Raw genomic sequence first — 113764 nt, forward strand, 5'->3', positions numbered from 1 at the left:
GGTTGCAGACACCGGCTTATTCATCGTCGTATGCTTTTTCATGGACTCACCCTCACTGTCGGTGGCTTCTTAGACCGCCACCGTGGCGCCTCGACGCCTCGGTGAGGGTGAGTCCATCCAATTACAGGTCTCCGGGAGGCACAGCATGTCCCCGTAGGAGCGGACCTTGTCCGCGATAGTCGGAGGTCCCGGCGCGATTCGCGGATGAGATCCGCTCCTACGGGTTGCCTCGCGCCATGCCCCTTGTAGGAGCGCGCCCTGCGCGCGAAATCGCGGGCAGGGCCCGCACAGGTTTCCCCGCGCCGAGGCGCTCCTACGAAAAACGGGTGCGCAGAAACACCGAAGCCACTCCGGGGAGTGGCTTCTGGCATCGCGCGGGCAGGCAGGTCAGTCGGCGACCTTCATCACCACCCGGCCGCCGCCGGGGCAGCTTTCCATGTAGTTGCTGGCCTCGCGGAACTTGGCGAAGTCGAAGACCTTGTCGATGCTCGGCTTGAGCAACTGGTCGGCGGTCATCTGGTTGATCGCCTGCAACGCCCGCTGCACCGCCTCGTCGTTGCGCGTCAGGCCGATTTCCGGCTGGCCGGTGAAGTCCAGCACGCAGTGGCGGTAGAACTGCAGGTGCTTCTTGAAGGCCGCGCAGGCCGGGAAGGTGGCGTCGTTGCCGCCGTTGATGCCGTAGAGGATCAGCTTGCCGCGCGGCGCGGCGACGTCGCCCAGCAGCTTCATCTGCGGGCCGGCGCACTGGTCCAGGACCACTTCCACGCCCTTGCCGTCGGTGAAGCGCTCGACTTCCAGCACCAGGTCCTGTTCCTCGGTGTAGATCACCTTGTCGGCGCCCAGGCTGCGGATGAAGTCGCGGGTGTTCTCGTGGCTGGTGGTGGCGATCACCTTGGCGCCCAGGGCCTTGGCCAGCTGGATCGACTGCGGCGCCAGGCAGTGCCCGGCCTCGGTGATCAGCACGTGCTGGCCCGGCTGCAGCCCGGCCAGCTCGACCAGGGCGAAGTAGGCGTACAGCAGGCCGGTGTAATGCACCGCGGCCTCGATGGGGGTCAGGTTGTCCGGGTAGCGCGTCAGCGAGGTGCGCGGCATCACCACGTAATCGCCCCAGGCCGGGTACTGGTTCGGCGAGTCGGCCGGGAAGCTGGCCACGGCCATGCCGGGCGCAAGATCGGTGACGTTCGCGCCCACCGCCTCGACCACACCGGCCAGTTCGTAGCCGATCCCGGCGGGCAGCTGGGCCTGGTCGGGCGCCAGGTTCTGCCGCCAGAGCACGTCGCGCCAGCTCACGCCCAGCGCCTGGGTGCGGATCAGGACTTCATCCGGCCCCGGCCGTGGGGTCGGGACTTCCTCGAGTTTGAGTACCGAGGCATCACCGAACTGGTGGAATCGGATCATGCGGGACATCACATACCTCGCCTTTGATGCTTTATAGCCACGGACTCTATCCGGGCTTTCTTGTGCTTGCTACCCACCGCTATCGATAGTCGACATAAATGCCGATGATTCCGCAGGCATATCGATCGCGCAGGCCGGAGCGCCAGGCAACGCCCGAAAAATACGGCTGCGCAGTAGGGAAGGATAACGGCAATGAAGCGTCTTGCTAAGGAAGAATGCGGAAAATGATCAAGGACTTATCCGTCAGACCTTGACGCCAGACGCGCCGCGCTTCACTTTTCCCCCATCGTCAGGGAGCCCCCATGAACCGCAACGACCTCCGCAAGGTTGACCTCAACCTGTTGATCGTCTTCGAAACGCTGATGCACGAGCGCAGCGTGACCCGCGCCGCCGAGAAGCTGTTCCTCGGCCAGCCGGCGATCAGCGCGGCCCTGGCGCGCCTGCGCAACCTGTTCGACGACCCGCTGTTCGTCCGCACCGGCCGCAGCATGGAGCCCACCGCGCGGGCCCAGGAGATCTTCGGCCACCTGTCGCCAGCGCTGGACTCCATTTCCACCGCGCTGAGCCGCGCCGCCGACTTCGACCCGGCCACCAGCAAGTCGGTGTTCCGCATCGGCCTGTCCGACGACGTCGAGTTCGGCCTGCTGCCGGCGCTGCTGCGCCGGTTGCGCTCCGAGGCGCCGGGCATAGTCCTGGTGGTGCGCCGCGCCAACTACCTGCTGATGCCGCAGTTGCTGGCCTCCGGCGAGATTTCCGCGGGCGTCAGCTACACCGACGAGCTGCCGGCCAATGCCAAGCGCAAGACCCTGCGCCGCAGCAAGTGGAAGGTGCTGCGCGCCGACTCGGTGCCCGGCCCGCTGAGCCTGGACGACTACTGCACCCGGCCCCACGCCATGGTGTCCTACGCCGGCGACCTGGAAGGCTTCGTCGACGAACAGCTGGCGACCCTCGAGCGCAAGCGCCAGGTGGTGCTGGCGGTGCCGCAGTTCAACGGCCTGGGGGCGCTGCTCGCCGGCACCGACCTGATCGCCACCGTCCCGGACTACGCGGCCCTGGCGCTGACCGCCGCCGGCGGCCTGCGCGCCGAGGACCCACCCTTCACCCCGCGCCCGGCGGAGCTGTCGCTGGTCTGGCGCGGCGCCCAGGACAACGACCCGGCCGAACGCTGGCTGCGCTCGCGCATCAGCATGTTCGTCGGCGATCCCGACAGCCTGGTCTGAAGTCCTACGACGCAGGATCGGTCCTGGGGGTTAGAATGACGACCGACATGTCATTCAGCCCGGGAACACGTCCATGCGCTACCCCGAAGACCACAAGGCCCAGACGCGCCAGCGCATCATCGACGAGGCCTCGCGGCGTTTCCGCAGCGAGGGTGTGGAAGCCACCGGTCTGCAGACGCTGATGAAGGCCCTGGGGCTGACCCACGGCGGCTTCTATGCGCACTTCAAGTCCAAGGAAGAGCTGGTGGAAATCGCCCTGCAGGCGGCCTCCGAGCAGCTCGCCGAAGTGGCCGGCAGGACTTTCGGCGGGCCGGACGCGCTGGCGAACTTCATCGACGACTACCTCTCCGAGCAGCACCGCGACCACCCCGAGCGCGGCTGCCCCTTCCCCACCCTGAGCGCCGAGCTGGGCGCCCGCGGCAAACCCAGCCCGACTACCGACCAGGCCCTTGTCCAGCGCCTGGAGCGCCTGGAGAAGGTTCTGCCCGAGGGCCATGATCCGGACCAGGCGGTGGCGACCCTGGCGACGCTGGTCGGTGCACTGCTGCTGTCGCGCAGTGTGGTGGATCCGGCATTGTCCGGGCGCATTCTGGAAAGCACCCGGCGTTACCTCAAGCGCGATATTGCGGGTGAACTGTAGGATCTCATCCGCGAATCGCGCCGATATGTCCGGCTATCGCGGACAAGGTCCGCTCCTACGGGGAAGCGCGGTATTCTCGGCCAGTGTAGGAGCGGGCCCTGCCCGCGATTTCGCGCGCAGGGCGCGCTCCTACAGGGGGATTCGCCGGCGATGTCGGCGCCTCGGGTTAACTCCGCTCCCTCTCCCCAACCCTCGCCCTTCAGGGAGAGGGTGTTCTCAAGCCCCGGCACCCGCAACCCCATGCAAAACACCGTTCGCGAGCAAGCTCGCTCCTACGAAAAGCCGCGCGCTCCGGAATGCCCCGGCCTCAATCCACCCGCACCCCATACCGCTCCGCCGGCAGACGCCCGGAGAGCAGCGGCGCCAGGTTCTGCCGGGCGCGGGTGTAGGCGTCGAAGTCCTGCATGTCGGGCAAGGCCGGGATGGTGATGACCTCGCCCTGGGCCAGGCCGGCCAGGGCGGCGTCGACCATGTGGCCGACTTCCATGAGGATGTCTTCCGGCACGTCGGTGCCCGAGCGGTCCCAGATTTCCGTGCGGGTGGCGCCCGGCAGCACCGCCTGCACGCGCACGCCCAGGGGCGCCAGTTCCTGCTGCATGGAGATGCTCAGGTTGAGCAGGAAGGCCTTGGTGCCGCTGTACACGCCGTTGAACTGTTCCGGCGCCAGGGCCAGGATCGAGGTGAGGTTGACGATGGTGCCCCGCCCCTTCGCGGCGAAGGCCTTGGCCGCGCAGCCGGCCAGGCGCGCCGAGGCCAGCACGTTGAGGGTGATCATCTGCTCCAGTTGGTCCAGCCCCGCCTCCACCATGCTGCCCTTGACCGCCATCCCGGCATTGTTCACCAGCATGTCGATGTCGGCGTCCGTGGCCAGGCGGGCTTCCACCCGGGCGCGCTCCTTCGGCTCGGTCAGGTCCGCCGGCAGGATGTCGACGTCCACCCCGTACTCGGCCTGCAGGCAGGCGGCCAGGGCCATCAGGCGCTCGCGGTCGCGGGCCACCAGCAGCAGGTCGTGGCCCCGCGACGCCAGGCGCTGGGCGTAGGCCGCGCCTATGCCGGCGGAGGCGCCGGTCACCAGCGCGCGGCCGTTCTTGTTCTTGCTCATTGCTTCACCCCGGGCCCTCGTGGCCCCCATCGTTCGAAACCTGGCGTCCGCACCGGGTGCGGAACCGCCGCCACCCCGGATGCTAGGGATATGCCCCGGCGGGTCAATCGACCGAAAAGGTGACGGCAGTTGGAGCGACAAGGCCGCGCAGCCCCGTCCCGCGGGCCCTGCGGCGATTAGATTGCCCATTCTAGAGCGCCGGGCGGATGCTGGCCGCGACCGTCGCCAGACAAGAACAAGCCGGGACGATCCGAACCCACGCTGCCTGTTCTGCGCTCGGGAGCCATTCCCGACGGGAGGTCTCATGCGATTACGTTGCTTTTTCCTGGGCTGCCGCTGGAGCGAGGGCGTGCCCACCCGCGTGGGCGAGGTGCTGATGCTTCATCAGCGCTGCAGCCATTGCGGCGCACAACGCTACCTGAGCGCGGAGGAAGCGGAGCCGGAAGTCGTCGACCCCGGCGCCTGAAAAAAGCCCGACCGGGCGCCGCCAGCAGGCGGCGCCCGGCGTTTTCAGCGGATGAAGGCCTGGCTGGTGGTGATCGCCATGTCGCCGCCGGGCAGCTTCAGGTCGCCGATGCGCTCCAGGCTGTCGGCGTCGAAGATCGCCACGTCGTTCAGGGTGCCGGTCAGGTACAGCTTGGTGCCGGCCTTGTTGGCGCTCAGGCAGTAGTAGGAGTGGTCGAGGTTGGCCGCCTTCTCCACCTTCTGCGCCTTGATGTCGTACTTGACCAGGCGGTTGAGCACGCCGTAGATCACGTTGCGGTCCTTCGGCGAGCGGATGCCGCTGAAGTACACCTCGGTGACCGGGCCGAAGTCCACGGTCTCGGTCTTGCCGGTGGCCAGGTCGATGTTGAAGAAGCCGTACAGGTAGTCGGCGGTGGCCGGGTCCTGCTTGGCGTCCTTGAACTTAGCGGTGGTGTACAGCAGCGAGAAGTCGCGCGGGTAGGTCTGCTGGTTCCACACGTAGAGCACGTCCGGCGGCGAGTAGTTCGGGCGCTTCCAGTTGCGGCTGGGGATCAGCACGTCGAACTTGCCGGTCTTCACGTCCACCTTGTAGATGTCCGGGCCGGCCACGTACAGGGTGCCGTCGTCGCCGGTCTGCATGATGGTCAACTGGCGCGGCGCCGGGAAGGTGCGGATCGGCTTGGCGTCCATGCCGCCGTCGGCGGCGTAGACCTGCAGGCGCGGCTGCTGCACCTCGTAGTGCTCGGCGAGGATCAGCGTCGGGTTGGCGATGGCGTAGACCTCCTTGCCGTCGTGGCTGACGGTCATGGAGAACATCGAGCGCGCGTTCTCGCCCGGCTTCTGCGCGATGGTGGCGTGGAACACCGGCTTGCAGTCGTCCAGCTGCAGGCCGTAGATGTCCGCGTAGTGATTGCTCAGCACGTAGGCGATCTTGCGGTCGGGCGACAGCTGGATCATGCCCGGGCCATAGGCGCCGGGAATGGTGCAGGTCTTGTAGAGCTTGTCGGTCTGCATGTCGATGACGTGCAGGTTGTTCGGGTAGTTGGTGGACACCAGGTACTCGTGGCCACTTTCCAGGGCCTTGTCCTCGTTGGCGGCGGCTGCGGCGTGCAGCGCGCAGGCCAGCGAGAGGCCACCGAGGACGGCGGCGAATGCTTTTCTGGACATGCAGTGCTTCCTCTTGTTCTTCTGTCCGCTCATTTGTCGTCCGGGAATACGGTGCCGAGGTTGCGCCAGTTCTCCGCGGAGGCCTGCGCGTCCTTGTTCCAGTCGGGGTAGGTGCTCATCATGTCCGGCACCTGGGCCGGCCACCAGCAGGGGTCGGAGCAGCCGTAGAGGTCGGCCTCCATCGGCTGGCACAGCGAGGAAACCCCGCCGAACACGTCGATCTCCCAGCCCGGGTCGGTGGTGGAGGCGCAGCCGGCGACCGAGTTCATCGCCACCACGTCCTCGATGCGGTCCTCGGCGGCGGCCTGCTCCAGCTGCTGCGCCTTGTTGTTGATCGCTTTGAGATGTTTCATGTCAGTGCGCCTTCCGCGGAGTGATGTGGCGGTCGATGAAGCTGGGGTTCGAAGCCATGATCCGGCTGTAGACCTCGATGCCGAAGTCCACCCAGTCCCTCATCAGTTCGCAGTAGTGGTAGGTGGGGTGCGCCGGGTCGCCGTAGCGCGCGTAGCTCTCGTGGTAGCAGCCGCCGGAACACAGGTTGCGGATGCGGCAGCTGGCGCAGCCGGTGTCGGTGCGGTCCAGGCGCTGGGAGAGGAACTCGTTCAGCTCGGCCTGCTTCACCCCGTTATGCACGTTGCCGAAGGTCGGCAGCGACGAGCCGGTGAAGCGGTGGCACAGGTTCAGCTCGCCCTTGTGGTCCACCGCCAGCATCTTCAGCCCGGCGCCGCACGGCAGGGCCTTCTTCTGCCCCTCGTGGATGTCGGTGATCAGCTGGTGCAGGTTGGAGAAGCCGATGTTGCGCCCCTCCAGCGCCTCCGCCAGGTAGCGGCGGCCCAGGGCCTTCATGTTGGCGAACACCTGCTGCAACTCGTCGGTGGTGAGGTTGTAGCTGCTGATGTCGCCGGAGGTCACCGGGGCGAAGCCGACCTCGGCGAAGCCCATCTCGTTGAACAGGTGGTTCCAGATGGTCTCGACGTCGGTGACGCCGGTGGTCAGGGTCACCCGCGCGCCCACCGGGCGGCTGGTGTAGCGCGACAGCAGCATGTCGGCCTTGCGCCGCACTACGTCGTAGGTGCCCTGCCCGCCCACGGTGATGCGGTTGCGGTCGTGCACCGTCTTCGGCCCGTCGATGCTGACGGAAAGCCCGAAGCGGTGGGCGTTGAGCCAGTCGACGATCTCCTCGGTGAGCAGCGTGGCGTTGGTGGTCATGACGAAATCCACCTGCTTGCCCAGCTCGCCGAAGCGGCGCTCGCAGTAGGCCACCATGTGCTCGATCAGCGGGCGGTTGGACAGCGGCTCGCCGCCGAAGAACACCACGGTGTAGCGTTTCTCGTCGGGCGACTCCTTGAGCAGCATCTCCACCGAGGCCTCGGCGGTTTCCGCGCCCATCTTCTTGCCGGCCGAGGGCTTGTCCAGGTCTTCCTTGTAGCAGTAGGTGCAGCTGAGGTTGCAGCCGGTGTTGACGTTCAGCACCACGGTGTTGAGCGCCGTGCGGTCAACTTTCTTGATGCCAATTTCAGGGGTGAGCGGCGAGCCGTCGCTGACCAGCTCCAGCGCGATCAGCTCGCGCAGGGTCTCGTCGATCTCGTCGGCCTCGAAGCGCCCGGCCAGGCGCTGCGTCAGCTCGTCCGGCGAGCAGGCGTGCCCGCGCAGGGCATCGATGATCCCGCCGGTCAGCTCGTCGCTGGCGAACAGCGAGGAGCTGGGGATGTGGAACAACAGGCGGTCGGCGTCCACCCGCACTTCGTGCAGGTTGCGTTCGACCAGATTCAAGATGGCGCCCATGGCGACCTCCCGGAACTTGCTTGGTACGCCCCGCCCGCGGGCGGGGGTTCATGCGTTCAGTTCATCCGAACCCGGCTCTACGGGATCGGCGGGTTGTTCCAGCGCTGCACGGTGACGATCATGTGGCCTTCGCCCTGGTGCGTCTTGCCGGCGTCGTCCACGGCGGCGATCACCTTCAGGTTGCCGGCGTTGTTGGTCATCATCTTGCGCTCGGGGTTGGGGCCGGCGTCGCCGGGGGTGAAGATGCCGGTATCGGCGTCCATCACACCGGCGAACTTGACGTCCTGGTCTTCCTTGGCGCGGTCGTCGAAGGGCTCCACCGACCACTTGGCCGGGAACACGCCGATGCGGAACGGCTTGCCGTCGGCGCCCTTGCCCCAGGCCTCGGCGTCGAAGCTGCCCTGCACCTTGGGCGTGGAACCGCCGTTGCCGCCGATGCGCGAGACCGAGAACTCCGGCACCACCTTGACCTCGGCTATGTCCTGGTAGACCGCCAGGCTGCCGCCCTTGGCACTGCCGACGCTGACTTCACGCTCGCCCGCTGCGGCCGAGGCATCGGCCTTGACCTTCACGGTCACGCGCTCGGGGGTTTCCGACACCACGGAGACCACCTCCACGCCCTTGCCGAACGACGGCTTGCCCTTCAGGCCGCTGCCGATGACGCTCACCTCGGCCTCGCTGCCGGCCTTGAGGAACGCCGGCTGCACGCCCAGCACGTGGCTGGTGCCCTTCTGCGCGGCGACGAAGTCCAGCCCGCGCTCGTCATGGGCCTTGTCGAACATGCGGCCCTGCATCTGGCCCTTCAGCGCAGCGAACACCTGGCGCAGGGTCACGTCGCCGACCTTCACGTTGCCGCGCCACTCGTAGCCGTTGTACAGCACCGCGCTGCCCTCGCCGTCGAACGGCGTGCCGTCGGCGTATTGGCCCTTGACGCTGACCTTGAACTGGTCGTCCGCGCCGCCGGAAACGCTCATAGTGCCGGCCACGTCGCCCTTGCCCGGCATGTGCCCGGCGAAGCTCCACTCGCCGGCCAGGGACTCGGCCTTGGGCCGGTTCTTCTGCCAGTCGCTCCAGGCCTTGCTGTCCAGCGGGTAGCGCTTGGCCAGCTCGGGGACCATCTCCTTCTTCGCCAGGTCGAACCAGTCGCGGTCGCGGGACAGCGCCTGGTACTCCAGCGACGGCCAGCGGCCCAGGTGGAAGTTCACCAGCTTCTCCCACTCCGCCGCCGGACGGCGCTGCAGGGCGATGCGCGCGGCCGAGTGGCAGCGGGCGCACATCTGCTCGAAGTTGCTATCGAAGTGCTCGACGGTGTTCAGCCGGCGCTCCAGGGCGTAGCGCACGCCGTCGGTCTCGCTGGGCGCCAGGCCCTGCTTGTCGGCGAGGAACTTGACCACCGCGCGGCGATCCTCATCGCTGATCTTCAGGCCGTACATCACCTGCATCCGCGCGATGCTCATCAGCCAGCCCTCCGGCGTCTTGCGCTGGTGGCTGATGCGGCTCAGGGAATTGTTGCCCTCAGGGGTGTGGCACGCCATGCACTTGGCGTTGATGATGGTCTGGCCATCGGCGGCATGGGCCGGTTGCTGTAGCGCCATGGCCAGCGTGGCCAGGGCTCCGGCGCCCAGGTAGTGCCGAAGTCGTGTCATCTTCAAGATCAGGCCTCCTCGGTGTTTCTTGTTGAAATTGTTCTGTGCCCACCGCTGGGCGAACAGCTGGTTCCGTCTAGCTCTCCAGCTGTTTAGCAGGTTGTGTGCCACTACCCTGGAAGCCCCGTCGAATCAGGCTTTCGACGGCTTTCCGGGCCACCCTGCGACAAGTTGGCGCGTCTAATTTCGCGATTGCTGTCTAACTCTGAGACAGGCCATCGAGGCGCGCCTGGGATGCAGTATGGACGCGCTTGCGCGATACGCCCGCGCCGGGCAGCAGCAAGGCGCCGAGCAGCATGCAGGCCAGCCCCAGCCAGACGAAGGACAGCAGCGGGTAGCTGCGAATCACCACCAGGCTCTCGATGGCCTCGCCCTTCTGCCCCATCAGCCTCGGCGAGGCCGGCACCCACACCTGCAGGTCGCCCAGCCAGCCGCGGATGATGAAGGGGTGCAGCACGTAGCCGCGGTCCGAGGCGAAGCGCGCGTAGTGGTAGTCGAGGATCTCGCACAGCTGGCGCACCGGGCCCTGGTAGGCCGGCGGGTTGCCGCGGCTGTCCTGGAACAGCGCATGGCCTTCCAGTTGGCGGCCGCCCTCGCGCAGCTCCACCCGCGCCACCGAGTGGTAGCCGGCGCGGTCCGGCCGGGTGCTGTCGGGCAGCACCCGCAACTGCATGCCGTTGGCCAGCGCCTGCCACTGCTCGAAAGAGGCGCCGGGCGGGATGGTCACCTGCAGGTAGGTGTTCAGCGCCGTGGCCGCCAGCCCGCCGACCAGGGCGACCACCGCGCCGCCATGGATCAGCGCCACACCGCCGCTGTAGCGCAGGTTGCCCAGGCGCCGGCTGCGCCACAGGGCTAGCACGCACCAGAAGGCGCAGGACGCCAGCAGGAAGGCCCCGCCCAGCAGCGCCGCATCCAGCCAGGGCAGCACCACCACGATGTTCTGCGAAAGCATGCCCTGGCCGCTGTAGCCGGCGCTCAGCCAGCCGCCGTGCCAACCCACCAGCAGCATGGCCACGGCCATCGCCAGGCTCGCCAGCAACGCCAGCTTCGGCCAGCCGCTGCGGCGCAGGAAGCTGTAGCCGCCGACCAGGCCGAGCAGGCCCAGCAGCGGCAGCAGCCAGCGCACCAGGCCGTAGCCGTCCACGTCCCACTGGTCGAAGGCGCGGCGCAGGCCGTTCATCTCGTCGGTGGTGGCCCAGGCGGTAAGCGTCTCGAAGAACGGCTTGAGGTCGCTCGGCCGCTCCAGCCCCAGCCATTCATAGAGGTGCGCTTGCAGTAGCGCGCCCAGGGCCAGCAATGCGCTGCCGGCGAACAGGTAGATGGCCAGGTCCATGGTCCAGTCCGAGCGCGTCTTGCGCCCCGCCGTGCGCCGCGCCCGCAGCGTCGCCCAGCCGGCCAGGACCAGCAGCACCGCCGCCAGGCCCAGGTGGGCCAGCCAGGAGGTGGTGCCTATGTAGCGGTGCGAGCTGGCCAGCACCGTGCTGCGGGTAACGGCCAGGGCGCCACAAGCCATGGCCGCCGCCAGCAGGCTGAGCAGCGGCAGCAGGCGCCGGTTGGCCCCGTCCGGGCGCCACCGCCGCGCGCCGTGCAGCACCGCGCCGAGCAGCGCCCAGACCACGAAGGCCGAGGTCTGCACCGGGTCCCAGTGCCACAGCTGGCCGAAGGTGAAATCCTCCATGGCCCAGGCCATGCCCGCGCCGATGCCGGCGCTGAGCACCAGCCAGGCGCGCCGGCCGTAGCGCAGGGCCACGGCGGCGTAGGCCTCGCCACCGCCGCCCAGGGCATCCAGCGCCGCCCCGGCCGGCGCCAGGGCCCAGGCGTAGGCGGCCAGCACCAGGGGCGCGTGGAAGGCCATCCAGAAGGTCTGCAGGTGGGCGTTCATACCCTGGCTGGGCTGCGCCGCCAGCCAGTCCGCCGGCGTCGCGGAGAAGGGTCCGAGCCAGGCCGCGGTAGCCACATACCAGGCGGCCACCAGCGCCATGCCGCGCCCGGCCCAGCCGACCCGGCGCGCCTGGCCGGCAGCGATGCCCGTGCAGAAGGTCGCCAGCAGCAGCACGGTGCCCTCGTCGCCGCCCCAGAGGTTGGCCATCTTCAGGTAGCCGGGCAGCCCGGCGCTGCTGTAGAGCCAGGCGTAGCGCAGCTGGAAATGGTCGGCCAGCAGGTGCAGGGCCAGCGCCAGGCAGGCGCCGCACAGCGCCCCCAGGGCCAGCGGCCAGGCCGGGGAACGCCACCGGGGCCGCGCGGCGCCGAGGACGATGAGCACGGCGGCGATCCACAGCCAGGCATTGCCCAGCAACGGCAGGAACCAGAGCAGCAGGCAGGTGGCGACAAAGGCGCCAAACCCGGGCAACACGGGCAACGGAGTGAACGTCCTCTTCAAATCGGGCCTCCTTGGAATGTCTCCCGCTTGTGTCCGCGGGATTGCGCATCCGGGCCTCTACATATTGTGTGCCAGCGCCGAAAACACCTTGCGCGACAGAGGCTTGGCGCAAAGCCGGGGGCGGCGCGGCGTTGCAATTCGCGACAGCCATTGCAGCCTGAGACAGCTCCCTTAGTTCTAGCCGATCCGCCGCGGCTGGATATCTGGAAGATGGCGTTTATGCTTCTAGATGGCCCGCACGCCTTGCCGGGCCAGCCTGAAGCCTGTCTGCAGTCTCGCTTCGACTATCCGTGTTCCGCTGCATCAACCCCATGGCCCGAGTGCGGCAACGGTGGTTAAGGACTCCGGCCCATCACAAGAACAAGACGGAGAAGAACATGGCGCAGACCTACAGCCCGACCGCGGGCAACACACCCCACAACGGCATCACCCGGGAGGAGCGCAAGGTCATCTTCGCCTCCTCCCTGGGCACCGTCTTCGAGTGGTACGACTTCTACCTCTACGGCTCGCTAGCGGCGATCATCGCCAAGCACTTCTTCGCCGGGGTCAACGAGACCACCGCCTTCATCTTCGCCCTGCTCGCCTTCGCCGCCGGCTTCGCGGTGCGCCCCTTCGGCGCCATCGTGTTCGGCCGCCTGGGCGATTTAGTGGGACGCAAGTACACCTTCCTCATCACCATCGTCATCATGGGCATCTCCACCGCCGTGGTGGGCATGCTGCCCAGCTACGCCAGCATAGGCGTGGCGGCGCCGATCATCCTCATCAGCCTGCGCCTGCTGCAGGGCCTGGCGCTGGGCGGCGAGTACGGCGGCGCGGCGACCTACGTGGCCGAGCACGCGCCCAAGGGCAAGCGCGGCTTCTTCACCTCGTGGATCCAGACCACCGCCACCCTCGGCCTGTTCCTCTCGCTGCTGGTGATCATGGCCTGCCGCACCGGCCTGGGTAACGAGGCCTTCGAGGACTGGGGCTGGCGGATCCCCTTCCTGCTCTCCATCCTGCTGCTGGCCATCTCGGTGTACATCCGCCTGCAACTCTCCGAGTCGCCGGTGTTCAAGCGCATGAAGGAAGAAGGCAAGGCCTCCAAGGCGCCGCTGACCGAATCCTTCGCCCGCTGGGACAACCTCAAGGTGGTGATCATGGCGCTGCTCGGCGGCACCGCCGGCCAGGCCGTGGTCTGGTACACCGGGCAGTTCTACGCGCTGTTCTTCCTGCTGCAGACGCTGAAGATAGACGCGCAGACCGCCAACCTGCTGATCGCCGGCTCCCTGCTGCTGGGCACGCCCTTCTTCGTGTTCTTCGGCAGCCTGTCCGACCGCATCGGGCGCAAGAAGATCGTCATGGCCGGCTGCATCCTCGCGGCCCTGACCTACTTCCCGATCTTCAAGGGCCTGACCGAGTTCGGTAACCCCGAGGTGTTCGCCGCCCAGGAGAAGAACCCGGTCACCGTGGTCGCCGACCCGTCCGCCTGCGCCTTCCAGTTCGACCCGGTGGGCAAGGCCAGATTCACCAGCTCCTGCGACCAGGCCAAGAGCCTGCTGGCGAAGAAGGCCATCCCCTACGAGAACGTCAAGGCCGAAACCGGCGCCGTGGCCCAGGTGCACATTGGCGACAAGGTCATCGCCAGCTTCGAGGGCGGCAGCCTGCCCGCGGCGGACTTCAAGGCGCAGTCCGAAGCCTTCACCGCGCAGATGAGCGCCGCGCTCAAGGACGCCGGCTACCCCGAGAAGGCCGACCCGGCCAAGACCAACCACCTGGCGGTGCTGTTGCTGCTGACCGTGCTGGTGATCTACGTGACCATGGTCTACGGGCCCATCGCCGCCTGGCTGGTGGAACTCTTCCCAGCGCGCATCCGCTACACCTCCATGTCGCTGCCCTACCACATCGGCAACGGCTGGTTCGGCGGCTTCCTGCCCACCGTGGCCTTCGCCATGGTGGCGGCCACTGGCGACATCTACTACGGCCTCTGGTACCCCATCGTCATCGCGGTGATGACGGCCATCCTCGGCACCTTCTTCCTCCCGGAAACCAAGGACCGCGAAATCCACCACGCCTGAGCCGCGCCCGCCTCGCGAAACAGCCCGCTCCGCGCGGGCTGTTTCGTTTGGGGTTGTTGCATATTCCAGCGATGCTGACAGCCAATTCCAGTGATTGTGCTCACCCGCACGGGGCCCAGCCAGGGGCTATGCAGCTTGGGAGTTAACCGCCCCAAGGGTTCCTGATTGGCAGCTTTGCAGGGCAGATCACTGCAAATCGGACGCATCCTACATCGGTAACCGCGGAGCTATGGCTACCCTCGCAATCGACCGATGTTCCGGTCGGGAGTGGATGATTCAATGCGAGGGATTCTGATTGAGAGCGCTAGTCTGTCTTGGAGATAAAACCACATACGGCGAAGTCATATCGGCCACTACAACCTGGTTCGAAGGCGACAAAGCCATTGCTCAAACGGGCGACCTCGCCCTATGCCGTAAGTGCAAAGGGGCGTTTCCCATCTATGGGACGGCATTCGACTGGTCGGAAAAGCAGCCGTATGTTGCTACGGGCGATAGAGTCCTCTGTGGCTGCCCGGACCACGTGGTGTATGGCTCAGCCACTCAGTACACCGCTGTTGCATCCAGGTCCATGCCTGCTCCTGCCCAATCGACGAGCGTCAACGCTCCAGCCCCGTCGCTTGCCGGTGGCGCAATGCCTCCCGCTGCAGCGCCATTGAAAATTGCCCCTAGTCCAGCTACGAACAATCTCTCGGAAGAGGAGGAAGAAGAGGAAGAGCTGGAGGACCCCGGCATCGTGCTGCGCCTGGGCCTGTTCTTCGACGGCACCGGCAACAACGAGGCCAACAGTGCGGCAGCCGCCGGCTGCTTCGCCGCCGATGTGGGGCTGGCAGAGGATGCCGCCGAGGACATTCGCCAGTACTGCGCGACCCTGGGTTATGACGGCCAGGGCGGGGCGCCGGACAACAGTTACGGCAATGACCTCAGCAATGTGGCGCGACTTTATGCCCTCTATCCGGACCAGGCGGAAGAGCAACTGCCGTCAGGAGCCGAGGAGGCTTATATACCGGTGTACATAGAAGGCATCGGCACTCGCAGCGGTCTGGGCGACTCCCTCTATAGCCAGGGTACGGGCCAGGGAGATACCGGCGTGGCAGCGCGGGTCGAGCAGATGCCTGCCCTGGCCATGGAGCAGTTGCGCAGTTTCAGAACAGCAAACCCTCAGGCCAAGATTCGTCGGATCGAGATCGACCTGTTCGGGTTCAGCCGGGGCGCGGCGGCGGCACGGCACTGCGCCAACGACCTGCTCAAGGGCGCGAACAGCCTGCTGGCCCGGTCGCTGCCCACCGGCTCGACCTTGCTGGCGGCGGGGTTCGCCTGGCGCCACCGCAGCGACTTCGCCCTCAACTTCATCGGGTTGTTCGATACCGTGGCCGCCATCGTCTCGCCACAAAACCTCGACTTCAGCGCGCACAATGCCAGGAATTCCGGGCTGCACCTACGGCTCGCACCAGGCATGGCCCGCCAGGTGATCCACCTGGTGGCCGATCATGAGTACCGCCACAACTTTTCCCTGACCCAGGCCGAAGTGGACATCATGCTCCCTGGCTGCCATTCGGACATCGGTGGCGGTTACCTGCCCCTGGCCAGGGAGAAGCTGCTGTTGAGCAAGCCTGACAGCAGCCTCGAAATCGACTTGCTCGCCAAGGAGCGCAGCGGGGCTTACTCGCGGACCAGGCAGCGCTTCAATCGAGAGCTGCACCACTGGTCGGCCTATGTACCGTCCGAGGGGCTGAGCATCGCCAGTTGGTCGGTACAGGTTCGCCGTCGTGCACGGGACACGCCGGCGGAAAAGCGGGTGTACGCCGCCATCGCCAGCGAGCGGGAGGTGCGCGGCGAACTGTCACTGGTGTACCTGCGCATCATGCGGGAATGGGCAGTGCGTACCGGCGTAGCGTTCAGAGCCGTGCCCAGTTCCCAGGCTTTCGCCTTACCTGCCGAACTGCAACCCATCGCCACCAAGCTGCAGGCTTTCGCCCTGGGGGAAGCGTTCACGCCTCTCACCGCCGAGGAAACCGCCTTGCTGCATCGCCGCTATATCCACCTCTCGGCCAACTGGAATGCCGCCAGGGGCTGGAACAGCAGTGCCCTGGACGTGGTGTTCATCAATCGCCCGGCCGAGAGGATGCAGCGCAAGGAGCACCCCAATGAGTAAGTTCGGAATCATGGTACTGCTGGGTTTGGTGCTCGGACTGGCCGGCTGTGCCGGCGGCGCCCACCGGCTGCCCTATGACTCGTGGCGTCTGGGCCTGTTCGCGCCCAACTACATGGAAGTGTGGATCGAAACCGCCGATGCGGTGGATGTGCAGGATCGCGTTTTTCGCCGTGCAATGAACGGGATTGCCGCAATCAACACCCCGAAGAACCTCAAGGGCGATCCGCGAGGGTGGCCGATTCGGCCTGGAGCGGGTAAAGGCAAGCAGGTGCTGGGCGCCGATCTGCCGCGCCTGATTTATGTGCGCTGGCAGTCCTTGGTCGAGCCGCAGACCTACGAGGCCTATATCGTGATCCCGGAGGCCACTCGACAGGCGATGGTCGTCGGAGAAAAGGCCTTCTGCCAAGCCGACGCCAAGTGGATAACCGACTATCGCAAGATGCTGACGGTCGGCTTGGCACCGGGAGGTATCGCCAGGGTCTGGCTCATCGGTCCATGCCTGTCGGCCATCGACGTGGCGCGGGTGCAGGGTACCGTCGTGAAGAAAGGACCCGACGGTGGGCTTAGCGGCGGTCAATACGCCTTGCCCCTGGAGCCGGAGTCCAAGGCCTATATCGAGAAGTACGGGATTCCCTATGGCTCCTGGTGACCCCATTGCCCGCAGGCTTGGAATCCTGGCGCTGCTGGGCTTGTTGGTCGGCCTGATCGGCTGTGCCGGTGGCGTCCACCAGTTGCCCTATGACTCGTGGCGCCTGGGCCTGTTCGCGCCCAACTACATGGAAGTGTGGATCGAAACCGCCGATGCGGTGGATGTGCAGGATCGCGTTTTTCGCCGTGCCATGAACGGGATTGCCGCAATCAATACCCCGAAGAACCTCAAGGGTGATCCACGGGGCTGGCCGATTCGGCCTGGTGCCGGGGCCGGCAAACAGGTGCTGGGCGCCGATCTGCCGCGCCTGATCTACGTGCGCTGGCAGTCCTTGGTCGAGCCGCAGACCTACGAGGCCTATATCGTGATCCCCGAGTCCACCCGGCAGGCGATGGTGAAGCCGGAGACAGGCTATTGTCCGGCCAGGGGGATCTGGCGCGAAGACTATCGCGACATGCTGACGGTCGGCCTGGCGCCGGGAGGCATCGCCAAGGTCTGGCTTATGGGGGCATGCCTGTCGGCCATCGATGTGGCGCGGGTGCAGGGTACTGTCGTGAAGAAAGGACCTTATGGAGGTAAGTCGGGAGGGCAGCACCGACCGTTATCCGCGACCTCCAAGGCCTATATCGAGAAGTACGGGATTCCCTATGGCTCCTGGTGACAGCTAGCTGCCCAAGCACCAGCCGCCAGCTCCCATAGCTGTCTCAGAAGTGTCGCAAGCTGCGACAGCGAACGTTGTTGCAAGATCGTTCCCCCTAATAAAACAATAATAAATTCATATAGTTGCTTACAAATCAAGGGATTGGCATAGCGGTTGCGATAGCCTCCTGGACAACTCAACAAGAGGCAACCGCAATGCTCGCTTCCCTGCCCATCAAGCCCGAATCCCGCGCCTTCCTGCAGCGCGCGCCGAAGATGCTCATCGGTGCCGATTGGACCGGTGCCGCCGATGGCGCCCTCATGGACCTGCGCAATCCGGCCACCGGCGAAGTGCTCTGCCAGGTGCCCTCCGCCAGCGCCGCCGACGTCGACCGCGCCGTGCGCGCCGCCCGCCAGGCCTTCGACGATTCGCCCTGGAGCCGCATGCGCCCACGCGAGCGGCAGAACCTGCTGTGGAAGCTCGCCGACCTGATGGAACGCGACGCCGACCTGCTGGCCGAACTGGAATGCCTGAACAACGGCAAGAGCGCCGCCGTGGCGCGGGTGATGGACGTGCAGTTGGGCATCGACTTCCTGCGCTACATGGCCGGCTGGGCCACCAAGATCGAAGGCTCCAGCGTCGAGGTGTCCATGCCGCTGATGCCCAACGACGACTTCCACGGCTTCATCCGCCGCGAGGCCGTCGGCGTGGTCGGCGCCATCGTCGCCTGGAACTTCCCCCTGCTGCTGGCCTGCTGGAAGCTCGGCCCGGCGCTGGCTACCGGCTGCAGCGTGGTGCTCAAGCCCGCAGACGAAACCCCGCTCAGCGCCCTGAAGCTGGCCGAACTGGCCCTGGAGGCCGGCTACCCGGCGGGCGTGTTCAACGTGGTCACCGGCACCGGCGTCAACGCCGGCGCCGCCCTCACCCACCACCCGCAGGTGGACAAGCTGACCTTCACCGGCTCCACCGCCGTGGGCAAGGAAATCGGCAAGGCGGCCATGGACAACATGACCCGCGTGACCCTGGAACTGGGCGGTAAATCGCCGACCATCGTCCTCGCCGACGCCGACCTGAACAGCGCCGCCGCCGGCGCCGCCCAGGCCATCTTCTTCAACCAGGGCCAGGTGTGCTGCGCCGGCTCGCGGCTGTACGTGCAGCGCAAGCACTTCGACAACGTGGTGGCCGACATCGCCGGCATCGCCAACGGCATGAAGCTAGGCAACGGCCTGGACCCGAGCGTGGACATGGGCCCGCTGATCTCCGCCCGCCAGCAGCAGCGCGTGCACAACTACATCGAACTGGGCCGCGAGAAAGGCGCCACCATCGCCTGCGGCGGCGAACAGTTCGGCCCCGGCTACTTCGTGAAACCGACGGTGATCGTCGACGTCGACCAGAAGAACCCGCTGGTGCAGGAAGAAATCTTCGGCCCGGTGCTGGTGGCCATGCCCTTCGACGACATCGACGAAGCCATCCGCCTGGCCAACGACAGCCCCTACGGCCTGGGCGCCAGCATCTGGTCCAACGACCTGGGCGCGGTGCACCGGATGATCCCGAAGATCAAGTCCGGCTCGGTCTGGGTCAACTGCCACAGCGCCCTGGACCCGGCCCTGCCCTTCGGCGGCTACAAAATGTCCGGCCTGGGCCGCGAAATGGGCGCCGCCGCCATCGAGCACTACACCGAGGTGAAGTCGGTACTGATCAGGCTGTAAGGCAAAAGGTCCTACCGCGTCCGGCGCGTTACCCCCTGCGCCGGCGTTTTCATCCCCCGGCTGCGCGAGTGGTTGGGGGATTTTTTATCGGCGGCAGCGCCGTCTGGCGGCCCTCATTCGAAAATAGGCAAGCCAGCGTAGGAAACCCGGCCACTCCTGGCTGGAAAGCTCTATTTCCGGCCCATCCGCCAAATCCTGGCCCTGTGACATCAGCGCACCGCCCTCTCATCGCCCGCTCATCTGATCGGAACGCCGCATCCGGGAGCTGCGATGGGATTGAACCAGGCCCAGCTGGACCAACTTGGCCGCCAGCTCGACAACGACTCAAACGCGCTTGAAATTCTCGTCCTGTCGGCCCAGGAGGCCGAAGAGTTGACCCGCGACAATCCCCCCTATCGGCTGCTCACGAACGGGGAGTTCCCTTTGGAGGCCAGCGGCACAAGCGGGCTGCTGGACCCCCTTGGTTCCTACTACAACAACAGCCTCCATGGATTCGTGAATAGCGCCCTGCAGCTGTGGGTATGCAGCGTCAGCTCGGACGGCCGGCGCGTAGTCATCGAGGTGCGTGGTCGCGCGAGTCCGGCCCTTCCCAGCACCTTGCGGAGGTCGTCCGCTCCAGCTGGGTTCCTGATGCTTGAGCTGGCTGGACCTGGGCCCAACTTCGAATTGACGCTCAGTGTGCTGCGCAGTCGGCTGCAGTGCCTCGGCGACTTCGAAGAGCAGCGCGATGGCGTTCCAGGCCGACCCAATGTCATCAAGTGGCAAACCGAATCCACACCGCGGACGGTCAACGGCGTGGCCGGTAAGGACTACGTGTGTACCGCTGTCGGCATCGAGCAGCAGGCGCCGCAGGATGGCTACATACCATTCTCCGGCAGCGGCTGGGTGGGGGGGAAGCGGAAGAATCGATTGGTGGCCCTGGTTTTCGATGAGACTGACACCCTGGTCGAGCTTGCGTATTCGGCAGAGTATTTCGTCGAGTACAACTACCCAGCTTTCAACGGATCGGTCGAAGGGGCTGTCTCGGGCTGGCTGGCGGACAGTTCTCCGTACACCAATTCGAACATCAGCAATTCGGTGGTCGGGCAATTCAGCCGGATATCTACCGAGATCGTCCACGGTGAGATAGCCCTGCTCAGGGATGGGGTGGAGGTCAGCCGTGGAGGATTCAGGCTGACACAGACGATCAACGAGAGATTCACCTACTCGCCCAGCTATACGCAGACACCTGACCTGACTCGCGTAGGCGACACGGTCGTGGGCGGCGGCCTACGGCAACTGCACGAGTATGACTACCACAGCGACATGAACTGCGCGGGTGCGACCTGGCGAGTCTCTACGGTCTCGTCCGCTCCAGGCTTCACGTACAACGCGCCGTTGTGGGCAGGATTCCGAGTGATCTCGTCCGATAAGCCGTTCGGCTATGTGGTCTCCATGAATTGGGGCAACACCAGCAACAACGAGTATGCGGGGGCGAACGTCGACTTCCAGCGCTTCAGCAATTGCTTGATGGGGGCTCTGGAGCAGGCTCGGAAAGGCGTGCGGCCGGGGCGCTTCCTCACGCGCCACGTCGTCGGCCCCCGCGCTAGCTGGAGTAACCCCGGCACTGAGGACGAAAGCGGCGGTATGCGCGCCTCGTATCACCCTGTCACCCATGAAATCTATGCAACGGCCAGCAACAGCGATTCCGCTGAATTCTGCTGGATATAGGAGCGCTCCATGCAGCGATTCATCAACAACTTTTCGACCGTGCTGACGGCGCCCTTGGCTGCTGACGACGACGTTCTGCAGGTCGCCGCTGATCAGGCAGCCAAGCTCGTCGGCTTGGGTGGTGGGGGCTTCTACCAACTGACGCTTTCCAGGGCAGACAGCAATGGCGCGGAAGTGGCCTGGGAGATCGTCAGGGCTACGGAGGCCAGTGGCGGCGACATCACTATCCAGCGTGAGCAAGACGGCACTACAGCGCTTGCCTGGCCGGCTGGCTCGATTGTGAGTGCCCGGCTGACGGCCGGCAGCCTGACGGCGCTGGTGCAGGGTTTCGCGGCCATGCAGGAGCAGATGCAAAGCCTTGTGCAGGCGCAGCTGGACCTGCAGGAGCAGGTGCAGGAATTGGCCGAGCGCGTCAGCGAGCTAGAAGGCGGCAGCGTGCCCGGCAACGCATTGACCAACCAGGCCGGCGAGGTTCTGACCAACCAGGCCGGCGATATCTTGACCATAGGAGCAACGGTATGACTGTTGAGCATGTGAACTGGGGAGAAGGCGCCCCGGAAGGGGCGCCGCCCAGCATTGGCGCGCACTACACCGACACCACAAACGGCAACCAGTACCTGGCGGTTGGCACTGCGGACGCTGCTGACTGGCTGCTGCTCGCCAGGGCTGGCCAACTACCGGCGGCGGTGCAACTGGTCCCAGCCGGCGGAAGTCCTGGCCAGGTACTGACCGCCGGTAGTGGGGGTTCGCGGAGCTGGGCTACTCCCGAAGGCGGTGGTGGTGGTGGTGGCCTGACAAAGGCGAATGCCGCTCGGAAGATCGTACAGGGCTACCTTGGGCCCGGAGCTATCAGCTTTTATGACCTGGAGATCGGCCATGTGGGCTGGTATCCATTTGCCAGCCTGGACCAACTATCCACCCTGTATGAAGCGCCGGCGGCCATCCTGGGCGATGGCGTGGCAAGGGCGTCTGTGTATCCGGCTGTGGCAGCGTCTGGAAGGCAAGTGGAGGTCTCCGTTGCGGCGGAGGCCGGGGCATCGTCCGAGGCGACGACGCCGCAAATCGTTTCCTATGGCGGGGAGTTTGGGCAAAACCCGTATGAGCCGGGCCTGCTGCCAGGGGATTCGGTCTTCAGTTCCATCATCTTGCGGGCCTCTACTGGGTACGGTGCAGCAGTGCCTGCCGATATTGGCGTCAATTACAACTTCACCTTCATGGGGCACAGCTTCAGCTTTTACCGGGAGGCAGGTGGCTCGTGGAATGTGGGGTTCAGCGATGGTGGGGACTGGACTGATCTTCCCGTATCCGAGTCCCGGCTCTGGGATGGGGTGCCGCAGACGATTGAGGCCACGGGCGTGCAGCATCCTGATGATCCGTTGCTTATCGACTGGACGCTCAACCTCATCTATGCGGCTGGCTCGGCAGTAGTTGTTCCATTGACGACATTCACGACGGAACAGGCTGGCTACAACCAAGTTGTCCCTTCGATTCAGTTGGAGCGGCCCTACATCAATATGGTCGTAGAGCGGGGCGATCCCGTTACGACGGGCGTCTTCACCTGGCGCCTGCAGTCGTTCTACATCGAGGCCATCCTGGCCTAACCTCTGTGGCCTGGGCGGCGAGTGCCGCCCGGTGCCAAACATTCCGCAATTCCACCTTGGCCTGGATCACTTGGGGCAGTGCCAAATAGTGCGTTAGACGGTGCCAAAGCCGGCGCGCGCTTACACTCTTGCTCTGGCTTTGGGACTTCCAGAGAAATACCCGAGCGCACCGAAACGCCCCTTCAGAAGGCCGAGCGAAACCCGCGCTCAGGAGGTCATGCGACATGGATGTCGCGAGAGCCCCGCGGGCTACAGGGATGTGCGCTCGTGGGGGACGCCTAGTTCGGACCTCGTGGCTGGGAGTTCGTTATGAAAAATGCCGTTTCTCCCATGGAGAAAAACGGCATCAGGCCCATACTAACTGGCCAACTCCCCACACAGATCCAGGCCAAACCAACGCTCTGCCTCTTCCACATCCAGCCCCGCCCCCAGCAGGGCAAACAACTTGCCCAGCGCCGCTTCGCGGGTCATGCCACCACCAGACACCAAACCGGTGTCGCGCAAGCGACTGCCGGCCGCATAGATATCGAACACCACACTACCCGCCGGACACTGACTGATGGCAGCCAGCAGCACCCCACGCTTACGGGCCGCGCCCAGCGCAGCAAGCAAGGCTTCATTGTCAGAAGGCCCGGTACCACTGCCATAGCACTCCAGCAGCAGCCCCCGCACGCCGCTATTCAGCACAGCCTCCAACTGTTCGGCCTGCAGACCGGGGAACAACGGCTGCACAGCCAGCCTCACCGGCTGACGCGGCTGGCGATAATCCAGGACTGGCGGCACCTGCCCTGCACGCTGGCCATCACGCTGACGCGGCAGCGTGGTAAAGGCGTCGAAGGCTTCGCTATGCAGCTTGGTGGCACGCGCGCCGTGCAGCAGCGCGCCGCCGAAGTAGAGCTGCACACCACTGGCCTGGCCACCTTCCAGCACGTCCAGGGCGCCGCCAAGGTTGGCCCAGGCATCGCTGCCCGGCGCACCGGCGGGCAACATGGAGCCGGTCAGCAACACCGGCACATCCAGCCCCAGCAGCAGAAACGACAGCGCCGCCGCGGTATAGGCCAGGGTATCGGTGCCATGCAGCACCAGCACGCCGTCATGGCCGCCCTGCTCCACCGCGTCGACTATGGCGTCGCGCATGGCCAGCCAGTTCGCCTGCTGCATGTTGGCGCTGTCCAGCAGCGGCTGCATTTCCCGGAAGGCCCAGGCGAAGGTCGGCTGCCGGCCACTACCGGCCAGCCACTCGCGCATACGCGCCTCGAAGCCGCTGGCCGGGGCCAGGCCTTCGGAGGTCTGCAGCATGCCGATGGTGCCGCCGGTGTAGAGGACGAAGAGGTTCTTGACTGCGCGCATGGGCTGATCCTGCGTTCTTGTAGTGGCGCGGGCCGACCACCGGGACGGCCCGCGCGGCCGTCAGCCCTGCGCCTGCGGCAGGCCGGCGGGGATTTCGCGGGCGGCCTCGGCGCGCTGGCTGGCCGGCCAGGCTTCGCGGTCCAGGTCGAGGTCGGCGAACTGGGCGGAGTCGAACACCGGCTGCGGAACGCCGGCGCGACGCTGTGCATCGTAATCGCCCATCACCCGCAGGCCAACCTTGAACAGCAGCGCCAGGGCCAGCAGGTTGACGAAGGCCAGGCAGGTCATGGTGATGTCGGCGAAGGCGAACACGGTGGACAGGTTCTGTACCGAGCCCCAGACGATCAGCGCCAGTACCAGGGCGCGGTAGCCGATCAGCACCAGGCGGTTGCGGCTGAGGAACTGCAGGCTGTTCTCGCCCAGGTAGTAGTTGTAGAGGATGCAGGTGAAGACGAACAGCGACAGCGCGACGCTGACGAACAGCCGGCCCCAGTCGCCGACCACCGCGGCCAGGGAGTTCTGCGTGAGGACGATGCCGTCGCCTTCGAAGCCCGGGGTGTAGAAGCCCGAGAGCAGGATCAGCAGCGCGGTGCAGGTGCAGATGACGAAGGTGTCGAGGAACACGCTGAAGGCCTGCACCACGCCCTGGGACGCCGGGTGGCGCACGGCGGCCACGGCGGCCACGTTGGGCGCGCTGCCCAGGCCGGCTTCGTTGGCGAACACGCCGCGCTTCACGCCCATGACGATGGCGCTGCCGAGCAGGCCGCCGAAGGCCGGGTCGAGGCCGAAGGCGCTCTTGAAGATGGTTTCCAGCATGGCCGGCACGTGCTCGATCTGGCTGCCGATCACGTACAGGGTCACGCCGATGTAGGCCAGGGTCTTGACCGGCACCAGCAGGTCGGACACCGCGGCGATGCGCTTGATGCCGCCGATGAAGACGATGGCCAGCAGCACGGCCAGGGCGATGCCGGTGTGCTGCGGGGCGAAGCCGAAGGCGTTCTGCAGCGAATGGGTCACGGTGTAGGACTGCAGACCGTTGAAGGCGAAGCCGTAGGTCACCAGCAGCAGCACCGAGAACACCACGGCCATGCCCTTGAGCTTCAGGCCGTGCTGGATGTAGTACGCCGGGCCGCCGCGGTACAGGCCGTCGCCGTCGGCGCGCTTGTAAACCTGGGCCAGGGTGCACTCGAAGAAGCTGCTGGACATGCCCACCAGCGCGGTCACCCACATCCAGAACACCGCGCCCGGGCCGCCGAGGGTCACGGCGATGCCGACGCCGGCGATGTTGCCCGCGCCCACGCGCCCGGCAAGGCTCAGCATCAGCGCCTGGAACGAGCTCAGCTGGCCGGCCTGGCCGCGGATGGACTCCTTGAACACGCCGAACATGTGGCCGAAATGGCGGAACTGGACGAACCGGGAGCGCAGGGTGAAGTAGCTGCCGAGTCCGACGATGAGCACGATGAGAACCTTCCCGGAAAGGAAGTCGTTGAGCGCTTCGAGCATGGGGTGTGACCTCGATTCTTGTTCTTCGGTTGGAAGAGAGGCACCAGGCGCGCGGGTTGGGCCTGGCGCTGGCGGGCAAGGTTGGCCAAGACGAGGGGACGTGACAATTTCGCATCTTGTTACGCTCTGGCGCGAGTTGATGCTAGACTTGCGCCACTCGCATCACACCGGAATGCTGTCGATGTCCGATCACCTGGGCGAAAACCTCAAGCTCGCCTGCAGCCATTACCGCTCTATCTCCGAGGTCTGCCGCCAGCTGCAGATCAACCGCGCGCAGTTCAACAAGTACCTCAGCGGGCAGAGCCGCCCCACCCCGTTCAACCTCAAGCGCATCGGCGATTTCTTCGGCGTCGAGGACTACGAGCTGGGCCTGCCGCCGGAGCAGTTCGCCCGCCTGATCGGCGCCCGCGCAAGCCAATCCGGCACGCAGGCGAACGACCCGCTGCTGCGCCTGCTCGAACCGCTGCGCGAGCAGGCCGGCAACCTGTCGCGCTACTGCGGCTACTACTTCGAATACTCCAACTGCATGTCGGTGCCCGGCTCCATCCTGCTGTCGCTGGTGCACCTGTGGGAGGAGGACGGCAACTTCCTGTTCGAGCGCCAGGAGCGCCAGGAACGCTCCAGCAGCACCGACGTACAGGCCGAGGACTGGGTGCGCTGCCGCTACCTGGGCGCGGCCTTCCAGCTGCAGGACCGGCTGTTCCTGATCGACTACGAGTCGCTCACCGTCAACGAGATGAGCCAGACCATCCTCATCCCCAGCTTCAAGAGCCGCATCACCCGCCTCAACGGCCTGAAGACCGGCGTCTCCAGCGGCGACCGGCGCACCCCGGCGTGCACCCGGGTGGTCTGGGAATACCTGGGCGCGGAGATCAACCGGATCAACGCCTACCGCCAGGTGAAGCTGTACCGCCCGGACGACCCACGCATCGACGACGACGTGCGCGAGCGCCTGAGCGTGGGGCCGATCCGCAACGGCCTGTTCGAGATCGAATGACCGCCGCGATCAGGCTCCGGGCGCGGGCCTGATCCAGTCGCACAAGTTCTTCGGAATATTCCCTCCCAACTATTCAGCGAGGCCGATAAGTGCCTGCCTGTAAATTAATTTTCAGGCAACACGAAAAGTAAAAACCGATTTCCAGACAGCAGCGCTTTCCAGGCACAAGCGCAGCGGGGCCCGCCGCCATGCCCGATGAACCTTCCCATTTGCTGCTCGGCGCCATCGCCCGCGCCCGCCCGGGTTATTCCCCGGCCTTCCGCAAGCTGGCCGACTTCGTGCTGAACAACGCGCTGGCGGTCTCCACCATGAACATCGACGAGCTGGCCAGGGCCGCCGGCGTCTCGGTCGCTACCATCAACCGCTTCGCCCACCGTTGCGGCTGCGACGGCTACCCGCCCTTCCGCGCCACGCTGCGCAAGCTCTACGAAAGCGCCTACGCCCCGGTGGAGAAGCTGCGCCTGGGCCTTGCGCGGGACATCGGCGCCGCCGGCGTCGTGCGCGAATCCCTCGACAGCGCCGCCGGCAACATCCGCCGCAGCCACGAGCTGCTGCGGGACGAGCAGGTGCGCCGCGCCGTCGAGCTGGTCGCCAACGCCAGCCAGGTGTACGTCGCCGGCCTCGGCGTCAGCGCCATCCACGCGGCCTTCGCCGCCAACTGCCTGGAGCCGTTCCGCGCCGGGGTCAAGGACCTCGCCGCCATGGGCGGTGTCGAGTCGGCCCTGCGGCGGATCAACGTACTGCGCGAAGGCGACCTGGTGATCGGCATCGCCCTGCCCCGCTATTCGCGCGGCATCGTCGAGTTGCTCGGTCTGGCCCACCAGCGCGGCTGCAAGGTGCTGGCTCTCACCGACGGCCCGGCCTCGCCCATCGCCACGCTGGCCGATACCGCGCTCTACGCGGTTGCGGATCACCCGCTGCTGTACGCCTCCAACGCCGGCATGGTCGCGCTCATCGAGGCCCTGGGCGCGGCATTGGCCCAGCACACCGGGGATTCGCTCGAAGCCATCAGCGCCCAGACCGAACGGCTGCTGCCCTACCTCTACCTGGACGAGCCTCCATAGCCCGCCCTAACACGCACATGCGGGCCCCGCGTTCGCCGGGGCCCCTCACCACACTTCGCATTCAGGAGCAGTAACGATGGGCGTCTGGGAAAACCGATTCGAGCGGGGCTGGTTCCTCGCATTCATGTTCATGTACGGGCTGATCATGCTGCCGCTGCCCTGGTACTACAGCGAAACCTACGTGGCCGGCCCCTGGGGCGTGCCGCTGTTTCTCTTCGGCTGGATCGTCCACGGCGGCGTGGTCATCGCACTCACCGCGCTGTTCGCCGTGCAATGCCTGAAGCGCCCGGAATACCGCGGCTTCCAGGCGGAACCGGAAGGAGCCGACGCGCATGTCTGACATCGATCATCTGCTGACGCCCACGCCCGGCCCCTTCCTGCTGACCATGGGCGTCTACTTCCTGGTCATCGCCGCCATCGGCTACGTCGCCGCGCGCCAGACGCGCAACATGAAGGAATTCCTGGTGATGGGCGGCAAGGCCGGCGCCATCGTCTCGGGCATCGCCTATTTCGCCACCCAGTACAGCATGAGCACCTTCATGGGCGTGCCGGCCATCGCCTACGGCAACGGTTTCGCCGGGATGAGCATCACCATCCCCGGGGTGGCCTTCTCCATGCTGATCCCCGCGCTGCTGGTCGGCCGCCGGTTGATGGAGCTGGGCCGGCGCAACCACTACCTGACCATGAGCGACTACCTGGCCGACCGCTACCAGTCCTCGCCGATGCGCGCCATCCACGCCATCGCCATGGTGGTATTCCTGGTCGCCATGACCGGCGCGCAACTGGTGGGCGCCGGCATCATCGTCAAGACCTTCACCGGCTACCCGGAGTGGGTCGGCGTGGTGGTGACCGGCGGCATCGTGATCCTCTACTGCATGTACGGCGGCATGCGCGGCGCCATGCTCACCGACGTGTTGCAGGGCAGCCTGATGGTGCTCACCGCGGTGGTCACCTTCGTCATCTCCGTCCGCGCCGGCGGCGGCCTGGAGGCCATCAACGCGCAGCTGGCGGCGGACAGCCCCGGCCACCTCGCCCACCCCGGCAGCAAGGGCGAGTACGGCTGGAGCGTCTACGTCACCATGATCCTGATGTGGAGCTTCTTCACCATCGGCCAGCCGACGCTGTTCACCAAGTTCTACGCCATGAAGAGCCACGCCGTGCTGTTCAAGAGCGTGCTGCTGGGCACCCTGGGCATGCTGGTCTCGGCCACCCTGATCGAGTGGGCCGGGGTCAACGCCTTCGTCTCGCTGCCGGGCCTCGTGGGCCGCGACGCCGACTTCGTGGTGCCGATGCTGCTGCAGCGCTCGCTGGACCCGATCCTGGCCTCGGTCATGATCGCCGGCATCGTCTCGGCGGGCATGTCGACGGTGTCGGCGCTGATGGTGGTGGCCACCGGCGGCATCAGCCGCGACCTCTACCAGAAGCTGATCAACCCCGCGGCCAGCGACGCCAGGGTGCTCCGGCTGTCGCACTGGGTCACCCTGCTGATCGGCCTGGCCGGCATCGCCATCGGCGTGCTCAAGCCCGCCAGCATCTTCGAGATCGTGCGCTTCGCCTTCGGCGGCCTGGGCATCTGGGTCATCGCCGTGATCCTCGGCATGTACTGGAAGCGCGCCACCGCCGCCGGCGCGCTGGCCGGCGTGCTGCTCGGCGAGCTGTGCTTCGTCGTGCTGAAGGCCGGCTGGCTGGACGGCTGGCTGAGCTTGCGGACCGACCCGCTGCTGCCGGCCTGGCTGCTCGGCATGGCCGTCGCCATGGTCGTCAGCCTGGCCACCCCGGCCGTCGAACGCGAGGTGCTGGAACGGCACTTCACAACCGCCCGCAACGACAGGAGCAAGCCATGTTCATCGGCGACATGAACTGGATGCAGGTGGAGCGCCAGGTGCAGTTGGACGACCGCGTCCTGCTGCCCCTGGGCAGCACCGAGCAGCACGCCTACCTCAGCCTGATGACCGACGTGATCCTCGCCCAGCGGGTGGCCATCGAGGCCGCCGAGCCCCTGGGGCTGCCGGTGTTCCCGGCCCTGCCCTACGGCATGACGCCCTACTTCGGCGACTTCCCCGGCACCGTCTCGCTGCGCCCGGCGACCTACTTCGCGCTGCTGGTCGACGTGCTGGACAGCCTCTACCAGCAGGGTTTCCGCCGCATCCTGCTGGTCAACGGCCATGGCGGCAACTGCCCGGTGCAGGCGGAAATCCAGCAGTGGCTGTGCCGGCACCCGCAGGCGCGGGTCAAGCTGCACAACTGGTGGAGCACGCCGCGCACCCTGGCGAAGGTCCGCGAGATAGACGCGCTGGCCTCCCATGCCTCGTGGATGGAGAACTTCCCCTGGACGCGCATCCCCGGCCAGACCCCGCCCGAGGAACGCAAGCCCATGGTCGACCTGGCCCGCCTGCGCCAACTGGGCGCCCAGGCCGTGCGCGCCTACATTGGCGACGGCAACTACGGCGGCGCCTACCACAAGGATGACGCGCTGATGCAAGCGCTGTGGCAGGTCGGCGTCGAGGAAACCCGCGAACAACTGGAAGGCGGCTGGGCCGAATGACGATGACCAACGTGGCTCCCGCGCGGCCGGCTTTCCTGTTGCTGCGCGGCGGCGAACTCTACGCCCCCGAGAAGCTCGGCCAACGCGACGTACTGATCGGCGGCGAACGCATCCTGGCGATCGCCGAGCATCTGCAGGCGCCCAACCTGCCGGGTTGCCAGGAAATCGATGCGCGGGGCCTGACGCTCTGCCCCGGCCTCATCGACCAGCACCTGCACCTGATCGGCGGCGGCGGCGAAGCCGGGCCCCACAGCCGCACGCCGGAGGTGCGCCTGTCCAGCCTGCTGGAAGGCGGCATCACCACCGTGGTCGGCCTGCTCGGCACCGACGCCATCACCCGCCACCCCGAATCGCTGCTGGCCAAGGCCCGCGCCCTGAACACCGAGGGCATCACCGCCTTCATGCTGACGGGCGCCTACGGCGTCCCGACGCCCACCATCACCGGCAGCATCCAGCGCGACATCGCCTTCATCGATCCCATTATCGGGGTGAAGACGGCCATCTCCGACCATCGCTCGTCCGCGCCGGGCATCGGCGAACTGGCGCGCATCGCCGCCGAAGCCCGGCTCGGCGGCCTGCTGGGCGGCAAGGCGGGCATCAGCGTGTTCCACCTGGGCAACGGCCGCCGGGCGCTGGAGCCGCTGTACGGCATCCTCGAACACAGCGACGTCCCCATCGGCCAACTGCTGCCGACCCACGTCAACCGCACGGCTGCGCTCTACGAGGCGGCCATCCGCTTCGCCCTGGACGGCGGCAACATCGACCTCACCAGCGGCATCAACCCCGAATTGGGCGCCCGGCAGGCGCTGAAGTCCAGCCGCGCGGTGATCCAGGCGCTGAGCGCGGGCGTCGCGCTGCAGCGGCTGACCATCAGCTCGGACGCCAACGGCAGCCAGCCGGTGTTCGATAGCGACGGCCGGCTGACGGGGCTGGCCCTGGCAGGGTGCAAGAGCCTGATGAACGAGTTGCGTGATCTGGTTTTGCGCGAGCAACTGCCGCTGGAGCAGGCGCTGCGGCCGTTCACCAGCAACGTGGCCGACCTGCTGCGCCTCCAGGGGCGCAAGGGGCGCCTGGCTGTGGGGTTGGAGGCGGACATCCTGTTGCTGGATGAGCGGTTGGAGTTGGTGCAGGCCTTTGCGCGGGGGCGGCAGGTGGTGCTTGGTGGCAGGGCTTGCTTGTGGGGGACGTTTGAGGGGGAGTGAGTTTTTGGTGTCGGCCGGGAATGACGGTGTTTGGGCTTGGTCCCGTCCCCTCTCCCTAACCCTCGGCTGCGCGCCCCGCCCTGAAGGGAGAGGGGACCGTTCGGCGTGCGCTGATGTTTCCGCGTTGGCCGGCTTGCACCTTAGTAAACACCCGTTCGCGAGCAAGCTCGCTCCTACGTTCCAGGAAGCACGGCTTTTCGTAGGATGGTGTTGAGCGAAGCGATACCCATCACCGCAACCGCATGGGTTTCGCAAGCTCAACCCATCCTACGAAGAGCACCTCGGCGCAAGACAGTTGCTCCTACGAAGAGCATCTCGGTGCAACCTGCACCATCCCCCTCAGCGGTTGGCCCCGCGGCTGGACAGCCAGTTCAGCGGCACGCCCGGGCGCGTCAGGGCCTCGATGAAACCGTGGCCCCAGTAGCGGATGTGGTTGGCCTCCAGCACCGAGTACATCTCCTGGTGGCGCGCCTGGCGTTCTTCCAGCGGCATTTCCAGGGCGCGCTCGATGGTGTCGGCCAGGGCGTCGCGGTCGTGGGGGTTGACGATGAGCGCGGCGCCCAGCTCGGCGGCGGCGCCGGCGAACTGCGAGAGGATCAGCACGCCGGGGTCGGCCGGGTCTTGCGCGGCGACGAACTCCTTGGCCACCAGGTTCATGCCGTCGCGCAGCGGCGTGACCAGGCCGATGCGCGCGCGGCGCATGACCAGGGCGATGTCCTCGCGGCCCAGGTTGCGGCTGACGAAGCGCAACGGCACCCAGGACACCGCGGCGAAACGGCCGTTGATGTGCCCCACGCGGGCGCTCACCGCGGCGTCGATCTCGGCGTACTCGGGGATTTCCTGGCGGCTGCCGGGGGCGATCTGCAGGCAGGTCACCTTGCCTTGCCGCTCGGGGTATTTCTCCAGGAAGCGCTCGTAGGCGTCCAGGCGGTTGGTGATGCCCTTGGAGTAGTCCAGGCGGTCCACCCCGACCATCAGCGCCCGGCCCACCAGGCTTTCCTCCAGCTTGGCGGCCAGCGGGCCGTGTTCAGCCTCCTCGGCCAGGCGGCGGAAGCCCTCGACGTCCACCCCCACCGGGAACACGCCGACGCGGAAGTGCTGGTGGCCCAGGCTGAAGCGCCGCGAATCGGGGGTGGCCGCGCCCACCACGCGGGTCAGGTAGCGGGCGAAGTTGTCGGCGTCGTTCTCGGTCTGGAAGCCGATCAGGTTGTATTCGGTGAGCGCGCGCACCAGCTCCTCGTGGTGCGGCAGCGCGGTGAGCAGGTCCGGCGGCGGCATGGGGATGTGCAGGAAGAAGCCGATGCGGTTGCGGTGGCCGCGCTCGCGCAGCGCCACGGCCAGGGGGATCAGGTGGTAGTCGTGGACCCACAGCACGTCGTCCGGCTGCAGCAGCGGGCTCAGGCGCTCGGCGAAGAACTCGTTGACGCGCAGGTAGCCGCCGAAGTCGGCCTCGGTGAACTCGGCCAGGTCCACCCGGTAGTGCAGGATCGGCCAGAGGACGCGGTTGGCGAAACCGTTGTAGTACTCCTGGAAGTCCTGCGGCGGCAGGTCGGTGACCATGTAGGTGATGTTGTCGTTCTGCAGGGTGGTCGGCTCGGCCGGCACCTCCGCCACCTGGCCGCTCCAGCCGAACCACAGGCCCTCGCGCTCGCGCAGGGTGGCCGCCACCGCCACGGCCAGGCCGCCCGGCGCGGGCCGGCCCTCGGCATCGGGCATGCCCACCCGGTTGGAAATCACTACAAGCCGCGACATAGGCCCTCCTCCCAGCTCATGGACAGACGCATGGCGGTGTTGATCAGGCCGGCCATGGAGTAGGTCTGCGGAATGTTGCCCCACATCTCGCCGGTGTGCGGATGCAGGTCCTCGGACAGCAGGCCGAAGCTGTTGCGCGCGGCCAGCAGCTCGGCGTACAGCTCGCGGGCCTGGTCGCGGCGGCCGATGGCGGCCAGGGCGTCCAGGTACCAGAACTTGACCACCAGGAAGGCGGTCTCCGGCACCCCGAAGTCGTCGGCGGCGGCGTAGCGCAGCAGGTGGCCGTTGACGTTCAGTTCGCGGCCGATGCAGTCGACCGTGGCGACGAAGCGCGGGTCGTCGGCCTCGATCAGCCCCAGCTCGTGCATCAGCAGCACGCTGGCGTCGAGATCGTCGACGCCGAAGCTGCCGGTGAAGGACTGCCGCCGCTCGCTCCAGGCCTCGCGCAGGATGCCCTCGCGGATGCGCGTGGCCTCCTTGCGCCAGCGCGCCGCCGACTCGCCGTGGCCCAGGCGCGCGGCGATGCGCGCCACGCGGTCGCAGGCGGCCCAGCAGAGCATCGCCGAATGGGTGTGCACGCGCTGCCGGCCGCGGTATTCCCAGATGCCCGCGTCGGGCACGAAGGCGTTGCGCGCGGCGCGCTCGGCCAGGCTTTCCAGCAGGCGCAGCATGCCTTCGTCGCCGGGGTGCGGCAGGCGCTGGTCGACGAAGCTCTGCAGCACCGCCAGCACCACCGAGCCGAACACGTCGTGCTGCACCTGCTCCACCGCCTGGTTGCCGACGCGCACCGGAGCGTGGCCGAGGAAGCCGGCCAGGTCCGGCTCAATGCGCTCGGTCAGGTCCATGGCCGGGACCACGCCGTACAGCGGGCGCAGCTCGGCGCCCTCCACCGCCACCGTGGTGATGAAGTCGACGTAGCGCTCCATGGTCTTGGTGGCGCCCAGGCGGTTCAGCGCCAGCACCACGAAGTAGGCGTCGCGCAGCCAGCAGTAGCGGTAGTCCCAGTTGCGCTGGGTGCCCGGCGCCTCGGGCACCGAGGTGGTCACCGCGGCGATGATCGCCCCGGTCTCCTCGAAGCTGCACAGCTTCAGGGTGATGGCCGCGCGGATCACCACGTCCTGCCATTCGAAGGGGATCGCCAGCGAGCGCACCCACTCGTACCAGCCGGCGCGTGTGCGTTCGAGGAAGCTGCGCACCACCTGCTCGGGGGACTCGTCCAGCGGCTCGTCGACGCCCATCACCAGGCTCACCGGGTGCTTGAGGGCGAAGGGCGTTTCCTGCATGACGTAGGACAGCGGCGCATCGGTGGTCAGGCGCAGCGCCTGGTCGCCGCCCAGGTAGCGGATGTGGCTGGAGCCGGCCACCGCCTCGCACGGCTTGCCGTAGTGGTGCGTCGGGCGCATGCGCAGGGTCACCCGCGGCAGCCCCTGCACCGGCTCCACCAGCCGGCACAGCTGCGCCGGGCGGAAGTAGCGGCCGTACTGCAGGAAGCGCGGGGCGAAGTCGGTGATGCGCACGGCGTTGCCCGCGGCGTCGGTGAGGGTGGTGCGGATGATCGCGGTATTGGGCTGGTACTCCGAGTGGCTGCTGACCATGCCGTCGAGCAACACGTCGCAGAAGCCCTTCTCCTCGTCGCCGGCCAGCAGCCGGGAGAAGGCCGGGTCGCCGTCGAAGTTCGGGTAGCACCACCACACCAGGCGCGCCTGCCGGTTCACCAGGGCGGCGACGCGGCAGTTGCCGATCAGCCCCAGGTCCAGCGCGCCGTTGTGCTTGCTCATGCCTGTGTTCTCCTCGTGGCCTGTATGAGTGTTTCGCGCACCGCGCGCGGGTGGTCGAAGGCGGCCCGCGCGCCGGGCGCCAGGCGCCCGACCGAAAGGCCCAGGCCGTGCAACTGCGGCATCAGCGCCAGGGCCGGCTCGTCGGTGTGGTCGTCGCCGATGAACAGCGGCCGGCGCCCGGCGAAGGGCGGCTCGCCGAGGAAGCGGCGGATGGCCTGGGCCTTGTCGCTGGCATGGGCCAGCACCTCGAACACCATCTTCCCCGGCAGCAGCCGCAGCCCGGCGCCCTCGGGGCCGCGCAGCAGGCGCTCCAGGGCCGCCGCCAGGGCCGGGCCGGCCTCGGGCACGGCACGGTAATGCAGGGCTAGGCTGCTGCCCTTGTCCTCGGCCAGCACGCCGGGGTGGCGCCGGGCCAGGGCCAGCAGCTGGTCGCGTTGCGGCGCGCCAAGATGGGCCGCCGGCAACTGTTGCAGGGGTTGCCCGCCGGCCAGGCGCCACTGCGCGCCGTGGCCGCCGCTGGCCGGCAGGCGCAGGGGGGCGAACAGGTCGTCGAGCTGCGCCAGCGGGCGTCCGCTGACCAGCGCCAGGGCACCGTCCAGTTGGCGGTGCAGGCTTTGCAGGGCGGCGCGCAGGTCGTCGGGAACGCGCACCGCATCGGGGGTTTCGACGATATCCAGGAGGGTACCGTCGACATCGAGAAAGAGCGCGCAGGGTGCGTCGCGCTCGCTCAACCAGTCATCGAGCAGGGCCCTGGCCGAGGCATCACCGCAAGCAGCAATGGCCGCGTCGGCCAGACCTGAATCGATCGGGCGGGACATGGGCCGATCTCCACGTTTCGGGCCGCCCGCGAAAAGTCGCTGCGGACGGCGAAGCGAATGAGAATCCAAAAGACTAACACGGGAAAATCCACCGGGCGGCCAGCGCGCCGGCTGCATCTTCCGCCCTGGGACGGACCTTCCAGGGGCCCGGCAAGTTCAGCAAGGTCCATGCCTTGGCGCCCTGCCCGGCTGCCGCCCGCGCCGCCACGACGCCCGCTCTGCCGGGGCTGGCGCCGTTCGTCGCGTACCGCTCATGGGCACGCCGCCGCTTCCCGGCCGCAGTGTGAATGCCCACAAGCGGTGCGCTGGCTAGACTGCGGGAGCCGACCGATGGATGCCCTGATCAACGCCGCCGCTCGCGCCGAACTGGGCTGGCCGGTGGCGCGCCTGGAAGCGGCGCTGGCCCCCCTGGAGGCCCACGGCGACCGGTTGAACGCCGCCCAAGTCCGGAGACTGAATGACCCGCCGTGCCCCGCGCGGGTACGGCGGCCCTAGTGGTCCGCCACCGCCACCCGCGCCTTGCCGCTGAACGGCGGGCGCGTCAGCCAGATCACGCTCATCAGTATCAGGAAGATCCAGCCCAGGGCGTGGAACAGCTCGTTGAAGCTGATCTGGTAGGCCTGCTGGGTAATCATCTGGTTCAGCAGGCTGGCGCCCAGGTGCGGGTCGCCCTGGCCCAGCAGCTCCAGGCTGTTGCGCGTGCCGCTATCGAAGGTCGTTATGCTTTCGCTGAGCTGGGCGTGGTGCAGCACCGCGCGACGGTCCCAGAGGAAGGTGGTGAGCGAGGCCGAGAAGCTGCCGGCGAGGGTCCGCAGGAAAGTCGACAGCCCGGAGCCGGCGGCGATTTCGTCGGCCTCCAGGTCCGACAGCAGGATCACCGTGGTGGGCATGAAGAACAGCGCCACGCCCACGCCCATCAGCGCCTGCATCAGGGCGACGTGGCGGAAATCGATGTCCAGGGTGAAGTCCGAACGCAGGAAGCAGGTGGCGCCCATGGCGACGAAGGCCACCGAGGCCACCAGGCGCAGGTCGAAGTTGGCCGCGTAGCGCCCCACCAGCAGGCTCAGCAGCAAGGGCGCGATGCCCAGCGGCGCCGCCGCCAGGCCCGCCCAGGTGGCGGTGTAGCCGAGGTTGCGCTGCAGCCACTGGGGCAGCAGCAGGTTGATGGCGAAGTAGGCCGAGAACGACAGCACCAGCGCCAGGGTGCCGTAGCGGAAGTTGTGGTGGCGGAACAGCCGCAGGTCCACCACCGGCTCGTCCTCGGTCAGCTCCCAGATGAGGAAGGCCGCCAGGGCGATGGCCGCCACCACCGCGCAGGCGATGATGAAGGGCGAGGAAAACCAGTCCTCGTCGTTGCCCTTGTCCAGCAGGATCTGCAACGCGCCGACGCCGACCACCAGGGTCGCCAGGCCGACGTAGTCGATGCGGGTGCGCTGCAGGCGTTCCGGGCGGCCGCGCATCTGCCGGCTGACCACGAACACGGCGAAGGCGCCGATGGGCAGGTTGATGAAGAAGATCCACGGCCAGGAATAGTTGTCGGTGATCCAGCCGCCGAGGATGGGCCCGGTGATGGGCGCCACCACTGCCACCATGGACAGCAGCGCCAGGGCGGTGCCGCGCTTGTGCGGCGGGTAGATGCTGATCATCAGGCTCTGGGTGATCGGGTACATGGGCCCGGCCACGGCGCCCTGCAGCGCGCGGAACAGGATGAGCATGCCCATGTCCTGCGACACGCCGCAGAGGAAGGAGGCGACCACGAACAGCAGCGAGCAGCCGATGAACAGCGGCACCTCGCCGAAGCGCCGGGAGAGGAAGCCGGTCAGCGGCAGGGAGATGGCCTGGCTGACGGCGAACGAGGTGATCACCCAGGTGCCCTGGTTGGCGCTCACGCCCAGGTTGCCGGCGATGGTCGGCAGCGCCACGTTGGCGATGGTGGTGTCCAGCACCTGCATGAAGATGGCCAGGGCCAGGCCGAGGGTAGTGAGGGCGAGGCTCGGCGGGCGGAATTCGGTGCTCATGGAAGGCGAACCTGGGGTGGGTCGTGAGGTGCCGGTGCTGCCGCCGGCCTGGGCGAATTCTGGAACCGGCGACAAATTGCTGTCAATGCAATTATTGACTTTGCACAGATAAGCCGAAGCGGGTTTGGTACTCGCCGCCCGGGCCCGTATCATCGGCGCGAAATCCACCCGCAACGGACCGCCCCATGCCCAGCCCGCCCCAGGATCACCTGTTCGCCCTCACCGGCTCGCTGCAACCGGCGCGCCGCGCCTGGCAGCAGGCCGCCAGCCTGGTGCTGGCCGAGAGCGGCCTGTCGCTGGCGGTGGCCACGCCGGTGCTGCTGGTCTCGCGCATGGGCGACGGGGTGCTGCAGAACGTGCTGGCCGACTGCATCGGCGTGCACCCGGCGGCGCTGGTGCGCACGCTCGACCAGGCAGAAGCCGCCGGCCTGCTGGAACGGCGCATGGTGCCGGGCAACCGGCGGTTGCGCGCCATCCATTTGCAGGATGCGGGACGGGAATTGGCCGAGCGCCTGGAGAAAGCCCTCAACGCCTTGCGCGCCGAAGTGCTCGGCAGCATCCCCCGGGAAGACGTCGAAACCGCCACCCGGGTGCTGCGGCTGATGGAGGAAAAGGCCCGCGCCTACGCCCAGCAGAAGCCGGGGGATGCCTAGGCTGCGAGCCCTGGTAACTTCACCTCGCCATTCCTACGAACACAGGAACGTAGGGCGCATAACCGTTCGCGGTTATCCGCCGTTGGCCGTGCCACCGGATAGTTCGGCGGGGCCAGTGAGTCCAATCGCGGACGGAGTCCGCTCCTACATCCTCCGGTAAACACAACGTCCGTAGGATGGGTTGAGCGAAGCGATACCCATCACCATGGCCGCATGGGTTTCGCAGGCTCAACCCATCCTACGAAAAGCACCCCGGCGCAGTGGGCAAGACAGTTGCTCCTACGCCCGTGCTTCCCAGGAACCGAGCGGACTCCGTCCGCCCTGCGTTCCTGCGTTCGCGGGCATGACGATGACGCCAGATTCGCCGCCCGCTCCGAACGGCCCCTCATTCTCAGCCCCCCACATTGAAGCCCCCACCCCCGGCATGGCAGCATAGCGCCCCCAGACCCCGGCCCCACCGATCGGGACGTTCCATCTTGCGCCGTCACTCAGCACAGTACCGCCTCGCCACCTGGCTGGCCGTCATGGCCCTCGGGCTGCTGCTGTTCGCCCCGACCTTCTCGCGCACCCTCGAAGCCGTCGAGCACTCCTCGCCGCCCCAGGGTGCCTGGTGTTCCGCCCATGACATGGGGCAGATGCCCATGGACCACGGGGCCATGCAACATGCCCCGGCCGGCGACCACGGCGGCATGGTCCACAACAGCCTCGACCCGGCCTGCGGCTACTGCACCCTGCTGCACGACAGCCCGGCGCTGCTCTGGGCCATCGCCATGGCCCCGGCGCTGGGGCCGGTCAATGCCCAGGCGCCGCCGCCGGCTCTGCCCCTCCCGCCCTTCCTGCACCTGCTGGACGTCCGTCCGCGCGGCCCGCCCCTGGCCTGATCCCGTTCCACGACACCCGAACCCGCGCCCCTGGCGTGCGTGCCCCTGCGCGCATGCCTGGCCGCGCTCCCGTCGTCCTGAACAAGGATCATCCGGATGTCCACATCCCTGCGCCGGTGCGTTGCCTACGCACTGAAGCCCCCGGCCGCCCGCACCCTGCTCTGCGGCCTGGCCGGCAGCCTGTTGCTGCCGGCCCACGCCGAAACCGCCGCCGACGGCGACGCCCCTACCCGCCTGGCCGACGTGGTGGTCAGCGCCGAAGGCCAGCAGCCGCTGCCCGCCGCGCTGGCCAGCGCTCCCGCCGTGGTCGAGAGCCGCACGGCCGAACAGCTGCGCGAGAGCACCAACCTGGTCACTTCCGCCCAGGCCCTGAAGTACCTGCCCAGCCTCGAGGTGCGCGAGCGCTTCATCGGCGACCGCAACGGCATCCTCGCCACCCGCACCACCGGCACCATTTCCAGCGCGCAGTCGCTGGTCTACGCCGATGACCTGCTGCTCTCCAACCTGCTCGGCAACAGCTACGCCTTCCCGCCGCGCTGGGGCCTGGTGACGCCCGCCGAGATTTCCCGCGTCGACGTGCTCTACGGCCCGTTCAGCGCGCTCTACCCGGGCAACTCCCTGGGCGGCGTGGTGACCCTGGAAACGCGCATGCCCACGCGCCCGGAATTCCACGCCTCGGTCACCGGCTTGCGGCAGGACTTCGACCTCTACGGCAGCCACGACGACTACGCCACCGGCAATATCAGCCTGGCCGCCGGCAACCGCCGCGGGCCGCTGTCGGTGTGGGTGTCCTACGACCACCTGGACAGCCAGGGCCAGCCGATGAGCTACGCCACCGCCGGCCTGTCGAGCAAGGCGCCGGTGGCCGGCGCGCCCACGGCCGGCGGCGCCCACGCGGACAACGACCAGAACGGCAAGCAGCGCCTGGTGTTCGGCGGCTACTCCATCGACCACAGCCTGCAGGACCAGGGCAAGCTCAAGCTGGGCTGGGACCTGAACGACGACATCACCGCGGTCTACACCCTGGGCCTGTGGTCCAACGACTCCCACACCGGCGTCGACAGCTACCTCAAGGACACCAGCGGGCGCACCCTGTACAACGGCACGGTCAACATCGACGGCCACTCTTACAAGGTCTCCGGCCTCAACCCCAGCCGCACCGACGAGCTGCACCTGCTCAACGGCCTGTCGTTCGCCAGCCACAGCGGCGGGATCTTCGACTGGCAGGTTTCAGCCAGCGACTACCGCTACCTCGACTCCTCCACCCGCACCGCCTCCAACTACGGCCAGAGCCAGGCCGGCACCCGCCAGGTGCAGGACGGCACCGGCTGGCAGACCGGCGAGCTGCGCGGCATCTGGCGCCCCGACAGCCACGAGGTCAGCTTCGGCTACCACATCGACGACTACCTGCTGAAGCAGCGCACCTACCAGCTGGACGACTGGAAGTCCGCCGGCAACGGCGCCAAGGTCGCGGCCTCCGGCGGCGAGACGCGCACCCAGGCGCTGTACCTGCAGGACGCCTGGAAGTTCGCCCCGCGCTGGACGCTCACCCTGGGCGCCCGCGCCGAACACTGGGAAGCCTTCGACGGCTTCAACCGCGACGTCACCACCACCCCGCAGCAGGTCCACTACGACGACCAGCAGCGCAACGACATCTCGCCCAAGGCGGCGCTGACCTTCGACATCACCGACGCCCTGCAGACGCGCTTCTCCTATGGCCGCGCGGTGCGCTACCCGACCGTGGGCGAGCTGTTCCAGCAGATCAGCAGCGGCACCCAGCTGGTGCAGAACAACCCGGACCTCAAGCCCGAGGACGTGCGTTCCTTCGACTGGACCACCCAGTACGGCTGGGACCGCTACCTGCTGCGCGTCTCGCTGTTCCAGGAGGAACGCCACGACGCGCTGTTCTCGCAGACCGACACCAGCGTCAGCCCCAACCTCACCCGCATCGACAACATCGACCGCGCCCGCCTGCGCGGCATCGAGAGCGCGCTGGATGCGCAGGACGTCGGCCTGCCGGGCCTGGACCTGTCCGCCAGCCTGACCTGGACCCAGGCGCGAATCCTCGAAGACGCCCTGACCCCGGCCGCCGAAGGCAACGACTACCCGCGCATCCCGCGCTGGCGGGCGCGCCTGTCCGCGGTCTACCACCAGGATGCGCGGCTGACCTACGCCCTGGGCTACCGCTACGCCAGCGCCTCCTACGGCACCCTGCTGAACACCGACGACAACCACGACACCTACGGCGGCATCAGCCGCTACAGCGTGTTCGACGTCAAGGCCAGCTACCGCATCGACGAGCACCTCACCGCCTCCGCCGGGATCGACAACCTGGGCAACGAGAAGTACTACGTCAGCCACCCCTACCCGCAGCGCACGGCCTTCCTCGGCCTGAGCTACGACTACTGAGGCCCGCCATGAAACCAGCCAACCGCGCCGCGCTGTACCGCCTGATCTGGCGCTGGCACTTCTACGCCGGGCTGTTCTGCATCCCGTTCATCCTCGCCCTGTCGCTCACCGGCTCCATCTACCTGTTCCGCCCGCAGATCGACGCCCTGCTCGACAGCCCCTACAACCAGGTGGACGCGGCCGCCGCGCGGCTGCCGGTCAGCGAACAGGTGCGCGCAGCCCTGGCCGCGGTGCCCGGCGCGCGACTGAATGCCTACCAGTTGCCGGATGGTCCGCGCGACGCCGCGCAGGTCCTGGTCGGCAACGGCGAGGACCTGCGCCGCGTCTATGTCGACCCAACCAGCGCCCAGGTGCTGCACCAGGTCGTCGAGGACCAGCGCTTCACTCGCCAGCTGTTCCACCTGCACGGCGAGCTATTGATGGGTAGCACCGGCTCCTATCTGGTGGAACTGGCGGCCTGCTGGACGGTGCTGTTGCTGGTGACCGGCCTGTACCTCTGGTGGCCGCGCGGCACGCGCCTGGGCGGGGTGCTCTACCCGCGCCCGGGCCAGCGCGGCCGGCTGTTCTGGCGCGACCTGCACGGGGTGACCGGGTTCTGGGTGTCGCTGTTCGCCCTGCTGCTGATCCTGAGCGGCCTGCCCTGGGCGACCTTCTGGGGCGGTGCGCTCAAGGAGGTCCGCCAGTGGGCGGCGAAGCAGACGGTGCAGCAGGACTGGACCACCGGTCGCGCCGAGGAGATGGCCCAGCGCCGCGCGCAGAACGCCGCCCCGGCGGACGAGCACGCCAACATGCCGGGCATGCACCACGCCATGCCCGACATGCCGCCACCGACGCCGGACTACACCGCGCTGGACCGCATGTTGCCGAGCGTGCAGGCGCTGGACCTGCCCTACCCCGTTCTGCTGGCTCCACCTTCGGCCATGGCCCCGCAGTGGACCGCGCGCTCGGACGCGGCCAACCGCCCGCAGCGCGTCAACCTGGTGCTCGACGCGCAGACCGGTGAAGTGCTCAAGCGCGTGGACTTCGCCCAGCGGCCGCTGCTCGACCGCGTGATCGGCTATGGCGTGGCGGCCCACGAGGGCCAACTGTTCGGCGTAGCCAACCAGGCGCTCGGGCTGTTCACCACCCTGGGGCTGATCTGCCTGGCGCTCAGCGCCCTGGTGCTGTGGTGGCGGCGCAGGCCGCAAGGCGTGCTGGGCGCGCCGGCGGCCATGGCGGGGGCGCGCTACCCGGCGCTGGCCTTCGTCGTGCTGCTGCTGGGGCTGTACCTGCCGCTGCTGGGCGCCTCGCTGCTGCTGGTCTGGCTACTGGAGCGCTGCCTGCTGTCGCGCATCGCCCCGCTCGCCCGCTTCCTCGGCCTGGACGGCTACAGCGCCTCGGCCAGCGGGTAGAGCAGTTCTTCCTTGTAGCCGGCCCAGACCCGCAGCGCGTCGGGGAAACTCGCGTCCAGCTGCGGGTCGCCGCTGTCCACCAGCAGCGGCCGGCCCTCCAGGGTGCCGAGCTTGCGCTTGGTGGCCACCACCCGCAGGCGCTCCAGGCCGATGGCGCGCAGCACCCGCGGGCTGATCTGCTGGTTGCCGCGGCCGATCACGTGGCCCTGGCCGCCGATCACCGTCACCAGTAGCCAGCTGGGGTAGTCGTCCACCAGTTCGAACAGCTGCTGCTCGGTGACGTCGCGGGCGATCACCTCGCCGTTCTCGATCACGTCCACGCCCAGCAGCGTGGTCTCCAGGCCCAGTTCGCGGGCCAGGCCGTGCAGCGTCGAGCCGGGGCCGAAGACGTAGCGCACGCCGTCTTCCCAGGTGTCGCGCAGCCAGTCGGCGATGTCGGCCAGTACCAGCTCCTCGGTCTCCACCCCGGCCTGCTTCACGTGCTGCATGAAGCGGCCTTCCTCCGGCACCGTCAGCTCGGCGTACCAGCGCGCCGCCACCCGGCCCTCGCGCAGCGCAGCCTCGTCTAGGTCGCGCACCTCGCCCTGGGCCAGGCGCACCAGGCCTCCTTCCACCAGGCGCCGGGCCAGCTCGCCGGCCGCCCGCGGGCTGACCGCGTAGACCCCGGAATGGATTTTCACCCCGGCCGGGATGCCCAGCACCGGCTGGCCCTCGCGCGCCACCGCGGCGACGTCGCGGGCGGTGCCGTCGCCGCCGGCGAAGAGGATCAGCGCCACCCCGGCGTCCTGCAGCAGGGTCACGGCGCGGCAGGTGTCCTCGGCGCTGGTGCGCTCGCCTGCCAGTTCGCCGATCACCTCGAAGTGGAAGCCCATCTCGGCCAGCAGGTCGCCGCCCATCGGCCCCGGGAAGGTGAGGAAGCGCAGGCGCTCGCGCAACGGCAGCAGCACCTCCAGCGCCTGCCGGGTGCGCTCGGCCGCGCGCGGCGCGGCCCCCAGCGCCAGGGCCTGCTCAGCGACGCCGTCGCTGCCCTTGAGCGCGGCAGTGCCGCCGATACCGGCCAGCGGATTGACGATCAGGCCCAGGTGAAATCCGTCCATACTCAACCTCAAAGGACTTTCCCACGGCTACCAGGTCCGGGAGGGACCGGCTCATAACAAGCATTCACCGCCCCGCCGCCCGGCTCGCGCCCGCGGCCATGGCGGTCGTTTCGCCCGGCGCGCGCTGTCACCGGGACTTCATGTGATTCTGCCTAGACTGCAGCAGCTTTCGATGAGGAGTTTGGCCATGAGCTCGCACCCCACCCATGACAACGCCCCGCGCCGCGAACCCCCGCGTCCCGCCCCGGACCAGCCGGTGGGCGGCTCGATCATCGACGCCCAGGGCCGTGAGATACCCATCACCGAAGACATGATCCAGCGCGCCTGCCGCGAACTGGAAGGCAGCTGCGTGCAGAAGCGCGCGCGCTGACCCCTCCGGCCCGCCGCCCTGGCGGGCCCTTTCCCCTGTCTACTCGCCGACGCGGTTGGCGCCCAGCGCCTGGACCAGACGTTCCAGCGCCGGCGCCTCACCCTGGATATCCACCCACAGGCCGGTGATCTCGCGGCGCGGCGGGTAGTGCTTGCGCAGCGCGTCGAAGGCCTCGCGGCGCGCCTCGGCGCTGCCCACCAGGCTACGCCGGAAGGCCGCGTCGTCGCCGCGCGGGTCGTACACCGCGCGGCACAGCAGGCCCAGCGCCCAGTCCGGCGCGCAGTCCTCGCCCAGGCTCAGCTCCATCAGCCATTGCGCCGGCAGCAGGTCGTCCAGCTGCACGCCGGGTTCGATGCCGCGCCAGGCGCAGAAGGCCTCGTAGATCTGCGCCGTGCCGCGCAGCTTGCCGTCCAGGCTGTAGCCAGCGATGTGCGGGGTGGCGATACGGCACAGCTGGGCCAGCTCGGGGTCGGCCTGGGGCTCGCCTTCCCATACATCCAGCGCCACGTCCAGGTCGGCGCCGCTCTCCAGGCGCTGGCGCAGCGCCAGGTTGTCCACCACCGCGCCGCGGCTGGCGTTGAGCAGCCAGGCGCCGGGGCGCAGGTGGGCCAGGCGCTCGGCGTCGATCAGGTGGCGCGTCATGTGCGCGCCCATGCTGGTCAGCGGCGTGTGCAGGCTGATCACGTCGCATTCGTGGACGATCTCTTCCAGGCTGACGAAGTCGCCGCCCTCGGCGGCCTGCCGCGGCGGGTCGCACACCCGCACGTCCCAGCCCAGGCCGCGCAGCACGTCCACCAGGCGCCCGCCGACCTGGCCGGCGCCGACCACGCCGTAGCGGCGCTTGCCCAGGTCCGCACCGTGGGCCTCGGCCAGCGCCAGCAGGCTGCCCAGCACCCAGTCCACCACGCCGCGGGCGTTGCAGCCCGGCGCGCTGGACCAGGCGATGCCGGCCTCGGCGAAGTAGCCCAGGTCCAGGTGGTCGGTGCCGATGGTGCAGGTGCCGACGAAGCGCACCGCGCTGCCTTCCAGCAGCTCGCGGTCGACCTGGGTCACCGAGCGCACCAGCAGCACCTCGGCGTCGCCCAGCGCGGCGCGGTCGATGGCGCGCCCGGGGACGCGGCGGATCTCGCCCTGGGCGCCGAAGAAGGCCTCGGCCAGGGGAATGTTCTCGTCGGCAAGGATGCGCATGAGGAAAGCTCCTATTGGGAAAGCTCCTACGGATGATTCCCGCCACTTTACCAGCGCCAGGCCCAGGGGTCGCGGCCCGCGTGCGCGGCGCTTTCCTGACCCTACCGTCAGGCGATAGACTGGCCGGCTTCCCCACGTAAGCTCAGCCAAGGACAGCCGTGACTGCCATTGCCCAGCCCGTCTCGCGCGGACGGCGCATCGCCACCGAACTCAGGGAGCTGCTCACCCTCGCCGCGCCCATCATGATCGCCCAGCTGGCCACCACCGCCATGGGCTTCGTCGATGCCGTCATGGCCGGCCGCGTCGGCCCCCGCGACCTGGCCGCGGTGGCCCTGGGCAACTCCATCTGGATTCCGGTGTTCCTGCTGATGACCGGCACCCTGCTGGCCACCACCGCCAAGGTCGCCCAGCGCTTCGGCGCCGGCGACCAGCCCGGCACCGGCCCGCTGGTGCGCCAGGCGCTGTGGCTGGCGCTGCTGGTGGGGCCGCTGGCGGCGGCCGCGCTGTGGTTCCTTTCCGAGCCCATCCTGCGGGCGATGAAGGTCGAGGAAGCGCTGATCGAACCCAGCCGCTTCTACCTGCGCGGCATCGCCTGCGGCCTGCCGGCGGTGGCCCTGTACCACGTGCTGCGCTGCTTCAGCGATGGCCTGGGGCGCACCCGGCCGAGCATGGTGCTGGGCGTCTGCGGGCTGCTGCTGAACATCCCCCTCAACTACGTGCTGATCTACGGCCACCTGGGCGTCCCGGCCCTGGGCGGCGCCGGCTGCGGCTGGGCCACCGGCACGGTGATGTGGTTCATGCTGCTGGGCATGCTGGTGTGGGTGAAAAGCGCCCGGGTGTACCGGCCCAGCGCCCTGTTCGCCCGCTGGGAGCGGCCCGACCGCAAGGTGATCGGCGGCCTGGTCGGCGTCGGCCTGCCGATCGGCATCGCCATCTTCGCCGAGTCGAGCATCTTCTCGGTGATCGCCCTGCTGATCGGCGAGCTGGGCGAGAAGGTCGTGGCCGGGCACCAGATCGCCCTGAACATCAGCGCCCTGGCCTTCATGATCCCCTACGCCCTGGCCATGGCGGTGACCGTGCGCGTCGGCCAGGCCCTGGGCGCCAGCCGCCCGCGCGACGCACGCTTCTCCGCCGGCACCGGGATGGCCACGGCGCTGGCCTGGGCAGCCATCTCGGCCAGCGCCATGCTGGTGTTCCGCGAGCACATCGCCGCGCTCTACACCCGCGACCCCGAGGTGCTGACGCTGGCCGCCGCGCTGCTGGTGTACTCGGCGCTGTTCCAGTTCTCCGACGGCCTGCAGGTCACCGCCGCCGGCGCCCTGCGCGGCTACCAGGACACCCGCGCGGTCATGCTCATCACCCTGTTCGCCTACTGGGGCATCGGCCTGCCGGTGGGCTACAGCCTCGGCCTCGCCGACTGGCTGCAACAGCCCACCGGCCCGCGCGGGCTGTGGGAGGGACTGATCGTCGGCCTGACCTGCGCGGCGATCCTGCTCGGCATCCGCCTGGCGCGCAGCGCGCGGCGGCATATCAGGTTGCAGCAGATGCGCGGGGCTTGAATCCGAGCCGCCGTGTAAGCCCGTGGCAGAGCGGTTAGACTCCCAGGTCTCCCCCTTCCAGGCCAAGGAGCCTTGCCATGAGCGACGCCACCGTCACCGCCAGCCACGCCGGCATTCCCTACCAGGTCAGCCTGTCCGACGGCCTGCACCAGTGGCTGGCCGACGAACCCGCCGAGCTGGGCGGCGGCAACCAGGGGCCGGGGCCCTTCCAGCTGCTGCTGTCGTCCCTGGGCGCCTGCACCGCCATCACCCTGGCCATGTACGCGCGGCGCAAGCAATGGCCGCTGGACGGCATCCAGGTGCAGCTCAGGCTCAGCCAGGAGAAACCCGGCAACAGCCGCATCGCCCGCGACATCGGCCTGAACGGCGCGCTGGACGACTCCCAGCGCCAGCGCCTGCTGGAGATCGCCAACGCCTGCCCGGTGCACAAGCTGCTCAGCGGCGAAATCCATATCGACAGCCAGTTGCTGTGACGCCGCGCTGAAGCCGGCCGGCTTCCCTCAGGGCTCGTCCGCGCCGCTCGGCAGGCGGCCGCCGGTCATGCTGGGCAGCACATCGTCTCGGCGAATCAGGCCGTGGAACAGCGCGGCCGCCAGGTGCAGCAGGATGGTCACCATCAGCAGGTAGGCGATCACGCTGTGGGCGCTGCGCAACAGGCTGTGCAGCCACACCGAGGGGTCGACCAGGGCCGGCAGTTCGTGGCCCTCGAACAGCACCACCGGGTAGCCGCCGGCCGACTGCATGGTCCAGCCCACCAGCGGCTGCAGGATCAGCAGCGCGTACAGCAGGTAGTGCGAGGCGTGGGCCAGGCGCTGCTGCCACGCCGGCATTTCCCGCGGCAGCGCCGGCACCCGCCGGCTCAGGCGGATGGCCAGGCGCAGCAGCACCAGCACCAGCAGCGCCGCGCCCAGGGGCTTGTGGATCGCCACCAGGGTGGCATGGGCGGGCGAAGCGCTGGCGACCATGGCCAGGCCGATCAGCAGCATGGCGATCACCAGCGGCGCCATCAGCCAGTGCAACACGCGCAGCGGCAAGGGGAAGTAGCGGGGTTCGGCTTTCACGGCTGCGGCTCCTTGGCCGGCATGGCGGCCTGCTCGCGGGTACGGCGGTTGAAGGATTCCGAATAGGCCGCCGAGCGCGCGCTCAGCAGCGGGTCGTCCGAGGCACGGATGCCGTCGGGCAGGATCAGCGGGTCGTAGTTGACGTCCTGGCAGGGCCCGCCCTGCTCGGGCAGCGCGCGCTCGATGACCAGTTCGCCGGCGTCGATGCTGCGGCGCTGCGCCGGCCAGGCCCGGGTGGCGTCGGCGGTGGAGTCGCCGGGCTCGCCGAGGGTCAGCATCAACCGCCATTTCAGCGGCCCCTGGGCCAGGCGCTGCTGCAGCTCGGCGGCGAGGAAGTCGGCCTCGCCGCGCTGCTCGGCGCTCATCGGCTGGTAGGCTGCCTCCGGCTGCACCGACCAGCGCACCGGGTGCTCGCGGCCCTGCCCGTCCACCAGGAGGAAGGCGTTGAGGCCGTAGTAGGCGCTGTTGGCGTAGCTGGACGAAGGCGTGGAACTCTTCACCCAGGCGCGGAAGGCGGCGGTTTCCGGGTGCGCCTGGAAGAACGCGGCCAGCTTCGCCGGGTCGGGCTTGCCGCTGCCCGGCTGCGGCTGCGAGGCCTGCTGCAGCGCGTAGAAGCCCTGCACGCTGTTCACCACGAACACCGGCATGGCGTTCATCCCGGTGCGCCATTCCCCGCCGTGCCCAGGCAGGAAGCGCAGGGCCAGGCTGCGGATGGGCGCGGCGCCGTCGCTGGCGGCCGGGTTGCCGCCGGGAATCGCCAGGCGCCCCACCACCGGCACGCTGCCACTGGCGAACACCGCGGCGCGGGAGACTTCGCCGCCGGCACCGTTGCTGTCGAAATGGCCGACCACACAAAGGCCCTTGGCATGGTTGCGGCGATAGGCCGGGTAGACGCCGGCGTTCTGCTCCAGGCTGTCCACCAGGCGCGCCGGGGTCAGGCGCTGCGGGCCTATCCAGCCGGCGGCATAGGCGAAGGCGGCGGCCAGGCCGCCCACGGCCAGGGCGATGGTCGCCAGGCGCAGGGGCAGGTTCGGCGGCGCCGAGTCGGGTTGGGTCATGGATACGTCCTCATTGGGCCAGGTTCGAAGAGCCCGTACGACGCACCAGGCGCCGGGTTATTCCCGGCAGCGGAAATTCGCCCGAAAGCCGACCGGCGGTGGAATAAACTGCGCGGGGATTCGTCCCACCGGCTCGACGAACCACGGAGACGGCCGACGGCCACGGCGCGATGAACGAACTGGATGACCAGCAACTGCGCGAACTGCTGCCGCGCCTGCGGCGCTTCGCGCTGTCCCTGACGCGCGAGGCGGCCAGCGCCGACGACCTGGTCCAGGCCACCCTGGAAAAGGCCCTGTCGGCCTGGGGCGACAAGCGCGGCGACGGCGATCTGCGCGCCTGGCTGTTCGCCATCCTCTACCGCCTGTTCGTCGACGGCCAGCGCCGCGCCCGCCGCTACGCGCGCATCCTCGCGCTGTTCGGCGGCGGGGAAGAACGCAGCCCCTCCGCCGAGGACATCGTCAGCGCGCGCTCCACCCTGGAGGCCTTCGAACGCCTGCCGGCCGAACAGCGCGCCCTGCTCACCCTGGTCAGCGTCGAGGGGCTGAGCTACCGCGAGGTCGGCGAGGCCCTGCAGATCCCCATCGGCACCGTGATGTCGCGCCTGTCGCGCGCACGCCAGGCCCTGCGCGCGCTCGGCGAAGGCAGCAGCGGCGCCCCTTCCCTACGGGTACTCAAATGAGCGAACTGACGCCTACCGAAAGCGACCTGCACGCCTACCTCGACGGCCAGTTGGACGCCGAGCGCCGGCAATGGATCGAGGCCTGGCTGGCCAGCCACCCGCAGGAGGCCCGCCGCGTCGAGCAATGGCGGCAGGACACCCAGCACCTGCGCGCCGCCCTGGCCAGCCGCGCCCTGCCGCCGGCCGGCCCGGCGCTGGACCCGGCGCGCATCCGCCGCCAGCTGCGCGAACGCCGCCGCGCCCGCCTGGCCACCGCCGCCGCCCTGCTGCTGGCCCTGGGCGTGGGCAGCCTGGGCGGCTGGCAGGCCCGCGAAATGAGCCTGGTCAGGCACGGCAAGCCGATGGAGGACGCGGTGCAGGCCTACCGCCTGTTCGCCGCCAACGGCAGCAGCGCCCCGCTGGACACCCGGGCCGGGGAGAACGTGCGCAACTGGCTCGGCCGCTACCTGGAGAACGCCAACCTGCCCGCCGACCTCGACCGCCTGGGCCTGCGCAGCGTCGGCGCGCGCCTGCTGGCCACCGAGCAGGGCGCGGCGGCGCTGGTGATATACGAGGATGCCCAGGGCCATCGCCTGAGCTTCTTCATCCGCCCGCCGGGCCCCGGCCACCTGCTGCTGCCCCACGGCCAGCGGCAGGACGGCGAGCTGCTGACGCGCTACTGGAGCCAGGGCGACTACAACTACGCGCTGGTGAGCCGCAGCGATAATCCGCAGGGGGACCAGGTGGGGCAGTTACTGGGGTTCTGAGCCAGGCGCCGAATCGCGGACAGCGTCCTCCTACTCCCGCCGGCGAACGGTTATTCGCCCTACGAAGCTGGAAGCAAGAGCGGTAGGGCAACTGTCTCGCCGGTCGTGCTGATGTGCTTTTCGTAGGATGGGTTGAGCTTGCGAAACCCATGCGGTTGCGCTGATGGGTATCGCTTCGCTCAACGCCATCCTACGAAAAGCAGTGCCTCCTGGAACCGTAGGACTCCGTCCGCGATTGCCCCCTGGCCGCCCCCCGAAAACTATTTTTACGCGATCCCGAAGCCTCGTTCGTTTCGTCAGATGCCAATGCAACTGATTCGCATTTTAAATGCGGCGAAACTTCAGAAGAGAGCCTTCGATGACCACCCACGCCCGACGCTCCCCCCTGCAACGCCTGTGTGCACCCGCCAACCTGTCGCTGCTGGCGCTGTCCGTCGCCCTGGCCGCCGTGCCCGCCGCCGGCGTCCAGGCTGCCGAGCCCAGCAGCCAGGCCCAGGCCGGCTACCGCTTCGCCATCGAGCGCCAGCCCCTGGCCGGCGCGCTGAACGCCTTCAGTTCGGTCACTGGCTGGCAGGTGGCCCTGCCGGCGGAACTGGCCAGCGGCGTCACCTCCCCCGGCGTCAGCGGCCGCCTGGGCGCCGAGCAGGCGCTCAAGCGCCTGCTGGCCGGCAGCGGCCTGGACTACCGCCAGGTCTCCGAGCGCAACGTCGTGCTGTTCCGCGCCCCGGGCGCCCGCGCCATCGAGCTGCAGCCGCAGACCGTCACCGCCACCCGCCAGGCGCAGAACGTCAACGAGGTGCCGAACACCGTCAGCGTGCGCAGCCGCACCGACCTGGACCGCAACAACGTCAACAGCATCAAGGAGCTGGTGCGCGACGAACCCGGCGTCAGCGTCGGCGGCACCGGCCAGCGCTCGGGCATCACCGGCTACAACATCCGCGGCATCGACGGCGACCGAGTGCTGACGCAGATCGACGGCGTCGAGATCCCCGGCTCCTTCTTCAACGGCCCCTACGCCCAGACCGAGCGCAACTACGTCGACCCGGAGATCGTCAAGCGCGTGGAAATCCTCCGCGGCCCGGCCTCGGCGTTGTACGGCAGCAACGCCATCGGCGGCGCGGTGAGCTACTTCACCCTCGACCCGAGCGACATCATCAAGGACGGCAAGGACGTCGGCGCGCGCCTGAAGGCCGGCTACAGCTCGGCCGACGACAGCTGGCTGACCTCCGCCACCGTCGCCGGCCGCCACGACGACTTCGACGCCCTGCTCCACGTCAGCCAGCGCAACGGCCACGAGACCGAGTCCTACGGCAGCCACGGCGGCACCGGCCTCTCCCGCACCGAAGCCAACCCCGAGGACGTGCGCACCACCAACGTGCTGGCCAAGCTGGGCTGGAACTACGCCGAAGGCTCGCGCTTCGGCCTGACCTACGAGCACTACAAGGACGACGTCGATTCCGACCAGAAGAGCGCCTACGGCGGCCCCTACTCCAACGGCGCGCCGGCCCTGCCGCCGAGCATCCTGCCCGGCGGCATGTACCAGTGGCGCAAGGCCAGCGACACCATCACCCGCGAGCGCTTCGGCCTGGACCATCAGTTCCTCGTCGACAGCGCCCTGGCCGACCACGCCAAGTGGACCTTCAACTACCAGGTGGCGAAGACCGACCAGGGCACCGAAGAGTTCTACTACCCCATGACCCGCCAGGTCCTGCGCACCCGCGACACCCTCTACAAGGAACGCCAGTGGGTGTTCGACCTGCAGCTGGACAAGAGCTTCGAGCTGGGCGAGACCGACCACCTGCTGACCTACGGCACCAACCTCAAGCGGCAGAAGGTCACCGGCTACCGCGAAGGCAGCGGCACCTGCCTGGCCGTGGGCCGCGGCTGCACCGCCGTGGGCGCCAGCAGCGCCAGCGACGCCCTGGCGCGCAGCAGCGACTTTCCGGACCCGACCATCGACACCTACGGCCTGTTCGCCCAGGACGAGATTCGCTGGAACGCCTGGACCTTCCTGCCCGGCCTGCGCTACGACTACACCCGGCTGAAGCCGCACATCACCGAGGAGTTCCTCAACACCGCCGACCAGAGCGGCGACGGCGAAGTCAGCAGCGAGGACAAGACCTGGCACCAGCTTTCGCCCAAGCTCGGCGTGACCTATGCCTTCGACGACAACTACCTGTGGTACGGCCAGTACGCCCAGGGCTTCCGCACCCCGACCGCCAAGGCGCTGTACGGCCGCTTCGACAACCCCACCAGCGGCTACCGCGTCGAGCCCAACCCGGACCTGGACCCGGAACGCAGCCAGAGCTACGAGACCGGCCTGCGCGGCACCTTCGACATCGGCTCGTTCGACGTCTCGGTGTTCTACAACAAGTACCGCGACTTCATTAACGAAGACGCCATCACCGCCGGCTACAACGAAGTCACCTTCCAGAGCAACAACATCAAGCACGCCATCATCAAGGGCGTGGAGCTCAAGGGCCGCCTGGAACTGGCCCCGTTCGGCGCGCCGCAGGGCCTCTACAGCAAGGGCTCGGTGGCCTACGCCTACGGCCGCAACAAGGACACCGGCGAGCCGCTCAACAGCGTCAACCCGCTGACCGGCGTGTTCGGCCTGGGCTACGACGCGCCCAGCCAGGTCTACGGCGGCCTGCTGAACTGGACCCTGGTCAAGCGCAAGGACCGTGTCGACGACACCACCTTCAACGCCCCGGACGGCACCAGCAGCCAGTTCAAGACCCCCGGCTTCGGCATCCTCGACCTGACCGCCTACTACAAGCTGACCGACGACCTGACGCTGAACGCCGGCGTGTACAACCTCACCGACAAGAAGTACTGGCTGTGGGACGACGTGCGCGGCTACGACAGCGTCGGCGAAGCCTCGGTGCTGGCCCCGGCCAACCTCGACCGCCTGACCCAGCCGGGGCGCAACTTCTCGGTCAACCTGGTGTGGGATATCTGAGGTAAGCGCTCTTCGTAGGATGGGCCGAGCCTGCGATACCCATGCGGTCATGGCGATGGGTATCGCTTCGCTCAACACCATCCTACGGAGTGTTGCGGGTGCCGACGGTGTAGCGGACCTTGTCCGCGATAGCCGGAACCACCGGCGCGATTCGCGGATAAGATCCGCTACGCCATGCGCACCTCCGGATTCACCTGTAGGAGCGCGCCCTGCGCGCGAAATCGCGGGCAGGGCCCGCTCCTACAGGGGAACCTCTCATCCGTTCTTTACGTTTTTCCCGCCCTCGTTCGTCTCGTCTTCTGTGAATCCATCGCTCAAGGAACCTGCTGCATGACCACCCTGGAAGCCCCCGCCCTGCGTTCCCAGCGCCTGAACCTGGCGACCCACGCCCCGCACCAGCGCCTGGACGCCGCGGTGAAGGCCCACGATCCCTTCGTCAGCCGCGAGAACTTCACCCCCTTCGTCGTCGCCCAGTACCTGTTCCAGTCGGAGCTGCAGGCGCTGTACCAGGATGCCGAGCTGGGCGCGATCTTCCCCGACCTGCCCGAACGCTGCCGCGCCCGGCAGGCGAAGGCCGACCTCGCCGACCTCGGCGCCCAGGTCCCGGTGCCGGTGGCCGGCGCCCCGGCCAATCCGTCCCGCGCCGAGGCCCTGGGCTGGCTGTTCGTCTCCGAGGGCTCCAAGCTCGGCGCCGCCTTCCTGATCAAGCGCGTGGCCGCCCTGGGCCTGGACGAGAACTTCGGCGCCCGCCACCTGGGCGAGCCGACCGGCGGCCGCGCCGAAGGCTGGAAGCGCTTCACCCGCACCCTCGACGGCCTGGCGCTGAGCGCCGAGGAAGAACGCGCGGCCGAAGCCGGCGCCCTGGCCGCCTTCGAGCGTTTCGGCGCCCTGCTGCAGCACGCCTACGAGCATGCCGCCGCCCACGCCTGACGCGATGATTGACGCGCATCCCGGCAGCCGCCAGGATGCGCCTTTCACCCCCGTCGCTGCCGTCCCGATGTCCCAGCCCGCCCGTTCGCGCACCGTCCGCCTGCTCTATGCCCTGCTCGCCTACACCAGCCTGGGCGTGGGCATGGTCGGCCTGGTGGTGCCCGGCCTGCCGACCACCGAGTTCGTGCTGCTGGCGGCCTGGGCCGCGGCCAAGAGCTCGCCCAGGCTCAGCGCCTGGCTGGAGAACCACCGGCTGTTCGGCCCCATCCTCGCCAACTGGCGCAACGGCCGCGCCATCGCCCGCCGGGCCAAGGTCGCCGCCAGCCTGGCGATGCTCGCGGCGCTGGCGATCATGCTGCTCACCCTACCCCACGGCTACTGGCTGTACGCGGTGGTGCTGGGCATGGCGATCGGCAACCTGTGGATCTGGTCGCGGCCGGATGATCGGCCGACGACGGGGCCGGAGCGGAATCCGTAGGGCAGGCAGGCTCCAGGCTCTTGTAGGAGCGAGCTTGCTCGCGAACCGTGCTCGCCGGGGGCCATGGTGTTGCCGGTTGCTCCGCTCCCTCTCCCCAACCCTCTCCCTGAAGGGAGAGGGGGCTAGTCCGTGCCGAGATAAGGCATGGTTTCAGCTGGAAACCGCCGTGTTTGCCGGCTGACTCGGGAAAACCAGATCGCACCGAACGGTCCCCTCTCCCTTCAGGGAGAGGGTTAGGGAGAGGGCGTTCTTAATCCTGGCACCAGCGCAGCCGGGATACTCCATCCGCAAGTCCCCCAAGCCCCCCACAAAAAGCAAATACCCCCCAGCGGAGGTATGCTGAAAACCTACCCCAACCACCCCGAGCCACCACCATGTCCACCCCCGCCAAACCCACCAGCAAGGTCGACCAGTTCCTCGCCGAGGCCCAGCAGCGCCGCGAAAGCAGCTACCGGGAAAAGGCCCTGAAGATGTACCCCTGGATCTGCGGGCGCTGCGGCCGCGAGTTCTCCGGCAAGCGCCTGAGCGAACTCACCGTGCACCACCGCGACCACAACCACGACAACAACCCCGAGGACGGCTCCAACTGGGAGCTGCTGTGCCTCTACTGCCACGACAACGAGCACCAGCGCCAGGTCGACGCCCACTACCAGGGCAACGACGCCGGCGCCAGCGGGCCCAAGGTCACGCACAAGGCCCTGGCCGGGCTGGCCGCGTTGCTCAACAAGGATTCCTGAGCGCGCCTGTTGCCTTGCGCGGCGTTTCCTGCGAAAACGGCGCCCCGAAACGGCCCGGCCGGGCCGCCACCTGCGACATAGGCACAGACATGAGCGACGAACTGCGTATCGAGGACATCCGCCCCGGCGACGGCAAGGCGGTGGTCAAGGGCGCGCTGATCACCACCCACTACCGGGGCACCCTGGAAGACGGCACCGTCTTCGATTCCTCCTACGACAAGGGCCGCCCCTTCCAGTGCGTGATCGGCACCGGACGCGTCATCAAGGGCTGGGATATCGGCCTCATGAACATGCGCGTCGGCGGCAAGCGCAAGCTCTTCGTGCCGGCGCACCTGGCCTATGGCGAGCGGCAGATCGGCGCGCACATCAAGCCGAACTCCAACCTCATCTTCGAAATCGAGCTGCTGGAAGTGCTGACCCGCGACGACTGAACGCGCCTCGCCTCAGGCCGTGGACTGCACCGACATGAGCCTGGCGCGCTGGCGCAGCAGGTTGGCATCCACCGCATCCAGGGCATCGATGAAGGCCACGGCGAAGGAGCCCGGCCCGCGGCTGGCCGCCTCGGCGATTTCCGCGGCCACGGCGAAATGCACGTGGGCCGCCGCCAGGGCGGTGAAGGCGTCCACCGCCACCGCCGTGTAGGCCGCCACCAGCGCGCCCAGGGCGCAACCGGAAGCGGTCACCCGCGGCAACAGCGCGCTGCCGCCGCCGATGCGCAGCAGGCGCGGCACGGCGCTCTCGCGGCTGTCGCCGACCCAACCCAGCAGGTGGTCCACCGCGCCCGAGGCCGACACCGCCTGGCAGTTGCGCAGCAGTTCCACCGCCGCCGGCACCGCGCGGGCCGGGTCGTCGGAGCTGTCGAAGCCCGGCGCGCCCTGCCCCAGCCCGGCCAGGCCGATGATTTCCGACGCATTACCGCGCACCACCGCCGGGCGCTGCTGCAGCAGCTCGGCGGCCACTCCGCCGCGCCAGGGCAGGCCGCCGGCGCCGATGGGGTCCAGCACCCAGGGCGTGCCATGGACCACCGCCGAACGCACCGCCTGGCGCATGCCCTCCACCTGGGCGCTGGTCGGGGTGCCCAGGTTGACCAGCACGGCGCCGGCCACGCGGGCGAAGCCGGCCGCCTCCTCGGGGTTGTCGACCATTGCCGGCGAGGCCCCGGCGGCCAGCAGCACGTTGGCCATGAAGTTGGCCGACACCACGTTGGTCAGGCACTGCACCAGCGGCCGCGCGGCGCGCAGTTCGGCATGGGCGGCGATGATCGAATCCAGGCTGGGCATGAACCTGGCGGGCGCGGCGGTGGACATGGGGCGGCTCCGGGAGGGCGGCGGAAAGTGCGCCTAATCTACCCGTTCCGCGCCGCGCCCTCTATGGCTGCGCGGTCCAGGGCGTGGCCACGCCCGCCTCCACCTGCAGCGACAGGTAGTGCACGCCGGCCAGCACGCCGCTCTGGCTGTTGCCCATCAGCGCCAGCCACTGCTGGTCGAAGGCATCGTTGAGGTCCTTGCGCAGCTGCGCCTCCAGTTGCGGGCGCTCGCGGTCGCGGGACAGCGCGGTGAAGCCGGCGCTGCCCAGCGACAGCACCGTCCCCGCCGCCTTGCCCACCGCCGCGGCGATGGCGCCGACGGCGCCGCTGACGGTCACCTCGCCCAGCAGTTTCTCGCTGGTGCGCCGGGCCACGGCGGATACGCCCTGGTCCGGCTCGTCCACGTCCACCCCGGTGCGCGTCGAGGCATCGTGCACCCGGGCGATCAACGCCTGGTAGGCCGGCAACTGGTCCAGGCGCTTCGCCTGCAACAGCTGGTACAGCGAGGCATCCCGTGTGGCGGGTGGGCCCAGGGCGATGGCGGGGATGGCCTGCAAACGCTGGTCCAGCTGCGCGCGCGGCACGCCCAGGCGTTCGGGGATGGCGTCCAGCTGCCCGGCGAGGGCCTGCACGTAGAAACGGGTGGCGGCCTCCATCACCGCGGCGGGGTCGACCTGCCGCGCCACCGGTTCGAGCACGCGGCGCTGGTACTGGCCCTGCAGGTAGACGGACAGGCGGCTGACCGCCGGGCTCTTCTGGCTGTCGCCGAGCTTGTACCAGGCCACCCGCAAGCCCAGCCACTGCTGCGTCCAGTAGCCGGAGAACCAGGGGATGAAGTCGCTGTCGGTGCGCTGGTAGACCAGGTCCATCCAGTTTTCCATGGCGCCGCGGGCGTAGTCCTCGGCCTTGTCGGCGGCGGCCATGGAGGCAGAGGCGATGTCGCGGTCCACCTGTGCCCAGGTGGCCGCCGTCACCGGCGCCAGCGGCTCGGCGGCCTTGTGCCCGGCGCAGGCCGCAAGCGCCAGCAACGCCGCCAGCAACAGGCAGCGCAGCGGTCGCCAGGCTGTCGCTCGGCTGGCCATCGACTATCCTTCCGCCACGGGCGCCGCCGGCGCGGGAAAGTCGCCGGCGCCCTACTCCACCTTATCCGCAGCGCCGCCGCAGGGGCTGGCGGCCGGACGCACGGCAGGCGTCAGTCGAAGGTCACCGCGGCGCTGGGCAGCACGTCCAGGCGCGGGGCGAAGCTGCTCATGCGGCTGAACACTTCGTTGTGGTGGGCGATGATCTGCTCGGCGCGCAGCACGCGGTTGTCCAGGGTGCTGTGGGCGTCGCCGGCCAGCACCACGTCGTAGCCCTCGGCCAGGGCGCGGCGCACCGTGGTGTCGACGCAGAAGTCGGTCTGCATGCCGCAGATCACCAGGCCGGTCACGCCCAGCTTGCGCAGCAGGGCATCCAGTTCGGTGCCGTGGAAGGAGTCGGGCGTGGTCTTGCGCACCCGCGGGTCGCCATCGGCCACCTGCAGCGCCGGGGCCAGCTGCCAGCCTTCGCTGCCAGGGCGGAAGTCGCCCTCGGGCTCCTCGTGCTGGACGAAGATGACCGGCAGGCCGAGGTCGCGGGCGCGGCGGCCCAGGCCGTTGATGCGCTCGACCACGCCTTGGTGGTCGAAGCAGGCGTCGGCGCCGCCGCACAGGGCGTGCTGGACGTCGATGACGAGCAGGGCGACGGACATGGTGGAACTCCCCGGTAGCGATGGAAAAGGACCAACGATAGCCGGCGGCGGCGGGGCCGGCCAGCGCCGCGTTAGGACGGCAGTTGCTCGCGCATGGCCCTGGCCAGCTCGGCGGCGCCCTCCTCGTCCAGGCGCCCGGCCGCGCCGCGAACGTCGTCGGGCACCTTGTTCTGGCTGAGCTTGGACTTGCCGACCAGCTCGTGGATCTGCACCTCGATGCCGACCACCTTGGCCAGCATCCCGGCGATGAATTCGGGGGTGGAATCGGCCATGCGCCAGGGCCGCGCCTCGCCGGCCTCGTGGATGCGCGTGAGGCGGCCCACCAGGCCGCGGACGAAGCGCTCGTCGTCGACCACCCGCAGGGTGCCGCGCACGTGCACCACCTGGTAGTTCCAGGTGGGCACCTGCTCGTGGCTCAGGTGCTTGCTGGGGTACCAGTTGGGCGAGATGTAGTGCTCCGCGCCGCGGAACACCACCAGCACCTCGCTGCCATCGGCGTGCTGCCACAAGGGGTTGGCCCGGGCCACGTGGGCGCGCAGGCAACCCTCTTCGGGGAGCAGTTCGAAGGGAATGTGGTCGGCGTCCAGCCCCCCGCCGCTGTCGTGCACCAGCATGCCCAGCGGGTGGGCCTGGATCAGGCGGTGCAGCGCGTCGACACGGGTCTCGCGGAAATGCTCGGGCAGGTACATGCCGTTCTCCGGGTACTGGGAAGGCCCCCATGATGCGCGGGGATTGGTCCACTACAAAGAGCCATTTCCCCTTCGCCACAGGGAGCCATTCCCCGGCGGCCCGTCATTCGCGGGTGATGCCCGTGATGGTGATGCCATACAGGCGCAGCAACGCATCGGTCGCGTCGCCCTCGGGGGTTTCGTGGGCGGCGCCGTACTCGCCCTTTTCCAGGTTGCGGCGCGCCCACTCCAGCAGGTAGCGCTCCGCCTCCTGCATGCTCGGCTTGTGCGCGGACGGCATGGACAGGACGCTCGTGTTGTTGTCCTTGTGGTAACTGATCTTCCAGCGTGCCATGGGCCTCTCCCTCTCGAAGCATGGGTATCAGGGTAAGAAGCCCATGCGCCGCCAGGGTTCAAACCGATCGATCGCCTGCCGCCCGGCAGGCCCCGGGCAACCGCTGGCGAAACTTCTTCGAACCATTCGGCCACGTGGCCTTCCCACTACATGTGCGGGCCGATGACGGTTCGCCCATTCAGTGGAAACCAACCCTGAGGAGTTCATCATGACTTCGAAGAGCAGCAACCCCGGCAACTTCGCCAACGACCGCGAGAAAGCCTCGGAAGCCGGCAAGAAAGGCGGCTCCCGCAGTGGCGGCAACTTCGCCAATGACCGTGAAAGAGCCGCGGAGGCCGGCCGCAAGGGTGGCCAGCACAGCCACGGCGGCGGCAGGAGCTAGGCCGTAGCCCTGAGCGGGCCCGGCGGAGCCCCAGGTTCCGCCGGGCTTCTTCATGAAGCGCCTAGCCTTGGTGGTCCCGCTCGCCGTCCAGCGGCAGCGCCACGCCCGCTCCCCCGCCGCCACCGAGGCCGCCGCCCAGGCCGCCCTTGCCTGGCCTCCCGAGGCGCTGAAGGTTGGCGCGCCCGGCGGAAACAGGCTAGCCGTTGGGCAGTGTAGCCCCGTGCCCCGTCAGAGCGTCGGGTCCCAGCGCTGCGACCAGTCCGGGTCCTCGCGCACCAGCTCGCGCAGCAGCGTGAAGGCCTGCTGCAACTGCGCCGAATCGCGCTCGCGGGAATACACCAGGTAGGTCGGGTAGCTGAACTCCGGGGCCCGCGGCACGCGGCGCAGCACGCCCTTGTCGAGGTAGCTCTGCACCACCCGCGTGCGGAAGTAGCCCGAGCCGCCGTTCTCCAGGATGTACTGCAGCGCCAGCGGCCCGAGGTTGAAGGCCACCGGCGCGCGGGCCTTGTCCGGCAATGCGCTGTCGTGCTGCTGGCGGAAGCCCTCGCCCCAGTCGATGTACACGTAGGGCTCGGGGTTCTTGGCGCGCACCAGGATGAGCTTCTCTTCCAGCAACTGCTCCACCTGCATGCCCGGCCAGTAGTGCGGCTGGTACACCAGCGCGGCGTCCAGCACGCCCAGCTCCAGCTGGCGCAGCAGGGCCTCGCCGCTGCCGATCTCGGCGCGCACCGCGTAGCTGTCGATGGTCTGCCGGATGCGGCTGACCCAGCGCAGCATCAGCGGGTTGCACAGGCTCACCTCGCCGCCGATGTGCAGCACGTTGTCCACGCCCTCGGGCAGCGGCAGGTCGCGCTGCGCGGCTTCCCAGGTCTGTAGCATCTGGTTGGCGTAGATGATGAAAGCCTCGCCGTCGGCGGTCAGGCGCGCGCCGGCGCGGTTGCGCACGAACAGCTTGCAGTTGAGGTGGCTTTCCAGCTTCTGGATGCGCGCGGTGATGGCCGTCTGGGTGACGTGCATGCGCTCGGCGGCGGCGACGAAGCTGCCGTGGCGGGCGATTTCCAGGAAGGTGCGGGTGAGGTCGATGTCCATGCTGTGGGGCGGGGCTGGGGGCGGGTGGCGGCATTCTAAACCAGGGTGGGGGGACTGCTGGGGGAATGACGGTGGTTTTTTCCGGTGGGGAGTGGTGTTAGGTGAAGGTCCGCAACCCTCTCCCCCCGCCCTCTCCCTGAAGGGAGAGGGGGCTTGTCTGTGCCTGCTGGAAGAATTGGTTTACGCCGGCGCATATCGGCTGACACGGAAACACCAGCGCACACCGAACGGTCCCCTCTCCCTTCAGGGAGAGGGTTAGGGAGAGGGCGCTCTCGGTCTTGGCGCCGAAGTCCCTGGAAACCCCGTTCGCGAGCAAGCTCGCTCCTACAGGACGGAAGCTCAGCTCACCCGCCGATACCCACCCAACACCCCGCGCCGCGACAGCACCCACTGCCACAGCTGGATATCCCTCGCCCGGAAGGCCCCCGCACAGGACAGCAGGTAGTAGCGCCACATGCGGTAGAAGCGCTCGCCCAGTTCCTCGGCGAAGCGCGGCCAGCTGGCCTCGAAGTTGCGCGCCCAAGCCATCAGCGTGCGGTCGTAGTCGGCGCCGAAATTGTGCAGGTCTTCCACCACCAGCAGGCCGTCGGCGGCGTCGCCGATCTGGCCGATGGAGGGCAGGTCGCCGTTGGGGAAGATGTATTTGTCGATCCAGCGGTCCGGCACGCTGCGGCGCTGGTTCTTGCCGATGGTGTGCAGCAGGAACAGGCCGTCGTCGTCCAGGCAGCGCGAGGCGACCTCCATGAAGGTGCGGTGGTTCTTGCGCCCGACGTGCTCGAACATGCCGATGCTGACGATGCGTTCGAAGCGCTCGTCGAGGTCGCGGTAGTCCAGCAGGCGGAACTCCAGCGGCAGCCCGGCGTAGCGCTTGCGCGCCCATTCGCACTGCTCGCGGGAGATGGTCACGCCCACGCATTCCACGCCGTAGCGCTCGGCGGCGAAGGCCATGAAGCTGCCCCAGCCGCAGCCGATGTCCAGCACGCGCATGCCCGGGCGCAGGTCGAGCTTGCGGCACACCAGGTCGAGCTTGGCCTCCTGGGCCTGGGCCAGGTCCTCGGCGTCCTTCCAGTAGCCGCAGGTGTAGGTCATGCGCGGGTCGAGCATGGCGGCGTAGAAGTCGTTGCCCAGGTCGTAGTGGCGCTCGCCCACCGCCCAGGCGCGGTTCGCCGTCTGCAGGTTGCACAGGCGCGCCTGCAGGGCGTGGAAGATCAGAGAGGCCGGGCTGACCTGGTCGACCACCCCGCTGCGCAGCAGGCGGGCGAAGAACTCGTCGAGTTGGTCGCAGTCCCAGTCGCCGTCCATGTAGGCCTCGCCAAGGCCGAGGTTGCCCTGGGCCAGGGCGCGTTGCGGCACGCCGGGATGGTTCAGGCGCATGTCCCAGGGCTGGTGGCCGTCCAGGCCCAGGCCGGCCTGCTCGAGTAGCGAGCGGGCGAAACGCTGGGCACGGCTGTCGGCAGCCGCCGGGGTCGGGCGGGAGGTGGAGAGCTCGGAAGGCATGGTGTTTCCCTTGTGTTTTCTAGATATCCGTTGGCGCTCAGGCGTCGTCGCGGTGCAGGCGCAGGACCGCGCGCAGTTCCTCGCGCAGCCAGGCCTGGCGGATGCGCGGCAGGCGCTGGGCGAGGCGCCGCGCCACCCAGCGCTGGCCGCGGGCGACGAAGCGCAGGCGCTCGGCCATCTCCTCGATGGCCATGGCCTTGGCATGGAAGGCGTCCAGTTCGCGTCCGGGCTCGGCGCCCAGGCGCTGCAGGCTGCGGCGCAGGCGGCGGCAGCTTTCCGCCTCGCCCTGGTGCAGCGCGTGCAAGCGCTCCAGAAGTCGTGGATCCTCGGTCTGCCGGGCGCTGTCGAGCATCACCCGGGCGCCGGCGCGCTCGGCGCTCAGCAGTTCCTGCAGCCAGTCGACGAGGTCGGCGTCTTCGTCGCCGCCCTGCAGGCGCGCCAGGCTGGCATCGGCCTCCGCCACCAGCTGCGCCAGGCGCTCGGCGGCCGGGCGGATGTCGTGCAGCTGGGCGCAGGACTGGCCGGCGTAGATCGGCATGTCCTCCAGGCGGCCATAGGCGCCGCGCAACGGCGAGTCGGTGGAGAACAGGTAGATGGGGCCGCCGTCCTGCTCGCCGATCACCGGCGTCTCGCGGCGCTCTTGCAGGTTCGCGTAGTCGCCGCGGGTCACGGCGTTGGGCAGCACGCGCACCGGCGCCGGCATCGGCCAGTTGCGGAAGAAGGCCTCGGTCAGCAGCGTCTGCTCCGCCTCGGCCTCGACCAGGCAGCGCTTGTGGTAGTCGTGGGCGTAGGACTCGTCGGTGGCGAGGAAGGCCGAACCGCAGGCCACGCCCTGGGCGCCCAGGGCCAGCGCAGCGGCGATGGCGGCGCCGCTGGCGATGCCGCCGCAGGCCACCACCGGCACCTCGCCCAGAGCCACCAGCTCCGGCACCAGCGCGAAGGTGGATACCTGGCCGCGCACGTGCCCGCCGGCTTCCACGCCCTGGGCGATCAGCACGTCCACCCCGGCGCGCAGCGCGGCCTCGGCATCGGCGCGGTGGCCCACCTGGTGCAGCACCAGCATGCCGGCGTCCTTGAAGCGGCGGACCACGTCGGCCCGCACGTCCCAGAACAGCGCCACCGCCGGCACCCGCAGCTCCAGGCAGACGGCCACCTGTGCCTCCAGCAAGTCGGCGGGAGTGGCCGCGGGGATCAGGTTGACGGCGAAGGGTTCGTGGCTGAGCTCGCGGTAGGCCGCCACCTCGCGGCGGATCAGCGCCACCGGCTCGCGCACCATGCCCAGGCAGCCGAAGCCGCCGGCGTTGCTCACCGCCGCGACCAGTTCATGGCGTGCCACGCCGCCCATGCCGGCGCAGAGGATGGGGACCCGGCAACCCAGGAGTTCGACCAGGGGGGTGTTCAGCGCGGGATGAGGCATGGCGGTACTCCTGAAGCCGCAAGGCAGAGCGGCGACAGGACAATGGTAGGCCTTGGGCTTAACTGAATTTAAATGAAATTTAATGGCCGATTAGTTCATTAAAATGAATATGTAAGCCGTATTCGAAAAACCGGATCTACCCCCTGCAAGCCACGCTTTCCTTGCCCATGCCCGCCTGCGGCAAAGGGTCGCGCGGGCGACGGTCGCAGCGTTCATATCAAAATAAGTTCATTCAGCCTTCATTATTATTAATTTGTTGCATGCCTTGACGTTCCGCAGACTGTATCGGCTCCCTGCAAAGGTTCTGGCCCCCCACTCCGACCAGGGTCTTGCACCCGCTGCCACGTTCCCCGTGCAGTGGGGGGAGCAGCCAGTCACCGCGCATTTCGACGGAACCCAAGATGGCCAGCGTGCAAGCCCTCGACAAGAACGACACCTATAATTACGAGATCGTCCGCCGTTTCACCCTCACCACCCTGTTCTGGGGCGTGCTGGGCATGAGCATGGGCGTGGTGATCGCCGCCCAGCTGGTGTGGCCGGAACTCAACCTCGGCCTGCCCTGGACCAGCTTCGGGCGCATCCGCCCGATCCACACCAACCTGGTGATCTTCGCCTTCGGCGGCAGCGCGCTGTTCGCCACCTCCTTCTACGTAGTGCAGCGCACCTGCCGGGTGCGCCTGGTCTCCGACAGCCTGGCCAACTTCGTGTTCTGGGGCTGGCAGGCGAGCATCCTGGCGATGCTGGCGAGCTACCCGCTGGGCATCACCACCTCCAAGGAATACGCCGAGATGGAGTGGCCCATCGCGCTCTGGGTCACCGTGGTGTGGGTCGCCTACGCCTACCTGTTCTTCGGCACCATCGCCCGCCGCAAGGTGCAGCACATCTATGTGGGCAACTGGTTCTACGGCGCCTTCATCGTGGTCACCGGCATGGTCCACGTGGTCAACCACCTGGCGCGCCCGGTCAGCCTGCTGAAGTCCTACCCGATCTACTCCGGCGCCACCGACGCCATGATCCAGTGGTGGTACGGCCACAGCGTGGTCGGCTTCATCCTCTCGGTGGGCTTCCTCGGCATGATGTACTACTACGTGCCGCGCCAGGCCGAGCGGCCGGTGTACTCCTACCGCCTGTCCATCGTGCATTTCTGGGCGATCATCACCCTGTACATCTGGGCCGGCCCGCACCACCTGCACTACACCGCGCTGCCGGACTGGGCGCAGTCCCTGGGCATGGTGATGTCGCTGATCCTCCTGGCCCCGAGCTGGGGCGGCATGATCAACGGCATGATGACCCTCTCCGGCGCCTGGCATAAGCTGCGCACCGACCCGATCCTGCGCTTCCTGGTGGTCTCCCTGGCGTTCTATGGGATGTCCACCTTCGAAGGCCCGATGATGGCCATCAAGACGGTGAACTCGCTGTCCCACTACACCGACTGGACCATCGGCCACGTACACGCCGGGGCGCTGGGCTGGGTGGCGATGATCTCCATCGGCGCGCTGTACCACATGATCCCCAAGCTCTACGGCCGCGAGCGGATGTACAGCGTCGGGCTGATCAACGCGCACTTCTGGCTGGCCACCATCGGCACCGTGCTCTACATCGCCTCAATGTGGGTCAACGGCATCACCCAGGGCCTGATGTGGCGTGCGGTCAACGCCGACGGCACCCTCACCTACTCCTTCGTCGAAGCCCTGCAGGCCAGCCACCCGGGCTACATGGTGCGGCTGTTCGGCGGCGCCCTGTTCGCCAGCGGCATGTTCCTGATGGCCGGCAACACCTGGCTGACCGTGCGCGCCGGCCAGCGCATCGACCGCATGCCCATCGCCAGCGCCGCCTGAGGAACCCCGCCATGCAACTGCTGCTCGCCCTGGCCACGCTGCTGGTCGTGGCCGTCGCCCCCTGCCTGCACCTGCGCCGCGCCAGCCGTCACGACCTGCAACAGGCGGCGCTGCTGCCCTTCGCCGACGACCCCGAGGCCGCCGCGCGGATGAGCGCCGCCACCGGCCAGCACTGCGAGCGCCTGTTCGACCCGCGCCGCGAGTGCCGCCTGCGGGCCTGATTTACCCGATCCAGGGACGGATCCCTCCCGCGTGCCTGTCTGGCACTTTTCGGGGCCCACCTCGTTGTTCCGTGAGGTGGGCCCTTTTTTTCGTGGCGCATGATGCGTTGGCGTTTTCCGGCGATGCGGGGTGGCGTTTCCAGCTCACCTCCGAAGGGGATTCGGCCATGGTCAAACGGCGGATAAACGCGAACGGTTATTCGCCCTACGTGGCTGAGACTCCCGTCCTGAAGGGGGCCAGTCCGTGCCGGGAGAGGATTCGATGCCAGTCGGCAACGCTGGAGCCGCCGGCTGACGCCGTAATGCCCGTTCCTGCCCAACGTCCCCTCTCCCGCTTGCGGGAGAAGGTTAGGGTGAGGGGCTCTTGAAATGGCCCCCTACGCCCCGCCCTCACCTCCCCCTAGGGGCCCGTAGGGGTTTCCCCGATTTTCGCGCCACCGCGCCGGCCCTATCGTTCGCAGCCATATCCCCCACTGCGTGAGCGCCGCCGTGTTCGCCTATTCGATCTTCTGGACAGGAATCGCCCTGGGCCTCGCCGGCCTGGGTTTCGCCCAGCCATGGCTGGCCGCGGCCGGGCTGGCCATGGCCGGCGCCGCAGGCATCGTCCTGCGCCCCCGCGCACAACTGCCGGCCGAGCTTCCCGCGCCGGCCGCCGAGGCCCCTGCCGCCGTCGATTGCCAGCCCCTGCTGCACGCCGTGCTGCCGGCCTGGCAGCAGAACCTGGAGCAGGTGCGCAAGCTGCTGGCCGGCAACGTCGGCGAGCTGTTCGCGCGCTTCGCCGCCCTGGCCGAGCGCCTGCAGCAGACACTGGCCCGCTCCGAGAGCGTCACCGGCGGCGAAGGCCTGAGCCACGACCTGCGCCAGGCCCAGCAGCGCCTGCACGAAGTCACCGAGGCCTTCCACGCCGCCAGCGTGCGCAAGAACGAGCTGCTGGCCACCATCGGCAACCTCAGCGGCTACGCCAGCGAGCTGCAGGGCATGTCCAAGCACGTGCAGGACATTGCCAGCCAGACCAACCTGCTGGCCCTCAACGCCGCCATTGAGGCGGCCCGCGCCGGGGAGTACGGGCGCGGCTTCTCGGTGGTGGCCGACGAGGTGCGCAAGCTGTCCAGGCTCTCGGCCGAGACCGGCCAGCGCATGGTCGAGAAGGTCGGCGAGATCAATCAGGCCATCCACGCCACCGTCACCGCGGCGCAGGAGCTGTCCAGCCGCGAGGAAGACAACCTCGACTACCTGGACGGCGTCGCCGCCGACATCCTGCGGAACCTCTCGCGCAACCTCGAAGCGCTCAGCGCCAGCGCCGGCGAGCTGCAGCACGACACCCGCGTCACCCAGGCGGACATCCAGGAAATCATCGTCGGCCTGCAGTTCCAGGACCGCAGCGACCAGATCCTCGACCACCTGCAGGGCGACATCGGCCGCCTGCACCAGGCCGTCGCCAGCAGCGATGCCGCCCTCGCCCAGCCGCAACGCTGGCTCGGCGAGATGAGCCGCCAGTTCACCACCGACGAGGAACGCAGCGCCCGCCCGGCGAGCCGCGGCGCCGCCTCGGACGTCACCTTCTTCTGATCGCCCCGGAGCCCAACATGGCCAAGACCATTCTCATCGTCGACGACTCCACGTCCATGCGCCAACTGGTCAAGATGACCCTCGCCGGCGCCGGCCACCAGGTCATCGAGGCCGTCGACGGCCGCGACGCCCTGGCCAAGCTCGGCGGCCAGAAGGTGCACCTGGTCATCAGCGACCTGAACATGCCCAACCTCGACGGCATCGGCCTGGTCAAGGCGCTGAAGGCGCGCCCCGAGTACCGCTTCACGCCCATCGTCATGCTCACCACCGAAAGCGAACAGGGCAAGAAGGCCGAAGGCCAGGCCGCCGGCGCCCGCGCCTGGATCGTCAAGCCGTTCCAGCCGGCCCAGCTGCTGGCCGCCGTGGACCGGCTGGTGGGCTGAGATGCTGCACCTTTGCGACGAGCCCGGCCGCCCCCTGGCGCTGGCCGGCAGCCTGACCATCTACGAGGTGGGCCAGGCCTGCGCCGCCCTGCGCGAGGCGGTCGCCGGCGCCCGCCTGGAAGTGGCCGGGCAATGGCCGCTGGACCTGTCCCGCCTCGACGAAATCGACACCGCCGGCGTGCAACTGCTGCTGGCGCTGCGCACGCAACTGCAGCGCCACGGCGCCGTACTGGCGCTGCACGCGCCCAGCGAGGCGGTGCGCGAACTGGTCGACCTGTTGCGGCTGCACGCCGCCCTGCCCTATGCCGCCGCAGCGGCCCAGCCCGAGGCCTGATGCCATGCTCGACGGCGAACAATGGAGCGAACTGCTGCGCGGCTTCATCGAAGAGGCCCGCGACCTGGCCCGGCAGGCCGAGGAATGCCTGCTGGAACTGGAGCGCAACCCGGCCGACGGCGAAGCCATCACCCGCCTGTTCCGCGCCATGCACACCCTCAAGGGCTCGGCCGGACTGTTCTCGCTGCTGCCGCTGGTGAACTTCACCCACCACCTGGAAAACCTGCTGATGGCCGTGCGCGACGGTGAGCGCGTACTGACCGCCGAGCTGGTCTCGCTGATGCTGCGCTGCCTGGACGAGATCACCTCGATGGTCGCGCTGATCGACCCGGCCAGCGGCGAGCTGCCGGTAGACGCGGCGCACCAGCGCGAACTGCTCGACGCCCTGGCCGCGCTGACCGGCAACGAGCCGGAACTGATCCCCACGCAAGCCATCGACTGCCCGGCCCGCGGCCGCCTGGACGCCTGCGCCAGCTGCGAGGCGCAAGGCGCCTGGCACATCTCGCTGCGCTTCGACGGCGAGCTGCTGCGCAACGGCTTCGACCCGGCCACTTTCGTGCGCTACCTCGGCCGCCTGGGCGAGGTGCTCTGCCTGCACCTGATCGACGACGCCGTGCCGGCGCTGGAAGAACTCGACGCCGAGCGCTGCTACCTGGGCCTGGAGATTGCCCTGTGCACCTCGGCGGAACGCGCCGCCATCGAGGAAGCCTTCGAATTCATCCGCGATTTCTGCAGCCTGCGCATCCTGCCGCCGGGCAGCCAGGTGGACGACTACCTGGCGCTGATGCGCGAGCTGCCGGAAAGCGACGAGCGCATCGGCGCCATCCTGGTCGCCAGCGGCCTGCTCGACGAACAGGACCTGGCCCGCGGCCTGGCGTTGCAGGCGCAGCACAGCGACGCGCTCAAGCCCGCCCTGGGCAGCGTGCTGGTGGACCAGGGGCTGGTGCCGGCGCAGGCGGTGAACGCCGCCCTGGCGCAACAGCAGAAGGCCCGCGAGCGCGCCCCGGAAAGCAGCCTGATCCGCGTCGCCGCGCACAAGCTCGACGAGCTGATCAACCTGGTGGGCGAACTGGTGATCAGCGCGGCCGCCGCCCAGCTGCACGCCCGCGCCAGCGGCGACAGCGCCAGCAGCGAAAGCGCGCAGACGGTCAACCGCCACGTGGAGCTGATCCGCGAGGCGGCGCTGAAGCTGCGCATGGTCGAGATCGGCGAGACCTTCTCGCGCTTCCACCGCGTGGTGCGCGACGTCAGCCAGCAACTGGACAAGCGCATCCGCCTGGAGATCCACGGCGCCGACACCGAGCTGGACAAGTCGGTGATCGACAAGCTGGCCGACCCGCTCACCCACCTGGTGCGCAACGCCATGGACCACGGCATCGAGCCGGCCGGGCAGCGCATCGAGGCGGGCAAGGCGCCCGAGGGCCTGCTGCGCCTGAACGCCTTCCACGAGTCGGGCACGGTGGTCATCGAAGTCAGCGACGACGGGCGCGGCCTGGACACCCGGCGCATCCGCGCCAAGGCCATCGAGCGGGGCCTGATCGAGGCCGGCGCCACCCTCGGCGAGCAGGAGCTGCAGCGGCTGATCTTCGCCGCCGGCTTCTCCACCGCCGACAGCGTCTCGGACCTGTCCGGCCGCGGCGTGGGCATGGACGTGGTGCGCAGCGCCATCGAAGCGCTGCGCGGCAGCATCGAGATCGACTCGCGCGCAGGCCAGGGCAGCACCTTCCGCATCCGCCTGCCGCTGACCCTGGCGATCATCGACGGCTTCCAGGTGAGCCTGGGCGACGAACAGTTCGTGGTGCCGCTGGGCCTGATCACCGAATGCATGGAGCTGCCGCCCCACGCCGGTGACGGCGCCTGCGGCTACATCGACCTGCGCGGCCGGCCGCTGCCGTGCATCGACCTGGCCGCGCACTTCGGCCTGCCGGGCAGCCGCGGCGGGCGCCGCAACATAGTGGTGGTCAGCCACGGCCGGCAGCAGGCCGGGCTCGTGGTCGACCACCTGCACGGCGAGCTGCAGACGGTGATCAAGCCGCTCGGCCCGCTGTTCCAGCACCTGCAGGGCATCGCCGGCTCGACCATCCTCGGCTCCGGCCAGGTCGCCCTGATCCTCGATATCGCCACGCTTTTCGCCAGCCTCGACGAACAGCCGACGCACCACCCCGTGGACAGCGATCCACAGCAGAGCCACAGGCACCCGCAAGCCGCCGGTGCGCAGGAGACACCCCATGAAATTCATCCGTAACCTCCGGATCGGCATCCGCCTGATCGCCGGCTTCTCCCTGGTGGTGGCCCTGACCACCGCGGTGGGCGCGCTGGGCATCTTCAATCTGGGCAAGGTCAACGACCTCTCCGACCAGATGTACAACCGCGAGATGCTCGCCCTCGACGCCATGCAGGTGGCCAACCTCAACCTGGTGTACATCGGCCGCCACCTGCGCAGCTCGCTGCTGGCCGCCAGCGTCGAGGAACGCGACGCGACCATGGCCCAGGTGCCCCAGGCCATCAAGACCCTGCACGACAACCTGGAGGCGGCCCGCGCCAGCTTCGTCAGCGACGAAGCCAAGGCGCGCCTGGCGCAGCTGGACCAGCAACTGGCGGAGTACGAGAAGACCGCCCTGCACATCCTCGACCTGAACAAGGCCAGCGGCCGTCTCGGCGAAGGCAGCGAGGCCAGCGCCCTGCTGCCGAAGCTGCGCCAGCTGAGCAACGCCGCCGACGACAACATGAGCGCGCTGGTGGAGCAGAAGAAACAGCGCGCCCGCCAGGCCAACGACAGCATCACCGACATCTACCTCGCCTCGCGCCTGCAGATGATCGTGCTGGTGCTGGTCGCCGCCGGCCTGGGCTTCGCCATCGGCATCCTGGTTACGCGCAGCATCGTGCGCCCGCTCAACCGCGCCATGGGCGTGGCCAACAGCCTCGCCGAGGGCGACCTGGGCGTGCGCGTGGAAGTCGACAGCGCGGACGAGACCGGCCGCCTGCTGGGCTCCATGGGCCACCTGGCCGAGCGCCTGCGCAACGTCATGGGCGACGTGCGCGGCGCCGCCGACGCCCTCTCCTCGGCCTCCGAGGAAGTCAGCGCCACCTCCCAGTCCCTCAGCCAGGCGGCCACCGAGCAGGCCGCCAGCGTCGAGGAAACCACCGCCTCGGTGGAACAGATGTCCGCCTCCATCGCGCAGAACACCGAGAGCGCCCAGGTCACCGACGGCATCGCCGGCAAGGCCGCCAGCGACGCGGTGGACGGCGGCCGCGCGGTGCGCGAGATGGTCCAGGCCATGAAGCAGATCGCCGACAAGATCGGCATCATCGACGACATCGCCTACCAGACCAACCTGCTGGCCCTCAACGCCGCCATCGAAGCGGCCCGCGCCGGCGACCACGGCAAGGGCTTCGCGGTGGTGGCCGCCGAGGTGCGCAAGCTGGCCGAGCGCAGCCAGGTGGCCGCGCAGGAGATCGGCGGCGTGGCCGGCAGCAGCGTGCAGCTGGCCGAGCAGGCCGGCCACCTGCTCGACGAGATAGTGCCCAACATCCAGAAGACCTCCGACCTGGTCCAGGAAATCACCGCCGCATCCCAGGAGCAGAGCGCCGCCGCCGGGCAGATCAACATCGCCATGGGTCAGATGAACCAGATCACCCAGCAGAACGCCTCGGCCTCCGAGGAGCTGGCCGCCACCGCCGAAGAAATGAACGCCCAGGCCAGCCAGTTGCTGGAACTGATCGGCTACTTCCGCTTCGACGAGCAGGCCCGCGCCCACGCGCCCTACCGCGGCAGCGTCGCCGGCACCCCGCGCGAACCCCATCGACCGATGCGCAAGGCGGCCGCCGCGCGGGTGGACGAAGGCCAGTTCGTCAGCTTCGACTGAGGAAAGCGAGCATGGACAACCTGCAGAGCACGGCGCCCGGCGCGGTACAGCACCTGTCGTTCCGCGTGCGCCAGGCGCGCTACGCGCTGCCCATCGAACTGGTGCGCGAGATCATCGAATACGGCCAGATCACCGCAGTGCCGATGATGCCCGGCTTCATCCACGGCGTGATCAACCTGCGCGGCAACGTGGTGCCGGTGCTGGACCTGGCCGCCCGCTTCGGCATGCCGCTGAGCGTGCCGGACAAGCGCACCTGCATCGTCATCATCGAACTCGAGCTGGGCGACAGCCAGCAGCGCACCGGTCTGGTGGTGGACGCCGTGGACGCGGTGCTGGACATCGAGGCCGCCAGCATCGAGCCGGCGCCGCCCTTCGGTGCCGGCATCCGCACCGAGTTCATCGCCGGCATGGCCCGCGACGAGGCGGGCTTCACCATCGTCCTCGACGTGCGCCGCGCGCTGTCGCTGGACGACATCCGCCAGCTCGGCCTGGCCGCGCAGGCCGGCTGATGCCCACGCGCAACCTGCCGCGCCTGGGCGACGAGGACTTCCGCCGCCTGCAGCGCCTGATGCAGCAGGCCTCGGGCATCCGCATGGGCGAACAGAAACGCACCCTGATGGCTGGCCGCCTGATGTGCCGCCTGCGGGCGCGCGGGCAGCCCGACTACGGCGCCTACCTGCGCCTGCTGGCGCAGCCGGCCGAGGCCGCCGAGCGGCGCCTGGTGGTGGACCTGCTCACCACCAACGAGACCTTCTTCTTCCGCGAGCCGCAGCACTTCGAGGTGCTCGGCGACTGGGCCGCGCGCCGGCGCCGGCCGCTGCGGCTGTGGAGCGCCGCCGCCTCCTCGGGGCAGGAAGCCTTCAGCATGGCCATGACCCTGGCCGAGCGCGGCGCGGCGGACTGGTCCATCCTGGCCACCGACCTCAGCCTGCGGGTGCTGGACAAGGCCCGGCGCGCCATCTACCCGATGGAACAGGCGGCCCACCTGCCGCGGGGCTGGCTGGAACGCCACTGCCAGCGCGGCATCGGCGAAAGCGCCGGCAACTTCCGCATCGGCGCGCACCTGCGCGAGCGGGTGGCCTTCGCCGAACTGAACCTGGCCCGCGAACTGCCGGCGGACGTCGGTCCTTTCGAGGTCATCTTCCTGCGCAACGTGCTGATCTACTTCGGCGCCGAGGAAAAGCGCGGCATGCTCGCCCGGCTGCTGCAGCGCCTGGTGACGGGCGGGCTGCTGTTCATCGGCCACGCCGAGAGCCTGCACGGCCTGGGCCTGCCGGTGCGCACGCTGTGCCCGTCGGTCTTCGAACGCACGCGATGAGAGGAGCACGGGCGTGATCAAGGTCTTCATCGTCGACGACTCGGCGCTGGTGCGCCAGGTGCTCACCGCCTGCCTGGGCGGGCACCCAGGCATCCAGGTCATCGGCCAGGCGGCCGACCCGCTGTTCGCCCTGGAGAAGATGCGCCAGCAATGGCCGGACGTGCTGGTGCTGGACGTGGAGATGCCGCGCATGGACGGCATCACCTTCCTGCGCCGGATCATGGCCGAGCGGCCGACGCCGGCGATCATCTGCTCCACCCTCACCCAGGCCGGCGCGGCCATCACCCTGGAGGCCCTGGCGGCCGGCGCCGTGGGCGTCTTCGCCAAGGCCAGCGTGGGCCTGCGCGAAAGCCTGCAGCAACTGGCCGGCGAACTCATCCGGCAGATCGAGGCGGCCGCCCGCAGCCATCCACGGGCCACGCCGCCGCGCACGCCGGCCACGGCCGTACCGCCAGCCACCCGCAGCGGCCGGTTCGCCGGCGAGCGCATCGTCGCCCTGGGCACCTCCACCGGCGGCACCCAGGCGCTGGAGCAGGTGCTGCGCCAACTGCCGGAGGACTGCCCGGGCATCGTCATCGTCCAGCACATGCCGGAGAAGTTCACCGCCGCCTTCGCCCAGCGCCTGGACGGCCTGTGCCGCATCGAAGTACGCGAGGCGCGCCACCTGGACCGCCTGCGTCCAGGCCTGGCCCTGGTGGCGCCGGGTGGCTTGCACATGCAGCTCAGGCGCAGCGGCGCGCACTACCTGGTCGAAGTGCTCGACGGCCCGCCGGTCAACCGCCACAAGCCCTCGGTGGACGTGCTGTTCCGTTCGGTGGCGCGGTACGCCGGGCCCGACGCCCTGGGGGTGATCATGACCGGCATGGGCGACGACGGCGCCCGCGGCCTGCTGAGCATGCGCGAGGCCGGCGCGCGCACCCTGGCCCAGGACGAGGCCAGCTGCGTGGTGTTCGGCATGCCGCGCGAAGCGCTGCGGCTGGGCGCCGCCCAGGCCAGCGAGCGGCTGGCCAACCTGCCACGGGCTATCCTTCAGTTCGCGGGTGGTGACGAATGAGCGCGCCGCCCGCGCGCAAGAGCCGAACCTTGGCCGGGGAAAAGGCTCTGTCCTGAAGCGAAGGCCGTCGCGCGCGGCCATGGAACATGGATACAGGAGCTTGTCGCAATGAACCCACAACGGTCGACTGCCCGGGGCCCGGCGAACGCCCGGGGGCAGGTCGCACGGCCATGAGCTGCCGCCTGCTGCTGGCCGACGACCATGCGCTGATCCGCTTCGGCGTGCGCGCCATGGTGGCCAGCCTGGAGGGCTACGAGATCATCGGCGAAGCGGAGAACGGCCGCCAGACGGTGGAACTGGCCCGTGCCCTGCGCCCGGACATCATCCTGCTGGACGTCACCATGGAAGGCTCCAGCGGCCTGGACGCCCTGTGCGAACTGGGCAGCGTGGCGCCGGCCTCGCGGGTGCTGATGCTGTCGATGCACACCGACGCCGAGGTGGTGCTCGCGGCCCTGGAGCGCGGCGCCCAGGGCTACCTGCTCAAGGACGCCGCCCTCAACGAACTGCACATGGCCCTGCGCGCCGTGGGCCGCGGCCAGCGCTACCTGAGTTCGGCCATCGCCGCCCCGGTCATCGCCCAGGCCCTGGCCCGGCAGAAGCCGGCAGCCAACGACCCCGAGCTGACCCAGCGGCAGATCGAGATCCTCCGCCTGATCAGCCGCGGCGCCTCCACCCGCGCCATCGCCACCGGCCTGGGCCTGAGCGTGAAAACGGTCGAAGCCCACCGCGCCCAAATCATGCGCCGCCTGCGCATCCACGACGTGCCCAACCTGGTGCTCTACGCGGTGCGCCAGGGGCTGATCGACCCCAATGACTGACCGGGGCCGCCAGCCCAGCCTATGAAAAGCGTCTAGGCGCAGCCTTGCCGAATCCGGGCAATGCCTGCGGCGCAACCAGCCATAGCCGCTAAAACTTCATAGCCGCAGATTGTGGTGCCTGGGACTTCATCTTTTTCCGCCCCCGAGCTGAATCATACAAGTGAATTTTCCTTTGCCAGTCATCTTGGTTGACGCAACTTTTCACGCTACATAAGTTCCGCACATCAAATACGGATAATTGAACAAGGAAGCTTGCATGGTAATTCCTGCATATCCATGGCTAAAAACGGAACCCAGTATCTACACGGTGCTTATCTTCGAGAAAGAACTCGATACCTCAAGCCCCTGCTTTTCCAATAGCAGGAGCAAACGATGATCCGGTGTACTTTTCACCTTAATGGCGGAAGGCTTTCCAACTTGAGCTGCCCCGGCATAGGTTTCTTCCCAGCATATTCCGGCAATGCCGGTCCACACAGAAACAACCCGGGCTCGGCTGTACTACAAGACATTGGCCCTTTGCCCCCAGGAAAATACCACATCGTAAATAGACCCAAAGGCGGCGCCATGGGTATCTTGAGAGACCAAATAAACTCCTTACTCAGTGGCTCGGATCGTACGCTCTGGCTTGGCCTATTTCGTGATGACGGCACAATCGATGACTACACCTTTATCGAATATGTGAGGCGCGGAAACTTCAGACTACACCCTGCTGGCTATCAAGGTGTCAGCAACGGGTGCATCACACTGCCAAATCATTTTCATTATGCTATCCTGCGCAAGGCTTTATTAAGAGCACCGACAACGCCCCTATCCGGCGGGCTAATTTCTTATGGAACAATACAGGTTTACTGAATGAAGCCCTTGAAATTCCTGTTGCTTTGGCATGCCTTTGCATTTTCGTATGTAGCGATATTTCTACTAACTTATACACTGATACCGGAGAAATGGATATTTTCGAAACTTTCGGAACGCTATGGCTTCATTGACATAATAATCTGGGATAATGCATACATGACAACCGTGCTGCTTTCGGCCCTTCTGGTAAATGCGATTGTCATTTTCGGCTCAATGCAACTGCTGAAGAGAATCCAAATAACCGCAACCGGGAAATAGGCTCATAGGTATCACCGAAAGAAGCCTCACCGTAGGAGCGGACTCCGTCCGCGATTCCATCGGCAGGGCCGACGGACACATGCAAAAACGCACGCGCCCCACCTCCCTGGCGGGCCGCGTGCGTTACCAACGCATATTCCTAACGAATCGTCAGACCTGTTCCTGCACACCTCCTTCCGCGAAGACTTTCACGGGCTTGCCGCTCGGGGAAAGCACGCCGGTCACCACCTGCCAGGCCATCGACAGGGCCCCGACGATGAACACCAGGTCACCGAAGGTGCGCACCCAGCGCAGGGTCTGCAGCAGCGGTTGCTGCATGAACTCCTCGCTGCGTGCGTACCAGAGGCCGACGCTGGCGCTGGCGTGGAACTGGATGATGCCGATGGGCAGCAGGCTGGTGGCGAGCATCAGCACCAGGCCGCCGTTGAGGCACCAGAAGGCGGTCTTCATCAGCCTTTCGTTGAAGTGCAGCTGCGGGCGGATGTAGCGCAGCACCAGCAGGGTGAAGCCCAGGGCGAGGAAGCCGTAGACGCCGAACAGCGCGGCATGGGCGTGGGTCGGGGTGGTGTTCAGGCCCTGGATGTAGTAGAGCGCCACCGGCGGGTTGATCATGAAGCCGAACACCCCGGCGCCGAGCATGTTCCAGAAGGCCACGGCGACGAAACAGGCCAGCGGCCATTTCACCCGCTGCATCCAGGCGGCACGGTTCTTCAGGCGCCAGTTCTCCCAGGCCTCGTAGCCCAGCACCACCAGCGGCACCACTTCCAGGGCGCTGAAGGTGGCGCCCACCGCCATCACCGGCGTGGTGGTGCCGGCGAAGTACAGGTGGTGGAAGGTGCCGGGCACGCCGCCGAGCATGAACAGCGAGGCCGAGGCCAGGCTGGCGGTGGTTGCGGCGCGGCCGGAGACCAGGCCCATGTTGGAGAAGATGAAGGCCAGCGCGGTGGTGGCGAAGACCTCGAAGAAGCCCTCCACCCACAGGTGCACCACCCACCAGCGCCAGTACTCCATCACCGACAGGTTGGTGCGCTCGCCGTAGGCCAGGCCGGCGCCGTAGAACAGGCCGATGGCGATCACCGAGGCCGACAGCAGCGCCAGCAGGTTCTTGTCGCCCGGCTTGGCGAAGGCCGGCAGGATGCCGCGCAGCATCAGCAGCAGCCAGAAGGCGATGCCGAGGAACTTGCCGATCTGCCACAGGCGCCCTAGGTCGACGTATTCGTAGCCCTGGTGGCCCAGCCAGAAGTTCCACTGCGGCGGCATCAGCTGGGCGATGGCCAGGTAGTTGCCGATGAACGAGCCGACCACCACCACGACCAGTGCCCAGAACAGCACGTCGACGCCGAGCTTCTGGTGTTTCGGGTCCTTGCCGCCGTTGATGACGGGCGCCAGGAACAGCCCCGCGGCGAGAAAGCCCGTGGCGATCCAGAACAGCGCGCTCTGGATGTGCCAGGTGCGCAGCAGCGAATAGGGGAACCACTGCGACAACGGGATGCCGTAGAAGTCCTGCCCTTCCACCGTGTAGTGCGCGGTGGCGCCGCCCAGCAGCACCTGGAAGCCGAACAGCCCGACCACCAGCAGCAGGTACTTGCCCAGCGCCCGCTGCGACGGGGTGAGCGCCACCAGGCTGAGCGGGTCCTGCAGCGGCGGCTCCGGTTCCGCCTCCTCATGCCCGCGCAGGAAGGCCCAGGCCCACACCAGGAAGCCCACCCCGGCGATCAGCAGCACCACGCTGACGATGGACCACATGACGTTCTCGGCGGTCGGCTGGTTGCCGATCAGCGGTTCGTGGGGCCAGTTGTTGGTGTAGGTGGCGGCCGAACCCGGGCGCTCGGTGGCGGCGGCCCAGGCGGTCCAGAAGAAGAAGTGCGTCAGCTCCTGGCGCCGCGCCAGGTCAGGCAGGGTGCCCTCCTTCATGGCGAAGCTCTTGCGGCTGTGCTGCAGCGCCGGGTCGTCGCCGAACAGCGCGACGTAATAGTCGGCGGTGTGGCGGATGGCCTCGACGCGGCGTGCGCTCAGGGTCAGCACGCCATCTTCGGCGCGGTTGCCGCGGTACTCGCGCTTCAGGCGGGCCAGCAGCACAGCCTGCTGGTCGCCGTCCAGTTCGCCGAAGGCCTTGCCGTACTGCTCGTGGGCGCCGATATCGAGCCAGGCGCTCAGCTCGCGGTGCAGCCAGTCCGCGGTCCAGTCCGGGGCCTGGTAGGCGCCGTGGCCCCAGATGGAGCCGAGCTGCATCCCGCCCACGCTCTGCCAGGCGGTCTGGCCGTCGAGGATGTCGGTGCCGGTGAACAGGGTTTCGCCGGTCTCGCTGCGCACCTGCGCGGGGATCGGCGGCGCCTGGCGGTAGACCTCGCGGCCGAACCAGCCGAGTATGCAGAAGGTCACGCCGAGCACGGCGATCAGCGCCCACCACAACTTGCGGTATTCACCCATGATGGCGCTCCTCCCCGGCGACCGGGCGAATGGGGCTGGCGGATTTGACGTAGGCGCGGCGGCCTGGGATGTTGCTGAGCGGGACGTGCATGGGATGGCTCCTTGGTCAGGCACTGCTTGCGCTATCGCAAGCTGTGTGCCATCCCATAAACCTCCTAGGATCAATAACTTGCGAAAATCACGAGTCGAAATGACCGCACCCGGAACGGGTTCAAATGACCTCGCAAAGGTAAAAAATACCTCATTGTTGGATAGGCTCCTGGCGGACCTGGCCGACGACCTGCCCACCGCCGAGCGCCTGCAGCGGCTGGTGGTGGCTTTGCGCGACGAGTTCGCCTGCAGCGCCGTGGTGCTGCTGCAGCTCGATGGCGACAGCCTCCAGCCCCAGGCCGCCGTGGGCCTGGACCGCGAAGTGCTCGGCCGGCGTTTCGCCGTGGCCAGCCACCCGCGCCTGGCGCACATCCTCGCGCAGCGCGAGCCGCTGCAGTTCAGCGCCGACAGCGAGCTGCCCGATCCCTACGACGGCCTGCTCCAGGACAGCCCCGACAAGCCCCTGCCGGTACACGACTGCATGGGCATGAGCCTCTACCTGGAAGGCCGCGCCTGGGGCGCGCTGACCCTGGACGCCCTGCGCCCGGGCAGCTTCTCGCCGGCGCTGGTCCGGCGCCTGGAGCACTACGCGCCGCTGATCGAGGCCGCCGTGCGCGTCGGCCGCCTGGAAAGCGAGGTGCGCCGCCTGCGCCTGACCCGCAGCGTTCTGGCCGAGCCGGCCCTGGAACCCGGCGCCGGCATCCTCGGCGAGAGCCCGGTGCTGCACCAGTTGCTGGACGAACTGAAGATAGTCGCCGACTCCGAGTTGCCGGTGCTGCTGCAGGGCGAGACCGGCGTCGGCAAGGAGCTGTTCGCCCGCGCCCTGCACGCCAGCTCGCCGCGTTCGCGCAAGCCGCTGGTCTACGTGAACTGCGCGGCGCTGCCGGAAACCCTCGCCGAAAGCGAGCTGTTCGGCCACGTGCGCGGCGCCTTCTCCGGCGCCGCCCAGGACCGCCAGGGGCGCTTCGAGGCGGCCAACGGCGGCACCCTGTTCCTCGACGAGATCGGCGAGCTGCCGCTGTCGATCCAGGCCAAGCTGCTGCGCGCCCTGCAGGGCGGCGAGATCCAGCGCCTGGGGGCCGACCGGCCCAAGCACGTCGACGTGCGCATCATCGCCGCCACCAACCGCCACCTGGCCGACGAGGTGCGCGGCGGACGCTTCCGCGCCGACCTCTACCACCGGCTGTCGGTGTACCCGGTGCACATCCCGCCGCTGCGCGAACGCGGCCAGGACGTGCTGGTGCTGGCCGGGCACTTCCTCGAACTCAACCGCACCCGCCTGGGCCTGCGCTGCCTGCGCCTGACGCCGGATGCCGAGCAGGCCCTGCTGGACTACGCCTGGCCGGGGAACGTGCGCGAGCTGGAACACCTCATCAGCCGCGCGGCGCTCAAGACCCTGAGCCAGACGGCCTCGCGGCGCGAACTGCTGAGCATCGACGCGGCAGGGCTCGGCCTGGAGCTGCCGGCGGCCGAGGATGCCGTCGAAATACCCGCCCCCTCGACCGAGGACGCCCGTTCCCTGCAGGAGGTGGTCGACGACTACCAGCGCCGCCTGCTGCAACGCGCGCTGCAGCGCCACGGCGGCAAGTGGGCGGCGGCGGCCCGTGCGCTGAAGATGGACCCGAGCAACCTGCGCAAGCTGGCGCGCCGCCTGGACCTGCGCTGAGCGCTGGGCCTGCCCTGCTCTTCGGAGCGGACCTTGTCCGCGATAGCCAGCCATCCCGGCGCGATTCGCGGATGAGATCCGCCACCGCCCCGCCTGCACCATTCCAATGTGGGAGATTCTGTCCGCGATGCGCGCGCCAGGCGCCTGGCTGCCGGCAGCGATGACGAACAGATCACCGCGCCTCAGCGCCACAGGCCCCCGGCGCCGGCACCAGGCGCACGTCCACCCGCCGGTTGGCCGAGCGCCCCTGCTCCGAGTCGTTGCTGGCGATCGGCTGGCTCGAACCGAGCCCCTGGACAACGAAGCACCGCCCTGGAATCTCGCCCATGCGCTGCATCCAATCGCGCACGGCGGCCGCCCTGGCTTGCGACAGCGCCAGGTTCTGCCGTTCGGTTCCCGAGTTGTCGGAGTGGCCGGTCACGACGATCAGCCAGTCAGGCTGAGCCTTGATGTGCATCAGGCCATCGATCAGGACCTTGGTCGACTCGGGCTTCAGCTCTGCGCTGCCCGGCGCGAAGAGCAGCAGGCTGTCCAGGTACACAGGCTCGGGCAGCTTGGCTTGCTCGTCTCTATCCCGCTTGGCTGCGTACCCCCCCCAGAAGGCGCCCAGCGAAAGACCTGCCAGCATGATGAGAAGCAGCACCAGCCATACCAGCCGAGGGCCAAGGCGGCGCGTCTCCTCCGCTGGCGCTACCGGCGGATTGTCGAGCCTTACCAGCAGAACACTGGGCGATGCCTCTTGAGTGACGCTCACCCCCGGCCGCGGCTGCGCAGTAGGAAGGCTGGCTCCTGCTGGCGTACTGGAGGGCACGGCTTCCGGGGGTGCCGCCTCGCGCTCCAGGCGTTTGACCAGGCTGGCCAGTTGTGCCCGCAGGGCCTCCAACGATGGCGAGGGAACCTGCACGTGCCGGGAGAGCAGTTCGGCCAACCCCATCAGGCCGGCATCGATCCGCTTCAGCAGCGCCAGGTCGGTGCCCAGCAGTTCCATCCGCCGCACGAGTGGCTGCAGCTCGGCGAACAGCCAGCTCACTATCTGCACCCGGGCCGTCAAGGCGGCAGGCCACAGCTGCGGCCAATTCTGCGACAGCAACGCGCTGACCAGCAGCAGCCCCTCCGCCATACCCGGCAACCCGTGGATATGGCTGCGCGCCAGCGTCAAGGCTGCGGCCGATTGCAGGTCCGCGCCGTTTTCCTGGAAGAGCTCCAGGCATTGGTACTCGACCCACGCCCAATTCACGTCCGGGCAAGCCGGGTGGCCCAGCTTGCCCAACTCCTCGCCCAGGGCGATATACGGGGCCAGCTTGCTCGGGTCTGCGCCCGGACGCAGTTTCATTTCAGACAGTACCGACATTCGGCATCCCTTCAGCCCTTGGCCAATCAGTCCGTGATCATGGGTACGCGCGGCAGGTGCTGCGCCTGCTTCAGGTGCCGTATCAGTACCTTGCCCTCGGGCGCCAGGGTGGTAGCGAAGGTTGCATGGGTGCCGCTCCTGAGCGTCACCTGCAGCGCGTATTCGAGGTACCCTGGCCGGGTCTGCGGCAACAGCTCGACCTGCACCGCCGCCAGGCGTGGCTCGTACTTGAGCAGCAGGCGCGTCATGCTGCTCATCAGGCCGTGGGCGCTGCCCGGCATACCGTGCAGGATCTGGCTCATGTCCGGCAGCCCGTAGTCGGGCAGGTGGCTGAGAGTGCCGGCCCGGCAGTTGAGGATGCGCTGCAGATTGTCCAGCACCGAGAGCAGCGGCTGATCTTCCTCGCGCACCTGATACAGGTCGAGCTCACCGGTGAAGTTCTGCAATAGCAGCTCATAAAGCGAGGGATTCTGTTCGCTCACCACCAGGAATCCTTCTTCGGCAGCGGCATCAGATTCAACATGTTGTCACCCAGCTCGATCACCCGGGGCGCGTCCGGGTCCAGTTCATCGCGCGCCAGCACCAGGCGCCAGTTACCCTTCTGCATATCCGGCGAGCGAAACAGCGCGACCACCGCGACGAACTGTGCCTCAGGCAGCATCGGGACATTCAGCTGCGCACCCTCGTCCGGCTTCACCACTACCCGGCTTTCGTCGAGCAGGTCCGCGGCCAACAGGTTGCTGCCGTCGCTCAATAGGCTGTGGTAGTCCGCCTGGTCCAGTGCCTTGCGGTCCTTCAGTTGGTAGACACGCACCAGTGTCGAGACCGACATCGCGGACATGTCGCCGGTAGCGGTGTTCAGCGCCGCCCGGGCGTTGAAGTCCAGATGCAGGACCTTGACCTGCTTGTAGAAAATGCCCTGCGCGATGGAGCTGCCCCCATCCATCGCGCGCTGGGTCAGCCCACACCCGCCAAGGACGAGGCCAAGCGCTGCCATCGCCAGCAGCGTCCTAAAAACGGTAAGCGACATGCTGTGCCTCCCTGATGTTCATGTTCTCGATCAATCCCTGATAGCGGCCAAGATTGACGGTTATGCACGGCTGGTCTGCGTCGGGGTCGAGCCCCAATACGCCGGTCAGCCCCAGTAACACCGGAGCGCCCAGCACCGGCTTCGGCAGACACTTCACCGGCAAGGTGAGCTGCATCTTCGCGGTGCAGCGCCACCCCAGGTACACCCGCAACAGCACCAGCAGATCCGTGTGCAACTGCCCTCCCGGCAACCAGCCCTGCGCCTCGGCGAGGTCCTCGGTGACCAGCTCCAGGCGTACCTGGCTATTGGCATCCGCGCCCACGGCCCCCAGGGGAGTGCCTTGCGAGAGGCTGACAGGCCGCTCTTTCGACAGGCTGGCGGGCTGCGCCAGAGGCACCTTGCGCGGCCAGTGCGGCGTCACCCGCGCCTGTGTGTTCGGGGCCAGCAGCTTCACCAGGGCGCTGATGCCCTCGGCGTTGCGGGTGGGCAGGCGCATCACACTGAGCAACGCCAGGAAACGCGACACCGGCGTGGCGATGTGGTTGGCCGTCCCCGGAATGCCCAGCCCGATCAGGCCCAGCAGGCATTGCGAGGTGCCGTCCGTGCCGCCGGCCTCGAAGGTGGCTGGATAGGAGTACTTGCGCCAGATGCGATAGAACTGGGTGAAGATCCGGTGGTTGAAGATGTCGAGGAAGGCCTCCAGCGCTTCGTGCCCCTCCCGGCGCTGGGCGATGTCGTCCAGGTAGGTGGTGGGCAGCGGCGAATCGACGCCGTACAGGCCCAGCAACCGGGTACGCACCGTAGCCGGGCGCTGCGGATGCTCCTCGTCGAACTCGATGGCCTTGAGTTCACTGGCGGGAAACCCCATGCCGGGGTGGGGACGAAAGCGCACGGCGTCGTCACAGGGCCGCGCCGTGCTCCCCAAGGGCGGGTTGTCCGGGGCAGCGGCTTCGACCAGTTGGCAAAAACGGTACAGGTTCGCCTCGGACACCCGCTCCGCCAGCATCTCCAGCAGGCCGCTGGCCTTCAGCCGGGAATACGCTGACTGTGGTTCTCGTTCCATCGCAGGCTCTTACCAGTGGGTTGCAGGACCAGCGTCAGCTGGTTGAACAGGTGGATGTCGGCGTACAGGGCAAAGAAGCGATTGAGCATCTCGCCGAACAGGCTGATGTCGCCCTCGCCGCAGAAACCGTTGGCGTCCAGCGTCACCTCGATGTCCACGCCGCGCAGCAGGAAGCCTTTTTCGAAGCGCTGGACCAGGTGATGGCGTACTTCGACGATGGCCGCTAGCCGGCGCCGGTTCAGCTCGCTGTGGGTCCAGTCGTACAGCGCCAGGGTGCCGCGCAGCACCTCGGCGTTGTCCAGCATGGGCAGGAAGTTGGAGCCCAGGTGGCTGAGCACCCGCCAGTGGAAACGGTCCTGGTTGGGCGGGTAGCACGGCAGGGTCGGCGCGCACAGGTTGCGTACCTGCAGGCCGCTCAGCGGGGACTTCACCAGCACGTTCAGCAGGGTGCTCTGCAGCGCCTTGCGCGGCAGCTGGCCGTTGGTGCCGGTGAGGCGCAGGGACAGGCTTTCGCTCTGGCGCAGGCGGTCGGCATCGAAGCCTTCACCGCCCAATATCAGCCAGGTATCGTGCATGCCATTGGCGCCGCGCTTCATCCGCGTGTGGAAATAGCGCTCCGGGGCCTCGTCGCGCAGCATGCCGCCCTTGTGGCGGAAGCTGGTGAACGGCACGTAGTCGCGATTCGACGAGTGTTTGGACGAGGTCACGCTGTCCACCGAGTAGATCTCGGTGTGGCCATCCTGCAGGCGCATCGGCCGCAAAAGGTAGTCGGTCTGCAGCGGCGACAGCGTCAGCGGGTCGGCCTCCAGCGCGAACAGGTTGATCACCGGCACCGCATGCAGGCGCACATGCTCGGCGCTCACCGCGAACTCATGCGGCCATTGCTCGCTCAGCACCACGTCCAGTTCGAAGCCCGAAAAACCTGGCTGAACCGGCATCTGTTCCAGGCCGCAGAGCGTGACGAACATGAACTTCTCGCGGAAGGTGAAATACTCCAGCAGCAACTGATAGCCACTGAAAGCGCCGTCGCCCTTGGGCCAGAGCCGGTCGTCGTCACCGAACCCCTTCGGCGAGAAATAACCGTCCAGCTTGATCCGGTCGGGCTGGCCCGGCAGCCGGACATAAAGCGCCTGCGCGTTCAGTGTCAGCGCATGATGCAGCGCGCTGGCCAGAGGCCCATCGGCATTGAGGTACAGCGGCAGGCGGCTCAGGTCGATCTGCGACCAGTCCGCCAACGGGCTGCAGGCGAAGCGCAGGTGCAGGACCGAGCGCCCGTCCGGCTCGCTGCTCACCCGCACCGAATCGATGGCCATCGGGTACAGTGTGAGGTCTTGGGTGGTGGTATAGCGGCAGCGCGTAAGCCGTGGCCCCACCGGCTGCGACATGACCTCGAAGCCGGCCGGCAGCGCTTCGCAGTTCTTCATCTGCCGGTGGTCCGGCGTCAACTCGACCACGGACAGCGACGGAATGGTGCGCAGGTAGTGCGGCCATAGCAGGCTCACCAGCCCCTCGGTCAGTTCCGGCAGGTCGTCATCGAGTTTCTCGCGCAGGCGCCCCATGAGGAACGCGAAGCCCTCGAACAGCCGCTCCACGTAGGGGTCGCGGGCTCCGGCCTTGTCCAGGTTGAGCTGCGCCGCCCGGTCCGGAAACGCCTCGGCGAACTCCTTTCCCGCCTCGCGCAGGTAGCGCATTTCGGCATCGAAATAACGCAGCGTCAGATTTTCCATGCTCACGAAAAAGTCCTGAAAGTAGTAAGGGGGCTCAACCGCACAGCACCGCGGCGCGCACGGGGTCGAGCGCCACCAGGGCCGCCAGCAGCCCTTCCATGCGACGGCCCAGCGCGGCCTTGTCCACGTCATTGCGCTGGACCTTCTGGCGCAGCAGCTTGAGCAGGCGCGCCTTGACCTCGAAGCCCAGTTCCGGCTCCCAGGCACTCAGGCCCTGCTGCTGCGCAACGCTGTCGAGTTCACCGAGCAGATGGATGGCCAGGTCGCTCTTGCCGTACTGCTCCGCCACCCGCGCCATCAACAACCTCAGCAGCCAGCGCTGCCGCCCGTTGCTGGCATCCGGGCGCGCAGCCAGCCAAGCCAGCGCCGCCTCGACGCCATCGCTGTCCGCCTGGGCCAGTGCCTCGCCTTCCAGGGCCAGGATGTCGTCCGCCACCGCGGGCGCCGCGACGGCCGTGGACGGCCACTGCATGGGCCGATTGCCGCTCACGTGCTGGATGATCCATTCACGCGTGGATTCATCGGCGAACGGCGTGCCGTCGTTCCAGCGCAACTGCTCGATGCCCGGCAGGCGTTCGAGGAACATGCCCAGGTCGCGTTTGATGATGTCCGCCCAGCCCTCGTAGGGAACACCCAGCTTGCCCAGGCTCTGGCAGAGGAACCATTGCAGGTCCAGCCAGAAGTGGTTCACCCCCTCGGCGTACATGCGCTCCGCCTGGTCCAGCAGTTCGCTCCAGCTCTGCTGCAGGTACAGGCGCTTGAGCTGGGCGCGGTACTCCGTGCGCGGAGGGGCCAGGCGGGTGTTGCCATTGGCCTCTTGCGGCGGCGACTGGTGCACGGTGTCCCAGCGCAGGCTGGTCAGCAGGCGATGGGCCGCCAGCCAGCCCTGGGGCTGGTCGCGCAGGTAGCCGGCCAGGGCCTTGCCGGTGTCCAGCAGGTCGCGCCCGGACTTGATGGCCGACAGTCCCGGCACGGCCGTGTGCGGCGTGGGCTCGGTGTGCGCGGCGCTGTTCTGCGGCACCAGCGCATTCACACCGCCGGATTGCGTCAGGCGGGCGGCCAGGGCCCCATAGAGCGCGCCCAGGCCCGGCCGCTCGGCCTCCGGCCAGGCGGCGACGCTATGCTCCAGCCAGGCCAGCGCCGCGACCGTGCGCTGCGCCTCGGCCTTGACCACCTCGGGGAACAGCGACAGGCCGTCCAGCACCTTGCCGCTGGCCAGCCATTCCAGCGCCATACGCCGGCTCTTCGGGCGGCTCGGCAGCACCTGCCCGGCGAAGCGTTCGAGCAGCGCCGCCAGCAACTCCAGGCCATCGGCAAGGCCCGCCTCACCGTCGCGCTGGGTCCGCGCCCAGAGGTAATAGGTCGCGACCCGCAGATCCTTGCAGCGCTGCTTGAGCAGTTGCTCCGCCAGTTGCGCCACCCGCTCCACGTCCGCCCCGGACAGCTTGTCGATCTCCTCGCGCAGGCATTGGAAGTCATCGTCGTAGCCGGGGTCCTCCCCTGCGGGCGCCGCCTGGCCGATAGGCGCCAGCCAGGGCTCCCAGCGGGCCGTCTGGGCCTTCGCCAGGGCCACGGCGTCCTGCCCTTCCAGGCAGGTTGAAATCAGTCCTTGCAAACTCATCGGTGCGTCCTACATCCCTTCACGTGCATTCAAACCGGCCGGCTCGAACGGGTCGGCGGCCACGGCATAGGGATCGACCTCCCCCGCCCCCACGTCGAAAATATTCTCCGGCAGCGTGAAGCCACGCAGTTGCAACAACGCCAGCGGGCCACGCCCCAGTTCCGTCTGCAGGTGCCAGGTCAGCGGCAGCTTGTCCGGGGCGCCGAGCACCAGCTCGAAACGGGTGCCGCGGTCGTCCAGGGCGGTCACCTGCGCCTGTTCCAGCAGGCGGATCAGCCCCCAGGTGCCGGAGTAGTCCCCGAACAGCCGCGCCCCGCCCTTGATGCTGGTCCAGCTCAACGAGGCACCCGGATGGTCGCTGCCACCCGGCCAGGTGAACTGCTGCCAGCTTTCCACCTGGTTGAAATACTCCAGCGTCACGCCATCAAGGATCAGGGTGGTCTCCACCACGTTGCGCACCGGTTTGGCCTGGAGCTGGAAGGTCATCCCCATGCCGCCATCGGTGTAGAGGATGTCCGCCAGCTCGCTGAGCTGATTGACCGCCTCGAGGAACCGCGGGTTGAAGTGCAGCCCCTGGCTGTGGGCGCTGTCCGGCACCCAGCGGTTGCCCTCCTTGTGCAGCACACCGCCCAGTTGGCTCTTGATGAACTGGTCGATCCGCCCGCTGTCGGCGCGGATCATCTGCCCCAGCATCGGCAGCGAGGCATCGCTGCCGGTGGCGGCGAACGGATAGCGGCCATCGAAGGCGCGGCTCCAGTTGGCCACGATCGCCCGCTGCCACTGGCGGTTCAGGCTCTGCGCCGAAGGCTGCAGTACGCCCTCCCAGGCCTGGCTGAGCGGTTGCACGAAGAGGTTCCGGCCAAAGCCGCTCCATTCCGCGCCCAGGCTGGCGGCGATCAGGCCGCCGTAGTCGAGGGTGTCGGTGAGGTCCACGCTCTTGCCCTGGAACACCGTCTGCGCCAGGACCTGGGTCATCGCCTGCGGGTCGCTGGCATTGGTGACCTGCTGCAACTTCAGGCGTACACGGGTGACGCGCGTCAGGAAGGCCTGCAGGCTCAGGCTGCCATCGCCGCCCGCCGCGCTGGACTTGTCCTTGCCCAGCAGCGCCAGCAGCGGCCCGAAGGTGTCGTCCAGCGGGCCACGCGGCCCGGTGTTCTTCTGGTCGATCACCGGCTGCCTGTCCTTGTCCAGCAGGTGTTGCGCCGACTTCATCAGCGAGTCGGCCAGCGCCTCGCCCCTGACCTCGGTCCTGCCCTGGTAGGCCAGGGTGTTCATCAGCGCGATCAGCGGCGACTGGCGCACGTCGCTGAGCAGGGTGAGCTGGCTGATCGCATCGGACAGGCTGTCCGCCTTGCGCCAGCGGATGCTGTTGAGGAAGGCCAGCCAGGCGTCGCTGAAGTCCTGGAAGTAACGTTCGGTCAACCGGGCCTTGAGCACCTCGGGTTTCAGTTCGCTGTCGATACTGCTCTGCTGATCGCTCAGGACCCAGTCGATTTCCTCCCGGCGGGCCTCGGCGATTTCGTCGATAGCCTCACGAACCTGCCCTTCCCAGGCCTGTCGGGTGAAGACACCCGGCACGCTGTTGGGGGTATCGAACAAGGACGAGGCATCGGTTTCGCCGACCATGTCGAGCAAGGTCATGCCGGCGTAGTTGTTGCTCGCCCGCTCCAGCACCTGCTGGTACAGGTTGGCCACGCCATTGCGTTGGCCCAGTTGCCCCAGCAGCACCTGCCGGGCCTGGGCCACCAGGGCGGGCCTGGCCTCGATGCGCCAGTCGGGGTGCGCCGCCAGATGCTGTGCGTAGAACGCCCACAGGCTGGGCGACAGCCCTTGCCACAGGCCGGGTGCCACGCCAGGGCGGTCGGCTTCCTCGCGGCTCAGCACCTGGGCCAGGAAGGCGGCGTCGACCCGCTCCGGCCGCGCCATCATCAGGTAGGCCTTGAGCTGCGCGTGGGCACCCTCGGCACGCTCAGCCCGCTCGGGGCTGCCCGCCGGCAACGCAGCCAGCTCGGCCAGTTGCCGCTCCAGATGCCGCGCCGCCCCGTCGCGCATCAGCCGATTATTGGCCTGGGCGTAGCGCGGCCACAGCGATGCCAGCAAGGCATCGTTCTGGCTCAGGCCAAAGCGCTGGTACCAGGGCACGCCATGCTCGCGGCGGTAATCCAGCCGCGCCAACTCGCGGGTCAGCTCACCGAGGGCGGTCAGCTGCGCGTCCGCGTCGCCAGACTGGCCGATGGTCGCCAGCGCCGCTTCCAGCGTGGCGATCTGGCTGCGGTTGCTGGTGAAGGACAGCAGCAGTGCCAGGACGCAGAAACCGCCCAGCACCAGCGCGCAACCGTAGGCAATGCGGCCCCAGCTCCAGCCCAAGCGCCGGCCCCGGATTTGTTTTTCATCCAGTACTGGCTTCCAACTGGTCTGCGGCCACCAGGTGTTCGGTGTTCCTGCGGAACCATCAGCCAGTTTGGGGCTGAAAAGCACCCCGCGCAGAGGCAAGGTACGGCTGAGCTGAACCAGGAAGGGCGCGAGGCCTTCACGCCACTGACGGATACCCTGACGATCAAGGTCACGGGACAGACGCAGCAGGAAGTCGTGTTTCGCATCAGATTCCAGCTGCCCCATGCCCTGCTCGCGCAATGGCACCACCAATTGGCGCAGGGAGGCTTCAAGCTGTTCGCCGGTAACCTTGGCCGGCAGCAGGCAACCCACCGGCTGCACGTCGCGCCCGGCCTGTTCCCAGACGCTGCCGCGCACTTGCCATAGGTACAGCGGGGCCTGTCGACGTAACGTCTGGCACAGATCGCGCAATTGCCGCACCCCGGTGCTCAGCGTGGTGACGTCATTGCCCTGAGCCTCGCTCAGTGCCCAGACGATGCCATCCAGCGGCTGCGAGCGGCGCAGCGATTTCGCCAGCCCCGCCACATCGGTCTGCCATTGGCCTTTCAGCGAATCGCCGCAGAGTAGTACGCAGCCCTGACCTTCGAGCCAGCGTTGTTTGCTCAATCCAGGGGCCACGGCTTCGATCTGATCGTGCTCACCGACCACCAGAAGCAGGCGTACCTTGCGCTTCCAGAAGTAACCGTACTGGGCTTTCAGGTACCCAGGTATTTCCACTATAGGGGAGCGCCGCTGGCCCGACGGAGGCAACTTTCCATCAGCCGACGGCCGCACGCCCGTGGCCTGTCCCTGCTCACGATGCTGCTGACGCGTGATGTAGGCCAGGATCTTGGGCAGACCCCGGCCAATGGCAGCAATGACAACGAGCAGCAGGAAAGCGAATAGCTTGTGGTGTGTTTCCACCAGACCAATCCGATCGCCGTAGTGCCATATCAGCGCCCCAACGGCCGCCAGCGCCACGCTGATCAACATCCCACCGCCAAGACGGCGCCAGGGGTTGTTATAGGTCCTCATGCACTCTCCCCTGTGGCGATGGTGCTAATCCAGCGTTGCGATCTTTCCTGGCTAAGCAGCAACAGCGGCTGTTTCCGGAGCCGAACCAGATCGAGCCCAAGGGCTGCGACCAACCAATGGCTGAAAGGCCCTGGCAAACCACTGAGTGACTCTTGAATCCATTGGCTGCCGGCCTGCAGCTTGGCGCCCTGCGCACTACCCATGGAGAGGATGGTTCCGAGCGAGTCCTTCCATTGCACGCTGTCGGCCAATATTCCCGTGGCACTACGCGCCTCCACCTGGGTTTGCAGGAACAGAGGCAGCTCCGTTTCGAGCTGGCCTGTCTCCAGTGGCATGGGGCGCAGCAATCGGCCCTGCACTGTCAGCTCCTGCGCGATAGCCAACGCATCCGGGCAAACCAGCAACGCTGCCAGGCCATCGGAGTAGCCGGATTGACCATTGATCTGCAGAACCAGGATGAGATCGATGTCCGCCCCCGGTGATTGGAGCGAGCGCTCAAGCCAGTCAAAGGACAGCTCATTCACCAAGATGGGCGAAATGGAAATGTGGCTCGGCGCTGCCATCGGCCAGCGCTTGCGCCAAGCGCTAAGCAACAGGTCGAAATTGTCTGGGGCGACGTCGCTCAGCAGCGTCACCCGAAGTGTCTGCTCGACAGGGATTGCCGCCACGGCAGGGCCAACCCCCACCAGCAACTGGTCCAAGCCGGCCTGTATCCGGTCGCTGCTTTTAGCGGGTAGTGACGTGATCCGCTTTGCCACGCCGGAGCACGGCGAAACGCCAGGTGCGCCCTGAGCAATCACAGGAGCGGAAATCAGCTCAGGCAGCACTAAGCAACTGGCTTGCACAGCAATGTTGCGGCGCGCCCACTCGTTCCAGGCACTCTCTGCCTCGATTGCCTCGTCTTCGAGGAACAGGAAATGGCTGACAGCCCCACCAAAGCTATAGGCTCGCACGCCGAACGCCAGTACCCACAGGAGAATCGGCGTAGCCGCCAGCATCCAGATATTGAGACCGCTAAGCTCCGGCACGCGCCCAGAAGCCGCCAGCACGAAAGCCCCAATACCCACGATCACAGCCAGCAACCCCGCACCGAGCCAGCGGATCATTGATACTGGCTCAGGCGCCATGACCACATCAGGCGCGCGCCGATTCCAAGCCATGGTCAACTCACCGCACAATCAGGAGCGCTGGAGATCACCTGGCAACCACAGGCACTACGGCAACCATCGACCACCAGCGCGCGACCATTCTCGGACCAGTCCGCACAGCCTTCGACGATAGCGTTCACGCCGTGCCCTGGAATTGGGCAGCTCACCAGATCTCCTACCAGCGCTGTTAGCTTACCGTGCACTTCATGGGTGGAAGATGCAGTTATGACTTGGCCACCATGTGTGGTCTTGTCTCCTAGTAAGACGAATCCTCGAGGCATATGCATAGTATCCCTAGTCTATAAAATTCCAATAACTCTTAAAGCAAAGACATTTACTTTGTCAGACTTACTTAACTGAATTAAGGTCTTTGATGCAGAGAAATGCAGCTTCACTTCTGGCTCTCCGCCGCCTTACGAATGGTCTCTAACTTGCTAAAGCTCGGCCCTGAGCGTCCATCAGACTGCACACTCCCATCTGGATAGATAATTACCCTGTAATTTCCCTCCTTTTTTACCTTGGGCCCCACAGAGCGAACTACATAGTTGGAATACAGCATCGGCTCGAAGTAAACCTCCCGAGCATTCAACGCTTGGTACTTCCTATACCCTCCTGTAGCTCGCCATAAAACCAACTGCACCCTATGGCCACCCAGAAAGCTTTCTTGAAGCAATGGGTAATATCCGCCCTGGACTGTTAAATCTCCATCAACCTTTATGTCAGCTCCTCCCATAGGAGAGTCATTGTGATCAAAGATCACTACTACCCCACCCCCACCGCCAAATGTCACCCCGCTACCAAATTGTTCTGTGTTTCGTGGGGCGACTCCAAAGGTGACGTTCGCAAGATGCCACCGACAGGCACCACCACCATCCCTGGCTAACCTCGCCTCATAAATGTCACTCAGCCCCTGCTGTTGCGGTTGCACATCGATGCCATGAAAGCCATCGACCTTGTAGGGTTTGCCATAGGCGTCGTAGCGGGTGCGTTGGCAGATCGTTGAGCGATACATCACCTCCATTTTTTCCGCTTCCAGTTCCGGCGGCACCTTGATCCGTACGGTCACTTGTTCGCTATTGGCGGGCGGAGCGAGGCTGTAGTCCTGTGCGCAGCCATTGAGGCCGACGGATAAAATCAGCAACGATGCAGAGAAATACAATTTCACTTATTGTTCTCTATCGCTTTTCGAATAGCCTCGAGACGCCTAAAATCCGGATATGCGCCCCCGTCAGAAACGACACTCCCATCGGGATATGAAAATTTTGTAAAAACCCCGACTCTGTGCACTTTCGGCTCCGTTGAGTAAACAATCAACCTTGGATTAAAGCGCGGCTCAAAGTACAGAGACCTTGCGTTCAGAGCTTGATACTTCAAGAAGGTTTGAGATTGACCCGAAAGATATACCTGTCTTTTATATCCCCCGAGGAAGCTCTCACTGACCCATGGATAAAGCTCTTCCTTTACAACCACATCACCATCAATTCTTATATCTGCCCCTCCCATAGAAGAGTCATTGTGATCAAGAATCACCACTACCCCTCCCCCGCCTCCAAATGTCACCCCGTTACCAAATTGCTCTGGGTTCCGGAGGGCAACCCCAAATGTGATGTTCGACAGATGCCATCGACAGGCACCACCACCATCCCTGGCTAACCTGGCCTCATAAATGTCACTCTGCCCCTGCTGTTGCAGTTGCACATCGATGCCATGAAAGCCATCCACCTTGTAAGGCTTGCCATAGGCGTCGTAGCGGGTGCGTTGGCAGCTGGTAGAGCGGTACATCGCCTGCATGGTTCTCGCTTTCAAATCACTGGGTACTTTCACCCTTATCGTTACCTGCTCGCTATTGTCCGGCGCTGCCAAGCTGTAGTCCTGCACGCAGCCATTAAGACAGGCTAACAAGAGAAGGAGCACCGAAAAGTAGCGGCTCATTACTTCTGCGCCTCAGTCTTTTTTCTGATACTTTCCAGCCTTTGAAAGCTAGGATCCAAAAAAGTAGCTACTCTTTCGTCCTCACCGGGATAAGTTACGACTCCAGGATTGCCATCCTTCTTTATTTTTGGACCCACCGAACGAACAACGTAATCTCCATGTAAAATCGGTTCAAAAAATACATTACGAGCTCGCTCGGCCTTGTACTTCAAATAAATTCCACCACTCCCCAACAGGTTTACCGAAACACTGTGCCCTCCTAAAAACCTCTCACTAACCCAGGGGTAATAGTCTTCCCTTACTACTAGATCGCCATCGACTGTTACATTGGCACCACCACGCGGTGAGTCATTGTTGTCAAAAATTACTATTACTCCCCCCCCTGCTCCATAAGCAGCCCCTCCTCCAAACCGTGTCAGCTCTCGATAAGCAACGCCAAATGTCACATTAGCCAAATGCCACCTACAGGCACCGCCACCGTCCCTAGCCAGCTTGGCTTCATAGATATCACTCTGGCCCTGTTGCTGAGGCTGTACGTCGATACCGTGAAAGCCATCGACCTTGTAGGGTTTGCCATAGGCGTCGTAGCGGGTACGTTGGCAGGTGGTCGAGCGGTACATCACCTCCATCTTTTCTGCTTCCAGTTCCGGCGGCACCTTGATCCGTACCGTCACTTGTTCGCTATTGGCGGGCGGGGCGAGGCTGTAGTCTTGCGCGCATCCACTCAGGCTGCTAAGCAGACCCAGCTGCACCAGGACGAGTTGCCGCGCCAGTCGGAATGTCTGGTGCTTAGCCATAGACTTTCTCCACATAGGCCTTTTCCTCGGCGATACCATCCAACCGTTGCAGCGCGTCTGCACCGCCCTCGCATTGCCGAGCGGTATTAAGGCTGTGGCCGACCAGGTTTTGCAGATCGAGGAAGGTGCGGTTGCGTGTCAGTTCGTCTTCGGGGATCAACTCCGCATTGGCATCCATCTGTGCCTTGAACTGACGACGATTGTCCTGGCGCTCCTGCATGCGCTCAGGATTGATGCATTCGATCAACTGGTTGTAGAGGAACGGCTGGTATTCACCCATGAAGTGGTTGACCAACCCCACTACGCGCCCAGGCTTGGCATTGCGGCCCTGGGGGAAGTAGCGCTGCAGGCTCTGGGCATCCAGGCAAGCCTTGAAGTCCTGCTGCGCTTTGCAAGCCCGCTCGCTATCCGCCTGACTCAAGCTGGGCACGAGGAAGAGCTTGGTCTTGATCGGCAACAGTCGCGTCAGAGTGGTGTGGTAAGGCGCGCCCTGTCCGTCGCGCATCTTGTGGAAGGGGTTATCCGAGGCACGGATTCGGATATGCTGCTCGGCGCGGAAAAAGGCGACGATCTCGCCATGGTGACAGAAGGGGTCCTGCCCCCTGATCAGTGGGTCGGCCAACAGCTGCCCCACTGACCAGACGGTGCCCAGCGTGGTGCCCAGCGGACCGTAGAGCCGGTACAGCTTGTTCTCCAGGTCAGCCTCGGGCGGCACATCGGGGATCAGGTCGGTGTCATTGACATGGCGGAAATGTTTCACGCCCTCTAGGCAGGCTACAGCCTGAAGGGTGAAGGTACGTGGCATGCCGTAGGTATAGAGCAGTGGGTCTTGATCTTTGAAAGCTGATGCATGGATCAAACCCAAGGCGCCACCCAGGCTATGGCCGCAGATGAAAAGACGCCTAGTTTGCGCATTTTCGAGAATCACCTCCTTAAAATCTTTGGCAAACACGCGCCTAGCCACTTCGAAAGCATCCAGGAATCCCAGATGCACGCTGCCCTTTGCTGTCAGATCTTCACAGGGCACCTTGGGCTGGCAGTTGGCGGCTACCTCCGGCTTTACCGGGCGGAAGGTGACGTCCGAGAGCAAGTCAGCCAAGCCGGGCTCGGTGCCGCGCCAGCCCACCAGTACCTGGGTACCGCTGATGGCGTAGAACAACTGAGTGTCGCCCTCTGGAGGCTCGGCCTTGGCCGTATCCAGGGCTTCGGCGAGGGTGTAGCGCTCGCTAAACGGCACGTCGGCAACCACGCAGGGCGGGTTCGTCTGGTCGTCACGCACTCGAGGTGTTCGCGAAAGATCGAGGCATTGCCTTTCAAAGAATTCTTTGACTGAGCCGTACTGCAAATCAGTAAATTTGCTGTACGAAAGTATGCTCATCAGCCCCAGGTTGTAGGCGGTGACAAGGCAGTACTCTTGCTGATGATTCAGGACCAGTGACCAGGCTCGAAACGGGCAGACCTCCAGCACATGACGACGGTTGAGCAAGGGCGTTGCAATGCCGTTGGGTGCATCAGCGCCCAGCGTGAAGCCTTTGAAATCCTTGTCCGGGAAGTGATAGGGCGGCAATGCCTCATCTTTTCTGAGCGGCGGCTCGAAGGTGGGCTGCTTGTCGCATAGTTGCCCGATCCGCAGGTAGTGGTAGCCATGTCCCTCCCCCAGTGCTTGCGCCTCGACCGGTGAATGTCCCGTGCAAGGCGGGCAGTACAGTGGGCTCCTATCGCCCACTCCGGGACGCAACGGCTCGGGGCGCAGTGCACGAAGCCTGCGGGTCTGCAGCACTTCAGCGAGCTGGTCTGCGTCGATCAACAGTGTCAGGGGAATTGGGTGCAGCCCCTCAATCCGAATCACTCCCTGAGCATCGGCCTGGCCACGGTACTCTGGCACAACACCTTCCCGCGTTGCTTTGTTCTGCGCACGATAAGGCAGATGAGGTAGTGGCTCGTTTTGCTCATCTACCAGTTGAAACTCGACCCAGTGCTGATTCTGCTTTTTGCCCTGTAAGGCCATACCTGGATTGAGTGTATCTGTACGGTGATTTTTATCAGTCATCTTAGTTCGTCCCTGGGTGAAAATCAGACAATTAAAATCCCAGCGTAGAAATTTTAAAAATCAATCACCATCGCATGGTGGCTTAACAACCCTGCCGCTTTCCTCAACTACATACGCGAGGTACCTAACATCACCATTACTAGCAACAGGACAGAACACAACCGTATAGAAAAGAACATCTGTTCTTCTCGCGCCCGCCAGAAGCCTATTAAGGCGAAAATTGTACACAACTCCTGCCACAAGTTTTTTTGCAGGTATATTTTCCTTATACCCGGGCAGGATAGCCCCATACTTCAAGCACTCGTTAGGATTCAAGATAACAGGAGTGGCTCCGGGCAGGATCTCAACATCCCAAACGGTTTGCTCCCCTCCATTGTTTATCTTATTCTCGGTCACCCAAACAGAATCAATGGCAACACCTTTCGAGTCTGGAGTTGGCAGACAAAAAGACAGTTGCCCATCATCAATATCGATTGTTGCATTTTTTGCCATCCCCCAAGGGGTCGCATTGGTGATTCCCACGCCAAGAAACAAAAAAGCAATAACGAAACTGAACATTCTCATGACAAGCTAATCCGGAAGATTACTTTTATCGGAGGGTGTTGCGATAAATCCAGACAGAGTAGCAGCAAGGAGATCTCGATCTTTATTTCTATTATTTTTATTCCAAACAGATCTCGGGGCATTCTCTACGCAAATCATGTAATAGTCGGAAATTATTTCACCTTGCTGCTCCATGTTATACTCCGAGAGTTTTCCACCCGCCCTTAAAGTATATTCATATGCCGCCGCTCCGCGACTCGTCACCCAGAGAGCGTGCCACTTTACCCAGTAACCCATTTGATACTGCCAAACATGGGTCATTTCATGAATAAATAACGCCTTATCCGTACCTATTCCAGTAGATGAGAAATCATCACGATAATACCCAGTGCTTTTCGGGAAATACATTTCGCCATTAGGCGTAACAGCAGTATTCTGGAAACCTAAGAACAACCACCAGCCTCCGTGGTGCACTTTCACCTTGCTGTAATCGATGGCGTCCTTAAAGACAACCTGAGCCATTGCAATCTCGCCAGCGGTTAGAGGGCGTGAATCACCTTCCGGCAAGGGAAGGACTTGCGTTGAAGTGCCGACATTTGAACTGTTGGTGAATACCTTGACGGGCTCAAGGTCGACGATCAGCGGCTCGCCGGAAACCTTTGCGGAACAACAATTATCGGCCACCTCGTCAGGTGGAGTGAGTTCCAAGCGGGTTATTTGCACTGACTTTTCCGTGACAATCCGGGCGGTGCGCCCTTTCTTGTCGGTTTGGCCTTCCTGGGTGGTGCCGTCAGCCAGGTATGCCACGTACTTAAGGCCTGCAGGTACGTTGCCATTGGAGCAGGTCAGGCAAAGCTGCTCATCAAAGGGGCCTTCGCTCTCGGGCAAGTTGAACATCAAGTCCCCCGGTACCAAGGTATGGACAGTCATGGTTCGCCCTTCCTTGTCGGTGATCCCTTCGAAGACCTCTCCTTGTGGAGCGACGACTTGGTAATGCGCATATGACATCGGAGCCTGGCTTGGATCGCTCAGGATGTAGTGGGCGCTGTAGCCTGCTGGCAAAGGCGTGGGTGGAATGTCGTGGCTTGTGCTGCCCTGTTTCACCACATTGGCAGCTTTGAGGAAGATATTTCCCGGTGCACCAAGCTCGATGTCGCCGTTCTTGATCCGGATATAGGCTCCTCCACAGTGGAGGAGCAGCTCTTGGGGTGCGGTTATCTCTACACGACTGTCCGTACTTTCGACCTTGAGGTCTGCCTTTGCCAAGACATGCAAAGCGTCACTCTGCGCGTGAAGCTCGACCTTGCCGGCTGCCGCCTTGAGTTGCATGCCGGCGCTTTGAGCAAACAGGCTGACGGCTTGCTGTGCACTGGCGGTGATGTCACGACCAGCACTGATATCGGCGTTGTGACCGGCCATGATGCCAATACTTTCCGTGCTGGAAGCCAGCTGCAACGCCTCCGGAGTCAACACACCGATTCCTGCCGGAGCGTGCAGCAGGATGCCGGGCTTGGCCAGGTCCGTCAGTGCTTTACTCAGCCGGGCCTGACTATCGCTGTCGTTGGGTTTGGCTTGACCGCTACGTGCCGCGTTGGCCATCGAACGCGCCAACGACAATGCGTTTTCCAGCTGGATGATGGCGTCACTCATCTCAAGCGTGTCGCCGCTGGCTTGCGGCTGTACATCGGCGCTGATGAACACGCCTTTGCCCGCGCGGATGGCTCCCCAATCGTCCGTCCTCAGCTCGAAGCCTTCGCCCCGCTGCTGCCGTTGCGCATCCACCAGGTGGCCGAGGTTGAGTTGGCTCTTGCCGCCGTATTCGGTGCTGACCTTGATGTGTTCCTGGCCACGCGTATCGTCCAGGCGAATCTTGTTGTTGCTGGGCGTGCGAATGACGTTGCGCTTGTAGTTCTGGATGGTGACGTGGTCGGGATGCAGCGAGTCGTGGATGGCGTGGGCGATGAAGGGACGATCCGGGTCGCCCTGCTCGAAGGCCACGCCCACTTCGGTGCCAGCCAGCAACGGCATGTGGAAGCCATAGGTGTCGCCCGCATAGGGGCGCGCCAGGCGTAGCCACATGCTCTCTCGTCCCGCCGGCCAGCCGTCGCGGTCGAAGAGGAAGTTGACGCGGTAGCGCCCTTCGCTATCGATGTGGCCGTAGGGGTCGTTCTGCTGCGGGCTGGTGACGCGCGCAGGAACGGTGCCGGCAATGCGCGGCTTGGGGGGAACCGGCGGGCGGAAGCCGACGGTGTCGGTGTCCGGGATGGCCTCGAAGCGGATTTCGTAGCTGCGGTCGCGGGCGGCTTTGCCGTGCAGGCTGACGATCAGGACGCCTTCGGCAAAAACGGCGGGTACGCCGCCTTCGACCTTGAGCACCTGGCCGGGGGCCAACGCCGGGCTGGTGCTGGCACCGGACAGCCGGGTGTGGTCGTTCAGGTAGCGCTCGTGGGCCAGTTGCGCGTAGAACACGCCGCTTTCGGCGTGCCCGTCCTCGAAGCCCCTGGCCTGGGGGTCGCCGAGGGCCTGGTAGGGCTCGTCGGCATAGTGGTAGGCCTCGCCGTAGGTGGTCGTGGCGCCACGGGTGAGATCAGCCTGGGCGTCGAGGTTGGCACCGGCATCGCGCGAGTAGTAGGCGCGCGTGCTGACCCGTTGCTGCACGACCCGGTGACAGGCCTGCAGGTCCCACACGGCATCCTGCCCGGTGCTCTGCAAACCACTGAGCGGGCGCAGCGGCAGGGAAACATCGCGCTGGTAGTGCATGGGCGAGTCATGGAACTCGACCACGTCGATCTTCAGGCGCTCGTCCATGCTGAAGCTGAACCAGATGCCTCGTTCGGCGCAGAGGCGCTTGATGTAGGCGAGGTCGCTTTCGCCGTACTGGAGCAACTGCTCGTGTTGCGCGTAGGTGCGGCCGAGGTCGATCAGGTAGTCCTGCCCTCGGAGGCCATGCCGGCAGAGAATGACTTCGATGATTTCGGGCACGCTCTGGTTCTGGTAGATACGGTACTGGCAGCCGTTGTCGAGCAGGGCCAGGCGCGGCTCGAGGGTCAGCTCGTAACGCCCTTCGTCCCGCGAGGCCGGCAATCGTTTGAACGCCGTGACCACGCCATGCAGGGTACGCAGCGGTAGCGCCACCGGCGGCGTGTAGCCGCGGAGGGCCACCGAGTCGGCTGCCCCATGCAGGCTGAAGGTGGCGTCTTTGCCGAGCACGCTGTCGGCGGGGATGTCCAGCGCGGGGCTGGTGAATTCGATGCTGTAGTGGAAGGTCTGGCTGAGGCCCTCCCTTCCCTCGAAGGCCAGGACGTCCTGCGGTACAGCGAGGCCGTCGACACTGAGGGTGTGCCGGCTATGGTCGAAAAAAGTACGCAGCGTATCGAGCATCTTCAGACCTCCGGGCTTTCGAGAGCCGCAGGCTCTTCGCTGAATTCCAGGGCGACGCCGTCGTCGGCGCTGTAGCCCAGGGTGACGGTGGCAGCCTTGCGCTGTTTGGCCTGGCGCTGCAGCAGTTGCTGGCTGAGTACCGGGAGAATCTGCTGGTTGAGCAGGCTGTCGATGTTGCGGGCGCCGCTGTCGGGCAGCAGGCAGGCGGCGACCAGGGCGTCGCTGAGGCCGTCATCGATCCGGCAGGTGATGCCGTAGTGGCGCTGCAGGCGCTTGGCGACCTGGCCGAGCTTGATGGCGACGATGCGTTCGAGCGCGACGGCATCCAGCGGGCGGTAGATCAGCGTCTGGAAGCGCGCCAACAGCGCGGGCTGGAAGTGGTCGCGCAGCACGGGGCGCAGCAGTTCCTGCAATTCGCCGTCGCTGGCCTCGGAGCGCTCCTCCAACAGGGCTTGCAGTTGGTCGCTGCCCAGGTTGGATGTCATCAGGATGACGGTGTTGCGGAAGTCGATTTCGCGCCCTTCGCCATCGCGCATGAAGCCGCGATCGAAGACCTGGTAGAACAGGTCGAGCACATCCCGGTGGGCCTTCTCCACCTCATCGAGCAGTACGACGCTGTAGGGGCGCTGGCGGACGGCTTCGGTCAAGACGCCACCCTGACCATAGCCGACGTAGCCTGGCGGCGAGCCTTTGAGCTGGCTGACGGTATGGGCTTCCTGGTATTCGGAGAGGTTGATGGTAACCAGGGATTTTTCGCCGCCGAACAGGCAGTCGGCGAGGGCCAGGGCGGTTTCGGTCTTGCCCACCCCGCTGCTACCCACCAACAGGAAGACGCCCAGCGGCGCGTTTTCGGAGGTGAGGCCGGTCTTGGCGGCGCGCAGTCGCTGAGCCATGTCGAGCAGGGCACTGTCCTGGCCGATGACGCGTTGCCCGAGTTGCCGCTCGAGTTCCAGCAGGTTGGCCTGTTCGTCCTTGAGCAGGCTGCCCAGGGGCACGCCGGTCCAGTCGGCGATGACTTCGGCAACGCTGCGCGCATCGACGTCCAGCGACAACAGCGGGTGGTCGCCCTGCAGGGCGGCCAGTCGCTCCTGCAGCGCGGCGCAGGCGTCGGGGTTGCTGCCACGGGCTTCCAGCAGTTCGCGGGTCAGGGCTAACTCTTCCTGGTACTGCTGCTGCAACCGTGCGTGATGCGCCAGCAATTCGTGTTCGCGGACGCTGATGGCGGCCAGACGTTCTGTCGCCACGGCGCCGCTGAGCTGGGCGTCTTCCTCGAGTGCCTGGCGTTCCAGCAGCAACGCCTGCTGCTCCGCCTTGAGTTGCACCAGTGACTGCGGCTCGCAGTCGAGGCTCATGCGGACTCGCGCACTGGCGGTGTCGAGTAGATCGACGGCCTTGTCCGGCAGTTGGCGGCCGGTCAGGTAACGGCGCGACAGGCTGACGGCGGCCTGTACGGCCGCGTCCTGAATATGTACGCCGTGGTGGCTGGCGTAGCGCGCCTTCAGCCCGCGCAGCATGAGGCAGGCATTGGCGTCGTTCGGCTCGTCGACCTTGACCCTCTGGAAGCGCCGTTCCAGGGCTGCGTCGCGCTCGAAGTACTGTTTGTATTCGGACCAGGTGGTGGCCGCGATGGTGCGCAGCTCGCCACGGGCCAGGGCGGGCTTCAGCAGATTGGCGGCGTCGGCGCCGCCGGCCTGGTTGCCGGCGCCGATCAGGGTGTGGGCCTCGTCGATGAACAGCAGGATGGGCGTGGGCGATTGCTGCACGGCGTCGATGACATTCTTCAGGCGCTGCTCGAACTCGCCCTTTACGCCCGCGCCGGCCTGCAGCAGACCGAGGTCCAGCGTACGTACACAGACCTGCTTGAGACTGTCCGGCACGTTGCCGTCAACGATGCGCAGCGCCAGGCCTTCGACCAGGGCGGTTTTGCCGACGCCGGGTTCGCCGACGAGGATGGGGTTGTTCTTGCGCCGGCGACCGAGGATATCGATGACCTGGCGGATTTCGTCGTCGCGCCCGAAGACCGGATCGATGCCGCCCGCCCGGGCCTTGGCGGTGATGTCCTGGGTGAATTTGTCCAGAACGGCGGTATGCCCGTCGTTTCTCACTGCGGGCCCGCTTGCAGGCGCGCGCGGCGCATCGGCCAGGGCGGCTTCCTGCTGAAGCGCCTGGCGCTCCTGGGACTGCTCATCCAGCACTGGCAGCAAGCGTTCGATCTGGCTGTCGCCGACGCTGAGCAATGGCCAGGCAGCGTCGCATTCGAGCAGCGTCGGTGTTTCTCGCAAGGCTCCCAGCAGGTGCGCCGAGCGCAGGGTTTCCACGTCGCCCTGCAGCGAGGCGAACAGCCAGGCATCCTTGATCAGTCGCTGCAACTTGGCCGACAACTGCGGCTTGTCGCGCACGCTGCGCGGCAAGGTATCGAGGTGGTCCAGCAGCCCTTGCCAAAGGCCGTCCAGGTCCCACTCGTAACGCCGTGCGATCAGCGTCAGATCGCCCTCCCCCTGCTCCAGCAGCTTTAGCAGCCAGTGTTCGACGGTGATGTAGGCATGCGCGCGCGTCTGGCACAGCGACGCGGCTGCGCTCAGCGCCTGGGCGCAGTAGGGATTGAGGCGGCGAAGCAGGTGGCTGGACTGGGCCATGGGGCATTCCTTGCTGAGGCATTCGGCTTGCTCCGGCGCTAAGCCGGCGACAAGACGCAGGGTTGTTCAGCGCGAACATCGACCGGCGGGCGTTCCCGCCGGTCGAAGGGACGCGATCAGGCGCTCTGACGCTCGTTCCAGGCGTCGGAATGGATGATGTTGCCGTCCTTGTAGGTCCAGGTGATCTTCTCGTAGCGCAGCTCGACCTCTTCCAGGTGGTTGTGCTTCTCCTTGGCCGGGTCCTTCACGTCGTGCATCTTTGGCGCGACTTTGACGACCTTGACGTTCTCCAGGAGGGTGTTGAAGTACTCGACTTCCTGGCCGGCGTCATCGATGCGGTACCACTTGAACTCGGCGCTCTTGAGGGTCTGGCCGGTGCTCACAGCCTTGTACAGGTAGGGGCTGGAGGCATCGATTTCCTTGGTGAAGTTGAACGGCGTATGAACACGGGTGCCGGTCAGCTTGCCGGTGTTGTTGTCGGTGGGGATGTACAGACAGTGATCCTGCGCCACCACTTCGACGCTACCTTCGCGCTTCTGGACGTCGACCGAACCTTTGATGTCCGCACCGCCGTCGTCTTTGAGCCACAGGTAAACTGGAATCGCCATGAAAAGTTCCTTCTACAGAGACAAATGCGCCGCTGGCTGTTGCCGCGGCTGGGGTTGACCGCCTGAAACCCGGCTCGGGAGCGCACAGGCTCCCGACTCGGGTACCAGGCGGATATCGACCCGGCGGTTGGCTGCGCGCCCCTCCGGTGTGTCGTTGCTATCGATCGGCTGATCGGCGCCGAAACCCTGGACGGCGAAGCAGCTGTCAGGAATGTCGCCCATGCGCTGCATCCAGTCGCGTACGGCACCCGCGCGGGCACGTGACAACGCCAGGTTGCGCCGGGCATCTCCCGTGGCGTCGGTGTGCCCGGCGATGACGATCAGCCAGCCGGGCTGGGCCTTGACATCCACCAGCGCATTGATCAGCACCTTCGTCGAGCCGGACTTGAGCTCGGCACTGCCGCTGGCGAACAGCGACAGGCTGTCCAGGCGGACGGGATCGGGAATCCTTGCCGGCTCCTGTGCCGGAGCAGGCTCCCGGTAGGCGGCGAGCGCGGCCAGGAGCGCCGGGCGCGTCCGCTCGGCGGTGTACAGGCCGAGCCCAAGGGACAGGGGTTCGCCTTCGCGGTAGTAGCGATCCAGCCTTTGCGCATCGTCCCGTAGTACGGCCACGGCTTGTTCCTTCAAGAGGTATTCGGGCTGTTCGCGAGTCGCGGGCTCGGGGATGGCCTGATAACGGCGCAGGTCGTCGCTCACCTGGCGCAACAGCAAGTGGTTCTGCCAGGCGGAGCTGCCGAGCGCGATGGTCGCGGCAAAAACGAACAACCAGAGGGCATGTAGCGCCGCACGGCGGGCGGGCGTGAGGCCCGGCTGCCGGGGCAGCAAGGCCAGCAGAGGGTCAGGAAACGGCAGGGCCACAGGGCCGGCCGCCTGCGTCAGAGCGAACGGCTCCAGTGCCGTGTGTTGACGCAGCCAATTCGCCCACAGGTTGCCCGGAGAAGCGGGTGAGCCGGGCACGAGTGCCATCGCACAGGCGACTGCCGGGCACGGGGGATCCTGCGGTTCCCGGGAGTCCAGATACGGCAATACCGCCTTCGCCAGCCAGCCTCCCAGACTCTCGACCAGAACACTGGTTCGCAGGCGAGCGGCGCGCGCGGGAAAATCGTCAGGGTTCCGCTGCCACTGGGCCATGCTGAGATGGCTTGCACCCTCGCGAACCGTCAGCCCGTGCCGCCCTGCCTCCCAGGTGAACCAGGGGCCGGCGTCATGCAGGCTCGGCAGGTAGCAGCCCAGCAACACTGGCAAGGCCACGCCGCCTCTGCGGACGCGAGCAACCTGCTGGCGGAAGGCCAGGAGATTACCGGTAAGCAGCGCGTCATCCAGTTGCTCGGCGGGATCGATGATGTAGAAGACGCTCAGTTGGCCCGCCCAGTGCGGACGGTTCGCCAGAACGTATTCGATGATCGATGGCAGGCGATCGAGGCTGGGTACCCGCAAGTAGCAACCCTGCTCCGTGACGCGCAGCGCCAGCTGATCCTCCGGTACCTCGCCGAACAGGGAGCGCAACCCATCGCCGCAGACCGTCACCACCGGTTGACGGAACCCCGCCGCCGGCAGCGCACAGTCATCGGCCACGGCGAAGGATTGCCGTTGCCGGGAAGCGTTGCGCCCGGCGAACCACCAGCCCAGCGCAACCACGATGACCACGCCAAGCGCCGACAGCGCGCGCCCGGCCCAGGACAAGGGCAGCACCGCCAGGAGCAGAAACAGCGCCAGTACTCCCGCCCAGAGCCAAAGGCCGCGTACCCATGAGAGTTGCATGGGCATGCCTACACCTGACCAGGCAACAAGGTGGCGACGGTATCCACCAGCATACGGTGCAGTACCAGCCACACCCCTACCAGCAGAATCGAGGCGGCCGCCAGGTGCAGCCACGGCATGCCGAGCCAGTAGCGCCAGTCGCCACCACCGGCGCGAACCAGAAGCGGTGCCTCGTCTGTGGTGGCTAAGGGTTCAACGTGCTCGCTCAGCGCGCTGAGCAACTGTTCTCGTTCCGGAGCCTGTTCGTCGCGATAGCGGCCCAGGAAGCCCAGCATCAGCACGCGCTGGTAACAGGTCAGCACCCGAAGGTCGGGAGCCGGTTCGGCCAGGACCGCGCGCATGTCCTCGTAGAGTTGCTCGCCGGCCTGGTGGCGGCTGAAGAAATGCGCCTGCAAGGGCTTGGAGGCCCAGACGGCATGGGACTGCTCGGTGGCGTTGCGCATCACCGTTTCGTCGAGCAACGCGCATTGCGCATAGCAGACCTGGTCGATCGCGCGCGGGCTCACGCCGGCGTCGGTCAGGCTGTTGCGGGTGTGTTCGATCTGAGCCGCGCAATGCCTCCACAGTTCGGCGCCCTCTTTCGCCGAGGCCTTCTGTTGCAGTTCCACGACCAGCAGGTAGCTGTCCTGCAGCAGTGCGTCGATATCCACCGCCGTGGAGTTTCCGAATGCCCTGGTCATGAGCGCAGCACCGCGAACAGATCTAGTTGGACCTCCCCGAGCGTGCCGGGGACATAGAGGGCGCAGACGCCGGCCGACAACATGGCCTGCGCCTTGGGATGGGCCAGGTCGAGGGCGAAGTACTGGTTGCCCAGGCGCATCGGGATCGCCGCGGGCACATGGCTGAGCGGCAGCAGCGGTACGCCGTCGAGGGCCACGTTGACGAGGTGATCGACATCGTCCGGCGCCCCCACCTTGCACAGGCGCGGGAACTGGCTCTGCACCTGGGCGGCGGGCAGGCTGGAGCGCACGGACAGGTAGAAATCGACGCCCTCGGCATCGCGCAGCCGGCCATCGTGCAGCGCCACTTGCCAACGGTACGCGTTGGGCTGCTCGAGCGTCAGCGCGATGACGCGTGAAGGCAGGCTGGCTTCCAGCAGGGTCGAGATCAGTCGGAACAACGGCGGGAACACGGCTTCCAGCTGATTGTGCCGGTAGTCGGGAATAGCGCCGATATCGTGCTCCAGAGAGAAGGTCAGCAGGCTGCCAGCCAGCTTGACCAGTTCCTGATAGACCTGCTCGGGGTGCCGCCCAGGATGCGCGAGCAGGTCCGCCAGCACAGGCTGGTAGCTGTTCAGCGCGTTGAGCAGCCAGAACAGCGAGACGTCGGCCACCGCGAAGTCAGCCATGCGCTGGTTGCTCTCGCGGCGCATACCCATCAGACGGCTGCGTTTGGCCGCCAGTTGGGTCATCAGATTGTCCAATTGGGCGAGCAGCTGTGGCTGGGCATCGAAGCTGAGCAGCGGAGGGACGAACTGCGGGTCGAGCGTCCAGGCACCCTGCCCGTCCCGTACCACACGCACCACCGGGCAGGTGAGATACTCGGCGTTTTCATCGCTGTCCAGGCGCAACGAAAGCACATGCTCCAGCGCTGCCATGGACTGACTCTCTTCGCCATAGAGGTCCTGCACCTCCCGCCAGTCCTGGCGATAGCGCGAGGGCCGGGAGGACTTGCCCTCCCCCATCAGGCAGTTGCCGCCATTGGCGTGCTCGAGCGGCAACGCCAGCAGCAGAGTGACAACGGAGACCTCTTCCTCAGCCTGCCGAGACAGCTCCAGCGCCGGCGGCAGCCGGTCGGTCGTGTCGGTGTCGATCAGCGTGCCATCCGGCAGCCGCACGCGCAGCCGGGTAGCCTTCAGCTTACCCAGCCGCAGGGCGTCCAGGTCGAACGATGCGACCTGGACGCCCCAGGGGTGAACCCGCGACAAATGCGCCAGGCATTCGTTGGTCCAGGCCTCCCAGCGCGCTTGCTGCTGGAATTGTTGCGGAGACAGCAAGGCCCCCGCCCCCCATAAGGGGCGATCGATCTTCATGGATGACTTCCGTGTGAGTGCTTAGGCTTTCGCCTTGGGCATCTGCGAAACCAGCGACAGGTTCACGTCCATGCCTTCCACCTGGAAGTGCGGCACGGCGTAGAGTTTCACGCGGAAGAAACCTGGGTTGTCGTCAATGTCTTCCACAGTGACTTTGGCATCGCGTAGCGGGTGCGAAGCCTGCAGATCATCGCTGGGGTCGGTCATTTCGGTGACCAGGCCACGAATCCAGTTGTTCAGTTCCAACTCAAGCACTCGACGGTCCTTGGTGGTGCCGATGTTTTCGCGCTGGATCAGCTTCAGGTAGTGGGCGATACGCGACAGCAGGAAGATGTAGGGTAGGCGCGCATTGATGCGGCTGTTGGCCGTAGCATCGGCAGTATCGTAGAGCGCCGGTTTCTGCGTCGAGTTGGCGGAGAAGAAGCACGCGTAGTCGCGGTTCTTGTAATACGACAGCGGAATGAAGCCCAGGTTGGCGAACTCGAATTCGCGGGTTTCCGGAATCATCACTTCCGAGGGAATCTTCACCTGATTGCCAGTGCCCAGGTCGTACAGGTGAATGGGCAGGTCGGCGACCGCGCCGCCCGCCTGCGGACCACGGATCTGCACGCACCAGCCGTTGTTGATGAAGCTCTTCACCATATTCGCAGCGAAAGCGAACGAAGCGTTGGTCCACAGGTATTTGCCGTGGTCCGGCCCCTTGACGCTCTCGATGTAGTTGAAGCTGCGCACCGGTACGGTATCAGGGCCGTATGGCAGACGACCGAGCACGCGCGGCATGGTGAGGCCGATGTAACGTGCGTCGTCGGTGTCGCGGAAGGACTTCCACTTCAGGTATTCAGCGCGGTCGAAGTAGTTGCCGATATCCTTGATCGCTGCGACCTCTTCCATCGACTCCTTGCCGAAGAAGGCCGGGCCCACCGAGCCGATGAAGGGCATGTGCGCCGCCGCGGCCACCTTGGAGATGTTGCGCAGCAGCGCGATGTCCTGCGGGCCGCGATCGAACTCATAGTTGGAAATGGCGGCCGCGATCGGCTCGCCGCCGGGCGTGTCGTACTCTTGGGTGTAGGTGTGGACGTACAGGCCGCTCTGGGCGATTTCCGGTGCGTCCTCGAAGTCCTGCACCAGGTGATCCTTGCTGATGTCCAGCAGTTCGATGCGCACGTTGCGCCGGAAGTCGGTCTGGTCGATCAACGACTTGACGCCGCGCCAGGTGGACTCGACCCGCTGGAAATCCGGATGATGCATGATCGCGTCCAGCTGACGGCTGATCTGTGCGTCCAGATGCGCGATGTGTTCGTCCAGTAGCGTCTTGTCGAGTCGCTCGACCTTCCGCGACGACTGCTTGAGCAATTCGAGGAAAACGCTGACGGCTGCGGTGACGCGCTCATCGGCGGAGACCTCGGAGAGCGCATCGGTATTCTGGTATACCTCAATGTCGGTCAGGGCCGACACCGGGCTGAGGTTGATCTTGTCGAACAGCGTGGCATAGACGCCTTGGCCTTCATGGGTCACGACGCTTGCGCTGCCAGCGTGCGCGACAGTTCCTTCTGCGGACATGAGTCTCTCCTTAAATTTTCGATTAACGGTCCTGGGGAGCGAGCTGAGCCAGTTCGGAACGTAGTTCGTCGCTCAGCGCGTCATCCTTGAGGATGCGTTCCAGCTCCCGGCGGAAGGTGGCGTTGTCCAGCAGATTGGATTTGAGATCGCGCAGCAGATTGCGCATGGCCAGCATGGCGCGCAATTCCGGCATCTGCCGGGCAACGCGCTCGGGCTCGAAGTCTTTCATGTTGCGGAAGGTCAGCTCGACCGAAGCGTCGGAGCCGTCATCGGCCAGCGTATTGGGCACGGCCAGTTTCACGCTGGGGTGAAATTCGGCCAAGACACTGTTGAAGTTGTTCTTGTTGATGTCGATCTTGGCGCGCTCGGACAGCGGGCGCTGCTCGCGGCCGTTGCTGTAGTCGCCCATCACCATCAACTTGAGTGGCAACTCGACCTTTTTCTGCGCACCACCGGTGTGCAGATCGAGCTTGATGTTGACCCGTGCCTTGGGTACTTCATTTTGGAAACTGTTCGAAGCCATGACTACTCCAGATACTTCCCCTGGCGAGGGGTGAGTCAAAACAAACTGGAATTCATGGCACAGCGAAAAAATGCTAACGCCGATAGCCCGATCCGAGGATGTGAATTCCATTTCTTACTTCTGAAAGCGCAACACTGGTAAAGCGCTGACATAACCGTACTCTTCAATAAGAACTACCGATGCCAGAACTTTCAGCCGATCTGATATGCGCCTTTCGCCCTATTAATTCTTCAATTCATCGGGCTCACTGCACACGTAAATCAGCTACCCGCGAGTGTATAGACGCGAACAGGGCTATCAAATAAGACTTGTCTCAAACCAATGTGGGAAATAGCCACGGGAGGAAATCGGTGAGCTACATAAGCCAACATCCCAGACATCCTGTTGATCCGGCCCTAGCTATCGCGGACAAAGTTGCGCCTACGGGATAACGCCGTGCCTCCGGGCACCGTAGGGCGCATAACGCCATAGGCGTTATGCGCCGTTTTCACACCCAGTCCATTCCTTCCCGGCATCCGTGCCCTGGCTCAGCGCACCAGGCCCAGTGCCTTCGCCCCATCCTACGAAGAGCACCTCGGCACAAGACAGTTGCTCCTACGGTTCCAGGAAGCACGGCTTTTCGTAGGATGGCATTGAGCGAAGCGATACCCATCAGCGCAACCGCATGGGTTTCGCAAGCTCAACCCATCCTACGAGGGCCGTGCAGTTGCATAGTTCGGTGCAACGGATCGGACCGATCGCGGACGGAGTCCGCTACGGTTCCAGGAAGCAGGGTCGTAGGAGCGGACTCCGTCCGCGATTATCCGCCCTACGCCTAGTCCAGCCCCGCGTCGTTGGCCTGCTGCTGCAGGCTGGCCTGGCTGATCTGGCTGCCCGGCGGCACGCTGCGCGTCAGCCAGACGTTGCCGCCGATGGTGGAGCCCTTGCCGATGGTGACGCGCCCCAGGATGGTGGCGCCGGCGTAGATCACCACTTCGTCCTCGACGATGGGGTGGCGCGGCTGGCCCTTGTGCAGTTGGCCGGTCTCGTCGGCGGTGAAGCGCTTGGCGCCCAGGGTGACCGCCTGGTAGATGCGTACCTGTTCGCCGATGATCGCCGTTTCGCCGATCACCACGCCGGTGCCGTGGTCGATGAAGAAGCTGCCGCCGATCTGCGCGCCGGGGTGGATGTCGATGCCGGTGGCCGAGTGCGCCAGTTCGGAGATGATCCGCGCCACCAGCGGCAGGCCGGCGCGGTACAGGTGGTGCGCCATGCGGTGGTGGATGATGGCCAGCACCCCCGGATAGCACAGCAGCACCTCGTCGACGCTGCGCGCCGCCGGGTCGCCCTGGTAGGCGGCCAGCACGTCGGAGTCCAGCAGTTGGCGCAGCAGCGGCAGGGCCAGGGCGAAGTCACGGACGATCCCCAGCGCCCGCTCCTCGATGCCGTCCTCCGCTTCGCCGCGCTGGCGCGCGCTGTAGCGCAGCTCCAGGCGCGCCTGGATCAGCAGCGCATTGAGGGCGCTGTCCAGGGTGCGCCCGACGAAGAAGTCCTCGCTCTCGTCGCGCAGGTCGTTGGGCCCCAGACGCATGGGGAAGAGCGCACTGGCCAGGCGCTCGACGATCTCCTCGATGGAACGCCGCGAAGGCAACTCGCGCCCGCCCTGCTCCCGCGGCCGACCGCTGCGGCTGCGCCATTCGCTGCGCGCCGCGCGCAGTTCCTCGACGATGCGCTCCAGTTGCCAGCCCGCCGGGCCGTTCTCGTTCTGTTTGCCGATCTCGTGCATGTATCGATACTTCCAATGCCGTGGTTCTTTTCAAGCGTAGGCCGGCTGGGCAGCCTTCGTCACCATTACCGGCCTATCCTGGGGTTTCCCGGGCCCGTCGACAAATCGCTGGCGGTTCTAAGCTCATGCCTGGCGACCGAGTGTCCCGGCCCGACGAAGGCCCGGTTCGCCAACCGGCGGGCCAGAGCAAACCGCGAACGGACAAGCCGTCGCACGCCATTGGTCAAATAATGGCTATATGCCACCAATTTCTCACCTAACATGAACCTTGGCAGGATAGACGGACGCAGCACCGGAGGACCGGCCGCTGACGGGCCGCTGCCTTGCCAGAACCCGGCGGCCCCGCCGTTTCCGGCCGCCATCTACCACGCGCCACTGGAATACGTCCATGCCATCCGGGGCCATCCCCAAGCTCAACCTGCGCACGCTGATCCTGCTGTTCACCTCGCTGGCCATCCTCGCCACGCTGTTGAACGACCTCTATGCCACCTACCGGATCCAGCGCGAGACGCTGGTGCGCAATTCGCTGGAGACCAACCGCGCCTATGCGGCGAAAGTCGCCCTGACCCTCGGCCAGAGCCTCGACGCCGACCTCGGCCGGCTGCGCTACAGCGCCCAGGTGATGGGCAAGGACTTCGCCTCCCGGGCGACGATGCAGGCCGAGGCCCGGCGCCTGGCGGAGCAGGACCAGAGCTTCAACACCCTGGTGATCGCCGATGCCCAGGGCCGGATTCTCGCCTCGCACCCGCCGGCGCTCAGCGTGGCCGGCCAGAGCCTGCGCTCGCGGGAGCCGCTGGAGCGGCGCCAGGCGATGATCAGCCCGGCCTTCAATTCGCTGGTGGGCAACCTGATCGTCTTCGTCTCCCACCCCATCCGCAGCCCGCAAGGCGAGTACCTGGGGCTGGTCGGCGGGACCATCTACCTGCGCAAGAACAACGCGCTCAACGAGATCGTCAGCAAGCACTTCCAGACCGACGCCTCGCACCTGTACCTGGTGGACGGCAACCGCCACCTGCTGTTCCATCCCGATGCCGACCACATCGGCAAGGCCGTGGGCCGCAACGCGGCGGTGGACGCCGTGCTGCGCGGCGAGAGCGGCGCGACGCAGGTCACCGATGCCGACGGGGTGCAGATGCTGGCGGGCTATGCCCCGGTGCCCAACAGCGGCTGGGGGGGGGTCGTCCAGCAACCGATGAGCGCGCCCCTCGCCGCCCTGCGGGCGCTGATGCTCCAGGTGGTGCAGGGCATAGTGCCGATGATCCTGCTGGGGCTGGTCCTGCTCTGGTGGGCCGCCTCGCGGATCAGCCAGCCCCTGAGCAGGCTCGCCGACTACGCCGAGCAACTGGACGACTCCCGCGGCATCGGCCAGGTGAGCGCCTGGTACTACGAGGCCTGGCGCATCCGCCGCGCGCTGATCCAGGGCGCGCTGCTGACCCAGGAGCGCATCGGCAAACTCAACCACCAGGTGCTCAGCGACCCGCTGACCGGCCTGGCGAACCGGCGGATGCTGGAGGACTGCCTGCGCGACTGGGCGCTGCTGGAGAAGCCTTTCGCGGTGATCAGCATGGACATCGACCATTTCAAGCGGGTCAACGATGCCTTCGGCCACGACGTCGGCGACAAGGTGCTGCAGGCCTTCGCCGACCTGCTGCGGCAGAACTGCCGCGACGGCGACGTGCCCTGCCGGGTGGGTGGCGAGGAGTTCATCCTGCTGCTGCCGCTGACCGGCCTCGCCGACGCCGCGGAAGTTGCGGAACGGATCCGGCGCTCGCTGGCCGAGGCCGTCATGCCCCCGGCCGGACAGGTCACCCTGTCGCTGGGGGTGGCCTGCTGGACGGCGGACCGGTCCGACGTCGTCGCCACGCTCAAGGAGGCGGATGAGCTGCTCTACCAGGCCAAGCAGGCCGGCAGGAACCGGGTGATGGTCCACGGCAAGGGGACCTCGACGACTGCAGCCTGACGAGCGCGCCGGCAAGGCAGGCTCAGTCCAGTGGCGCGAGCCCGGCCACGCCCTCCTCCCGGGTGTCGGGGTGCAATGTGAGTTCGATCCGATGCGCGGCATGAAGCAGCGCATCGGCATTCTCCTCGAGGCGTTTCGCAGCGGTGAGCAGGGCCGCGGCGGTAACGGGCGAGACGGCCT

At 66.8% G+C, this 113764-nt stretch carries 95 protein-coding genes and 3 pseudogenes (1 of these 98 cut by a window edge); 48 read left to right on the forward strand and 50 right to left on the reverse strand.

Going from position 1 to position 113764, the window contains the following annotated elements:
* Positions 1-387 precede the first annotated feature (387 nt).
* On the reverse strand, positions 388-1407 hold the full coding sequence (locus QSJ95_RS25855; RefSeq protein WP_285646312.1) for a zinc-dependent alcohol dehydrogenase family protein: 1020 nt from the start codon (positions 1405-1407) through the stop codon (positions 388-390).
* A gap of 293 nt (positions 1408-1700) precedes the next feature.
* Here QSJ95_RS25855 and QSJ95_RS25860 point away from each other — a divergent pair, with 293 nt between their 5' ends.
* Together QSJ95_RS25860 and QSJ95_RS25865 are read left to right on the forward strand one after the other, a co-directional pair.
* Entirely contained in the window at positions 1701-2618 is a 918-nt protein-coding gene (locus QSJ95_RS25860) for a LysR family transcriptional regulator (RefSeq protein WP_009620382.1), read from the forward strand.
* Between the two features lie 73 nt (positions 2619-2691).
* Complete coding sequence (locus QSJ95_RS25865; protein WP_285646314.1) at positions 2692-3258, forward strand: TetR/AcrR family transcriptional regulator; 567 nt, start codon at positions 2692-2694, stop codon at positions 3256-3258.
* A gap of 307 nt (positions 3259-3565) precedes the next feature.
* Here the strand turns inward: QSJ95_RS25865 and QSJ95_RS25870 are convergent, their stop codons facing one another.
* The gene (locus QSJ95_RS25870) at positions 3566-4360 is read right to left on the reverse strand and encodes an SDR family NAD(P)-dependent oxidoreductase (RefSeq protein WP_285646316.1); all 795 of its coding nucleotides are present in this window, start codon (positions 4358-4360) and stop codon (positions 3566-3568) included.
* Positions 4361-4664: 304 nt separating this feature from the next.
* Here QSJ95_RS25870 and QSJ95_RS25875 point away from each other — a divergent pair, with 304 nt between their 5' ends.
* A complete protein-coding gene (locus tag QSJ95_RS25875) occupies positions 4665-4826 on the forward strand; it encodes a PSPA7_2676 family Cys-rich small protein (RefSeq protein ID WP_009620367.1) in 162 nt (53 codons plus the stop codon).
* A gap of 44 nt (positions 4827-4870) precedes the next feature.
* Here QSJ95_RS25875 and peaD read toward each other — a convergent pair whose 3' ends face one another.
* The 5 genes from peaD to ccsA form a co-directional block, all read right to left on the reverse strand.
* Positions 4871-5992, reverse strand: a complete 1122-nt coding sequence (gene peaD, locus QSJ95_RS25880) for a quinohemoprotein amine dehydrogenase subunit beta (RefSeq protein WP_043272641.1) — start codon at positions 5990-5992, stop codon at positions 4871-4873.
* Between the two features lie 29 nt (positions 5993-6021).
* Positions 6022-6345 carry a quinohemoprotein amine dehydrogenase subunit gamma gene (gene qhpC / locus QSJ95_RS25885; RefSeq protein ID WP_009620363.1) on the reverse strand — a complete coding sequence of 108 codons (324 nt, stop codon included), beginning with the start codon at positions 6343-6345 and terminating at the stop codon, positions 6022-6024.
* 1 nt (position 6346) lies between these two features.
* Complete coding sequence (gene peaB / locus QSJ95_RS25890; RefSeq protein ID WP_285646319.1) at positions 6347-7777, reverse strand: quinohemoprotein amine dehydrogenase maturation protein; 1431 nt, start codon at positions 7775-7777, stop codon at positions 6347-6349.
* Between the two features lie 77 nt (positions 7778-7854).
* Complete coding sequence (gene peaA / locus QSJ95_RS25895) at positions 7855-9372, reverse strand: quinohemoprotein amine dehydrogenase subunit alpha (RefSeq protein WP_371263885.1); 1518 nt, start codon at positions 9370-9372, stop codon at positions 7855-7857.
* Between the two features lie 250 nt (positions 9373-9622).
* On the reverse strand, positions 9623-11803 hold the full coding sequence (ccsA, locus tag QSJ95_RS25900) for a cytochrome c biogenesis protein CcsA (RefSeq protein ID WP_285646321.1): 2181 nt from the start codon (positions 11801-11803) through the stop codon (positions 9623-9625).
* Positions 11804-12180: 377 nt separating this feature from the next.
* Here ccsA and QSJ95_RS25905 point away from each other — a divergent pair, with 377 nt between their 5' ends.
* The 8 genes from QSJ95_RS25905 (at position 12181) to QSJ95_RS25940 (ending at position 22318) form a co-directional block, all read left to right on the forward strand.
* Complete coding sequence (locus tag QSJ95_RS25905; RefSeq protein ID WP_009620356.1) at positions 12181-13857, forward strand: MFS transporter; 1677 nt, start codon at positions 12181-12183, stop codon at positions 13855-13857.
* 631 nt (positions 13858-14488) lie between these two features.
* Positions 14489-16009: a phospholipase effector Tle1 domain-containing protein gene (locus tag QSJ95_RS25910; protein ID WP_285646324.1), complete on the forward strand. Its 1521-nt coding sequence runs from the start codon at positions 14489-14491 to the stop codon at positions 16007-16009.
* On the forward strand, positions 16002-16658 hold the full coding sequence (locus QSJ95_RS25915; protein WP_285646326.1) for a DUF2931 family protein: 657 nt from the start codon (positions 16002-16004) through the stop codon (positions 16656-16658). Before QSJ95_RS25910 ends, QSJ95_RS25915 begins: the two co-directional genes overlap by 8 nt.
* Entirely contained in the window at positions 16645-17319 is a 675-nt protein-coding gene (locus QSJ95_RS25920; RefSeq protein ID WP_285646327.1) for a DUF2931 family protein, read from the forward strand. Before QSJ95_RS25915 ends, QSJ95_RS25920 begins: the two co-directional genes overlap by 14 nt.
* 194 nt (positions 17320-17513) lie before the next feature.
* Positions 17514-19007: an aldehyde dehydrogenase family protein gene (locus QSJ95_RS25925; protein ID WP_285646329.1), complete on the forward strand. Its 1494-nt coding sequence runs from the start codon at positions 17514-17516 to the stop codon at positions 19005-19007.
* Positions 19008-19277: 270 nt separating this feature from the next.
* Positions 19278-20717 carry a hypothetical protein gene (locus QSJ95_RS25930; protein WP_285646331.1) on the forward strand — a complete coding sequence of 480 codons (1440 nt, stop codon included), beginning with the start codon at positions 19278-19280 and terminating at the stop codon, positions 20715-20717.
* 9 nt (positions 20718-20726) lie between these two features.
* Positions 20727-21239: a hypothetical protein gene (locus QSJ95_RS25935; RefSeq protein ID WP_285646333.1), complete on the forward strand. Its 513-nt coding sequence runs from the start codon at positions 20727-20729 to the stop codon at positions 21237-21239.
* Complete coding sequence (locus QSJ95_RS25940) at positions 21236-22318, forward strand: hypothetical protein (protein WP_285646336.1); 1083 nt, start codon at positions 21236-21238, stop codon at positions 22316-22318. The genes QSJ95_RS25935 and QSJ95_RS25940 overlap by 4 nt, the downstream gene beginning before the upstream one ends.
* A gap of 357 nt (positions 22319-22675) precedes the next feature.
* Here QSJ95_RS25940 and QSJ95_RS25945 read toward each other — a convergent pair whose 3' ends face one another.
* Together QSJ95_RS25945 and QSJ95_RS25950 are read right to left on the reverse strand one after the other, a co-directional pair.
* A complete protein-coding gene (locus QSJ95_RS25945; RefSeq protein ID WP_043314854.1) occupies positions 22676-23668 on the reverse strand; it encodes an asparaginase in 993 nt (330 codons plus the stop codon).
* Positions 23669-23728: 60 nt separating this feature from the next.
* A complete protein-coding gene (locus QSJ95_RS25950) occupies positions 23729-25171 on the reverse strand; it encodes an alanine/glycine:cation symporter family protein (RefSeq protein ID WP_285646339.1) in 1443 nt (480 codons plus the stop codon).
* Positions 25172-25352: 181 nt separating this feature from the next.
* Here QSJ95_RS25950 and QSJ95_RS25955 point away from each other — a divergent pair, with 181 nt between their 5' ends.
* The 6 genes from QSJ95_RS25955 to iadA all read left to right on the forward strand — a co-directional run bounded on the left by QSJ95_RS25955 (position 25353) and on the right by iadA (position 30979).
* Positions 25353-26168: a helix-turn-helix domain-containing protein gene (locus tag QSJ95_RS25955; RefSeq protein ID WP_267852706.1), complete on the forward strand. Its 816-nt coding sequence runs from the start codon at positions 25353-25355 to the stop codon at positions 26166-26168.
* Between the two features lie 188 nt (positions 26169-26356).
* Positions 26357-27232, forward strand: coding sequence for a MurR/RpiR family transcriptional regulator (locus tag QSJ95_RS25960; protein ID WP_285646343.1), 876 nt, complete (start codon positions 26357-26359; stop codon positions 27230-27232).
* Positions 27233-27308: 76 nt separating this feature from the next.
* Positions 27309-27572, forward strand: a complete 264-nt coding sequence (locus tag QSJ95_RS25965) for a hypothetical protein (RefSeq protein ID WP_064583321.1) — start codon at positions 27309-27311, stop codon at positions 27570-27572.
* Positions 27565-29091, forward strand: a complete 1527-nt coding sequence (locus QSJ95_RS25970; protein WP_285646347.1) for a sodium:solute symporter family protein — start codon at positions 27565-27567, stop codon at positions 29089-29091. The genes QSJ95_RS25965 and QSJ95_RS25970 overlap by 8 nt, the downstream gene beginning before the upstream one ends.
* Positions 29073-29777, forward strand: a complete 705-nt coding sequence (locus tag QSJ95_RS25975; RefSeq protein WP_285646349.1) for a creatininase family protein — start codon at positions 29073-29075, stop codon at positions 29775-29777. Before QSJ95_RS25970 ends, QSJ95_RS25975 begins: the two co-directional genes overlap by 19 nt.
* Positions 29774-30979 (forward strand): beta-aspartyl-peptidase, encoded by a 1206-nt coding sequence (gene iadA, locus QSJ95_RS25980; RefSeq protein ID WP_285646351.1) that lies wholly within the window; start codon positions 29774-29776, stop codon positions 30977-30979. The genes QSJ95_RS25975 and iadA overlap by 4 nt, the downstream gene beginning before the upstream one ends.
* A 339-nt stretch (positions 30980-31318) precedes the next feature.
* On the opposite strand, the gene QSJ95_RS25985 is transcribed toward iadA, so the two are convergent.
* From QSJ95_RS25985 to otsB, 3 genes are read right to left on the reverse strand one after another with little or no spacing between them, the layout of a single operon-like run.
* Positions 31319-32731, reverse strand: coding sequence for an alpha,alpha-trehalose-phosphate synthase (UDP-forming) (locus QSJ95_RS25985; RefSeq protein WP_058489516.1), 1413 nt, complete (start codon positions 32729-32731; stop codon positions 31319-31321).
* Positions 32716-34509 (reverse strand): glycoside hydrolase family 15 protein, encoded by a 1794-nt coding sequence (locus QSJ95_RS25990; protein WP_043272632.1) that lies wholly within the window; start codon positions 34507-34509, stop codon positions 32716-32718. The genes QSJ95_RS25985 and QSJ95_RS25990 overlap by 16 nt, the downstream gene beginning before the upstream one ends.
* A complete protein-coding gene (otsB, locus tag QSJ95_RS25995) occupies positions 34506-35327 on the reverse strand; it encodes a trehalose-phosphatase (protein WP_061561655.1) in 822 nt (273 codons plus the stop codon). The genes QSJ95_RS25990 and otsB overlap by 4 nt, the downstream gene beginning before the upstream one ends.
* 330 nt (positions 35328-35657) lie before the next feature.
* Here otsB and QSJ95_RS26000 point away from each other — a divergent pair, with 330 nt between their 5' ends.
* Positions 35658-35822: a hypothetical protein gene (locus QSJ95_RS26000; RefSeq protein WP_285646357.1), complete on the forward strand. Its 165-nt coding sequence runs from the start codon at positions 35658-35660 to the stop codon at positions 35820-35822.
* Here QSJ95_RS26000 and QSJ95_RS26005 read toward each other — a convergent pair.
* A complete protein-coding gene (locus QSJ95_RS26005) occupies positions 35819-37345 on the reverse strand; it encodes a DHA2 family efflux MFS transporter permease subunit (RefSeq protein ID WP_285646359.1) in 1527 nt (508 codons plus the stop codon). The genes QSJ95_RS26000 and QSJ95_RS26005 overlap by 4 nt on opposite strands.
* A gap of 185 nt (positions 37346-37530) precedes the next feature.
* On the opposite strand from QSJ95_RS26005, the gene QSJ95_RS26010 reads away from it, so the two are divergent.
* The 4 genes from QSJ95_RS26010 to QSJ95_RS26025 all read left to right on the forward strand — a co-directional run bounded on the left by QSJ95_RS26010 (position 37531) and on the right by QSJ95_RS26025 (position 42679).
* Entirely contained in the window at positions 37531-37998 is a 468-nt protein-coding gene (locus QSJ95_RS26010; protein WP_058072162.1) for a MarR family winged helix-turn-helix transcriptional regulator, read from the forward strand.
* Between the two features lie 476 nt (positions 37999-38474).
* Complete coding sequence (locus QSJ95_RS26015) at positions 38475-38879, forward strand: DUF2946 domain-containing protein (protein ID WP_285646361.1); 405 nt, start codon at positions 38475-38477, stop codon at positions 38877-38879.
* A gap of 96 nt (positions 38880-38975) precedes the next feature.
* Entirely contained in the window at positions 38976-41288 is a 2313-nt protein-coding gene (locus QSJ95_RS26020) for a TonB-dependent receptor (RefSeq protein WP_285646363.1), read from the forward strand.
* Between the two features lie 8 nt (positions 41289-41296).
* Positions 41297-42679 (forward strand): PepSY-associated TM helix domain-containing protein, encoded by a 1383-nt coding sequence (locus tag QSJ95_RS26025; RefSeq protein WP_285646365.1) that lies wholly within the window; start codon positions 41297-41299, stop codon positions 42677-42679.
* Here QSJ95_RS26025 and QSJ95_RS26030 read toward each other — a convergent pair.
* Positions 42655-43776, reverse strand: a complete 1122-nt coding sequence (locus QSJ95_RS26030) for an ATP-NAD kinase family protein (RefSeq protein ID WP_285646367.1) — start codon at positions 43774-43776, stop codon at positions 42655-42657. The two genes, QSJ95_RS26025 and QSJ95_RS26030, sit on opposite strands and share 25 nt — an antisense overlap.
* A gap of 187 nt (positions 43777-43963) precedes the next feature.
* Here QSJ95_RS26030 and QSJ95_RS26035 point away from each other — a divergent pair, with 187 nt between their 5' ends.
* Complete coding sequence (locus tag QSJ95_RS26035; protein ID WP_009620307.1) at positions 43964-44146, forward strand: PA1571 family protein; 183 nt, start codon at positions 43964-43966, stop codon at positions 44144-44146.
* 39 nt (positions 44147-44185) lie between these two features.
* Here QSJ95_RS26035 and pdxB read toward each other — a convergent pair whose 3' ends face one another.
* The gene (pdxB, locus tag QSJ95_RS26040) at positions 44186-45334 is read right to left on the reverse strand and encodes a 4-phosphoerythronate dehydrogenase PdxB (RefSeq protein WP_285646369.1); all 1149 of its coding nucleotides are present in this window, start codon (positions 45332-45334) and stop codon (positions 44186-44188) included.
* Positions 45335-45492: 158 nt separating this feature from the next.
* On the opposite strand from pdxB, the gene QSJ95_RS26045 reads away from it, so the two are divergent.
* Both QSJ95_RS26045 and QSJ95_RS26050 read left to right on the forward strand, forming a co-directional pair.
* Complete coding sequence (locus QSJ95_RS26045; RefSeq protein WP_285646371.1) at positions 45493-46893, forward strand: MATE family efflux transporter; 1401 nt, start codon at positions 45493-45495, stop codon at positions 46891-46893.
* Between the two features lie 77 nt (positions 46894-46970).
* Positions 46971-47366, forward strand: a complete 396-nt coding sequence (locus QSJ95_RS26050; RefSeq protein WP_285646373.1) for an OsmC family protein — start codon at positions 46971-46973, stop codon at positions 47364-47366.
* Between the two features lie 27 nt (positions 47367-47393).
* On the opposite strand, the gene QSJ95_RS26055 is transcribed toward QSJ95_RS26050, so the two are convergent.
* Both QSJ95_RS26055 and QSJ95_RS26060 read right to left on the reverse strand, forming a co-directional pair.
* The gene (locus QSJ95_RS26055; RefSeq protein WP_285646375.1) at positions 47394-47954 is read right to left on the reverse strand and encodes a cytochrome b; all 561 of its coding nucleotides are present in this window, start codon (positions 47952-47954) and stop codon (positions 47394-47396) included.
* Positions 47951-49012 (reverse strand): catalase family peroxidase, encoded by a 1062-nt coding sequence (locus QSJ95_RS26060; protein WP_285646377.1) that lies wholly within the window; start codon positions 49010-49012, stop codon positions 47951-47953. Before QSJ95_RS26060 ends, QSJ95_RS26055 begins: the two co-directional genes overlap by 4 nt.
* Positions 49013-49182: 170 nt before the next feature.
* Here QSJ95_RS26060 and QSJ95_RS26065 point away from each other — a divergent pair, with 170 nt between their 5' ends.
* The 7 genes from QSJ95_RS26065 to QSJ95_RS26095 all read left to right on the forward strand — a co-directional run bounded on the left by QSJ95_RS26065 (position 49183) and on the right by QSJ95_RS26095 (position 55976).
* Positions 49183-49692 (forward strand): sigma-70 family RNA polymerase sigma factor, encoded by a 510-nt coding sequence (locus QSJ95_RS26065; RefSeq protein WP_285646379.1) that lies wholly within the window; start codon positions 49183-49185, stop codon positions 49690-49692.
* Positions 49689-50438: an anti-sigma factor family protein gene (locus QSJ95_RS26070; protein WP_285646380.1), complete on the forward strand. Its 750-nt coding sequence runs from the start codon at positions 49689-49691 to the stop codon at positions 50436-50438. Before QSJ95_RS26065 ends, QSJ95_RS26070 begins: the two co-directional genes overlap by 4 nt.
* A gap of 358 nt (positions 50439-50796) precedes the next feature.
* The gene (locus QSJ95_RS26075) at positions 50797-53400 is read left to right on the forward strand and encodes a TonB-dependent receptor (RefSeq protein WP_285646382.1); all 2604 of its coding nucleotides are present in this window, start codon (positions 50797-50799) and stop codon (positions 53398-53400) included.
* 330 nt (positions 53401-53730) lie between these two features.
* Positions 53731-54330 (forward strand): biliverdin-producing heme oxygenase, encoded by a 600-nt coding sequence (locus tag QSJ95_RS26080; protein WP_285646384.1) that lies wholly within the window; start codon positions 53731-53733, stop codon positions 54328-54330.
* A gap of 67 nt (positions 54331-54397) precedes the next feature.
* Positions 54398-54808, forward strand: coding sequence for a YbaN family protein (locus tag QSJ95_RS26085; protein WP_285646386.1), 411 nt, complete (start codon positions 54398-54400; stop codon positions 54806-54808).
* Positions 54809-55182: 374 nt separating this feature from the next.
* On the forward strand, positions 55183-55545 hold the full coding sequence (locus QSJ95_RS26090; RefSeq protein WP_285646387.1) for a YajD family HNH nuclease: 363 nt from the start codon (positions 55183-55185) through the stop codon (positions 55543-55545).
* Between the two features lie 89 nt (positions 55546-55634).
* Positions 55635-55976 carry an FKBP-type peptidyl-prolyl cis-trans isomerase gene (locus QSJ95_RS26095; RefSeq protein ID WP_043272616.1) on the forward strand — a complete coding sequence of 114 codons (342 nt, stop codon included), beginning with the start codon at positions 55635-55637 and terminating at the stop codon, positions 55974-55976.
* 12 nt (positions 55977-55988) lie between these two features.
* Here QSJ95_RS26095 and thiM read toward each other — a convergent pair whose 3' ends face one another.
* From thiM to QSJ95_RS26120, 5 genes are all read right to left on the reverse strand, one after another.
* Positions 55989-56852 carry a hydroxyethylthiazole kinase gene (gene thiM, locus QSJ95_RS26100; protein WP_009620255.1) on the reverse strand — a complete coding sequence of 288 codons (864 nt, stop codon included), beginning with the start codon at positions 56850-56852 and terminating at the stop codon, positions 55989-55991.
* Between the two features lie 61 nt (positions 56853-56913).
* Entirely contained in the window at positions 56914-57933 is a 1020-nt protein-coding gene (locus tag QSJ95_RS26105) for a hypothetical protein (protein ID WP_285646391.1), read from the reverse strand.
* 110 nt (positions 57934-58043) lie between these two features.
* On the reverse strand, positions 58044-58580 hold the full coding sequence (locus QSJ95_RS26110) for a cysteine hydrolase family protein (RefSeq protein WP_285646392.1): 537 nt from the start codon (positions 58578-58580) through the stop codon (positions 58044-58046).
* A 71-nt stretch (positions 58581-58651) separates the two neighbouring features.
* Positions 58652-59269: an FMN-binding negative transcriptional regulator gene (locus QSJ95_RS26115; protein ID WP_285646393.1), complete on the reverse strand. Its 618-nt coding sequence runs from the start codon at positions 59267-59269 to the stop codon at positions 58652-58654.
* Between the two features lie 103 nt (positions 59270-59372).
* Positions 59373-59603, reverse strand: coding sequence for a hypothetical protein (locus QSJ95_RS26120; protein WP_009620247.1), 231 nt, complete (start codon positions 59601-59603; stop codon positions 59373-59375).
* Positions 59604-59835: 232 nt separating this feature from the next.
* On the opposite strand from QSJ95_RS26120, the pseudogene QSJ95_RS26125 reads away from it, so the two are divergent.
* Positions 59836-59985 (forward strand): annotated as a pseudogene (locus QSJ95_RS26125) (con-10 family general stress protein); the annotation flags it as partial.
* Between the two features lie 228 nt (positions 59986-60213).
* Here QSJ95_RS26125 and QSJ95_RS26130 read toward each other — a convergent pair.
* From QSJ95_RS26130 to QSJ95_RS26140, 3 genes are all read right to left on the reverse strand, one after another.
* On the reverse strand, positions 60214-61074 hold the full coding sequence (locus QSJ95_RS26130; protein ID WP_009620244.1) for a LysR family transcriptional regulator: 861 nt from the start codon (positions 61072-61074) through the stop codon (positions 60214-60216).
* Between the two features lie 339 nt (positions 61075-61413).
* On the reverse strand, positions 61414-62571 hold the full coding sequence (cfa, locus tag QSJ95_RS26135; RefSeq protein WP_061561637.1) for a cyclopropane fatty acyl phospholipid synthase: 1158 nt from the start codon (positions 62569-62571) through the stop codon (positions 61414-61416).
* A gap of 37 nt (positions 62572-62608) precedes the next feature.
* Positions 62609-63988 (reverse strand): nitronate monooxygenase, encoded by a 1380-nt coding sequence (locus QSJ95_RS26140; protein ID WP_285646396.1) that lies wholly within the window; start codon positions 63986-63988, stop codon positions 62609-62611.
* A gap of 401 nt (positions 63989-64389) precedes the next feature.
* Between QSJ95_RS26140 and ccoN the strand changes: the two genes are divergently transcribed.
* The 13 genes and pseudogenes from ccoN to QSJ95_RS32905 all read left to right on the forward strand — a co-directional run bounded on the left by ccoN (position 64390) and on the right by QSJ95_RS32905 (position 76241).
* Positions 64390-65826 carry a cytochrome-c oxidase, cbb3-type subunit I gene (gene ccoN, locus QSJ95_RS26145; RefSeq protein ID WP_061561635.1) on the forward strand — a complete coding sequence of 479 codons (1437 nt, stop codon included), beginning with the start codon at positions 64390-64392 and terminating at the stop codon, positions 65824-65826.
* 11 nt (positions 65827-65837) lie between these two features.
* Positions 65838-66047 (forward strand): hypothetical protein, encoded by a 210-nt coding sequence (locus QSJ95_RS26150; protein WP_051879175.1) that lies wholly within the window; start codon positions 65838-65840, stop codon positions 66045-66047.
* Positions 66048-66629: 582 nt separating this feature from the next.
* The gene (locus tag QSJ95_RS26155; RefSeq protein ID WP_423360426.1) at positions 66630-67616 is read left to right on the forward strand and encodes a methyl-accepting chemotaxis protein; all 987 of its coding nucleotides are present in this window, start codon (positions 66630-66632) and stop codon (positions 67614-67616) included.
* Between the two features lie 17 nt (positions 67617-67633).
* Positions 67634-67999: a response regulator gene (locus QSJ95_RS26160; protein ID WP_009620233.1), complete on the forward strand. Its 366-nt coding sequence runs from the start codon at positions 67634-67636 to the stop codon at positions 67997-67999.
* A gap of 1 nt (position 68000) precedes the next feature.
* A complete protein-coding gene (locus tag QSJ95_RS26165) occupies positions 68001-68333 on the forward strand; it encodes an STAS domain-containing protein (RefSeq protein WP_009620231.1) in 333 nt (110 codons plus the stop codon).
* 4 nt (positions 68334-68337) lie between these two features.
* The gene (locus QSJ95_RS26170; RefSeq protein ID WP_285646403.1) at positions 68338-70578 is read left to right on the forward strand and encodes a chemotaxis protein CheA; all 2241 of its coding nucleotides are present in this window, start codon (positions 68338-68340) and stop codon (positions 70576-70578) included.
* Positions 70562-71113 (forward strand): annotated as a pseudogene (locus tag QSJ95_RS33075) (MCP four helix bundle domain-containing protein); the annotation flags it as partial. The gene QSJ95_RS26170 and the pseudogene QSJ95_RS33075, both read left to right, overlap by 17 nt.
* 93 nt (positions 71114-71206) lie before the next feature.
* Positions 71207-72199: pseudogene (locus QSJ95_RS33080) on the forward strand (methyl-accepting chemotaxis protein); the annotation flags it as partial.
* 11 nt (positions 72200-72210) lie between these two features.
* Positions 72211-72708 (forward strand): chemotaxis protein CheW, encoded by a 498-nt coding sequence (locus tag QSJ95_RS26180; protein WP_061561630.1) that lies wholly within the window; start codon positions 72211-72213, stop codon positions 72706-72708.
* A complete protein-coding gene (locus QSJ95_RS26185) occupies positions 72708-73517 on the forward strand; it encodes a CheR family methyltransferase (protein WP_069865285.1) in 810 nt (269 codons plus the stop codon). Before QSJ95_RS26180 ends, QSJ95_RS26185 begins: the two co-directional genes overlap by 1 nt.
* Positions 73518-73530: 13 nt before the next feature.
* Positions 73531-74571 (forward strand): protein-glutamate methylesterase/protein-glutamine glutaminase, encoded by a 1041-nt coding sequence (locus QSJ95_RS26190; RefSeq protein ID WP_285646408.1) that lies wholly within the window; start codon positions 73531-73533, stop codon positions 74569-74571.
* 170 nt (positions 74572-74741) lie between these two features.
* Positions 74742-75389: a response regulator gene (locus tag QSJ95_RS26195; RefSeq protein ID WP_009620218.1), complete on the forward strand. Its 648-nt coding sequence runs from the start codon at positions 74742-74744 to the stop codon at positions 75387-75389.
* Between the two features lie 372 nt (positions 75390-75761).
* Positions 75762-76241, forward strand: a complete 480-nt coding sequence (locus tag QSJ95_RS32905; protein ID WP_084229700.1) for a DUF2778 domain-containing protein — start codon at positions 75762-75764, stop codon at positions 76239-76241.
* Positions 76242-76652: 411 nt separating this feature from the next.
* Here the strand turns inward: QSJ95_RS32905 and QSJ95_RS26200 are convergent, their stop codons facing one another.
* The gene (locus QSJ95_RS26200) at positions 76653-78932 is read right to left on the reverse strand and encodes a nitric-oxide reductase large subunit (protein WP_285646410.1); all 2280 of its coding nucleotides are present in this window, start codon (positions 78930-78932) and stop codon (positions 76653-76655) included.
* Between the two features lie 190 nt (positions 78933-79122).
* Here QSJ95_RS26200 and norR point away from each other — a divergent pair, with 190 nt between their 5' ends.
* Positions 79123-80688, forward strand: coding sequence for a nitric oxide reductase transcriptional regulator NorR (gene norR / locus QSJ95_RS26205; protein WP_285646412.1), 1566 nt, complete (start codon positions 79123-79125; stop codon positions 80686-80688).
* A gap of 172 nt (positions 80689-80860) precedes the next feature.
* Here norR and QSJ95_RS26210 read toward each other — a convergent pair whose 3' ends face one another.
* The 23 genes from QSJ95_RS26210 to epsC form a co-directional block, all read right to left on the reverse strand.
* Positions 80861-82039, reverse strand: a complete 1179-nt coding sequence (locus QSJ95_RS26210; protein ID WP_285646413.1) for an OmpA family protein — start codon at positions 82037-82039, stop codon at positions 80861-80863.
* Positions 82040-82065: 26 nt separating this feature from the next.
* Positions 82066-82521: a type VI secretion system baseplate subunit TssE gene (gene tssE / locus QSJ95_RS26215; RefSeq protein ID WP_285646414.1), complete on the reverse strand. Its 456-nt coding sequence runs from the start codon at positions 82519-82521 to the stop codon at positions 82066-82068.
* Complete coding sequence (tssJ, locus tag QSJ95_RS26220; RefSeq protein ID WP_285646415.1) at positions 82518-83069, reverse strand: type VI secretion system lipoprotein TssJ; 552 nt, start codon at positions 83067-83069, stop codon at positions 82518-82520. Before tssJ ends, tssE begins: the two co-directional genes overlap by 4 nt.
* On the reverse strand, positions 83050-84132 hold the full coding sequence (gene tssG, locus QSJ95_RS26225; RefSeq protein ID WP_285646417.1) for a type VI secretion system baseplate subunit TssG: 1083 nt from the start codon (positions 84130-84132) through the stop codon (positions 83050-83052). The genes tssJ and tssG overlap by 20 nt, the downstream gene beginning before the upstream one ends.
* Positions 84096-85865 (reverse strand): type VI secretion system baseplate subunit TssF, encoded by a 1770-nt coding sequence (gene tssF, locus QSJ95_RS26230; protein WP_285646419.1) that lies wholly within the window; start codon positions 85863-85865, stop codon positions 84096-84098. Before tssF ends, tssG begins: the two co-directional genes overlap by 37 nt.
* Before the next feature lie 28 nt (positions 85866-85893).
* A complete protein-coding gene (gene tssA / locus QSJ95_RS26235; RefSeq protein ID WP_285646421.1) occupies positions 85894-87480 on the reverse strand; it encodes a type VI secretion system protein TssA in 1587 nt (528 codons plus the stop codon).
* A 9-nt stretch (positions 87481-87489) separates the two neighbouring features.
* Entirely contained in the window at positions 87490-90888 is a 3399-nt protein-coding gene (locus QSJ95_RS26240) for an ImcF-related family protein (protein ID WP_502945321.1), read from the reverse strand.
* The gene (locus tag QSJ95_RS26245; RefSeq protein ID WP_502945322.1) at positions 90885-92048 is read right to left on the reverse strand and encodes a KPHS_23130 family T6SS system protein; all 1164 of its coding nucleotides are present in this window, start codon (positions 92046-92048) and stop codon (positions 90885-90887) included. Before QSJ95_RS26245 ends, QSJ95_RS26240 begins: the two co-directional genes overlap by 4 nt.
* Before the next feature lie 2 nt (positions 92049-92050).
* Positions 92051-92323, reverse strand: coding sequence for a PAAR domain-containing protein (locus QSJ95_RS26250; RefSeq protein ID WP_352230825.1), 273 nt, complete (start codon positions 92321-92323; stop codon positions 92051-92053).
* Positions 92324-92427: 104 nt separating this feature from the next.
* On the reverse strand, positions 92428-93201 hold the full coding sequence (locus QSJ95_RS26255; RefSeq protein ID WP_285646427.1) for a hypothetical protein: 774 nt from the start codon (positions 93199-93201) through the stop codon (positions 92428-92430).
* Positions 93198-93968 (reverse strand): hypothetical protein, encoded by a 771-nt coding sequence (locus QSJ95_RS26260; protein ID WP_285646429.1) that lies wholly within the window; start codon positions 93966-93968, stop codon positions 93198-93200. The genes QSJ95_RS26255 and QSJ95_RS26260 overlap by 4 nt, the downstream gene beginning before the upstream one ends.
* Complete coding sequence (locus QSJ95_RS26265; RefSeq protein ID WP_285646431.1) at positions 93968-94765, reverse strand: hypothetical protein; 798 nt, start codon at positions 94763-94765, stop codon at positions 93968-93970. Before QSJ95_RS26265 ends, QSJ95_RS26260 begins: the two co-directional genes overlap by 1 nt.
* On the reverse strand, positions 94758-96815 hold the full coding sequence (locus QSJ95_RS26270) for a lipase family protein (protein ID WP_285646433.1): 2058 nt from the start codon (positions 96813-96815) through the stop codon (positions 94758-94760). The genes QSJ95_RS26265 and QSJ95_RS26270 overlap by 8 nt, the downstream gene beginning before the upstream one ends.
* A gap of 60 nt (positions 96816-96875) precedes the next feature.
* Positions 96876-97379: a hypothetical protein gene (locus QSJ95_RS26275; RefSeq protein ID WP_285646435.1), complete on the reverse strand. Its 504-nt coding sequence runs from the start codon at positions 97377-97379 to the stop codon at positions 96876-96878.
* A gap of 6 nt (positions 97380-97385) precedes the next feature.
* Positions 97386-100739 carry a type VI secretion system Vgr family protein gene (locus QSJ95_RS26280; RefSeq protein WP_285646437.1) on the reverse strand — a complete coding sequence of 1118 codons (3354 nt, stop codon included), beginning with the start codon at positions 100737-100739 and terminating at the stop codon, positions 97386-97388.
* Between the two features lie 2 nt (positions 100740-100741).
* On the reverse strand, positions 100742-103375 hold the full coding sequence (gene tssH, locus QSJ95_RS26285) for a type VI secretion system ATPase TssH (protein WP_285646439.1): 2634 nt from the start codon (positions 103373-103375) through the stop codon (positions 100742-100744).
* Between the two features lie 116 nt (positions 103376-103491).
* Entirely contained in the window at positions 103492-103983 is a 492-nt protein-coding gene (locus QSJ95_RS26290; protein WP_285646441.1) for an Hcp family type VI secretion system effector, read from the reverse strand.
* 12 nt (positions 103984-103995) lie between these two features.
* Positions 103996-105750 (reverse strand): OmpA family protein, encoded by a 1755-nt coding sequence (locus QSJ95_RS26295; RefSeq protein ID WP_352230826.1) that lies wholly within the window; start codon positions 105748-105750, stop codon positions 103996-103998.
* 2 nt (positions 105751-105752) lie between these two features.
* Complete coding sequence (tssL, locus tag QSJ95_RS26300) at positions 105753-106424, reverse strand: type VI secretion system protein TssL, short form (protein WP_285646443.1); 672 nt, start codon at positions 106422-106424, stop codon at positions 105753-105755.
* Complete coding sequence (tssK, locus tag QSJ95_RS26305) at positions 106421-107776, reverse strand: type VI secretion system baseplate subunit TssK (RefSeq protein ID WP_285646446.1); 1356 nt, start codon at positions 107774-107776, stop codon at positions 106421-106423. Before tssK ends, tssL begins: the two co-directional genes overlap by 4 nt.
* Positions 107777-107797: 21 nt before the next feature.
* Complete coding sequence (gene tssC / locus QSJ95_RS26310; protein WP_285646448.1) at positions 107798-109336, reverse strand: type VI secretion system contractile sheath large subunit; 1539 nt, start codon at positions 109334-109336, stop codon at positions 107798-107800.
* A 22-nt stretch (positions 109337-109358) separates the two neighbouring features.
* Positions 109359-109859, reverse strand: a complete 501-nt coding sequence (gene tssB / locus QSJ95_RS26315) for a type VI secretion system contractile sheath small subunit (RefSeq protein ID WP_285646451.1) — start codon at positions 109857-109859, stop codon at positions 109359-109361.
* Positions 109860-110673: 814 nt separating this feature from the next.
* Positions 110674-111624, reverse strand: coding sequence for a serine O-acetyltransferase EpsC (gene epsC, locus QSJ95_RS26320; RefSeq protein WP_009620203.1), 951 nt, complete (start codon positions 111622-111624; stop codon positions 110674-110676).
* A 388-nt stretch (positions 111625-112012) separates the two neighbouring features.
* On the opposite strand from epsC, the gene QSJ95_RS26325 reads away from it, so the two are divergent.
* The gene (locus QSJ95_RS26325; RefSeq protein ID WP_285646453.1) at positions 112013-113584 is read left to right on the forward strand and encodes a GGDEF domain-containing protein; all 1572 of its coding nucleotides are present in this window, start codon (positions 112013-112015) and stop codon (positions 113582-113584) included.
* A 22-nt stretch (positions 113585-113606) separates the two neighbouring features.
* Here QSJ95_RS26325 and QSJ95_RS26330 read toward each other — a convergent pair whose 3' ends face one another.
* Positions 113607-113764, reverse strand: the 3' portion of a protein-coding gene (locus QSJ95_RS26330) for a hypothetical protein (protein WP_009620201.1). Its footprint extends 82 nt past the window's final position; only the last 158 of its 240 coding nucleotides appear in the window; the start codon falls outside the window, past its right edge; the stop codon is at positions 113607-113609.

Source organism: Pseudomonas sp. NBRC 100443 (assembly GCF_030268185.1).
In the GTDB taxonomy this organism is placed as follows: Bacteria; Pseudomonadota; Gammaproteobacteria; order Pseudomonadales; family Pseudomonadaceae; genus Pseudomonas; species Pseudomonas citronellolis.

What these genes read in the sequence shown, in the direction of transcription:
- QSJ95_RS26275 (WP_285646435.1), bottom strand. Translation starts at nt 97,379, where the DNA reads ATGAGAATGTTCAGTTTCGTTATTGCTTTTTTGTTTCTTGGCGTGGGA.
- QSJ95_RS26025 (WP_285646365.1), top strand. Translation starts at nt 41,297, where the DNA reads ATGAAACCAGCCAACCGCGCCGCGCTGTACCGCCTGATCTGGCGCTGG.
- ccoN (WP_061561635.1), top strand. Translation starts at nt 64,390, where the DNA reads ATGGCCAGCGTGCAAGCCCTCGACAAGAACGACACCTATAATTACGAG.
- QSJ95_RS26050 (WP_285646373.1), top strand. Translation starts at nt 46,971, where the DNA reads ATGAGCGACGCCACCGTCACCGCCAGCCACGCCGGCATTCCCTACCAG.
- pdxB (WP_285646369.1), bottom strand. Translation starts at nt 45,334, where the DNA reads ATGCGCATCCTTGCCGACGAGAACATTCCCCTGGCCGAGGCCTTCTTC.
- qhpC (WP_009620363.1), bottom strand. Translation starts at nt 6,345, where the DNA reads ATGAAACATCTCAAAGCGATCAACAACAAGGCGCAGCAGCTGGAGCAG.
- QSJ95_RS25950 (WP_285646339.1), bottom strand. Translation starts at nt 25,171, where the DNA reads ATGCTCGAAGCGCTCAACGACTTCCTTTCCGGGAAGGTTCTCATCGTG.
- QSJ95_RS26000 (WP_285646357.1), top strand. Translation starts at nt 35,658, where the DNA reads ATGGATGCCCTGATCAACGCCGCCGCTCGCGCCGAACTGGGCTGGCCG.
- iadA (WP_285646351.1), top strand. Translation starts at nt 29,774, where the DNA reads ATGACGATGACCAACGTGGCTCCCGCGCGGCCGGCTTTCCTGTTGCTG.
- QSJ95_RS26265 (WP_285646431.1), bottom strand. Translation starts at nt 94,765, where the DNA reads ATGGCTAAGCACCAGACATTCCGACTGGCGCGGCAACTCGTCCTGGTG.
- epsC (WP_009620203.1), bottom strand. Translation starts at nt 111,624, where the DNA reads ATGCACGAGATCGGCAAACAGAACGAGAACGGCCCGGCGGGCTGGCAA.
- QSJ95_RS26140 (WP_285646396.1), bottom strand. Translation starts at nt 63,988, where the DNA reads ATGCCTCATCCCGCGCTGAACACCCCCCTGGTCGAACTCCTGGGTTGC.
- QSJ95_RS25905 (WP_009620356.1), top strand. Translation starts at nt 12,181, where the DNA reads ATGGCGCAGACCTACAGCCCGACCGCGGGCAACACACCCCACAACGGC.
- QSJ95_RS26115 (WP_285646393.1), bottom strand. Translation starts at nt 59,269, where the DNA reads ATGTACCTGCCCGAGCATTTCCGCGAGACCCGTGTCGACGCGCTGCAC.
- QSJ95_RS26245 (WP_502945322.1), bottom strand. Translation starts at nt 92,048, where the DNA reads ATGGCTTGGAATCGGCGCGCGCCTGATGTGGTCATGGCGCCTGAGCCA.
- QSJ95_RS25960 (WP_285646343.1), top strand. Translation starts at nt 26,357, where the DNA reads ATGCCCGATGAACCTTCCCATTTGCTGCTCGGCGCCATCGCCCGCGCC.
- QSJ95_RS26130 (WP_009620244.1), bottom strand. Translation starts at nt 61,074, where the DNA reads ATGGACATCGACCTCACCCGCACCTTCCTGGAAATCGCCCGCCACGGC.
- tssG (WP_285646417.1), bottom strand. Translation starts at nt 84,132, where the DNA reads ATGGAACGAGAACCACAGTCAGCGTATTCCCGGCTGAAGGCCAGCGGC.
- otsB (WP_061561655.1), bottom strand. Translation starts at nt 35,327, where the DNA reads ATGTCCCGCCCGATCGATTCAGGTCTGGCCGACGCGGCCATTGCTGCT.
- QSJ95_RS26020 (WP_285646363.1), top strand. Translation starts at nt 38,976, where the DNA reads ATGTCCACATCCCTGCGCCGGTGCGTTGCCTACGCACTGAAGCCCCCG.
- QSJ95_RS26270 (WP_285646433.1), bottom strand. Translation starts at nt 96,815, where the DNA reads ATGACTGATAAAAATCACCGTACAGATACACTCAATCCAGGTATGGCC.
- QSJ95_RS26150 (WP_051879175.1), top strand. Translation starts at nt 65,838, where the DNA reads ATGCAACTGCTGCTCGCCCTGGCCACGCTGCTGGTCGTGGCCGTCGCC.
- QSJ95_RS26160 (WP_009620233.1), top strand. Translation starts at nt 67,634, where the DNA reads ATGGCCAAGACCATTCTCATCGTCGACGACTCCACGTCCATGCGCCAA.
- QSJ95_RS26155 (WP_423360426.1), top strand. Translation starts at nt 66,630, where the DNA reads ATGGCCGGCGCCGCAGGCATCGTCCTGCGCCCCCGCGCACAACTGCCG.
- QSJ95_RS26170 (WP_285646403.1), top strand. Translation starts at nt 68,338, where the DNA reads ATGCTCGACGGCGAACAATGGAGCGAACTGCTGCGCGGCTTCATCGAA.
- tssJ (WP_285646415.1), bottom strand. Translation starts at nt 83,069, where the DNA reads ATGTCGCTTACCGTTTTTAGGACGCTGCTGGCGATGGCAGCGCTTGGC.
- tssB (WP_285646451.1), bottom strand. Translation starts at nt 109,859, where the DNA reads ATGGCTTCGAACAGTTTCCAAAATGAAGTACCCAAGGCACGGGTCAAC.
- tssK (WP_285646446.1), bottom strand. Translation starts at nt 107,776, where the DNA reads ATGAAGATCGATCGCCCCTTATGGGGGGCGGGGGCCTTGCTGTCTCCG.
- cfa (WP_061561637.1), bottom strand. Translation starts at nt 62,571, where the DNA reads ATGCCTTCCGAGCTCTCCACCTCCCGCCCGACCCCGGCGGCTGCCGAC.
- QSJ95_RS26165 (WP_009620231.1), top strand. Translation starts at nt 68,001, where the DNA reads ATGCTGCACCTTTGCGACGAGCCCGGCCGCCCCCTGGCGCTGGCCGGC.
- QSJ95_RS26250 (WP_352230825.1), bottom strand. Translation starts at nt 92,323, where the DNA reads ATGCATATGCCTCGAGGATTCGTCTTACTAGGAGACAAGACCACACAT.
- peaD (WP_043272641.1), bottom strand. Translation starts at nt 5,992, where the DNA reads ATGTCCAGAAAAGCATTCGCCGCCGTCCTCGGTGGCCTCTCGCTGGCC.
- QSJ95_RS26195 (WP_009620218.1), top strand. Translation starts at nt 74,742, where the DNA reads ATGAGCTGCCGCCTGCTGCTGGCCGACGACCATGCGCTGATCCGCTTC.
- QSJ95_RS25975 (WP_285646349.1), top strand. Translation starts at nt 29,073, where the DNA reads ATGTTCATCGGCGACATGAACTGGATGCAGGTGGAGCGCCAGGTGCAG.
- QSJ95_RS25870 (WP_285646316.1), bottom strand. Translation starts at nt 4,360, where the DNA reads ATGAGCAAGAACAAGAACGGCCGCGCGCTGGTGACCGGCGCCTCCGCC.
- QSJ95_RS26180 (WP_061561630.1), top strand. Translation starts at nt 72,211, where the DNA reads ATGGACAACCTGCAGAGCACGGCGCCCGGCGCGGTACAGCACCTGTCG.
- QSJ95_RS25945 (WP_043314854.1), bottom strand. Translation starts at nt 23,668, where the DNA reads ATGCGCGCAGTCAAGAACCTCTTCGTCCTCTACACCGGCGGCACCATC.
- QSJ95_RS26110 (WP_285646392.1), bottom strand. Translation starts at nt 58,580, where the DNA reads ATGTCCGTCGCCCTGCTCGTCATCGACGTCCAGCACGCCCTGTGCGGC.
- QSJ95_RS25925 (WP_285646329.1), top strand. Translation starts at nt 17,514, where the DNA reads ATGCTCGCTTCCCTGCCCATCAAGCCCGAATCCCGCGCCTTCCTGCAG.
- QSJ95_RS26240 (WP_502945321.1), bottom strand. Translation starts at nt 90,888, where the DNA reads ATGAGGACCTATAACAACCCCTGGCGCCGTCTTGGCGGTGGGATGTTG.
- QSJ95_RS26095 (WP_043272616.1), top strand. Translation starts at nt 55,635, where the DNA reads ATGAGCGACGAACTGCGTATCGAGGACATCCGCCCCGGCGACGGCAAG.
- QSJ95_RS25955 (WP_267852706.1), top strand. Translation starts at nt 25,353, where the DNA reads ATGTCCGATCACCTGGGCGAAAACCTCAAGCTCGCCTGCAGCCATTAC.
- QSJ95_RS26185 (WP_069865285.1), top strand. Translation starts at nt 72,708, where the DNA reads ATGCCCACGCGCAACCTGCCGCGCCTGGGCGACGAGGACTTCCGCCGC.
- QSJ95_RS26105 (WP_285646391.1), bottom strand. Translation starts at nt 57,933, where the DNA reads ATGGCCAGCCGAGCGACAGCCTGGCGACCGCTGCGCTGCCTGTTGCTG.
- QSJ95_RS25970 (WP_285646347.1), top strand. Translation starts at nt 27,565, where the DNA reads ATGTCTGACATCGATCATCTGCTGACGCCCACGCCCGGCCCCTTCCTG.
- QSJ95_RS25875 (WP_009620367.1), top strand. Translation starts at nt 4,665, where the DNA reads ATGCGATTACGTTGCTTTTTCCTGGGCTGCCGCTGGAGCGAGGGCGTG.
- QSJ95_RS26065 (WP_285646379.1), top strand. Translation starts at nt 49,183, where the DNA reads ATGAACGAACTGGATGACCAGCAACTGCGCGAACTGCTGCCGCGCCTG.
- peaA (WP_371263885.1), bottom strand. Translation starts at nt 9,372, where the DNA reads ATGGCGCTACAGCAACCGGCCCATGCCGCCGATGGCCAGACCATCATC.
- peaB (WP_285646319.1), bottom strand. Translation starts at nt 7,777, where the DNA reads ATGGGCGCCATCTTGAATCTGGTCGAACGCAACCTGCACGAAGTGCGG.
- QSJ95_RS25920 (WP_285646327.1), top strand. Translation starts at nt 16,645, where the DNA reads ATGGCTCCTGGTGACCCCATTGCCCGCAGGCTTGGAATCCTGGCGCTG.
- QSJ95_RS26210 (WP_285646413.1), bottom strand. Translation starts at nt 82,039, where the DNA reads ATGTCGGTACTGTCTGAAATGAAACTGCGTCCGGGCGCAGACCCGAGC.
- QSJ95_RS26010 (WP_058072162.1), top strand. Translation starts at nt 37,531, where the DNA reads ATGCCCAGCCCGCCCCAGGATCACCTGTTCGCCCTCACCGGCTCGCTG.
- QSJ95_RS26070 (WP_285646380.1), top strand. Translation starts at nt 49,689, where the DNA reads ATGAGCGAACTGACGCCTACCGAAAGCGACCTGCACGCCTACCTCGAC.
- QSJ95_RS26280 (WP_285646437.1), bottom strand. Translation starts at nt 100,739, where the DNA reads ATGCTCGATACGCTGCGTACTTTTTTCGACCATAGCCGGCACACCCTC.
- QSJ95_RS26030 (WP_285646367.1), bottom strand. Translation starts at nt 43,776, where the DNA reads ATGGACGGATTTCACCTGGGCCTGATCGTCAATCCGCTGGCCGGTATC.
- QSJ95_RS25930 (WP_285646331.1), top strand. Translation starts at nt 19,278, where the DNA reads ATGGGATTGAACCAGGCCCAGCTGGACCAACTTGGCCGCCAGCTCGAC.
- QSJ95_RS26290 (WP_285646441.1), bottom strand. Translation starts at nt 103,983, where the DNA reads ATGGCGATTCCAGTTTACCTGTGGCTCAAAGACGACGGCGGTGCGGAC.
- QSJ95_RS25865 (WP_285646314.1), top strand. Translation starts at nt 2,692, where the DNA reads ATGCGCTACCCCGAAGACCACAAGGCCCAGACGCGCCAGCGCATCATC.
- QSJ95_RS25985 (WP_058489516.1), bottom strand. Translation starts at nt 32,731, where the DNA reads ATGTCGCGGCTTGTAGTGATTTCCAACCGGGTGGGCATGCCCGATGCC.
- QSJ95_RS25965 (WP_064583321.1), top strand. Translation starts at nt 27,309, where the DNA reads ATGGGCGTCTGGGAAAACCGATTCGAGCGGGGCTGGTTCCTCGCATTC.
- QSJ95_RS26085 (WP_285646386.1), top strand. Translation starts at nt 54,398, where the DNA reads ATGTCCCAGCCCGCCCGTTCGCGCACCGTCCGCCTGCTCTATGCCCTG.
- QSJ95_RS25935 (WP_285646333.1), top strand. Translation starts at nt 20,727, where the DNA reads ATGCAGCGATTCATCAACAACTTTTCGACCGTGCTGACGGCGCCCTTG.
- QSJ95_RS26080 (WP_285646384.1), top strand. Translation starts at nt 53,731, where the DNA reads ATGACCACCCTGGAAGCCCCCGCCCTGCGTTCCCAGCGCCTGAACCTG.
- QSJ95_RS26035 (WP_009620307.1), top strand. Translation starts at nt 43,964, where the DNA reads ATGAGCTCGCACCCCACCCATGACAACGCCCCGCGCCGCGAACCCCCG.
- QSJ95_RS26200 (WP_285646410.1), bottom strand. Translation starts at nt 78,932, where the DNA reads ATGGGTGAATACCGCAAGTTGTGGTGGGCGCTGATCGCCGTGCTCGGC.
- QSJ95_RS32905 (WP_084229700.1), top strand. Translation starts at nt 75,762, where the DNA reads ATGATCCGGTGTACTTTTCACCTTAATGGCGGAAGGCTTTCCAACTTG.
- norR (WP_285646412.1), top strand. Translation starts at nt 79,123, where the DNA reads ATGACCGCACCCGGAACGGGTTCAAATGACCTCGCAAAGGTAAAAAAT.
- tssA (WP_285646421.1), bottom strand. Translation starts at nt 87,480, where the DNA reads ATGAGTTTGCAAGGACTGATTTCAACCTGCCTGGAAGGGCAGGACGCC.
- QSJ95_RS25860 (WP_009620382.1), top strand. Translation starts at nt 1,701, where the DNA reads ATGAACCGCAACGACCTCCGCAAGGTTGACCTCAACCTGTTGATCGTC.
- QSJ95_RS26325 (WP_285646453.1), top strand. Translation starts at nt 112,013, where the DNA reads ATGCCATCCGGGGCCATCCCCAAGCTCAACCTGCGCACGCTGATCCTG.
- QSJ95_RS26075 (WP_285646382.1), top strand. Translation starts at nt 50,797, where the DNA reads ATGACCACCCACGCCCGACGCTCCCCCCTGCAACGCCTGTGTGCACCC.
- QSJ95_RS26120 (WP_009620247.1), bottom strand. Translation starts at nt 59,603, where the DNA reads ATGGCACGCTGGAAGATCAGTTACCACAAGGACAACAACACGAGCGTC.
- QSJ95_RS26260 (WP_285646429.1), bottom strand. Translation starts at nt 93,968, where the DNA reads ATGAGCCGCTACTTTTCGGTGCTCCTTCTCTTGTTAGCCTGTCTTAAT.
- QSJ95_RS26060 (WP_285646377.1), bottom strand. Translation starts at nt 49,012, where the DNA reads ATGACCCAACCCGACTCGGCGCCGCCGAACCTGCCCCTGCGCCTGGCG.
- QSJ95_RS26005 (WP_285646359.1), bottom strand. Translation starts at nt 37,345, where the DNA reads ATGAGCACCGAATTCCGCCCGCCGAGCCTCGCCCTCACTACCCTCGGC.
- tssH (WP_285646439.1), bottom strand. Translation starts at nt 103,375, where the DNA reads ATGGCCCAGTCCAGCCACCTGCTTCGCCGCCTCAATCCCTACTGCGCC.
- QSJ95_RS25990 (WP_043272632.1), bottom strand. Translation starts at nt 34,509, where the DNA reads ATGAGCAAGCACAACGGCGCGCTGGACCTGGGGCTGATCGGCAACTGC.
- QSJ95_RS25940 (WP_285646336.1), top strand. Translation starts at nt 21,236, where the DNA reads ATGACTGTTGAGCATGTGAACTGGGGAGAAGGCGCCCCGGAAGGGGCG.
- QSJ95_RS25855 (WP_285646312.1), bottom strand. Translation starts at nt 1,407, where the DNA reads ATGTCCCGCATGATCCGATTCCACCAGTTCGGTGATGCCTCGGTACTC.
- QSJ95_RS25915 (WP_285646326.1), top strand. Translation starts at nt 16,002, where the DNA reads ATGAGTAAGTTCGGAATCATGGTACTGCTGGGTTTGGTGCTCGGACTG.
- QSJ95_RS25910 (WP_285646324.1), top strand. Translation starts at nt 14,489, where the DNA reads ATGCCTCCCGCTGCAGCGCCATTGAAAATTGCCCCTAGTCCAGCTACG.
- thiM (WP_009620255.1), bottom strand. Translation starts at nt 56,852, where the DNA reads ATGTCCACCGCCGCGCCCGCCAGGTTCATGCCCAGCCTGGATTCGATC.
- QSJ95_RS26090 (WP_285646387.1), top strand. Translation starts at nt 55,183, where the DNA reads ATGTCCACCCCCGCCAAACCCACCAGCAAGGTCGACCAGTTCCTCGCC.
- QSJ95_RS26295 (WP_352230826.1), bottom strand. Translation starts at nt 105,750, where the DNA reads ATGCCCATGCAACTCTCATGGGTACGCGGCCTTTGGCTCTGGGCGGGA.
- tssL (WP_285646443.1), bottom strand. Translation starts at nt 106,424, where the DNA reads ATGACCAGGGCATTCGGAAACTCCACGGCGGTGGATATCGACGCACTG.
- tssC (WP_285646448.1), bottom strand. Translation starts at nt 109,336, where the DNA reads ATGTCCGCAGAAGGAACTGTCGCGCACGCTGGCAGCGCAAGCGTCGTG.